The sequence below is a fragment of the Stappia sediminis genome (assembly GCF_009826895.1).
Taxonomy (GTDB): Bacteria; Pseudomonadota; Alphaproteobacteria; order Rhizobiales; family Stappiaceae; genus Hongsoonwoonella; species Hongsoonwoonella sediminis.
Genome location: NZ_WUMV01000001.1, coordinates 622,607 through 735,412 on the forward strand (window position 1 = coordinate 622,607; position 112,806 = coordinate 735,412).

A 112,806-nucleotide genomic window follows, 5' to 3' on the forward strand; every position below is an offset into this window, starting at 1 on the left:
AATGATTCATTTGATTCAGACATCGATTTGCACGGAACCGACATCGCCGAATGCAGTTGATTATACTGCGGTGCAACAAGGAAGAGGGCGCATAGCACGTGGGAACGAGCAGCGAATGACACACCAGTTGCTATACGTTTGTCGCAGATTGCCATCCCTCTTGGCAAGGGGGGCTATCCAAATCTATCGGCATACGTTCTCGCTGTTTTTGGGAAGAAGCTGCCGCTATGCGCCCACTTGCTCGGAATATACGGAGGGCGCGATTGCGCGTTTCGGCTTGTGGAAAGGTGGCTGGATGGGGCTGGCGCGCATCATGCGCTGCCGTCCCGGCGGGGCGAGCGGATTCGATCCAGTGCCCGAAAACCTTCCCGAAAACGCCTGCTGGTATTTGCCGTGGCGCTATGGAGACTGGCGTGGCGAGAATATCGAATCAAGCGCACGGCTTGATTGAAATTCGTTCAGCGCCCTCCGAGTGCTCGGTAGATCTTCGTTCCCGGCCGCCCGGTCTGGGTCATGCCGAAACGCGCTTCCGCCTGCTTGATGCCTGCGCGCGTCGCGGGGCCGACCTTGCCGTCGGGCTCGCCGATGTCGTAGCCGGCGCGCAGCAACAGCTTTTGCAGTTGCAGGCGCTGCGCGCGTGAGAGACCAGGGTCATTCGTCGGCCACGCGGTGGAGAATGCGCCTTGCCCCTTAAGCCGGTCCGACAGATGGGATATCGCCAACGCGTAGGATTCCGCGACGTTGTAGGAGTAGATCGCGTTGAAATTCCGGAAAGTGAGGAACGCCGGCCCGTTGCGCCCCGCGGGAAGCAGAAGCGCTGCCTTGGTCCCTCCGCCGACGCGTTTGCCGTTGAGCGCGGTGATGCCTCGCTTGCCCCAGGTGGAGAGGGAGGCGGTACGCTTTCGCCCCGAAGGCCCCTTGTACCCGCGCGGAATCTTGACCTCGAACCCCCAGGGTTCACCCTTGCGCCAGCCCGCCTTGCGCAGGTAATTTGCGGTCGAGGCGAGCGCATCCGCTTCTGACCGGACAAGGTCTGCGTGCTTGTCGCCGTCGAAATCGACAGCGAGCCTTCGATAGGTCGATGGCATGAACTGCGTCTGGCCGAAGGCGCCTGCCCATGAGCCGTTGAGGTCCTTCAGCGCGACATCCCCGCGCGAGGCGATTTTCAGGACCTCGAAAAGTTCGGAACGGAAATATTTCGCCCGCCGCCCCGCACAGGCGAGATTGGCGAGCGAATGCGGCACGAAAAAATCGCCGGTTTCCTGCCCGTAGTCGCTTTCAACGCCCCACACCGCCAGAACGACGTAGCGGTCGACGCCGTAGGTCCGCTCCACCGCGCGGAGCGTGCGGTCGTACTTGCGCAGCATCTTCTTGCCGTCGGATATCCGCTCGTCGTCGACGAGAAATGCCATGTAGTCCCAGATCGGCGTCTTGTATTCCGGCTGGCTTGTCGAAAAACGGATCACCTTTTCATCGTAGGCGACGTTGCTGAGGGCTGCCTGCGCGACACGCGGGTCAACCCCGGCATTGATAGCCTGAGCTTTCAGGTTTTCGATGCAGGATTGAAACCCGGCCGCCCGTGACTCGAATGATCCGGCCGAAACCGCGATGGCGAATACGGCGGCGAGGCATTTCAAGCGCTGGAAGGCGAGCATGGCGCATCCTGCTTCCGGTTGACTGAGCGGAAGCAGTCTAGCGTTCATCGACCGGCCTGTCAGTGAGACTTGCGGAAAATCAGGAGGGCAATATTTTCGCGATATCGCTCTTGTCGCAAAGCCGCCAATGGCCTTCCTCAAGCCCGTCGAGTGTCAACTCGCCGATCTTCGAGCGATGAAGCGCCTCGACGTGGTTTCCCACTGCCGCGAACATGCGCCTGACCTGGTGGTAGCGGCCCTCGTGCAGGGTCAGCCTCGCGCATTTCTCGCCGATGACTTCCATTTCGGCTGGCAGGAGCGGCGTTTTTTCCGAATTAAGCATCAGGCTGCCGGAGGCGAAGATATCACCCTCGTTGCCTTCCAGCGGGCGTGCAAGCGTGACTTCGTAGATCTTCGCAACGTTCGACTTCGGCGAAATGATCTTGTGCAGCAGAGTGCCGTCATCTGTCAGGAGAAGCAGGCCGGACGTGTCCCGATCGAGCCTGCCGACAGTCGACATCGCCGGTTTGCGAAAGCGGAAACGGTCCGGCAGCAGCTCGTAGACGAGCCGGCCCTGGTCGTGCGAGGAGCAGGTATAGCCGGCGGGCTTGTTGAGCAGGATCACGCTGCCCTGAGGCGGGTCGAGCGGTTTATCGTCTATCCGTATCGCTTCATGCGGGATGAGTTCGTGGTCGGAAAGGGCGCGTCCATCGGTGTCGGTGACGCGCTTTTGGCGGATAAGCCGCTGCACGTCCTTGCGGCTGCCGTAGCCGAGATTGGCGAGATGCCTGACGAGCTTCATCGCGTTCGCTTGCCTTTGGTCGCGACGATCACCTTGTAGCCGGCCTCGTCGGCAAGGACATCGCTCTTCGTGAAATGCTCCTTGATCGTTGCTTCATAAGGAAGCTGGCGGTTGGCGACCATGTAAAGGCTGCCGCCCGGCTTCAGCGCCTTTGCCGCTTCGCGAATGAAGGCCTGGCCGATATCGGCGCGCGACGCCCTGCTTTCGTGAAAGGGCGGGTTCATGACGATGACATCATAAGGCCCCGACGACAGCCCTTTCGTGACGTCCTGCCAGAAAAACCCGAGTTTCGGGCCGCCATCCTCTTGAGTGTGGCGCAAGTTCTCGCGCGCGAGATCGAGCGCGCGCGCTTCGGCCTCATAAAGATCGAGCGAGGCGACATGGGGGCACCGCGCGAGAAGCAGGACGGAAAGGACGCCGATCCCGGCGCCAAGGTCGGCAGCGTGACCCGACAGCGTGTCGGGCAGCTGTTTGGCGAGGAGAGCTGTACCGGGGTCGATCCTGTCCCAGGCGAAGACGCCGGGGCGGGACATGAACCGCCCGTTGACGATCGGACGGGGCGTGTCGAGCGACAGCCAGTCGTTCAGGAGCTTTGGGTCTCGCCGCGTTTCATCGGCGTTCGCCCAGAAGACCCTGCATTTGTTCTTGGAAAGGCTCTCGACGTTGCCGGCAAGCGCCTTCAGGTCGCTTTCTCCGGTCTTGGCGCCTTCCGTGTTCGCCTGGGCGGCGATCACGATGCCGCCATCCGCGGTTCGCGACAGCGCTTCGGCCAGAAGCGCGCGCGCTTCCTCGCGCTGGCGGGGCGGCAACACGAGAACGAGCGGAAAGCGTGCGTCGTCTTCGGGCAGCGATGGCGCAACCCGTAGGCCCGCTTTTTCGAGCACATCCGCATGCGAACGGAAGCTTTGCACGCAGATCAGACCGCCGGGTGCAAAGTCGCCGAGTGCGGTATCCGCGCGGGCGCGCAGGAACAACACGGGTTTGTCTTTCGGCCAGTCGAGCTTGCCGGTCGAAAACGGAAGAAGCAGTGTTTTGAGAACGGGATCGGTCATGATTGGCGCGGATATAGCCCACTGTGATCCGCATGTCTTGATGGTCTGTACGGAAAACGTGGCCGGAGGTTGCCTTTTGCGGCATGCCGCTCTTTATTCGGCGCAATCCTTTCTACACCAAGCAATCCCCGAAAATGGAGTTCGCTCATGCAGGATCTGGCCGGAAAAGCCGTTCTCATCACCGGTGCAAGCCGCGGTATCGGCGCGGCTGCCGCTCGTGTTTTCGCCGAAGCGGGATCGTCCGTCCTCCTCGCGGCGCGCACGGGCAAGGAGATCGAGGAACTTGCCGGTGAAATCAGGGCGGGCGGCGGCAAGGCCGAGGCCGTAACTTGCGATGTCTCCAGCTACGCGCAAGTCGAGGCGGCGGTAAACCGGTGCCGGGATGCCTTCGCCAGCATCGATTTTCTGGTCAACAACGCCGGCGTCATCGATCCGATCGGACCTTTGATCGAGTCCGATCCGCAAGAGTGGGGCAAGGCGACGGATATCAATTACAAGGGGGTTTACAACGGGTTGCGCGCCGCACTTCCGCATATGAAGGCGCAAGGCTCGGGCGTCGTCGTCAATATAAGCTCGGGCGCCGCCCACAACGCGCTGGAAGGCTGGAGCCACTACTGCTCGGCGAAGGCGGCGGCCTATATGCTGACCCGTGCGGCCGATCTTGAGATGAAGGGCACTGGCGTGCGTGTCGTAGGCCTCAGTCCCGGAACCGTCGCCACATACATGCAAAAGGCGATCAAGGCGTCGGGCATCAATCCGGTCAGCCAGCTGGATCCTTCCGTTCATATCGATCCGTCGTGGGTCGGCAGGGCGATTGCCTGGCTTTGCACGGGCGACGCGCAAGAGTTCGCCGGCGTGGACGTCTCCTTGCGCGAGGAAGATATCCGCCGCCGCGTCGGTCTGATTGATTGAGCCTTGATGCCCGATAATGGTGGCGCCGTCTTTATCAGGCGGCGTTTCCGGATTGATGTATTCACCTATCTACTGATAGGTTGGTTGGCGAGGCTGTAGATTATGCGGACCGTTGAAGCCACCAGGACCCGAGAATTGAAGGAAGCATCTCATGACCGCAAGCGAAACCGGTTCAACCAGAATCAGGGTCGACCTCGTATCCGATGTCGTCTGCCCCTGGTGCATCGTCGGTTACAAGCAACTGGAGAAGGCGGTCGGGAAATCGGGCGTCGGTGTCGAACTGTACTGGCATCCTTTCGAACTCAACCCGAAGATGCCGCAAGAGGGGCAGAACCTGCGTGAGCATATCGCCGAGAAGTACGGTACGACTCCGGAACAGAGCGTGGCCGCACGCGAGAGGCTCACGAATATCGGCGCCGAACTTGGCTTTGCCTTCCGTTACGCCGATGACATGCGCATGTACAATACGTTCCAGGCGCATCAGCTGCTGCATTGGGCGCAGGAGCAGGGCCGGCAAACCGAACTCAAGCTCGAGCTTTTTTCAACGTTCTTCACGAACCGGAAAGACGTGAGCGATCCGGCCGTTCTGGCGGCCGCGGCGGGCCGTGTCGGGCTTGATGAGCAGGAAGCGCGCAAGATCCTTGACGAAAATCGCTATGCCGATGCGGTGCGCTCGGAAGAGCGCTTTTGGATCGAGCGGGGCATTCAGGGTGTGCCGGCTTTCATCCTGAACCGGAAATATCTCGTCTCCGGGGCCCAGGGCGCGGATGCGCTGGCCGAAGTCCTGACGCAAGTTTCGGCGGAAGAGGCGGCATAGCTTTTCAAAATTTGCCCGCTGCACACTGCGGTTGGGCGAATGAAGCTTTCCGCCCGAAGGAATCGTCGCTCGGGCGGGAAGCTCGTCGAAATGCTACTGCCAGTGTCGGCCGGGACCACGTCCCATTCCCCAGCCGCCACCCATCATCCCGCCCATGCCGACCGCTGGCAGAACGATTTCGTCGGCGATTTTCTTCTGGTTTTCGTTCAGCACGGCATAGAGGCTGTCGACGGCACCCTTGATCGCCTTGATCTGTTCAAGGCGCGCTTCCATGTGCGTTTCGCGTAACGTCAGCAAGTCGGGAAGCGTCATCTTGTCCAATTTGCCGTCGCGAATATCCTGCATCATGCTTCGCATCATGGCATTGTGTGTTTCGGCCGTGTCGTGAACGACCGTCGAAAGCTCATCCCAGGCTTTCGATTGTTCGTCGGTGATTTTCAACTCGGCCTTCAGGAAGGCCAGTCGTCCATCGACCCGGTCGAGATAGGCATCGGCGCCATAGCCCATCATCGGGCCGCCCATGCCCCAGCCGCCCATCATGCCCATCATATGGTGTCCGTAGCCGTATCCCGGGCCCCAGCCGTCGCCCCGGTTTTGCGCCTGCAAGCTCATCGGCGCGGCGAATGCCAATGCAAAGGCAAGAGATACTGCGATTAGCGGGCGTTTCATTTCGCAAAGCTCCTTGGAAAAATGGAGGTTTCAATTTTGCGAAATTATATCGTTCACGCGTGCGCGCGGCATTGATGGATATCAACCTCAAGGCGCAGATGCGCCCGACGAAGTCTTGACGCAAGTTTCGGCGGAAAAAGCAGCCTGAACAAAAAGGCACCGTTGCCGGTTTATCGGGAACGGTGCCAAGTCTGGGGAGATAACTGCAAGAGGCTGTGAGGTTCTTGCAGTATCTATATCAACTGTAACCCAACAGCTGATCCTAGGGCCTGAACCCTAGCTCGTGCGGCCGCGTGCAAACAGGCGCAAGCCGAAACGGTTGCGCGGGGTTGCAGTGGGCGCGTTCGGTGTGGTGCGTGCGTGGACGAAGCTGTCCATGCGGCTTGAAAACATCAGTGTGCCAGCCAGAACGTTCAACATCGGTGAGACTCCGCTTTCAATTTCGATTGGCTATAGCTTGCCAATTCGCTGGCGAAATGCGAGGAAGCAATTGTTCCGATATGTAAGCTGAGGTTTCAGATGGGGTGGGAGGGGCTGCCGTCGCTGTCGATCTTGCGGGCTTTCGAGGCTGCGGCTCGCCAGAAATCCTTCAGTGCCGCGGGCCGGGAGCTGAACGTTACCCATGTCGCGGTCGCCCAGCAAGTACGCCGGCTTGAGGAACATCTCGGCGTTTCGCTGATCTACCGTGAAGGGCGCGGCATCGCGCTGACGGAGCAAGGCGAAAGGCTAGCGGCATCGCTCTCGGAAGGGCTGCAAACCATCCGCTCCGGTGTCGAGGAAATCCTCAACGCGGATCGCGAGCGTCCCTTGCATGTCTCGCTTACGCCAAGCTTCGCGGTGAGCTGGCTCATGCCCCGGATCGGGGCGTTTCGGGCGGAATATCCGGACATCGAATTGATGCTCAATCCTTCGCCGCAGGTAATCGACCTGAAGCGGGACGGTTTCGATCTGGCGATTCGCTTCGGTACCGGAAAATGGCCGGGGCTTGAGTCCGAAATGTTCTTGAAGAGTAATTACGTTCTTGTCGCCGCGCCGTCCGTCATTGCAGGGAAGAAAATCGATGAGCCCGGCGACCTTGTTGCCTTGCCCTGGCTGCAGGAACTCGGCACCGAGGAATTCGCAGCCTGGGTCCGCGCAAAGGGCGTGACGGTGGGGACAAAAAGGGACATTGCCCATCTGCCGGGCCACATGATCCTCTCCGCCGTGCGCGACGGGCAGGGCGTTGCCTATACTTCCCGCCTGTTCGTGGATGACGACATTCGCGAAGGACGTCTTGTCCTGTTGTTCGAGGAGGTCGATGGCGATGATCCGGTCGGCTATTTTCTCGTGCGCCGGCCGGGGCCGATGCGTGAGCCTCTCAGGCGCTTTCACGGTTGGCTCAAGCGACAGGCGAAAGCGGGCGATGCCATGCACGGGATTTGAACGCGGGCTTTGCCTGCGAACTCGATAGGCCGTGATTTGCCATATCGGCGGCGGCTTGCGAAAAAGCCTCCATCCGCGAACTTGCAGGGGAAACTCATGGGCTGGGAAGGATTGCCCTCGTTATCGGTGTTGCGTGCGTTCGAGGCGGCGGCCCGGCACGGGTCGTTCAGCGCTGCCGGGCGGGAATTGAACGTCACCCATGCCGCTGTCGCCCAACAGGTGCGCCGGCTGGAGGAGCATCTCGGCATGTCGCTCATCTACCGTGAGGGGCGCGGTATATGCTTGACGCCGGAGGGCGCAGAGCTTTCCGCCTCGCTGTCGGAAAGCCTTGAAAATATCCGCTCCAGCGTGATGAGCGTTCTGGGCAGGGATCGCGACCGCGCATTGCACGTTTCGGTAACGCCGGCATTCGCATCGGGCTGGCTTGTTTCGCGGCTCGGGGAATTCCGCGATGAAAATCCGGATATCGAGTTGAAGCTTCACGCCTCGCCCAAGGTCGCCGATCTGAAGCGCGACGGATTCGATCTCACGATCCGATTTGGCAAAGGGGTATGGCCGGGTGTTGAGAGCGAGCTTCTCTTCAAGTCGAAATACGTGATGGTTGCCGCACCGGGTCTGGTCGAGGGGCGCAAGATAAGCCGGCCCGCCGATCTTCTGGACTATCCCTGGCTTCAGGACCTGGGGGCCGATGAATTCCTAATCTGAGGGTCGCAGGTTCGAATCCTGCCGGGGTCACCAATAAAAACAAAATTTTAAGAAATTTCGACCTGCAAAATTTTGTCTCTGGCGTCCAAATGGCGTCCAAGCGAATTCCAATTTTCGACTGCCAGATGCTATCCATTGATTCGCTGAAATTTCGCTTCAAAGGCGCGAACATACAGCCGCAATACGATAAACTTCATGACGGAAAAAGTTGGCGACACACAGGTCACCCCCAGTTTGGAAACGGCAGCATGGCCTCACTCGATTAATATTCCACCCGAATTAGACCTGGTCGCTGCATTGGAACGGGACCAAGTGATCAGCGCTTTTTCGATCCCAGGTCGGCAGAAATTGATTCGAAATGTGACCATCGGTGACTCCAGTTATTTATCTGAGATTGAAAAAGTCGAGAATGAGCCGGTCTCGCTTTGCCATGCGCCATTAAGATCGGACGTGAATTGGGGCCTGAATCTATAAAATTAATAAAAAATGGCCCATGAAACGGCAGAGAGGTGCAGGGAGAACCGTACGCGGCGGGTCCACCACTCGGTCAAACGCTTCAAGGCGGCAGGACGAAGCCGTTTCGGTGTCCGAAAGATATGGCCACTTATGAGGATTTGATGCAGCATGCGGCGCCGGATCCGACCGCGATGCTGGCCGACAAGGTGTATGATAACAACGCCATTCACAGCGATCTCAAGGGACGCGGCGCAAATCCAGTGCTCCCAACAAAGTCAATCCGCAAGTTCAGCGCCCGGTCGAAAAACCAAATACGCGCTGCGCAATCACATCGAGCGTTGCTTCAATCGCCTCAAGCACTCACGCCGCATCGCCACGCGATACGACAAAACCGCAAAGTCCTTCCTCGGCTTCCTATGCCTCACAGCAACAAGCATCTAGATGCCTTCTAATGTAAACAGAGCTTAAAGGAACAGCGCTGGAAGCGCATTTTCCAATGCCAAATAATTACTATGGCAACCAATCCAGAATTACTTATTATAGTTGTTGATATACAAGATTAAATACTAAATAATTCTTTTTATGACAGAAATATTACTGAATTTCCCCTCGCGCCGACGGCTGGCGCATGTATTCATACCCCCTTCCCCCAGGCCTTCATCCAATCAGTTAGCTCATGTCGGCTATCAGAACCGGTTATAAGTTGAAGGACTGTTCGCTGCAGTCTGGGTGGGAGGTGCATTGGAGGCCGAAACCAAACGGTAGAAAATAAGATTCTCTGACAAGGTCGCGCCTGTAAGCTCTATTTACGTACTTACGCACTGAGTCGGGTTGAGAAATATTTTCAATTATTGATCTCGAGGTTGGATTATTCAAAATATCAGCGCCTGACAAATGTAACGGCCTTGTTTAATGGAAGTACCAGGTCTTGGTGATCTCGACCTACACCAATATGGCAGGAAGCAGCGTTGTGACCTCGAACTCTCCCAAGTTGGCATGAAAAATTCCGTGGCAATTGAAAAACGTGCGCTGAATATTGCTAAATGGGCAAATCTCGTTATGGGTTTTGCCGGCATTATCGGCGCTATTGCTTCAAGGTCCGATGCACTGCTTGTCGATGGACTTTACTCGGCTGTTAATTTTCTCTCCGCGATTGTCGCCGGCCGTATAGCCGAGCGGGTAGGGCGTCCGCCGGACAGAACCCGTCCATGGGGCTACGGTTTCGAGGAAACGGTGTATGTTACGTTTCGCAGTTTAACTCTGATTGGGATCCTCCTCTTCGCGGCTTTGAGCAGCGGCGGAAAGATTGCAGCGTTTGCTACTGGAGGAGCTATCCCGGAACTGATCTATACACCGATCCTGATATACTCTGTGATGATGGTACTTATCTGCGCAAGCCTCGCTGCCTATCATCACTGGGCTTACATCAAATCGGGCAAAACCAGTTCCATCCTCAAGACTGAGGGAAAAGCCGCCGCCATCGACGGCGCTATCAGTCTCGGCACCGGAATTGTACTCCTGTCACTACCGCTCTTGGAAACGACACTGCTTGGACCGTATATTCCGATAGGGGACGCTCTAGTGGTGCTCGTCATCACGCTCATTATATTCTGGCAGCCACTGTCTATTCTCCGCGGTGCAATCGCTGAATTGATCGGGGCCAGCGCGCCCGCCAAGATTGTACGGATGGTATCCCGGATCGCTCGCGAACTGGCATCGGAGCATGAGTTCCGTTTCCTAAGGGTGGCCGTTCAGCGCGCGGGCCGTAGCCATTTTGTCGTAGTCTATATCGATCCGTTGCGCGCGATCCACGCGTGCGAAGTCGATGACTTCTGGCGGATGGCAAATGCTCGGCTTACGGATGGGATCGGCCCTGTTCAAATGGAAGTTGTGGTTACTGAAATTTCCGAGTTCACTGGTCAATGATTTTTCAGCCAGGGGGATTGATCATGCATTTCCTTCGGGTTGCCAATTAAAACGCCGCGCATAAAAATCCGTATAAGGTGCCCTGAGGCTAACATTAGCACTACTTTGGCTGATTTAGCTGATCGGGCCTTTTGAGGATCCCCAAGGGGCGTTTTCGGTGATTCATGGGAGGTCGGCATTTGGAGGGGCCGGCCATGGATGGGAACTGACAGGCTGATCTGGAGCGATGGCTGACGCCGTTTGTTGCGGCGCTGCGGCACAGAATGCGGGCACGGATGTGTCCGGCATATATCGCGGGCTTGATCGGCACGGGCGATCGCAAGAGCATCCAGTCGATGGCGGCACGGCTTGGCACCGTCAGTTACGATCAACTGCACCATTTCATTGCGAGCAGCCCTTGGGATCCCGCTCCCTTGAAGCCGCATTGATAAGCGAAGCTGACCGGCAGGTTGGCGGGAACGACGCCTGGCTGATTGTCGATGACACCGCGCTTTCCAAGACGGGACGCCACTCGGTTGGCGTGGCACCGCAATATGCCTCGGCGCTCGGTAATACCACAAACTGCCAGACGCTGGTGTCGCTGACACTGGCTTCGGGTGAGGTGCCGGTCATGGTTGGGTTGCGGCTGTTCCGACCTGAGAGCTGGACGTGCGATGCCGCCCGGCTCGATCACGCGGGTGTGCCCGATGACCGTCGTTCTCACAGGACCAAACCCGAGATCGCCGGACCGAGATTGACCGGGTCCGTTCAGCCGGCATGCACTTCGGCTGCGTCCTTGCCGATGCCGGATATGGCTTGAGCGCCCCCTTCCGGCAGGCGCTCACCGAGCGCGACCTCAAATGGGCCGTCGTAGCCAACACTGCCAAGCGTTCGACAAGCAATTCTAAACGCGCTCCCACAACCGGCGCAAACCAAATGCTCCCACTGCCGCAGGCTCCTCTCAGCTAATAATCTGCCAAGGCAGTGCCAGGCTCTGTTGACAAAAGGGAACCCCAAATCGGTTGTGTTCTGATTCATATGTGGACGCTCCCGGTTGGCGATGGCTTTCTGTGAGCTTCTGATCGGTTGCTTTTATATGTCCGGCCTGTTTTGTGCGGGGCAGTACGGCCTGCAGGCCCTGATGGAAATCCGGAAACGAGCTCCCTGATCAAGCTAACGCATTCGAGATGCATTGAATCAGGCGGAGTGTTCTCGTTGTTGATCGATCACCTCGCATCACATTCTGCCGTCACCAATTCAGTTGTTCGTTTGCGGATGCTGTTAGCAAGCTGCGATCCGGTAAGGGTTGTAGGGCTGGCCGCGAGCGAGCAGAGCTCATTCGATTTGGGCAATGCTCCTTTGCAACCCCTCCAATAAGGAATTCAATATCCGCTTGCGCACCAATTACGAGGGACATTATCGAGCAAAAGGATCATCTCCTAGAAATGCTGATTATGTCGAAAAACTCCGCTTGATACGAGCGTTTAACAAAACTTTCATCACTTGAAAAAGTATATAAATTTATTTTCAACGCTTAGGAAAATGTAACATTCGATTTTGTTTAATTTTTGACTTCTATTCTATACAGATTCCCTTACGGTATTGATATGAAATTCTCGCCACATAAGGAGAATATGTACCGCGAGTCTGGATAATTACTTGAGTTACTTTGAACCGCCGCACCCGGAAATCATTGTCCTGCTTTGGTTTTCACGGAGGGATGGCGGCGATATCGCCAAAAAGGGTGACAAAGTAAAAAATTTGAGGAGATGGCATGACATGACTAAGCTTTCGATCTTGAACCGGGCAGTCATTCCAATAATTGCATTTGCGTTGGCCGCCGTGAATGCAACTGACAAACCCGCTTACGCGGACGACGCCGACAAGTATGCGACCGCAAAGGAATTGGGATTGATGGAGGGGTTCCCCCCGCCGCCCGACAAACAGGTCACTAAGGCGAATGCCCTCCTGAAAGGTCCATACAACCGCTGGGCCTATCAGCACATGCGGATGTTCTATCCGACGGCCAATGTTCCGGCGGCAGACATGCCCTATCCGCTGAGCAAGACCATCGACTGGACGATGGAGGACGGCGTCAAGATCAAGGAACCCGGGACGGACGAAACCAAGAGCATGGCCGAATTCCTGAGGGAAACCTGGGCCGATGCCATTGTCGTGATCCGCGGCGACCAGATCGTCTACGAGAAATATCTCAACGGCATGCACCCGAACCAGCCGCACCAGATGATGTCAGCCACCAAGTCCTTCGGTGGTCTGCTCGGCCTGATGACTGTCGCGGAAGGCAAGGCTTCGGAAGACGATCTGGTAACGAAATACATCCCTGAACTCGACACGGAAAACGGCGCCTTTGCAGACACGACCTTCGGCCAAATCCTGAATATGACCAACTCCATGGATTTCACCGAGGTCTACGATGATCCCAGATCCGGCATCCGGACCTATGGCGCAGTGCTTGGCTGGACGGAGAAAGTGGACGGTATCGATTATCCACCAAGCCTCTATGAGTATCTGAAGACGCTCAAGGTCGACCCGGAGCACGAACACGGCGAAATCTTCCACTATCAAACGCCGAAGACCGATGTGGTCAACTGGGTGTCCAACCGCGCCAACAACCAGTCCTTCCAAGAATCGCTCTATGACAAGATCTGGTCGAAGATCGGCACGGAAGGCGAGACCTATGTGCTTCTGGACAACAACGCCACGCTTGTTGCGGGTGGAGGGTTGAACGCGACACCTTACAACTTGACCCGCTTCGCAATGATGATGCTCAATAACGGTCAACTCGACGGCAAGCAGGTCGTGCCGATCGAGGTCATCGACAAACTTGCAGCGGGTGGCGATATCGCGGCCTTCGATGCAGGGCCGGACTCTGACGATATCGTCCATAAAAAAGGCGAATGGAGTTACCGCGGCCAATGGTGGGTCAAGCACACCCCCGGCATGGAAGCCTTCATGGCGATCGGGATCCACGGTCAGTGGATCTACATCGACCGGAACCACAACGTCGCGATCGTCAAACTCTCTTCCATGCCGAAGTCCAAAGACACCTATCTCGACGGATACAATCTTGAGGGCTTTTACGGGATCGTCAGATATCTCGCCGCGAATTGACGGGATATTCTCAATTACATTACGAACTTCTGGCGCCTTCCGGGCGCCAGTTGTTACAATGATCTGGACATCACGCAAGTAGTATATGCAGCAGCTGAAGTCTTGGAGTGTCCGAAATGAATAACAATCGAAAACTTCGGGACAAAACTATTTTGGCCCGGTCCACTTTCGAAGCACGCAGGGTTTGTGCTTTTTCTCCTGCGCTTTTTTCGCCTCTTCGCCTCCTGAGAAGATCAGCCCGAGAATGTTGAAGGGCGCGGTAACGATCTCGCCGACCACCCTGCCGCCTCCACCGCCGGACAGCACGACAATTTCAGGATTGGAAATTCGCCCTCGCACAGCAAATGTTGTTACCATTTCTACAACTTCGGGCCGTTTGGCTCGCGGTAGAAAACTAAGATCCAGCGTATTGTTTCGAAAATCTATCGGACCTCCGCCTGCGATCTGAACGTTTTCCGTTTCGATGACTATGGTCTTTGCGGACCCGCGCCCGCCCTTAAGATTCAATGGTATGACCGCGCAAACGAGCTTGGCGGTGTCGCCATCCGCCTTGTTTCCGAACATCCATCGAACCAGGCTTTGCCCGGCTAGATCGATCAGCCTCGTTCCAACCGTTCCGCTCCAGATCGATGCGGCCGCCTTGCCGCTCATCGAGCTTATGAACTGATCCGCCCCGGAGCCCACGCCCGTAAGATCGTAGCTGACGTTCAGCGTCCCCGTTACGATTCCCGGAACGCCCAGTTCCTTCAGGATGGTTCCCATCCTGAGCTTGTCGATCCTTCCGTTGAGCGCCAGGGAGACGGGGCTCTTGCCGACATCTATTCGCGCTTTCGTGGCAACGCTGCCGCCCAGATAGGTCATCTTGAACGGATCCAGCGTGATCAGCCGGTCCGCGTAGGCAATTTTCGCGGACAATCCGCTTGCGGCTTTTCCCGCCCCGGCAATTGCCGGCACCGACACCGACAGGAACACTTTCATCTGTTCGATCAGCTGCGCCGACAGATCGAGATCCGCTTCCTCCTTGACGTCCAGAAAATCAAGAACCTCTATGGACTTGCGGATATCGGAGAGGTGCAGCGTGCCGGTTTTCACATTGCCGGTGACAACCGGAACACCGTCCTCGTCGGCAAGGTCCAGATTTCCTTCGGCAGAGGTCTGCCCAACCGTCGCGTTCCCGCTGACGCCCAGTCCGTCTTCCCGCAAGATCACGCGCCCGCTGAAGGCGACATTCTTGACTTTCGCCGGAGGTTCGTTGAAGCGGGCCTCGATCGCGTCGAAATCGGGGACATCCACTTCGAGCGCGAGCGCCGGGTGCGTGCCGTTTTCGTCGGTCACCTCTTCCTTGCGGATTTCGAGTGTGATGAGGTCCGTCCCGCTTATGCTTGCTTCAAGCTCGTCGAGGTTGAGCGACCCATCCGCATCCGACAGCCTGATTTCACCTTTTAGACGGCCCAGATCCTCCTCCGGTCCCTCGACTTCCCCTTCCAGGATATCAGCCAAAAGCAGATTGATTTTGCCGGAGAATTCAACGTCCTGAAGCTGGAGAGCGTCGAGAATCTGCCCGCGCAGATCGAGAATGGGAGCGCTTTCCTCACCGTCGATCAGGCGGATGCCCTTGAGGCCGAGCCGGCCATTTTCATCGCGCACGATATCCTCGACCCAGACCGGGCCGACTTCCGTCAGTTCGGCGGAGGCGGCGTTCGTTTCCAGAACGAAATCCCTCACCAGCAGGTGGTCTGCGGTTCCCTGCGTTCTCCCTCGAAAGCCGGTAAAAACGATCTTGTAAAGCGATTGTGCTTTTGCTGCGGTTTCCTCCGTTGCCAGCTCGACATCGAACACCAGATCGATTCCGGTGCCTTGCACAAGATCTCGGATTTCCCCCGTGACCACCGCTTCGTCACCGCTGTCGAGGTAAAGGCTCGTTTGGATGTCCGTCGCCATAAGGGCATCCAGTGGCCCGTCGAGCAATGCCTTTGCATCCACGCCGCCTTCGACGACGCGCTCAAGTTCGATCAACTCCAGGAAATCACCCAGCGGGTTCAGGAACAGATCCAGTTCGGCGGAAATGGAGGCGATCGGATCGGAAACATCCATCTTCCCGTCAAGCAGGAAGTGCAGGCCCTTTAGTGATGCGACAACCGCAAAGGGATTGGCTTGCCCGTTAAAATCCGGGCCACGGGGATTGGGAAATTCACCACCGGCCTTTAACGGCACCCCATTGGCGGAACCGTCGATTTCAAGCTCGATCTTCCCGCGACCCTTGGAAGCCTTTAGCGAAAGCTCCGTTATGCGGATATCCGTTTCCCAGCCATTGCCCGTGTCCGGATGGAAAAGCCTGAAGTCCTGCAGGACCAGGTTCTCCGACAGCGGATCGTTCAGGACGTAGGACGGCAGATAGGCCATCTCGGCGAACGACCAGGTCTCAGCGCCTTCGATATCCTCGCCAGCCTCGCCGAGGAGGTAAACCGTGGCGCCGGTCAGTTCGAGGCCGGACAGCGCAAATGAACCTTCCACTATGGATGACAGGGGAATCTTGGCGTGCGCTTCGGCTAATGTATGCCATGGCTGTTCTCCCTCAGCGAACAACCTTCGGGCGATTTTCAGGTCCCTTGCGACGATGTCGAGATCGTCATTGATGGCGATTTTTGCCTCGCCTTCGATCACGACCTCGCGCTCCAGCGAGACCGAGAGGACTTCTGAAAGCACCGCGGCCCTGAGATTATCCGCGAATGGCGCATAGAGGATCATCGCGATCAGGGCGGCCCCGGCCAACACCACGACCGCGATGGCGAATGCTACGCGCTTGAGAACTCTGCGCCACATCGATCAATCCTCTTTTCCATTCCGATTAACCCGAAAACGAGAACTGAATTTTTTCACCGCCGGATGGTTCGTGGCCGCATGAGATATCGCGCGTGGGGCTGAAGCCGCGCTGCCGATCTCGCTAAATAGACAGCCACATCAAATCGCCTCTGGTTGCTTCGCGTCTGCCCTCCGACGGTATCAAAAGCTTATCCAGAATACCCCGAAAGGCCGAATTGTTGTGCGCATCCGCGTTCCGAGCAGAAGCCAGGCACACAAGTATCGAGGATACGGATGCGATACCGCAACAGTTCAAAAAGTGCGTCTTCAAAACCACAATACGATCCCAAACGTGCACCCAGGCTATTCCTTCCATGAGGAATGAAAAGCAAAGATGACGCAGCGTATTGAATGCTTTGTCAGTTCAGATACCGTAATTGCTCGTGTCCAAGCGCAAGCATGGAATACCTGCGTGGCGCGATGAAGGCGGGGACATAAAGTGGAAAGGAGACCAGGGATGCGGAAAGCAGACATTCGTCGGGCGGCGGTTGCCGCCTTTCTATTCGCGTCATTTTCCGGCCCGGCCCCTAACGCTAACGCGCAAAACGCGTGTGATGAGACTTGCCAGGCCCTGCGCAAGGCTCAGGATCCGCTTGCTGACGTGCGCGCGATAATGACGGACAATACGATCGCCTTTGGCACGGCGGATGATCAGACGAGCTACGGATTTCAGATCCAGCCGGTCTACTCGATCCAGACGGACATGGGCTTCAACTTCATTGCTCGTGGCATCGTTCCGATAACCGGCGTTTATCAGGGCGCGTCATTTCCCAAGCTCGGGCCGGACCCGGTTGGCGGCTCCGGCATCACGTGGGGCTTGAGCGATATCATGCTGCAAGGCTTTTTCGTGCCTCAGACGGGCGGTGACCTCAAGTTCGGGTTCGGGCCGCAGGTATCGCTGCGCACCCGCACGGATGAAGTGGTTGGCGGGGCCGGCTGGGGTGCCGGCCTTGCCGGCGTCGTCTTCGGGTTCGCGGGCGATCTGTCCTATGGCGCTCTCATCGGTCACCATTGGGGACAGGATAATTTCAACCTCACCAGCATGCAGCCGATCGTCCTGTACAACACGGAACTCTTTGGCGGGTCCTACTTCGGATACAACAACTCGATCACCTACAACTGGACCGCAAAAGCCGGCGACCGCTGGCAGGTCCCGGTAGGGCTGACCGCCGGCAAGACCTTCGTCTTCGACAGCGGCTACGCGCTTGACGTCAGCCTTGGAGGGTACGCGCTTGCCGCACATCCTAGCGGCGGCGCGGATGCGCAGTTCAAGTTCGGTGTCAACCTTTTCTTCCCTTGACGCGACCACAAGACTTTCCAGCAGCTACTTGGGACTGACCTCAATGCAGATGAACCCCGGTCCATTTCCAATGCGCTTTCTGCTACTGGCGATGTTCGCCATGCAAATACCGCTTGGCGCGCTGGATGCGCTCGCCCAGCAGGCGGGACCGGCGGAGCCTGCCGCCGCAGAGCAGCCCGGCCCCGGATTCGAGGACGGTGCGTTCCGCGGCCCGGACGACATCCCGAATATCATCGAGGACAGTTCGGATCCGAAAGATGCCCGCATCAAGGAAGGCATCGCACCCGGCTTCTTTGAGCGATGGGCAGCGTTCAAGACCGATCTCTACGATGCGAGCGGCCTGAAATTTTCGCTCGCCTACACCTATGTCGGACAGATCGCCACGAGCAAAAACCAGACCCAAACCGGGTCCGGCGGACAGGGCGAGTTCGACTTCACGTGGGAGCTGTTCGGCCGCACCGGCGAAGGGCAGCACGGCAAGATCGGCGGAAAGCTGGAAAGCCGTCACACAGTCTTCAACCCCACCGCGCCGCAGTTCGTGGCGCCAAAGGCCGGCTCCATCTGGTCGGGCGCCATCGGCTACGGCGAGCTTGACATCGCCCTGTCGCAACTTTGGTACGAACATGAATTCATTCGCGATCGCGTGCTTGTCCGCGTCGGCAAGATCGCGCCGTTCACCGTCTTCGACTATTACAAGTACAAAAGCCCGCGCGTCGCCTTCCTGGGTCAGCCGCAGAACTTCAATCCCACGATCCCATTCCCGCCATCGGCACTTGGTATTGGCGGAGGCGGGCGCCTCACCAACGGAACGTATCTTGCAGCCGGCGTGTTCGACGCCAACGGCGTTCCTGTGAGGCCGGGCTTCGATACGCTTTTCGAAACCGGCGAACTATTTTCCATTGCTGAAATAGGCTGGGCGCCGGACTTCGTCTTCGGGTTGGAGCCGGGCCAGGATTTCAGACCGGGCGATGACGACTATCACGTCACCGTCTGGCACGCCGACGCGCGGACGTCGATCAACCGGCCTGAGGGTTGGGGATTTACGCTTTCTGCCGAGAAGGGTTTCGGCAACATCGTGCCTTACGCGCGCTACGGATATTCGAATGGCGGCGCTACAGCATTGAAGCATTTCGCCAGCTTCGGTGCAGGCTTTGAAGGGGTATTCGGTTACGACGACGATGTTATCGGCGTCGGCCTGAGCTGGGGCGATCCCTGGAACTCCACACTTCGCCAGCAATTCGCCGCCGAAGCGTTCTACCGCATGCAATTCACCCCTCAATTCGCGCTGACGCCGGATGTCCAGATCATCCTGGATCCCTCCAATGACCCCGCCAGCGATGTGCTGGGCGTTTTTTCCATTCGCGGACGGCTCGCGATCTGACGTCCCGAAGAAGAGGCTTCGCGGTTCGATGAAATATTGCTTATCAGTATCTTCAGGGGCCGCTATCAGAATTGCGCTCGGCGTTGCGCTCGCGCTTCCGGGCACGACACTGCCGTTGACGCCCGTCGTCGCCCAAGAGACAAAAGCGACTGCCAATGCATCCGAAATCGCAGACAAGGCAGATCGCGCCACTGCATCGCTGACCCGCGCGGCACGGCTTTCCAAGGATCCTGCGCTGGCGCCGTCGGCATCTGGAGCCAAACCCTTTTGGCAGGCGCTCAAGTCGCTCAATACTGCTGTCGCCAAGCTCGGAAACGGTTTGGAATTCAAAGACGGCACCTTTCATCCGGCACTCGGCGAAACGGTAACGCAGGTGTCGGCGGTCGCCGCGGCCTTCGAGCTGAGTGGAGCGTCGGACAAGCAGGTCGAAAACGCGATTTCCCGAATGGAAAAAATCGTCGGCGTCTTGCAGGGCAATTTCAGCAAGGCGGCCGCCCGGCAGAGAAAGGGCGGCGGGCTCTCCACCTCGGAAAAGAATAAGCTGGAGGCGATCCGCGCCAAACAGCGGGAACTGGAGACGCGGCTTGGCGCAATCGAACCGAAATTGCGCAACAATCCTCGTGCCATGCGGGGCTTCAATGAAATTCGCAGGCGCTCCTACGAGGTGAGCCGCTCTGGCGATACGTTGGGCGACTTTCTGGCCGCTATGGTTGCTGTTCGCATCATCGACGGCCTGCTTTGGGGGTGCCATTGGTGGTGGGGCCCATGGGGCGCCTGGTATCCCGGTTTTTCGATCGGCTACATCGGAATTCACAACACGATCATTGCCGACATCGATTACGACTGGGTCTACTACGACGCGCTGCAGGCGGACATCGATGAGATCGAGATCGAAGACGCGATCGATGACAGCGACCTGCTGGAGGCGGAGGAATTTCTCGAAAACCAGGATATCGATCTGGCGGATGGCCTTGCCGAGTCGGAACTTCACGACATAGCCGCGCCGCTGCCGGAAGATATTGATAATCCCGACTATGGCCTCACGGACGACACATCCGCCGAACTGCCGGATGAAGGCGAGGCCGAGTTGCCGGACGACGCGGCAGCTTTACCGGATCAAGGCGTGGACACCGATATTGAAACTCCAGTGCCAATCGACAAGCCGCAGTTCGACGACGAACAAGCCGGCCCGGAGGCCGGTGAATTTCCCGCCGAAGAGCTGCCGGCCCAACCTGCCGAGGTTGAGGAATTCGACGCCGAACCCGCATTTGAAGATCTGCCACCGGAACCGGATATTGATTTTGCGCCGGACATTGGCGGCGACGATTTCATGGACTTCGGAGATGGCGGATTCGACGACCTCGATGGTGGGTTCGACTTCGATTAGTGCGAAGATGGAAAGTCAGGCATTGGCAGGGACATGGAGTGCAGGTTCCATGAGGTATCGAAATCCACTTCTCATGTGTGCCGTGATCCTGACAGCGCTCAGTCAGGCAGGTCGCCCGGCTTGGGCGGAACCGGCTGAGTCGGGTGCGTCCTCTCAGGTTGTCCTAAATCAGGCATTGCCCCTAACCTTGGCTCAAAAAAGGCTCCTGCCGCATGAAATGCAACCGGCAGCGCCTCCACCGCCACCACAAGGCGGAAAAGGCGGCGCGCGGGCCACGGGAAAGGGGCAGCCATCGCAGCGCCTCGGTCGAAAGCAGGACGAGGCGGCCTGGGCTCAGGTGCAACAGGTTCGTTCCTGCGCGGCCTATCATCATTATCTTCGGACATTCCCGAAAGGCAGATACGCGAACGCTGCCTTGAAATCCCTTCGCAATTGCCGTGGGCCGGGGCCCCGCTGGACCAACAGCGCAGGCTCCTACTGGCGGTACTATCCGCCTTATCACGATCCCTTCTGGCCATGGGGCCGCATTCCCGTCCCGCCGGTCGTGATCGTGCCGCCGGAGCCGGAGCTTCCGATTGAGCCGCCTATCGGTGGCGGGCCTACGCCGGAACTCCCCATCGAGCCGCCGGTCGGCGGTGGGCCCGAACCGGAATTGCCGATCGACCCCCCGGGCGGCCTGCAACCAATGCCGCTTCCGATCGAACCCGAACCGATGCCCATGCCGGATTTCGGCGACAGCATGGATATGGACATGGATTTTGGCGGAATGGATATGGATTTCTGATTGCTTGGGGCTCACGGATGGCCGGCTGACTGTTGACAGAAATAAATTCGACGATTTTAACGGAGTTCTCTCATCAAAGAGCTATTGTTATTCCTCTCGATATGCTCAAATATTAAAAATCGATGGCAGAGTTTCTTGAGATGAAACAGATGCATTACGATGCATTCTATCATCATCTCTCTCGCGCCCGCTAACGAGGAGATCATGATACTTGGAACGATCGGAATATTGCTGACGCTTCTTTCAGCACCGCTGTGGGCCTATCGCCATGTCATTTACCGTCAGCTGACACCACGCGCGCGAACCATCGTCGATAATGTAAGTCGCCATCACGAGAAATCCTATCGTTTCGCGCTTCGCGTATTCGGGCTCGTGGCCGGTGCTCTTTGTCTTATACTCGCGCTGATCTCGATTATTCAGTATTCCAAGTTCGGTGAAATAGGGGTCGATAAATTCCGTGAAATTGCCAAGCCGCAACTCTATTCCGGAAGCCGCTTCATCGACTCCAACCTGAAGATATTTCTCTATGACCAGCACCCGATTTTCGGATTGATCCTGGTTGCATTGCTCTTCAGCGTCGGGTTGACACTGGTGCTTTCGGCCCTTCGCGACATTTCCCTCATCGGGCGCCTGAACAGGCGACTAAGCCGGCTAAAGACCATGACATCCTGAGCTGCCGCTCCGGTTCCGCTTTATCCGCGCCCTTCGCGGGGCGGATTGCGGGACGACCCGAAGCGAGCGGATTGGAAACGGCTAAGGCCGGCGTGAACCGTTCACTCCGCAGCCTTCTCCCTGCGCCGGTCATAGTCGTCGATGCGGGAAAAGACGACGAAGTATATGTAGATGTTCTTTACGTATTTTATCGGTTCGACTCCCGCGGCGCGAGCCACTTCCCATTCCACATTATCGAACCAGACATTCGGGTTCTTGGCTTTCATGCGCACCTTGGCCACCCGGTTCGGCCCGGCATTGTAGGACGCGAGCACAAACAGGATCTTGTCGAGTTCGGAGATCTCGGGATCGGAAAAATACTTGTCTGCCAGAAAGCGGTTATATTTCGCGCCTGCTTCGATGTTTCCCGCCAATTGGCGGAATTCCTTGATCGCCACATTCGGGTCCTTCGCGGTAGAAGGAAGCACCTGCATAATGCCGACCGCGCCGGTGCGGCTCTTCGCGCTGTTCCGGAACCGGGATTCCTGAAAAGCCTGCGCGGCGAGCAGCATCGGATCGATGTTATATTTCTTGCCGGTCGCTTCGAAAATTTCGACCAGATTGTCAAGTTCTTTCAGATATTTCTCGGTCTTCGGATTGATGATGTTTTCAATATTCGACGAATAGCGGCGCGCGAAGATATTTCCCAGTTCCGTTCCAATGTGGGTTTTCGATATGAATGAATTGACGACCTTCTTGAGTTCCGGGCTGTCTTTTCTGAAAGCCCAGGCGATATCGCCCTCTTCCCTGATGGCGAACTCCTTATGAATCCAGATGTTCTCGTATAACGGTTCCCATAATTCCGCCCTGTGATCATCGACCACGATTGCCGGCAGAATGCCGGCATCCACCATTTCCAGAAGATCTTCATCCTCAAGCGCTTCATCGACGGCGACGATCTTGACCGGCTGCTTGCTGTTCTTCTCAAGCTCAGCATTTATTTGAAGCAGGCTTTGAAAATAACTCGAAGATTTACGGACGTGGATTTCCATGTTCGAAAGATCGTCGAGACCTTTTAACTCTTTCTCGATCGGTCCCGTCACAACAAGTTCGCGCACATTCGTCCGCACCGGATCGGAGAAATCGACGATTTTCAGACGATCGGGAGTGATGGTCAGATCCGCGACCGCGATGTCGCCATATCCCTCCACCAGACCGGATAACAAGGCGTCCCGCTGGGTCGGCAGTAAGACAACGCGGATCTTGTCGCCTTCCTTCCGGATACCTTTGTTTATGTGCTTCTCGAACTCCCGCAGATATTCCGCAGCCAGTCCTTTTTCCTCTCCCTTGTCCAGGTAATAATCCGTAATCGAATAGGGAATAAGCGCTCGAACGACCTTGTCTTTCTTCATTTTTTCGAAATCGCCCGTAAAAGGCGCAAGAACTGATTCAGTAAGACTGTCGGCAGATTCCAATGCACTTGCGCAGCAAAGCATCGAAAACACAAAAAAGGCCGATACATACAACCGCACCAACATGTCAGACGCCTCCCAACTAGGCCGAATACGAAAAATCGCATCGGTTTCTGTAAATTTCGACGCTGCCTCGAAAAATAGGGCGCAAATGAACTCAATCGATTATTACTTGTATCAATATAGTAGATTACCATAAAAACAATGTTCCGCACGAAACACTTCACCGATTAATGCATATTTCCAATTGGATTTTCGGGCCGGAGTATCATTACTTCGGCAGGCATTTGCTCAGACGCCTCTCCGACTTGGTCGTGTGGATAAACCTAATCCGCTGTCTGATCGTTGCGAGTTGAACGAAGGCGAGGAAGCTGGAAGCCGGCTTGCCGGCATCTCTAACAGGGGCTTGAAAGTGTTGTAGTCTGAGACATGTCCGCCGGTCAGGACGAAACCAGGAGTGCGGCCCAAAAGGATTTTTGTGGCGTCGCCGCCACTCGCTCAGCACCCGTGCTCCCGCAGGGTGTAGAAGATTTCGTCATTCAGCTTCAGGCATCATATTGGCGCCCGGCCATTCAGATGAACGCCAGGCGCCGCCTCTCTACGACGCCATGCGTATCAGAGCCCCTCGCGGTGCCGGACGGTACCGTCCATCATCGTCAGCTCGACCTTCGTTTTGTAAATATCGTGGGGGTCGATTTCGAAAAGATTCTGATCGAGCACGATAAGGTCGGCCAGTTTGCCCACCTCGAGCGAACCGATCCTGTCCTCCACGGCGGTGCCATAGGCCGCGCCGTAGGTGTTGGCGCGGATCGCCTCGGCCACGGACAATCTCATGCCTTCACCACCTAATATCGGCATATCAGGCTTGCCGAGCATCTGGCGCGTCACGGCCTGGGTGATGGCGTTGAGAGGCTTGTAGTCGGCGACATAGGCAGCCGCCGGGAAATCCGAGCCCAGCGAGACATTGCCACCCGCCTCGAGGATCGCCTTGATCGGGAACAGACGCTTCATGCGTTCCGGGCCATAACGCTCGGGCGAGATCGCTCCGGTATAGGGGTCAAGTGCCATCCACTGGCCTGTTGTATCGTAGGTGGCGTTCAGTTCCTTGAAGCGCGGATAATCGTCCGGATGCACCAAGGTCGCGTGTGATGCGACTGCCCGCCGATCCCATTCAGGGTTGGCTTCCTTCGCCAGTTCGACATAATCCAGAAACGTCCGCACCGCGAGATCCCCGAAGCAGTGACAGAGAAGGTGCAGCTTTTCCTTGTCGGCGCGCACAGCCGCGTCTTGCATCACGTCGAACGGGATAATGGGTTCCGGATCGGCGTCGGGGTTATCGGAATATGGCTCCACAAGAAGAGCGCTGTACTTGTCGTCATCTCCATCCATGTTGATCTTGAGCGCGTTGACCTGCACGAGTCCGTCCTGGTTCTCGTCGCGCATTTTTTTCGCAATCGGCACGGGGTCTATACTGGCATCGTTCCAGTAATAGCTGCCGTAGATCCGCATCCCCAGCGTACCGTCTTCCTCGAAACCCTTGAGGATCCCGATCGCCATGTCCTGGTCGACCCCGGCCCAGCCGAAATCATGAACGGCGGTGATACCGGCCTTGGAATACTCTGGGAACCACCTGGCCATGCCTTCGCGAATATAATCCGCATCGATCGTGACGAACTTGTTCAGAATTTCAATCTGGGCCGGAACCTCCACAATGTATCCGGTGGGGTTGCCGTCATCGTCACGCACAAAATAGGACGCACCCGGCACAGTGTCGGGGGTATCTTTGTCGAGCCCTGCCATTTCCATGGCCTTTGTATTGATCCAAGCGGAATGACCGTCGACCTGCCAGAGATAGACGGGCCTGTCGGGAACGACCGCGTCGATCATCTCTGCGGTGGGTTCACCAGGTCCATACAGGTTGGGCCGGACGCCCCATCCGTTGATGAACTCCAGATCCGGATTGGCGTCTGCATACTCCTTCAGCTTGGCGAGCAACTCGTCCATGGTGTCGGTCTGCAGGTCGGGGCCGTGCAGGATGATGCCCTGCGTCGTCGTATGGAAATGCCCCTCGACGAACCCGGGCAGCATCATCCTGCCCTCGAGGTTGATCGTCTCGGTTCCGTCTCCCACCAGCGCTTCCGCGCCGGTGTCGTCGCCGACATAGACAATCTCGTTGCCGCGCACGGCAACGGCCTCAGCCCAGGAATTGTCCTTGTCGACGGTGTAGACCTTGCCGTTGGTGAACACAAAGTCCGCCGGTTGCGCAGTCTGCGCGGAGGCCACGCCAGTCGCAACAATCAGCGCTGCTATGCTGATGACAGGTCGAAACATGGAGAACTTCCCTTCATACGCTGAATAGTACTTCGCTCAATACCTCTTCCCGCCGGAGTGCCGGCGGGAAGAGGCCAATGAACGCTGCCTCTCCGACAGGCGATCCTTATCACTCCTGCCAGGGGTATCTGATGTGGGGATCGGACAGTGCCCCGGCGGCGATGGAAGGCTCGGCGTAGGTGATCTTGCTGCCTATCATTGCCTTCAAAGCAGTGCTTGTGGAGATGAGCAATTTTGAGCGATAAACACCAATCAAAGTCTTCAACTCTTCACGAATTGGAGCATGCGCCCAAGCGGTAAGCGAAGCGAATGAGTGGTAACGCCACCCGACTTGTCGAAAATCGGGCGGCGAACTACTGAATCCTTACGGCACGGTGCGGCGCGGATGCGGACGAAGCCCCCACAGGTCTTCTCGCTGGAGCCATTCGGAATTCACGTAGGTGAAGCGTCCATCCATCATCGTCGCGATCACCTCGACATCAGCCAGATCACTCGGATCTTCTTCCAACGGGTTGCGGTCCAGCACGACAAGATCGGCGAGCTTACCGACCTCCAGGCTGCCGATCTTGTCTTCCATTCGCATTTGCCAGGCCGCTTCGATCGTGTGGCTTCGGATGGCCTGCTCAATCGTCATCGGCTCCACGTTTGGCGGAAACGCCTTGGAATTCGGGTCTTCGGGCTGAACATTGGTCGTGGCGACCTCGATGACATACATGGGCGCCTGCATTACTGCCGGGGTGCTGGGGACATCGGAGGCGATGGAGACCGAGTTTCCGGCGCGGGCGAAATCCTGGTACTTTCCAAACATAGTTTCCACCCGCTTTTCGCCCAACAAACGCAGAGCATCCTTGTCGGTGTTCGACCAATCGGTGGTGAAACTGGGCGTCGCGTTGACGGGTATCTTGTTCTCGATCATCTTTTTCTGGTCGTCCGGATGAATCCAGGTGGCGTGGTGGATCGCACTGCGGGAATTCGGATCGACCTCCTTTGCCGCGATAATTCCATCAATGACAGCCCTGGCTGTGCCTGAACTGTCGCTGTGGGCGGCCCCATCGATATTCTGCTTAGCCGCTTCGACAAAAACGTCCTTGATCGTATCCGGTCTGACGTTGAATGAGCCCGTCTTGCCGGATTCATAGGGTTCGAGGAAGGGCGCAACCTCAGCGACCCAGTTGCCCTCCGGGTGGATCTTGATCGACTGTACGCGCAGCATGTCGCTGTTATACTTGTCACGCATCTTCACGGTGAAATCGATAAACCGCTTGGGGTCGGCATTTATGTTCTTGAACATAGGCTGCGGGAAGGTACGCAGGACAAGTTCGCCGTTTTCTTCCAGGCCATGAAGGTATTCGAGCGCCGCCTCGAAATCGCTTTCCATTCCACCATGCGTATCCGTGACGTTCGGCGTCACGATGCCGGTGTTCTGTACTGCTGTCAGACCGTTGCTCGCCGCGAGTGGAAAAAGCTTGTTGATGCTCTCCGGTATCATCGTATCGGCATCCCAGGCACCGATGTCGACAAAGGTTTTCATCCATTGCCCTTCGACGCCGACACCCGTCGGATTGCCATCTTCGTCGCGTTCCCAGAACGAGACGCCTTCCAACTTGTCCGGACTGTCCTTCGTTACACCGCCAGCCTCGAACGCCTTGGTGTTGAGCCAGGCATCATGGATCGTAAAGTCCAGCATGATGGCAGGACGGTCCGGGACGGCCTCGTCCAGCTCAGTCGCGAGGGGATTGCCGCCAAACTTGCCGGCGCTCCACCCCACACCGCGAATGACCTTGAGGTCCGGATTGGCCTCAGCATATTCCTTGATGGCCCGAAGCACTTCCTCCTTCGTGTCATACTCGAAGAGCTGAACGCCACCGATCGTCCAATTGGAGGAAATGAAGTGGTCATGAGCGCTGATAAAACCCGGAAGGATTGTCCGGCCCGCCAGGTCATACACCTCGACGTCGTCGCCCAGATAGGCTTTTACGCCTTCGGCATCGCCCACATAGACAATCTTGTTGCCGGCAACAGCGACAGCTTCCGCCCACGGCTGGTCCTCGTTGACGGTGTAGACCTTGGCGTTGGTGAACACGATGTCAGCCGCCTCTTGGGCAAACGACGTCGAGGTTGCCCCTATCAGCAAAACTGAAACGGCCAAAAACTTTGAATAACGCATGTGATTACCTCCGTTTCTGAACTTGTCTGTGTCGCCGCATCGCGATTGGAATGCCCGCCTGGTCAGATAACCGGCCATTGCCCACCAGAGCCCGTGCATTGCTGTGCCTAAAGCCCGTCGCGGTGACGGAAAGCACCGTCCATGATTGTCGCCAGAACCCTGGTCTCCAGCAGCTCTTCCGGGTCGTCGAGTTCCAGGATATTGCGGTCCAGAATCACGAAGTCAGCCAGCTTGCCCACCTCAATGGAGCCGATCTTGTCCTCCATTCTGAGCTGCCAGGCCGGGCCGATGGTGACCGCCTTGATAGCCTGTTCAATGGTCAGATGCTGGGCGCCTGGCGGGAACGGCTTTGAAACTTCGGGGGGCTGGAGCGTACTCTTGAACGATACCGCCCCGTAGATCTGATTCAGCATGCCGACGTTGGACATCGGGGAAGATGGAGAGTCGGCGGATATGCTGAGCATCCTCCAGTCTGCGTCCGCGGCCTTGGCGTATTGCCCGACATAGTTGAGCACCCGTTCCCCGCCTAGCAGCTTCTTGTAGTCCGTATCCTGCCCGGCCCAATCGGTCGAGAAGATTGGCGTGACATTGACAGGGATGCGGTTGTCGATCACGCGCTGCTGGTCATCCGGGTGGACGATCTGGAAATGGTGGATGGCATTGCGTTCGTCGGTGTTGCCGGCTTCACGCGAGGCCAGGATGGCGTCGATCATCCCGCGCACGGTTGCAGATCCCTCGGCATGCGAGACGACATCGAGCCCCTGGGCATTGGCCGCCAGCACCACCTCCTTCATCAGGTCTGGAGACACGACCGAAGCGCCGTAATTGTCCGTTCCCTCGAACGGTTCCAGCATCAGGACGCCCATGCCGGACCACGTGCCTTCGGGATGCAGCTTGATGCCGTGCACCCGGACCATATCGCCTTTGTAGCGATCCGCCATGTCGCGGACGCGCTCCGCGAATTCCACCGGATCGGCCGATACGTCCTTGTAGCTGGGGGATACGAAGGTACGTATCGGCAACTCGCCTGCTTCGTTGGCTGCCGTCAGGATCTTCATCGTCGTTTCGGCATCCTTGAACATGCCGGGCGCATTGGTGACGTTGGGTGTCACGATCTGCGGCACGAGAACCGTCGTCATGCCGCCGGCGGCCGCCTGGGCCTGAAGCTTGGCGCGGCTTTCGCTGATCATCTTCTCGGCATCCCAGGCGACCGGGATATATGCGGCAAACCAGGCGCCCTCCATACCGACGCCAGTGGGATTGCCCTCCTCGTCGCGAACCCAGTAGTTCACGCCGGGCGTGGGATCGGGGGTGTCCTTGGTGATGTTGCCCGCTTCCAGAGCCTTTGTATTCAGCCATGCATTGTGAAGCGTCCAATCGATGATGAGCGCGACCTTGTCCGGCACGATTTCATCAAGCTCGGCCGCAGTCGGGATGCCGCCCATCAACCCCGGATTATAGCCCTGCCCCAGAACGATCGGGAGATCGGGGTTGGCCTCCACATAGTCGCGGATAAGCTGAAGGGTCTCTTCCTTGTTCGTGGCGCTGTTCAGGTCGACGCCCTGGTTCACCCATGCCGCGCCGATGATATGGTCGTGCGTACTGACGTAGCCCGGCAGGACCATCTTACCCGCCAGATCGACAATTTCGGTTCCGTCCCCGGCGTAGGCTCTGGCATCTTCTGCGGAGCCGACAAACACGATTTCATTGCCGCGCACCGCAATCGCTTCGGCTTTCGGCTGGCCCTCGTTGACCGTATAGACGAAACCGTTCGTCAAGAGGAGGTCCGCCGCCTCCTGTGACTGCGAGGCCGACATTGTTGCAAGCAGCATCATCGATGCAGTCAGTAAACCCAAGTATCGCATGTAATTACCTCCTGCACTGACGCTTTCTGTTTCGTGATGTGCAATGCGTCTCACCACCGCTCTCGCGCGTTGCAACGGGCATGGAAACCGGCCGGCCCGGGCGCTTGATCGCTCCGGGTCCTTCTTGAGCGTTGGACCGGCAAGTCGCCGGGTCCTCGATCCGGCGACACTCATGCGCAGATCAATCGGCCTGCGCTTCAGGCCATCTTGCACGAAAAACTAACGTTACGTAAATATCCGTACGAACCTAGCCCTAAAATCGCAAAATCGGGCTCAGGAAGGCAGCAAGGGAAGCCTGATCGCTGTTGGCGATATCCGCCGCTGGGTCGGAGACAGCGAAACGGCCTGCCGGGCGTAAGGCATTTGCGCTTCAGTCGGTCCCGTTCTCAACGGACGTGCCGAAGATGACAATGGCGAGGCTGACGAGCGAAAGGCATGAATAGAACGCGAAGCGGAAGGAAACGCCTTCTTTCCTTGTCAGGATCGCCGCGATAACCGCCTGCAGGCAGTAGTACATCGCGAAAGCCTTGGATGCGTAGTTGATGATCTGGAACACGCTGGAAGGCTAGGTAATTGCCAGTCCTATAGCCACGAAAATCGCAAATCCACCCGCTACTGCCATTCAGCGCTGTGCAGCCATGACAGAGAAGAGGCGTTCTCGGTTGTTCTGGAGATAGGGTCCGATGTCTATTTTCGGCATATTGGCGACCTGCGATCGCCGGGCTTGCATGCCATTTTCCCACCCGAACGGAATTTATTTGCACCTCAGCTGGGATCCGTTTTCCCAACTACCCGGGTCTCTCACAAGCAGATGTTCCAACGTCCGAGATCGATGCGGTTGCTTGCTGGCGCCATGCACTTCAGTCGCCTTCGCCGTCGCCATCCTCGATGCTCACGACGAACCCGCCGAGCAAGCACTCGTAGGCGCGTGCGGCCTCGACCATGGCGCCCTTGTTGTAATGCGCCTCGGTGATCTTCGGGTCGGCGTGCTGGAGGGTTGCGGAGGCGATCCCCATGCGCTCGCCGGCCTCGGAAGCGACGAGCTGGACGGCGCAGTCGCGGAAGAGGTGCGGATAAATGGCGCGCCCCAGGGACGCCCTGGTCGTGCGGGCGATGGCGCCTTCCACGCCAAGGTATGAGAGCGGCGCGCCGCCGCGCCCGATCCAGAAGCCGGGACTGGTGGCGTTCAGGACCGTCTCGCGCAGTTCGAGCCAGGTGGCAATGCGGGGCGCGAGGAAGGCGGGAACGGGTCTTTCGTCGTGACGGTTGGTCTTGGTCTCCGAGGCCGGCAGCACGATCCGCCAAGCGCCGTCGATGTCGCGGATCTGGCGGCCCAGGCTGAGGCTTGCGAGGTTCTTCAGGCGGATCGGGCAGCAGCCGAGCAGCGCGACCATGAGGCCGTCGCGGTAGCGGGTGGCGGCATTGACGGACCCGGCACGCGCAGTGGCTTGGTTTTCCTGCATACGGGTCAATCCCGCCTCGACCAGAAGCCGGGCATTGACAATGCGGTCGTGCTTCGGATGCGGGACCTTTTCCAGGTCGAGGTCGCGTTCGATCTCGCGCAACCAGCCGAAGTCGGTAGTCGGCGCGAGGATCACGGCGAAGCGACGGATCTTGTAGATGGTCCCGTGACACGTCACCGAGCTCACGCGGGCGCGAAGTTCCTCGAGGAAGGGATCGAGAATATCCGGGCGGACGTGGGCCGCCGCAGGCGCTGCAAGGTCCAGGCCGCCGGTACGCTCGCAGAAGTCGAGCAGATAGCCGTAGCGGCGCGCGAGATCGGCCCGGGTGATCGGCTTGAGCTGGGACGCGCACCCACCTCGGGCAAGCCGCTCGCCCGGCCGGCAGGCGCCCTGCCACGCCCGACGATCGGCTTCGGGCCACAGGTTTGGAGGCAGCGAGCGGACGGGGCGATCCATCGTCAGCGCCCCTTGCGGCTGTTCGACAGGGTCCGCCGCCGAGCCCGACCGGATGCCTGCTCTCCGGCGCGCTGCCTGAGGCCGTGCTCGATCAACTCGCCGTACTGGCGCGTCGCTTCCGCCGTCTCCAGGCCGACGTAGAAGTTCATCGTCGTCTGGATGTTGCGGTGGCCGAGAATGCGGCGGACGAGCTCATAGTTGCCTGGCGCCCCGCGCAGGATGATCGCGGCGGCCGCGTGGCGGAACTGGTGCGGCGTGATCTTCAACCCGATCGTCTTCCAGATGCGCAGCGCGATCTGGTCGGCGAGCGTCTTCTGGTCCTTCCGATCCCGCCCTTCCCCGGGGTAGAGATAATCGTGGTTTGCCCCGCGCATGAGCTTCGGACGGAAGATGTGGATGTATTCATCAATCAGCGCGCTCGTTTCCTTCGACAGCGGGAACTCCAGCGGAACGTTGTTCTTCACCTCCGAAAAGGGAAAGACCAGCCAGTACGGCGCGTTCGGACCGTCCGGCCGGGTCAGGTGATGACCGATGCGCCCGGAGACATGGTTCGCCATGCGTGCCGGCGCCACCGTGAGGAGGCGGATGGCGACTGCCATCTGTGCGGTCACCGCCGCCTTGACCGGCGAGCGCGCAAGATCCGCCCTTGCCTCGGCCATCAGCCGGTCGGGGAGCCCGGCAACCTCCGCCCAGACGTCGGAGCCCAGCACCTTGCGAATGACGTCCATGTTCTTCGCCGTCATCTTCGGCGGACGACACTCGTCGAGCCGGTCACGAAGGTCCTTCAGCCGCTCCATCTCGTCCGGCGTGAGCCCCTCGCACGCATGCGCCACCGCGACGATGAAGAAGGCGAGATCGATTGTGTAGACCGACGGCTCATCGCCGTCCTTGTGCCAGTAGGCGTCTAGAATCTTCTCGACCACATCGGGCTGGCAGAGGAGGTCGAGACCGGTGAGCGAGGAAAGCGGCACACCTTCGCGCACGGCCATGCGCACCATGGCGCCGATCTTGCGGCGGGCGAGATCGGCTGTCCCGTCCGACCAGCCTCTATACCGCTTGCCGTTCGCGCCGCGGTGGGGGCGGGTCATCTTTTCAAGATACGCCTCGATGTCAGCGGCAAGCCCGTCCGGGAAGTCCGCGTCCTTCGGCCCGGACATGCGGTCCGCAATCGGCGGCTCTGCGAGACGGGTCTCGGGCCAGCCGGGCACGGTCTCAACACAGGCGTTCCACGCCCGTACCAGCGACCGACGCCGGCTGGCGGAAAAGACATCGAACGAGGTTTCCGCGCGATAGGCAGCATAGGCGTCGAGATGCGCATCACGCACCTCTTCGGGCGCGACGCCCGCGGCCGACAGATACCGCAGGAAAGGCGACAGATGCGACCGGTCCCGAAACCCTTCGACACCGTTCCACGGCCCCTGCCAGGCCGGCGACAGCGGCGCGCCACGCCGCGTGGTGACACCGAGATCGAGCCCCCACTTCAACGCCGCCGCCGCGTTCGAGCGATGGTTCGCAAAGGTCTTGGCGTTGACGCCGAGCCGTTCCGGGTGCAGGCGCCGTACCTGCTGTGCGATCGCGCTGGCGCGGGCCGGGATTGTTTCCGGCGGCCGGCCCAGGTATCCCGCCATCTGCCTCAGCGAGGAGGTCCAATGCGCTGCCTTGCTCCCGAGCGTCGCGCGTTCTGCCTCAATGCGGGCGATCAGGTCGGCGAAGGACGGCTCACCGATGACGAATTTTTCCATCTTCGTTCCACTCTCCGGTTCGGCTTCGGGACGGATTCCCTTCGCACGGTGTAGTCTCGGGTTGGATAAATTTATATATACTTGGAATTTGGGAAATTGTCATGCCTGTATCGGTTACCTATACATGTTGTATATTTCCCAAAACACAATAATACACAAAACATCATAGTATATAATATCACGTTGTTGGATATGAATACTTGACGACAGACCCATGCTCGCGTCGCGCCGAGATACGGGCCGCGCCGCCGATCAGCGGCGCGGCTTGTCCGCAGCGTCCTCGATCTCGTATTCGGACGTCGACGAGAACCGACGCCCCGTGGCCCAGGCGTCGACATCATCGCGACGATAGAGGACGCGGTTGCCGAAGCGCACGAACGGCGGCCCGTTGCCCGCAACGCGCGCCTTGTCCAGGAAACTCTTCGACACGCGCAGATAGTCCGCCGTCTCGCGGACGGTCAGGTAGACGGGAGCATCTGCAGCGGGGGGCTTATCGTTGGGCGGGATCTTCGGGAAAAAGGCCTTGGCCATCGTGTTCCATCTCCTGGCAAATCGGGACATCTGCGTCCCGTTGCAGGAAATGAAGCGCAAGCAGGCGATGGCGTCGAAAGGCTCAGTTTCCAGATTTTTCGGGAGGGTTTTGAGCCTTGGCGGTGTTCAGCCGTTTCAGGCTGCGTTTGAAGCGGCTGTGCAGCGTGTTCCGGTTGTCGGAGCGAATCGGGGAAACCAGAAAACCCTCGAAAGCTTCGACCAGATCGAGAATCGCACCCTTTCGTTCGTTCGTGACGGGATCGGTGGATACGGAAAGCCTGATCCCGTTGTGCTCGGCGATCCGCAGAACGGGCGCAAGGAAAATGTCATACCAATCGTAGGTCGCGCGACCGGCCTTGCCCCTGGTCGCCGAAAGCTCTTCGGCGACGTGTTCAAGCGCGTCGATGACCGGCGGCAGCAAGCCGCGAAGGTCCGACAGATGCATGTGCACCGGATCGCCGTCCATGCCCGGAATGCCCTCGAAATCCGGGGCAACAATCGCCTTGAGGGCGGGCTGAAGAAGTAGGAAAAGCTCGAGGTCGTTGCCTTCGATCGGGCCGCTCTGAACGGCGGAAGTGATCCCCTCCAGCTTCCGCAGTGCCGCGATGATCGGTTTCACCTCGCGCAGGAGATCGGAAACTTGCGGATCATCCTTCGGCGCATGGCGCGCCAGCCGCGCGCGATTCGCCGCTTCCAAATATTCTTGCCGCTCCTCCCCTGTCGTAGCGTCTGCGTGGCGACGGAAATTCTCTTCGTAGTAGTCGGAAAGCGCTTCCCCGAATTCGGGCATAACTGCATGGGCAGCACCATGGGCATACCCGAGCGCCATGCGGAAATCCCCGGCGAGTTCGGGCGTAATCTCGATCGGGTGCCCGGTCTTCGTCTCGAACGCCTCGGCAAGCTTCGCCAACTCCTCGTCCGACACCTCGAAATACATATAGCCCGCACGTCGCGGCAACCTTGCCATGTTTCTCTCCGAAGTCCGGAATGTGGCTTCTGCGATTCAACAATATGGGATGCGCGGCGACTCGCCGACGGATGTTCCGTCGCGTTGCAGGACTTCCGCGCAGGCAGCCGTATAGAGGCGCAAGATACTTTTGCGCCGATGCCGCGAACGGACAGCTTCCAGATCAACCTTCGACCTTGGCGCCTTCGGGCCGAAGAACAGGGAGGGAGTTCCGGTGTCGATCGACAGGAGATCGTCCTTCAATGCGGACAAGGGTTCAATCACCTGCCCGGAAAGGCTGCGGGAACCCAGAAAGGACTTCACCACTTCGAGAGACTGGTAGATCGCCTGTCGCGACTTCGGCTGTCCCTCGTTGAAGAGCCGTGCCGCCTCCTCAAGTTGACGGAACAGGATCTCTTCGGCTTCTGGACGGCCGATCTCCGGATCATGGCGCGGAAATCGTTGGTCTCCGGCGGTTTTTTCAGTCATTTCCTTCGCTTTCCGTCCTGGCGCCGGTTGACTTCGGCCCGACCGCCTCGGCGATCTGCTTGCTGATGATGTTGGACGCCCGGCGAACGGGGTCATCAGCGAGATGGGCGTAACGTTGCGTGGTGAGCGACGACCTGTGACCAAGCAGCTTGCCGACGATCGGCAGGCCGAGACCGGAGGCGGCACCTATGCTGGCATGCGTGTGCCTGAGATCGTGCAGGCGAACGCCGTCGAGGCCGGCTGCGGTGCGGATCTGGTCCCAGGGTTTCTTCAGATCGTGCCGCGGCCTGTCAGGCGTCTGGCCGGGGATCACATAGGCACCCACACGCGGCAGGCTGCGCAGAAGATCGCAAGCCGCCTCGCTCAGGATGACGCCCTTGCGCCCGGTCTTGGAATCGGTCAGCCACAGGAAACCCCGGTCGAGATCGACCTCCTCCCAGCGCAGGTTGAGGATTTCGCCGAGACGGCAACCGGTCAGGAGCAACAGGCGGATCGCGCCTGTGACATACACGGGATAGACCACCCGTTGAGGTCCGTTCTTCGGCACATGCTTGCTGGTCTCGCCGTGCGCCCGGATCGTCCATGGCAAGCCGACCGTCTCGGCCTCGTGCAACGCATCGCCGAGGCGCTTCAGCTCATCACCGGTCAGATACCGCTCGCGACCGGCCTCTCTGAACTTCTGGATGTCGGACGCCGGATTGAAGCCCCTCGGTACATGCCCCTGCCTGGCTGCCCAGCCATAGACACTGCCGAGGTAGGCCATCACCCGGTTCGCCCGGTAGGGTCGGTCGGCGAGCGAAAGGTGCACGCGGTTGAGATCGGCAGCACTGACCTGTTCCGCTTTCAGATGTCCGAGCGCCGGAACGACGTAGGTTCGAAGCGCTCGGGCATAGTCTTCGCGCGTCGCAGGTTTCAGCTTCTGCCCGTGCTCTTCAAGGAACTGTTCGATGAGATCTCCGAGCGTCGCCGCCTTGCGCTTGCGGTCCCGCTCAGAAGCCGGGTCCTCACCCTGAGCCACCGCCCACAGGATCCGTTTCGCCTCCTGGCGTGCGGCATCCGGCGTGACCACGCCATAGCGCCCGATCGTGACCTGTCGCCGGACACTGCCGAAGCGGTAGCGGCAGATGAACGTCTTCCTGCCGCTCGCCTCGATCCTCAGGCCGAAGCCGGGCAGGTCGTCGTCCCAGACCATCGTTCGCGATGCCGGAGCATTGATCGCATCGATCGCGCGTTTCGTGAGCTTCATCGGGGTACCCGAGTATTGAAAATTGCCTGCAGGGTATCATGACGCCAAATTGAAATGGCGTCCATATGGCGTCCAAATGAACGGAATTCGAGGGTAATTCAGTGCAACTAAATGGCACGAAGGATCAGAAAGTTTTCGATAAAACAACATGTCCGAAACAAAAGGCAATTCAAGGAAATCGACCTGCAATGATTCGGCGTCTGGCTTGCCGCACGCGGTGTCGATGTCAAGAACAAGGCGAATATCACGCATCTGCCAGCTTACCTGCTTCTGCAGGCGGCGCGTGACGGGCAGGGCATCGTCAATACGAAGCGGATGTTCGTGGAAGAGGATCTCCGGGCCGGCCGCCTGGTCTGCCTTTTTGAGGACAGCGTCGAAGATGTTCCGGTCGGGTATTTTCTGGTGCGCCAGCCCGGCCCGATGCGTGAGCCGCTCAAGCGGTTCATCGCCTGGCTGAAGCGGCAGGCGCAAACAGGCAGCGCCCCCGCCGCGGCTCGCGTATAGGCGTTGTCCGGGCCCGGCTATTGCAGCCGGTATTCCCCGTCGATCGTCTTGAGTTCCTGCGGCTTTATCAGCCGTGAATGCGCAATCGTCACCGAATGCAGCGGTCCTTCGATCTTTCGTTGCCAGAACGCAAGGAACTTAGAAAGCTCGGGAAACTCCGGGAAGATATCGTACTGCTGCCAGATGAATTCCTGGAACAGCGCCCGGTGGTCCGGCATCCTGTAGAGGATCTGGGCCGTTGTGATCCCGTAGCCGTCAAGCTGGCGTTTGAATTCCGATGATACCTGCATCCACCGTCCTCCATGATCGTTGAACGACTCACCAATTTTGCCGTGAAACAGGTGGATCGGCAAGTTTGACTATTGCAATAACTGTTTTGAATCATATAGTTAGCAGCATTTCGAAGAGAGTGCTGCCAGAATCTGAAATCCGTGAAACATGAGCAGGGACGTGCTTGCCGCGCTTGGCGCGCCAGCCTTTGCAAAGGCAATTCCGAAGGGCTTTCGTTTTTTTGTTAGCACTCTCGAAAAAGAGTGCTAAATAGCCGCCGAAGGGTATTGAACTGCCAAATACCCTTTCCCAAATAACCTTCGCCTGTCGTCCGAAAGGAGGCTGGCATGTCAGTCAACACACTGATTTTGTTGGAGGAAGCTTCATGAAGTTCCGTCCTTTGCATGACCGAGTCGTGGTCCGCCGCATCGACGCGGAAGAAAAGACCGCAGGCGGCATCATCATTCCGGACACCGCCAAGGAGAAGCCGCAGGAAGGCGAAGTCGTCGCCGTCGGCCCCGGCGCCCGCAACGATGCCGGCGAGCTTGTCGCGCTCGACGTCAAGGCCGGTGACCGCGTTCTGTTCGGCAAGTGGTCCGGCACCGAGGTCAAGATCGATGGCGAAGACCTTCTGATCATGAAGGAAAGCGACATCATGGGCGTGGTCGAAGGCGTTGCCGCCAGCAAGGCCGCCGCGTAAGCGCTTCACCTGATAACTGGATTCAACATCGTTACGTCTTCAGGAGTGACGAAACATGTCTGCCAAGGAAGTAAAATTCTCCACCGACGCCCGCACCCGCATGTTGCGCGGCGTCGACATTCTCGCCGATGCGGTGAAGGTGACGCTCGGCCCGAAAGGCCGCAACGTCGTTCTGGAAAAATCCTTCGGCGCGCCGCGCATCACGAAGGACGGTGTGACGGTCGCCAAGGAAATCGAGCTTGAGGACAAGTTCGAGAACATGGGCGCGCAGATGGTGCGCGAAGTCGCCTCCAAGCAGAACGACTTCGCCGGCGACGGCACCACGACCGCGACCGTCCTTGCCCAGTCGATCGTCAAGGAAGGCACCAAGGCGGTTGCCGCCGGCATCAATCCGATGGATCTGAAGCGCGGCATCGACCTCGCGGTGAACGCGGTGGTCGAGGATCTTCGCAAGAACGCCAAGGAAGTGACCGAAAACAGCGAAATCGCCCAGGTCGGCACGATTTCCGCCAATGGCGATGAAGAGATCGGCGCCATGATCGCCAGGGCGATGGAAAAGGTCGGCAACGAGGGTGTCATCACTGTCGAGGAGGCCAAGTCGCTCGAAACCGAACTCGACGTCGTCGAGGGCATGCAGTTCGACCGCGGTTACCTGTCGCCCTATTTCGTGACCAACGCCGAGAAGATGCGCGCGGAGCTGGAGGATCCCTACATCCTCATCCACGAGAAGAAGCTCTCCAACCTGCAGGCGATCCTGCCGCTTCTCGAAGCCGTCGTGCAGAGCAGCCGTCCGCTCCTCATCATCGCGGAGGATGTGGAAGGCGAGGCGCTTGCCACCCTTGTGGTCAACAAGCTGCGTGGCGGGTTGAAGATCGCCGCCGTCAAGGCTCCTGGCTTCGGCGATCGCCGCAAGGCGATGCTGCAGGATATCGCGATCCTGACCGGCGGCACGGCCGTTTCCGAAGATCTCGGCATCAAGCTTGAGAACGTGACGCTCGACATGCTCGGCACGGCGAAGAAGGTCGTGATCGAGAAGGAGAACACCACGATCGTGGACGGCGCCGGCGCCAAGGACGAGATCGAGGCGCGCGTTGCCCAGATCAAGGCGCAGATCGAGGAAACCACCTCCGACTACGACCGCGAGAAGCTGCAGGAGCGTCTTGCGAAGCTCGCCGGCGGTGTCGCGGTGATCCGCGTCGGCGGTGCGACCGAGGTCGAGGTGAAGGAGAAGAAGGACCGCGTGGACGACGCCATGCACGCGACCCGCGCGGCTGTCGAGGAAGGCATCCTTCCGGGTGGCGGCGTTGCCCTGCTTCGTGCGCTCAAGGCGCTTGAGAGCGTTGAGACGGCGAACGCCGATCAGAAGACCGGCATCGACATCGTCCGCCGCGCGATCCAGGCTCCGGCCCGCCAGATCGCCCTGAATGCCGGTGCCGACGGTCCCGTCATTGTCGGCAAGCTTCTGGAAAAGGCCGAATATTCGGCAGGCTGGAACGCCCAGACCGGTGAATACACCGACATGTACCAGGCCGGTATCGTCGACCCGACCAAGGTCGTGCGTACCGCGATCCAGGATGCCGCTTCCATTGCCGGCCTTCTCATCACGACCGAAGCCATGGTCGCCGAGAAGCCGAAAAAGGAAGGTGCTGCGCCGGCCATGCCGGGCGGAATGGGCGGCATGGACTTCTGACGAATAATCCCGAAAAGTTGCAGACTTTTCGGACAAGATTATTCGCGGGAAAAGAAGGCTATAAAGCCGCCCACCAACAAGTATGAGCCGAAGTCGGCAACGCCGACTTCGGGTGGCGGCATGGACTTCTAACCTGCCTCCGTTTACGCGAATTGCGGAAGGGCGGTCTTCGGGCCGCCCTTTCTTTTTACGGGCCGGGCTGTGACAATTCACGGGTGGACGTTGGCGGCTCTTTCATTTAAGCCTTCGCCGCATCGAAAAATAAGTGACCACACCGCTTACCTGCGTTGTCTGCAGGAGTGAGCCGGAGAGGACCAGATGATCCAACTGACTTTCCCCGACAATTCATCGCGCGAATTCGAACCCGGCATCACCGGCCGGGATGTCGCCGAGGGCATTTCCAAATCGCTTGCCAAGAAGGCGGTGGCGGTGACGCTCGATGGTGAGCTGCGCGATCTTTCCGACGGAATCGACCGCGACGCCCGCATCGAGATCGTAACCCGCGACGACCCGCGCGCGCTGGAGTTGATCCGCCACGACGCGGCCCACGTGATGGCCGAAGCCGTGCAGGAACTGTGGCCCGGCACGCAGGTGACCATCGGCCCGGTGATCGAAAACGGCTTCTATTACGATTTCAAGCGCAATCACCCCTTCACGACCGAGGACCTGCCGGTCATCGAGAAGAAGATGCGCGAGATCGTCCAGCGCAATGCCCCTTTCACCAAGGAAGTGTGGTCGCGCGACGAAGCCAGGCATCATTTCCGCGAGCAGGGCGAGGCCTACAAGGTGGAGCTCGTCGACGCCATTCCCGAAGGCGAGGACGTGAAGATCTATCGCCAGGGAGACTGGCTCGACCTTTGCCGCGGGCCGCACATGGCCTCCACCGGCCAGGTCGGCCAGGCCTTCAAGCTGATGAAGGTTGCAGGTGCCTATTGGCGCGGTGACTCCAACAACGAGATGCTTACGCGCATCTACGGCACCGCCTGGGCGAACGAGGGTGACCTCAAGGCCTACCTGCACATGCTGGAGGAGGCGGAGAAGCGCGATCACCGCAAGCTCGGCCGCGAGATGGATCTTTTCCATTTCCAGGAAGAAGGGCCGGGCGTCGTCTTCTGGCACTCCAAGGGCTGGACGCTTTTCCAGAATCTCATCAGCTACATGCGCCGCCGCCTTGAAGCCGACTACGAGGAAGTGAACGCGCCGCAGATCCTCGACAAGGCGCTTTGGGAAACCTCCGGCCATTGGGACTGGTACCGCGAGAACATGTTCGTCACTGAAACGGAAGACGAACGCGTCTTCGCGATCAAGCCGATGAACTGTCCGGGGCATGTACAGATCTTCAAGCACGGGCTGAAGAGCTACCGCGATCTGCCGTTGCGTCTGGCGGAATTCGGGTCGGTCTCGCGCTATGAGCCTTCGGGCGCCCTGCATGGGCTCATGCGTGTTCGCGCCTTCACCCAGGACGATGCGCACGTCTTCTGCACCGAAGACCAGATGGCGGAAGAATGCCTCAAGATCAATGACCTGATCTTGTCGACCTACGCCGATTTCGGCTTCGACGAGATCGTGGTCAAGCTTTCAACCAGGCCTGAAAAACGCGTCGGCTCGGATGAATCCTGGGATCACGCGGAGGCCGTCATGGCCGACGTATTGAAGATGATCGAGGAGCGGTCCGGCGGCCGCATCAAGACCGACATTCTCGAAGGCGAGGGCGCGTTTTACGGTCCGAAGTTCGAATATACCCTGCGTGATGCCATCGGCCGCGAGTGGCAATGCGGCACAACGCAGGTGGACTTCAACCTGCCGGAGCGTTTCGGCGCCTTCTATGTCGACAAGGACGGCGAGAAGAAGACGCCGGTCATGGTTCACCGGGCGATCTGCGGTTCGATGGAGCGCTTCCTCGGCATCCTGATCGAAAACTACGCCGGGCACTTTCCGCTCTGGCTTGCGCCGCTGCAGGTGATGGTCGCCACGATCACTTCTGAAGCCGATGACTACGCGCGCGATGTCGTGGCGCATCTGAAGAAGGCGGGCCTCAAGGCCGAGATCGATCTCAGGAACGAGAAGATCAACTACAAGGTCCGCGAGCATTCGCTCGCCAAGGTGCCGGTGATCCTCGTCTGCGGGCGCCGCGAAGCTGAGGAGCGCACGGTCAACATGCGCCGTCTCGGCTCCAAGGATCAGAAGTCTTATGGCCTTATGGAGGCCATCGATGCGCTGGTCGAAGAGGCGACGCCGCCGGATCTGAAGCGAGCCTGATCAGGCTTTGAGGACCGATCAAGAAATCGTGCCCGCCGCGAAGCGTTCGCGGCGGGCATTTTTCAATATTCTGTCGCAGGCTTGTCATGCGGTGGAGGCTATATCGCCTGCTGTCCGATAAACCGGTTCGCATTCGAGATACCATTGGACACTTCCGAACTCAGTTACGCCAACCCGGCGCAGCCCTGGGCCAAGCGTTGCATAATCCGCTTGGTTGAGGGGTTGTCGGGCCGCAAGCGGCTCCTGGTGCTCTATCGTGAGTGGCGCGATCATATTGCAGGGGAAAGCGCCTCCATCTGGAGCGACCTTCTGAAGCTGATCAACCTTCAGGTCGCGACTGCCGATTGCGAGTGGCCGCCGCAAAACCTGCCTGCCGGTTCGGTGGTGATGATCGCCAACCATCCTTTCGGGATCGGCGACGGGCTGGCGATCCTTTCCCTTGCCGAACAGCTCGACCGGCCCTACCGCATCCTGATCAACAATGAACTTCTGAAGGTACCCGAAATCAGGCCCTTTTCCCTGCCTGTCGATTTCGAGGAGACGGCGGAAGCGCTTCGCAACAACATGAAAACGCGTCAGGAGGCGCTTCGCCTCTTGAAAGAAGGGGTGACGATCATCGTCTTTCCGGGCGGTGGCGTGGCGACTGCCAAACGGCCCTTCGGGCGTGCGGAGGAGCTTCCCTGGAAAACATTTACGGCCAAACTGATCCGATCCGCGAAGGCGACCGTGCTTCCCATCTATTTCGAGGGGCAGAACTCACCGCTGTTCCATTTCGCGTCGCGCTTTTCGCTGACGCTGCGGCTTTCGCTTCTTGTTCGGGAATTCCGGCGGATCGTCGGCTCCGTCATCTCGGTGCGCGTCGGCGAACCGATTCCCTTCGAGGATCTGGCGATGTTCGGCGACCAGAAGGCGGTGATAGACTTTCTGCAGAAGCGGGTTCTGGAACTGGAGCCCGACGGCTCGGTCCGTTAGAGCGCTTTCCACGAAAGCCGGTCCGCTTTCGTGACAAGAAACCGCTCCAGAATCAATGTCTTGCGGTCGGCTTACGGAGCCGGATTCAATGAGCATATCCTTGTCGCGAAATCCGGTCCGGATTTTGCGGGATATGCTATAGCGCGAATGAGCGCGTGCCTTGGACGGCCGGTCACTGGGCCAGACTGCTGTCAGACAATTCGCCAATGCCCTTGGAAGCGATAACCTCCACTTCACGGTCGAGCCCGGTTTCCACGTTGAAGACACGCGAATAGTTGGTGCTGTTGTTGCGCGCCACGACGTGATACTCGCCCGATGCAAGCACGAAGGAGGGAAACGCGCCCGTGGCCTCCACAACCGCGTCGCCGCCCGGTGTCAGAACCGACCAGGACGTGTTGGCAAGAGCTTCGCCGCCTTCCTCCTTGACGAGCTTCAGTGTGATCATCGCCGCGTTGTGGTAGATGATCGCTTCCGTAAGCTTGCCGGGTTCCACACGCATGTCGGCGCGCACCACGGCGTTGACCGATCCATAGCGGCTGACGACATGATAGGTATCGGCGTTCAGGCGCACGATCTCGCCCGGCCGTACGTTGCTTGCCACGATCTTGCGTTCGCCACGCGTATCGAATTCCGTCTCGTAGATGTCGAAGAGCACGGTGCCGGATTCGATCGGCAGGTGATCGGCAAGTTCCGCATCGAGGCGCAGCCCCCCCGCGCTCAGGATGATGGTGCGGGAATCGACGCCTTTCTTCACCGTAATGCGGCTTGTCGTTCCGGCGTGGCCATAAGCGGTGTGGACGAGGTAGGAGCCTGGATCGAGACGGAATTCCGCATCCCCCCCGGCGGCTGAAGCCACCATCTCCAGCTTGCCGTCGCCTTCCTTCGGTTCGGAGTAGACGCGCCACGCGACGCCGCGCGACAGTGGTTCGCCTTCTTCGGTCAGCTTGGCGACCAGATAGAGCGCGCCTTCATCGCCGAACTGGTTGAACGGGCCGGCATCGGGCAGATTGGATGGGGCATAGGGGGTGATGGTCGGTGTAAGTGCGGGGCGCGGCGGCCCATCCAGAACCGATTCCAGCGTGTCCTTGTCGCTATCCTCGTCGATGCTGTTCACATCGGGCTTGGGCAGCGGCAGCACGCTGTCTTCGGCTGCGGCGATAGGAGAAAGGAGAAGGGCACAACCGAGCGCGATCGACGCAAGAAGCCTGTTGAATTTTCCGCCGGCGCTGGCCGTCATCCGCCCCGTCTCCTGATCGTCGTTCCGGTTGATTTGGTCAGTGTGCTTTGTGGCCGCAAAACTTGGGCGATTTCAAGTCCTGACCCCACAATAGGTGGTGGTGAACATTGTTTAAACGCCATGTTTGCTCCCGCACGATTGACAGGGGCAGACAGTTCATTACCTCTTGCGTTTCGATGAGAAGCGTTCGGCTTCTTGAGACTAGGGATAACGATGACGCAAGAAACGAACGATGCGCTGCGCCTGCTTTTGACCCGGCGGTCCCATCCGGCGATTTCGCTGGAGGGGCCTGCGCCCGACGAGGAGACCTTGAACACGCTTTTGACGGCCGCGTCGCGCGTGCCCGACCATGGCAAGCTGGCGCCCTGGCGTTTCCTGATCATCCGCGGTGAGGCAAGGCAGCGCGCCGGGGAGCGGCTTCTGGCGATCGCCGAGCAAAAAAACGGCCCGCTTGGCGACGATCTGCGCAAGCAGGAACTGGAGCGTTTTTCGCGCGCGCCGCTGGTCGTCGCGGTGATCAGCCGGGCCGCGGTTCATCCGAAAATTCCGGTGTGGGAACAGGAGCTTTCGGCGGGTGCGGTTTGCATGAACCTTCTGACGGCGGCGCATGCAGCCGGCTTCGCCGCGCAATGGCTGACGGAATGGCCTGCCTTCGATCCCGACGTCGCAAATCTTTTCGGCATGCAGGAGGGGGAGCGTTTCGCGGGCTTTGTCTACATAGGCCGCCCAACCGTACAGCCCGCCGAACGCCCGAGACCGGAACTTTCCGAAATCGCAAGTACGTGGACAGGGGAGTAACGAAGAACGTGTTCTACGAAACGGAAAAGAACGACCACGGCCTGCCGCACAATCCGTTCAAGGCGATCGTCGCACCGCGCCCGATCGGGTGGATCGGATCGCTCGATGCCGAAGGCCGTCCCAATCTCGCTCCCTACAGCTTCTTCAACGCCGTCGCCGACAGTCCGCCGATGGTGCTGTTTTCTTCCACCGGCTTCAAGGATTCCGCCGCCAATATCGAGGCTTGCGGGGATTTCACCTGCAGCCTTGCGACGCTTGACCTGAAAGAGGCCATGAACATGTCCTCCGGCGCCTTCGAGCATGGCGTTTCGGAGTTTGAAAGGGCGGGTTTGACGGCGGCCCCCTCGCGCCTTGTGAAATCGCCGCATGTGGCGGAGGCGAAGGCCGTTCTGGAGTGCCGCTATCTCCAGACGATCCGCCCGCGCGCGCTGGACGGGCAAGAGGTCAATTCCTGGATCGTTCTGGGGCAGGTCGTCGGCATTCACATCGCTGACGATGCGATCGTGGACGGTCGCTTCGACGTGACGAAGGTCAAGACGATCTCTCGCCTCGGCTACATGGACTATGCGGCCGTGGAAGAGGTCTTCCAGATGAGGCGGCCGAAAGTTTGAGGGCTACGCCTTTCCCGCCGCCCTGGCACGCGCAAGAAGCTTTTCCGCGCGTTTGAGGTGCGGCATGTCGAGCATCTCGCCGTCAAGGCCGACGACGCCGGCATTGCCCGCGTCGGCAAAAGCCTTGACGATGCGTCTGGCCTTCTCGATATCCGCATCACCCGGCGTGAATACGTCGTTGATCACGGGAACCTGTGCCGGGTGGATCGCCATCTTCGCGGTGAACCCGTCGCGAAGCGCTGCTTCGGCTTCTCTCCTCAGCCCCGCTTCATCGCGAAAGTTGGTGAAGACGGAATCGATAGGCTGGACGCCGGCGGCAACCGCACCAAGCAGGCAGAGCGAGCGCGCCAGCCTGTAGACATCCGTATAGGCGCCGTTTTCGTCGCGATTGGAGAGCGCGCCTATATCGGCGGACAGGTCCTCGCCGCCCCATGTCATGCCCTGTAGCCGGGGGCTCGAGCCGCGATAGCTGCCGAGGTTGAACACGGAGGCCGCGGTCTCCGTCGCAACAACCAGAATCCCGGTCTTGCCGTCGCCAATCCCGTTGATTGCTTCCTGCACGCCGATCTTGCCGTCGAGATGGGCGACGTCCGCCCCTGAAACCGACTTCGGCAGCATGATGCCGTCGGGCGCCGCATGCATCACCTGATCCAGATCGTGATCGGTCTGGCCGGTGTCGAAGGCGTTTACGCGCACGAAAAGGCGAGGGCGGTTACTTTCGCCGATATGCGATTTCAGGAATTCCGCCGTGGTCTTGCGCGCTTGCGGTTTGGCGTCTTCTGCCACGGAATCCTCAAGGTCGATCAGGAGCACGTCGGTACCCGAAGCAAACGCCTTGTCGAGTTTCTTCGGGCTGTCGCCTGGAACGAAAAGCAGCGAGCGCATGTCTCAGCCTCCTGCGGATTTCTTCTTCATGAAGGCCTGACGGCGGCATATGGCAACCAGCTCGTCATGCTGGTTGAACGTCTTGTGCTCGAACTCGACGATGCCGGCATCGGGCCGCGATTTCGATTCCCGCTTCGATATCACTTCGGTCGTGCAATGCACGCTGTCGCCCTGGAAGAGCGGCTTGGGGAATTTTACATCGCTCATGCCGAGATTGGCGATCGTCGTTCCCACCGTCGTATCGTTTACCGAGATTCCGATCATGAGGCCCAGCGTAAACAGGCTGTTCATCAGCGGCTGGCCCCACTCCGTCTGCGTTTCGCAGAAGTGCCGGTCGATGTGAAGCGGCTGCGGATTGAGCGTCAGGTTGGAGAACAGCATGTTGTCCATTTCCGTGACCGTACGCGTCAACGTGTGGTGAAAAACATGCCCGACTTCGAATTCCTCGAAATGCAAACCCGGCATTTTTTGCCTCCCGTTTCGTAAGTTCGATGCGGCGAAGCTACTGAAACGACTTCACTTCATCGATATTGCCAGCCGCAATAGCCTCTACTTCTGGCAAAACGCAACTGCTCTTAAGGACTATTAACTGCCCATTAACCGTAAATGTCCGAGGCTTCCTTCCAGCCTGACGAGTCCCGCCGTCGGTTGTGCTTTCAATTGCGTATGAATCCGCCGATGGATCAAGAACAAAAGGCTGAAGGAGGTTGGCATGAAGATTGGCGAAACGGCCAGTATTGCCGCGCGCATCGAACACGCCTTTCAGGCCGCAAGCACCACGACGGGAACGTCGTTCGACTATCTCGTGCGCACCGCCCGCCGCGAATCCGGCTTCGATGCCGATGCGAAGGCGGAAACGTCGAGTGCTTCCGGGCTTTTTCAGTTTATCGAAAGCACGTGGCTCGAAACGGTGAGGGATTCGGGCGCGCGGCACGGGCTTGGCCATTATGCCGAAAAGATAAAGCTGACGGCATCCGGGAAGCCATATGTGGAGGATGCGGGGCTGCGCCGGGAAATTCTTGCCCTTCGCGACAATGTGGAGATCGCATCTCGCCTCGCCGGCGAATTCACGCGCAAGAATGCGGACTATCTGAAGGAGGCTATCGGCCGTCCGCCATCGGACGGAGAGCTCTATATCGCCCATTTCCTGGGCGCGCATGGCGCGGAGCGGCTAATCAATCTTGCCGAATACGCGCCCGATACGCCTGCCGACAGGATATTTTCCGACCAGGCCCGCGCCAACAAGGCGATCTTCTACAACAAGGACGGCAGCGCCCGCACGATCGATGAAGTCTATGGCGCTCTCATACGCCAGCACGCGCCATCGTCCACGCAACTTGCTTTCGCCGGCGGCGGACAGACTCCGGTTCCGGTGGCAAGGGATGAGAAGGCTGCGGACTTCGCGCTTGGTTTCGGGGCGGCTGCAAATGGCGGCAACCCGGCAAGCCGGGTGCTTTCCGGTTGGTCCGCCACCAATAAGGCCTCCTCTCCCTTTCATGCGCTTTTCCAGAACAGGTCTGATGTTGCCGCCGGCGGGTTCGGCGCCGGGTTTTTCGACGCCTACCGTGTCCAGGAGGCAGCCCAGGATCCGGCCTTCGCTGCGCCGGTCTCCGCAGCCACTACCACGGAAGGCAGGGCAACATCCGTCAGGAATTCGGCTGGCGTACCCCGCTCGCGCCCGCTGGAACATGTTGGCTCTGTGCCGATTTCCATCCGGGAAAGTGCTCGTGCATTCGCAGGACGGCCGCTCGATCTGACGCAGGCTCCGGAGGTCGCGGCCACGTTGCGGCTTGTGGATGGGCCGCTCAATCTGACCACCTTCCTGCGCTACCAGCCTTATCGCGAGCCGGAGGAAATCCTTCCACCGGTCTGAATGCGGAGCCTTCGTCATTCTTGCGATTATGGTAAACCAATCGTTAAGCATTCTCGCTGTATCGTTAAAATCACTCACCGGACAATGTTGGTGGTGCGGCAATAAAGTAACGTTGCGTCAATTGCTTGCGGCGCCGCAGAGCTGTCCAATGGAACAGTGCACGCATCGGGACTGTGGAACGCCATGATCGTTCAGGAATTCCTTCGCTGGGTACGCACGGCTCCTGACCATCGGCGCGCGGAAGCGACAAGCGCGCTGGCGCGGGCCTGGCTCTATTCGCAAATGAGCGAAGAAGACAGGCAAGCTGCCGAAGCTGCGATGACGATCCTGCTTGACGACCATGCTCCGGAGGTTCGTCAGGCTCTTGCGTGGGCGCTGGCGCGGGCAGAGGAGGCGCCGCGCCACATTATCCTGGCCCTTGCAAACGACGCGCCGGAAATCGCTGAGATCGTGCTCGGGCAGTCGCCCGTCATTCTCGATATCGAGCTGGTCGACTATGCGGCTTCGGTGGAAGATCGCCTCCAGGTTGTGATAGCGCGACGTACCGGCCTTTCAGCCGCCGTTGCCGCCGCGGTCGCCGAAGTCGGTGCGTTGGATGCCTGCATTGCGCTGGTCGAGAACGAGACCGCGAGGATCGCGCAGTTCAGCATGGCCCGCCTGGTGGAGCGTCATGGCGAGGTGGCGGCTCTGCGCAATGCCCTGATGGCGCGCGGCGATACGCCGCTCCACATCCGCCAGATGCTCTTGAAGCGGCTGGGCGACATGCTTTCCACGCATCCGCTCGTCCAAAGCGGCCTGTCGCCGGACCGCATCGAACAGGCGGTGGTGGAAGCGCGCGACAGGGCAACGGTCGCGATGGCTTGCGATGTCACGGCGCAGGAGGCGGAGGCACTGGTGGAGCACCTGCGCGTTTCGGAACAATTGACGGCAGGGCTGTTGTTGCGCGCGGTTTGTGCCGGCAACATCCGCTTGTTCGAGGCGGCATTGGCGCGGCTGACGGATGTTCCCCTGCCGCGCGTGTTCGATATCGTCGGCGCGGGACGTGTGGGGGCTCTCAGGGCCTTGCTTTCGAAATCCGGACTGCCGCCGCGCACCCATAGGGCCTTCGTTATCGCGATCGAGGTCTGGCGCGATCTGCGCGATGACGTCATTCCCGGCGATCCGCTGACGACGCGGCGCATGGTGGAACGCATACTCACCCGATACGAGGATTTCGATCAGAACGAACTCGACGATCTCCTTGCCATGCTGCGCCGTGTGGCGACGGAAACCGCGCGAGAAGCCGCCCGTGCGTTCGTTGACCGTACGCTTGCGGCCTGACCTACGGTCCTTTCCGGCAATTCCGCTGCAATTGAATGCACGGCTACCGTTGGAACATATTGAACCTGTGTCGATTTCCTGATCCACCAAACCAACGTTGCTTCGGTGGAAGGAGCTCTAATCTCGCTTTGCAGCCTGTCAGCTTCGCTGGGCGATAAAATCGTCGGTGACGTCCGCAAGCCGTTCCACCAGGGCCTTGGCCGTGCGGTTTTCGTCCGTTGCCCGCTCCGCAACCATGGCGCGGATGGCGTCCACATGCTGCTGAAGCAGGGTCTTGGGCACATCCCTCGTCGGCTTCACGCTCTCCAGCAGATAGCAGAGATTTCCGGCGATAGCGCCGACGAGCGGAAAGCCCAGCGTGCCAGCCTGTCCCTTAATATCGTGGCTTGCTCGAAATATTTCGTCGCCGGCGTCTGCGGAGATGGACGATTCGCCCGCCGCCTTTGCCCAGACATCGAAAAGCGTCTGCACTTCATCGCCCATCCACCGGTCGAACTCGGCGGAAAGGCTCTCAAGCGCTTCTTCCGCGGCCTTGACCGGATCGAAGCGGGCGGCTTCCCGTTCATCGAGTACCCGGACCTTGGCGCGCAGGTCGCGCGGTGGCTTCACCACCTCGTAGTCCGATGTTTCGTTCGCGTTGTCACCCGCCATGTCGTATGTCCCAAGGAGCCGTCCGTAATCGGATCAGACTATAGAATCGCATAAAAGTTGATTGATTATATAGGCTGTCCACATTTTCGGTTTGCCCGTCGTCGCATTTTTCCGCGGCAGAAGTTATCGCCCGCATGTATTGCGTGGCACTATCTGGTGCCGGTCCGCCGGATCTGGCCGGGCTGATCCAGTTCGTATTGATCCACCATCGGGCCGCCGCGTCGTTCCTCGCCCGTATAGTCCGTCGCCCGGAAACGGCGGCGATCCGGCCCGAAGAAGGTCTTCGTGCGAATGAAATCGCGCTGGTTGAGAACGCAGTTCGCAATTCTGAGGTAAAGACCCTTCGTGGAGATCGGCTTGCAGAGCACTTCGCTTACGCCGGCATCGCGAGCGGCGATGATATGCCGCTTCTCGGAGTAGGCGGTGACGGCGATAATCGGCACGAAACAACCCGGGCGCGGGCTTTTTCTGATCATCCGGGTGAGTTCCGCCCCGTTTAGAAACGGCATGCGCCAGTCCAGCAGGACGATGTCCGGCCCGATTTTCTGAAACATTTCCCAGGCTTCGATGCCATCTTCGGCTTCCACGATCTCGCGAAGGCCAAGCCCGTCCAGAACGGTATGCAGGATTTTGCGCATGTGGACATTGTCGTCCACAATCATTGCCGTAATCTTCGAAAGGTCGACCCGAAGATAGTTCATCGCGAGTGTTTTCTTTCGCCTGAAGGTAAAAAAATGTCTGCTCACGCAAGCGGACCTGGAAAAAATACAAAGTTTTCCTTAAGGAAGTGCGAAAGAAGAGGCGTTGTATCGATGGGGCGATCTTTATTCAGGCCTGATGAATTGCCGCGCTCAATATCGGAACATTTCGCTCAATATTCGTTCGTCCCAGCCGTGGCCATCGTCGAAGGCGATCAGGCTGGAGTTTTTCGGGTCTTCGTGCACCATTACCCGCGTGACGTGGCGAATTTCCGTGTGGTCGGCGGCGGCACTCACCGGTCGCTTGTCGGCTTCCAGCACTTCGATTTCCACACGCGCGCGGTTGGGAAGCAACGCGCCGCGCCAACGCCTTGGCCGGAAGGCGCTGATGGGCGTCAGCGCCAGGAGCTGAGCTTCTATCGGCAGGATGGGCCCGTGGGCGGAAAGGTTGTAGGCCGTGCTGCCGGCGGGCGTTGCGACCAGTACGCCGTCGCAGACGAGTTCTTCCATGCGCACACGTCCGTCGACCGAGATTTTCAGCTTCGCCGCCTGATAGGTTTGGCGCAGAAGCGAGACCTCGTTGATCGCGAGCGCTGCGTGTTCATGCCCGCTCATGTCGGTCGCTTCCATCACAAGTGGATGAAGCTCGGTCGTGACCGCCTTGCGTATCCGTTCCAGCAGGCCGCTTTCATCGTAATCGTTCATGAGAAAGCCGACGGAGCCCCGGTTCATGCCGTAGATCGGTTTGCCGGAGTTCATGAAGCGGTGCAGCGTCTGCAGCATGAGGCCGTCGCCGCCGAGCGCCACGATACAGTCCGCCGCCTTGAGGCTGTGCGATCCGTAGCGGCTTTCCAGCGCCTCGCGCGCGACCTGCGCATCGTCCGTCGGGCTGGCGACGAAGGCTAATGTTTCGATACTTTCCAGTCTGGAGTTCATGCGGCTCCTCCCCATTCAGGAGGTAACATGCCGCGCGGAAAATGGGAATCCTCTCGAATGACGACGAAAAGCGATATCGTACTGATCTACGCAACCTTTCCTGACGAAAAGGCGGCGCGCGAGGCGGCCCGCGCCCTTATCGGCGAGCGCCTGGCGGCTTGCGTCAACTTCTGGCCCGGCATGCGCTCCGTCTATCGCTGGCAAGGCGAGGTGGAGGAGGGTGAAGAGATCGTCTTCATCGCCAAGACGACCGTGGAAAATGCCGCAAGGGTGAGGGCGCGCATTGCCGAAATGCATCCTTACGATGAACCTGCCATGGTCGACATTGCGACGCTTGGCGGCGCGGAAAGCTATCTCGGCTGGATCCGGGCCGAAACCTCGGGCAACTAAACTCAAGCGCCACCCGCCGTCGTACGCCGGATGTGCGAAAGCGCCTTGTCCAGCGTCTGGAAAAAGCGGACCTGCGGCGGCGCGACGCCATGGCGGTGCAGCTCGTGGCGCACGTGCGGGGCCGCACCGCAAATGATGAGCCTGACGCCTTTGGCGGACGCTTTGCGCGCAGCCCCCGCGACAGTATCCGCGGCGGTCGAATCGAGGAATGGCACAGTGTGAAAATCCAGCACGAGAGCCTTGTGCCGGTCCGCGATACGGTCGAGGACGGTGCCGATCTTGGACGCCGCGCCGAAGAAGAAGGCGCCTGAGATCCGGTAGACGACGATATCCGGGTCGGTGGCGAGGCTCGCGTCGTAGGGCTTTCTTTCGCCGTTCGCCGTGTCGCTGACGTCGTCGAGCGAGAATGTCATGTGGTGGTCGATGGCGATGGTGCGCGCCAACCGGTCGATGAAGAGCACGGAACCCAGAAGAACGCCGACGACGATTGCCTCCGTAAGGTCGGCGAAAACCGTCAGCAGGAAGGTCACGGCCAGTACGATCGCATCGCCCCGCGCGCCGCGGGCGAGAGCGGAGATCGCGTGTTTTTCGATCATGTTCCAGGCCACGACCGCCAGGACGCCGGCAAGTGCGGCGAGCGGAATATAGCCGGCAAGCGGAGCGGCGATCAGGATGAACGCCAGCAGGAAAGCGGCATGCAGCATGCCCGAGACGGGGCTTCGCCCGCCTGCGCGTACGTTCGTGGCCGTGCGCGCGATCGTGCCCGTTACGCAGATGCCGCCGAAAAGAGCCGATGCGATATTGGCGGCGCCCTGGGCCACAAGCTCGCAATTCGACCTGTGGCGGCGTCCCGTCATGCCGTCCGCCACGACCGCCGAAAGCAGGGATTCGATGGCGCCCAGCAGCGCGAAGGCGATGGCGTCGGGCAGAAGCGCATGCATTCTCGAAAGCGTTATTTCCGGCAGATGGGGTGCCGGCAGGCCGGCCGGAATGCCGCCGAAGCGGCTGCCGATCGTTTCCACGGGCAAGGAGAATACGGCCGAAACCGCCGATAGCGCCACGACCGCGATCAGCATTCCCGGCCAGTTCGGTCGCAGCCGTTTCAGGACCAGGATGATCGCCACCGCCGAAGCCGCAACGATGAATGCCGCAGGCGAAAAGCTCGGCAGCGCCACCCAGAGCGCCGGTATCTTATCGAGGATCGGGCCCGGTTCACCGCCGGAAAGCGTCAGGCCCAGAAGTTCCTTGATCTGGCTTGCGAAGATGATGACGCCGATGCCGGCGGTAAATCCCACCGTCACGGGGAAGGGGATGAACTTGATATAGGTTCCAAGCCTGAGGAAGCCGATCGCAAGAAGGAAGGCGCCGGCCATCATGGTGGCGAGGATGAGCCCGTCCGGCCCGTGTCGCGCAACGGTTGCCGCCACCAGCACGATGAAGGCGCCCGCCGGGCCGCCGATCTGAAATCGGCTTCCGCCAAGCGCGGAGACGAAAAAGCCGCCGACGATTGCCGTGATCAATCCTTTGTCGGGTGAAACGCCGGAGGCGATCGCGATCGCCATGGACAACGGCAGGGCGACGATTGCAACCGTCAGGCCGGCGATGGCGTCGGCGCGAAGGTCCTTCAGGCCGTATCCCTCGCGAAGCACGGTTACGAGCTTCGGCGTGAAAAGCTCGATGAATCCGGGGTGCTCGTCTGCGTGGCGTGTCGCGCTGCCTGCGTCCATGGCCTGCCTCGTGCTAAAGCTGCTCTGTCACGACAATGTCACGGCGCGCGGGTCAAACCTGCGCATGATCCGCCGTTTCTTTCAGCCGCACGCCTCGTCCCCCGCTGTGGCTCGGCTGGTTGTCGGAAAGAAGCTCGATACCGGCCCGGTCGAGCGCCTCGACAACCTTGATGAGCGTATCGACGACACCACGCACGTTGCCTGCGCTTGCTTCCATTCGCTGGATCGTGGGCAGCGAGACGCCCGCCAATTCGGCAAGCTTTTTTTGGTCGATGCCAAGCAGCGCGCGGGCGGCGCGCATCTGGGCGGCTGTTATCATCGTTGAATTCCAGTCTATCGATACTGATGTTTCATACATCAATTATCTTGCTTAAGATAGCAATGTTAAAGGATTGAAGACAAGCGTTTTGGTTGCAGGAAATGCAGCCCGGCTGCAGTGGGAAGAATGGATGCAGCGTCAGCTTCCGTCGTCTTCCGCCTTCATGGACGCTATCGGCTGGATCGCTTTGAGATAGGCGGCGACCGCCTCGCGATATTCGCCAGGCAGTTTGGCCCAGTTTTCCTGAACCGATGCCATGCTGCCGCCGACGGAATCGTATTCCGGCGTAAAACCGCTTTCCAGGAAGAAGGCGATGTCGGCGGCCGACCAGTTCCCGATGCCATCGGCATGTGGCGTAATGTTTGGGATCCGGCCCCTGCCGCCTTCCGGGTTGGGCGCGCCGGCCATCCAGCGTTCGGCGTTGAGGCCGCCGAAAATATCGCGAGGCGTGTGGCATTCCGCGCAGTGTCCCGGACCAGTTGCAAGATAGGCGCCGCGGTTCGTCGTCTCGTCCCAGTTCGGGTTCGCCTCGAAAGGCCGGTCGGAAAGGTAAAGCAGCTTCCACAGGCCGATGCCCGGACGAATGGAGTAGGGGAAATCGAGGTCGTGCCCGGCCACTTCGTTGTCGGAAGCCGGAAGTGTGTCGAGAAAGGCTTTCAGGTCTATCAAGTCCCCGTAGCGCATCTTCTCGTAGGAGGCGTAGGGAAAGGCCGGATAGTAATGCCGCCCGTCTGGGGAGGTTCCCTTCACCATGGCGGTGATGAAGTCCGCCGTGCTCCATCCGCCTATGCCTTGGGCGTTGGAGGTGGAGATATTGGGAACGCGGAAAAGGCCGAAGGGCGTCTTGAGCTCGAGACCGCCTTGCAGCACGAACTTGTCGTCGCCCTTCGCGTCCTTGGCGGCGTGACAGGAGGCACAGCCTCCTGCCCAGAACATGCGCTCTCCGTTGGTGAGATCGGGGTCCCGCTCCGGTATGGCCGAGGCCTCTATGTGTTGGGGCCGGGTGAACCAGAGCCCGGCGACCACCGCCAGAAGAAACAGCCCCAGAAGCCGGGAGAGAGAGCGCTTTGCCATCGCCGCCTGTCAGTTCTTTTCCAGCCGGTATTTTTCGTGACAGGCCTGACAGTTATCGGCCACGGAACCCAGGCTAGCCTTGAGCTGGTCGAGGCCGCTTGTCGCCGCCGGAATTGCCGCCAGCGCGGCATTCTCAAGCTTCAGCGCGGTCGCCTCGAACCCTGCCTTGTCCTTCCAGATTTCAGGTGAAGCTCTTGTTTTGCCGCCGGTTTCGCTGCCTTCGGGAAAGAGGGTGGGGAAGGCGACAGCGCCTGCAAAGATTTCACGCAAGGCAAGTTCCGCCGTAAGGGCGTCATACTCGATCTCGCCCTTCACCATCTTGAAAAGCGCTCCGGCAGACGCTCCGTTCGACTTCATGATGTTTTGCCGCGTCGAAATCGGATCCTCGCTCGCAAAGGCGGCGCCTGCAAAGACGGCAAGACCGGTAATCCCTGTGATAGCAACTCTTTTCAGCATTTTGCCCTCCGGCAATTGCAGTGAGATTGATGTCGGCTCGGATCTTTGATCCGCAGGGACTTTCCCAAGGCAACGTTAGGTCAGCAAGTCTTCGGGAATCACGAGCGCGTGAACCTCCTGAGTGTGAAGGCTTTCATTCCGCTCGGTGAAAATCAACCGGCGAAGGAGCCAAGGAGATTGCCGGTCCGGTTGAGAAGGGGGATATCGCCCGGAAAAGAAGAAAATGTGCTGACTTATTGCGCTGCGTCAATTCCGACATATTTTTACCGGCATATACGAAGGAAGCGCATTTTATTGGTGCAATCGCATGTCGACAGCGAAAGCCACGCGGAAGCCGGTCCAGCCAAAAGCTCCGAAGAAGCCCGGGCAATTGCCTGCGGTAACAGACATTCCTGCCTTCAGTCCGATCGATGACGACCCGCCCGATTCCTATAGCCTGACGGCCTTCAGCGAGGTTTTGGACCGGGCGACGCGCGCGGCGATCGCGCGCGGCACGCTGGGGCTTGCGCCGTCGGCCCTGCTTGGTGCCTGGGCGGACTGGGCCATTCATCTTGCCACTTCGCCGGGCAAGCAGATCCGCCTGGCCGAAAAGGCAGGTAACAAAGCCGTGCGCTATTCGAATTTCGTCATGCGCGCGGCCGCGTCCGCAGGAGAATGCGACTGTTGTATCGAGCCATTGCCGCAGGACCGCCGCTTCCGCAGCGATGCGTGGCAGAAGCCTCCCTTCAACATGATGCACCAGGGTTTTCTGCTCTGGCAGCAGTGGTGGCATAACGCAACGACCGGCATTCGCGGCGTGACGCCCCAGCATGAACGGGCGGTGGAATTCGCCGCACGGCAGCTTCTCGATATCGTTTCACCCGCCAATTCGCCGTTCCTGAACCCGGACGTGCTGGAGCGGACGCGTGAGAAGATGGGGCTTAATTTCGTCGAAGGCTTCCAGCATTGGCTGGAGGATCTGGAGCGCCAGTACTCGTCAAAACCGCCTGCGGGAACGGAAGGCTTCACGGTCGGCAAGAACCTGGCCACCACGCCCGGCAAGGTCGTCTATCGAAACCGGCTGATCGAGCTCATCCAGTATGAGCCCGCGACGGACAAGGTGAGGCCGGAGCCTGTCCTGATCGTGCCGGCCTGGATCATGAAGTATTACATTCTCGATCTCAGCCGGCAGAATTCTCTCGTCAGGTATCTGACGGAGCAGGGCTACACGGTTTTCATGATCTCCTGGCTCAATCCCGGCCCGGACGACCGGGACCTCGGCATGGAGGATTACCGGTTGCTCGGTCCCATGGCGGCGCTCGATGCCGTCCAGGCGATCACCGGTGCTACGAAAATCCATGCCGCCGGCTACTGCCTGGGCGGCACGTTGCTCTCCATCGCCGCATCCGCCATGGCGCGCGACGGGGATGACCGTCTTGCCACAGTGTCGCTGCTTGCAACCCAGGTCGATTTTTCCGAGGCCGGCGAACTCATGCTCTTCATCAACGAAAGCGAGGTCGCTTTCCTTGAAGACATGATGTGGGAGCAGGGCTTCCTCGATGCCCGGCAGATGGCGGGCGCCTTCACGCTTTTGCGCTCCAACGATCTTTTCTGGTCGCGCATGGTGCATGAATATCTGATGGGGGAACGTGCGCCGGTAAACGATCTGATGGCGTGGAATGCGGACACCACCCGCATGCCCTACCGGATGCATTCGGAATATCTGCGCAAGCTCTTTCTGGAAAACCGCTTCGCGTCCGGCAAATACGAGATCGACGGGTCATCCGTTGCGTTTTCGGATATTCGCGCTCCGGTTTTCTCCGTCGGCACGGAAACCGATCATGTCGCACCCTGGCGCTCGGCCTACAAGGTTCATTTGCTTGGCGATACGGAAGTCACCTTCCTGCTCACGAACGGAGGGCACAATGCCGGTATTGTCTCCGAGCCGGGGCACGATCACCGGCACTACCGGGTCCGCACGACGAGCGCGCAAGATCCCTACCTCGATCCCGATGCCTGGGTGAAGGCGGCCGGCATGAAGGAGGGGTCCTGGTGGCCTGAATGGATTGCCTGGCTGTCAACGCGCTCGGGCGAGGTGGTTTCCCCTCCACCCATGGCCGCGCCGGAAAAGGGGTATCCGGTGTTGCAGGATGCCCCGGGTTCCTATGTGATGCGGCATTGATCGCAAGTTCGGGCATGTATCGAATTCAAGCTGCCGGATAGCCGGAATGACGGCTCGCAGCCATGAGCGGTCATTCGCATCGCGCGCGATGCAAGCTTGCGCAATTGCACGGATTGCTTTGCCAGCTTCGCGATCGTCGGCTAAGCGGTCGGATGATGAATGAGCGGGTCACACTTCTGGCAACGGCGATCGTCGTTTTTACCGGTGCTCTCTGGGGGCTTTACTGGCTTCCTGTTCGTTCGCTGGCTGAAACGGGGCTGCCCGGCGCTTGGGGAACGGTTGCCATAACCACCGCGGCGGTACTCCTGCTGTCTCCCCTTGCGTTTATGCGGCGGCGCCAATTCGCACGGTCAAATCGTGTTGCGCTGGCTTCCATCGCCTTGGGCGGCGCGGCTTTCGCGTTGTACTCGATAGGCTTCGTCTATGGCCGCGTCGCGATAATCATACTGCTCTACTTCCTCACGCCGGTCTGGAGCACCCTGATCGGGCGATATGTCATGGGCTGGCATACGTCCCGCCTGCGGGTATTGGCTATTCTGGTAGGGTTGGCCGGACTTTCCGTCATGCTCGGCGCGGATGGGGATTTACCCGTGCCACAAGGGGTTGGAGAATGGATGGCCTTGATCGCCGGTATCCTCTGGTCCGTTGCGACGACAGGGATGCGCGCGAAATCCGATCTTGAGCCGGTTGCCGCCGCATTCGTTTTCGCCATCGGCGCAACGGTTTCGGCCTTGCTGCTCGCACCTTTTCTGGAGCTCTGGCCGGGTGGAATTTCCGGCGAAGGCCTTGCGGCACTTCTCGGGTTGGCCTTTGCGACCGGCGGCATTTGGTGGGGGTTGTCGGTCGCCAGCCTCATGTGGGCGACGGTCCGGCTCGAACCTGCCCGCGTCGGCATTTTGTTGATGACGGAGGTTGTGGTCGGAGCAGGGTCGGCTGCCGTTTTTGCCGCCGAACATCTCGATCCGCTCGAGATTGCCGGTGGAGCATTGGTTCTTTGCGCCGGCGTCCTCGAGGTCTGGCCGGCACGGCGCGCGGCTCCAGAGCAATCCGGTCGGGACTAGAAGTGATTTCGCCGTAAATGTCGGCTTGCGTCTGCAGTCGGGGTGCCGGGCGCCTTGGGACTTCCATCCTGGCTCAAACCGGAATTCGGGCCGGCTTTGGCGCCTCAGCTATACGTCCGCTGCTCCATCGGCGTTTCCTCGATGCGCCTCAAAAGTTCGTCGAGGAGCGCCTGTTCCGCGCGGTTTTTCTGCGCGCGCGGGTTCCAGACCACATGCACGTCGATCGCCGGCATCTTGTCGTAGGGCGGGAGTTGCCACAAAAGCCCGTCCTCCAGGTCGCGTTTGACGACATGGATCGGCAGCGGCCCGACGCCGAGCCCGGCGATGATCATCCGCCGCACTTCTTCCAGATGCGCGGACGTTCCGACGATGCGGTCTTCCAGTTCCACTTCCGCGCGCATTAGCGCGACGGACCTGAGCGCATCCGTCATCTGGTCGGTGACGAAGCTGACCGACGATTGACCGATGAGATCATGCTTGGTCAGCCCCTTGCGGCCGAAAAGCGGATGCGTCGGTCCGCAGAACAGGCCGAAAAATTCGCGGTAGAGCCGCCGGTACTCCAGCTTCGGGCTCTTGTCGCGCACAAGACATACGCCCAGCGAGGCGCGCTGGGCGGTGACGGCGGCAAGCGCATCCTTGCTTGCGGCAACGTCGATCGAAAGCGTGGCGCGGGGGTGGTCGAAGTGGAATTTCGTCAAGGCGTCATCGAAAAGAGGGCAGATCACGTGGCTTGCCATGGCAATGCGCACATGGCCCTGCACCTCGTCGGTCACTTCGCGGATCAGCGTGCCGAGCCTCAGGATCGCGCCGTGAATGTCGATCGCCTCGCGGTGGAGAAGCCGGCCTGCCTCCGTCAGCCGATATCGCCCCGGCGAGCGCTCGATCAGCCGCTTGCCGAGCCTGTCCTCCAGCCGTTTCAGCGCGCTTGAGACCGTCGGCTGTTTCAGCCTCAGCTTTTCGGCAGCTTCCGTAATGCTTCGGGACTCGGCCAGCACGACGAAAGTCCGCAGCAGGTTCCAGTCGAGATCGCGCGCGATGCGCTCTGGAGTATCTGGATTCAGCATTGTGGTATAGTTTCAGTCTATAGTTGGAATTTCAATTATCTATTTTATTTATGCCCTCGCGCCTGCGAACGTAGCGCATCGTAGGTCGTGCGGGAGGATCATGTCCATGTCGGTCGAGGCGCGAGAGGCCAGGCAGCCCTGGCTCCTGCTGTCGCCTGCGTTGACGGCGGTCGTGCTGCTTCTCTTCGTGCCGCTCGCCTTCATCGTGGTCTATTCGTTCTGGCTCAGAACGGCGACGGGGGCGGATCAGGCAGGCTTTCATCTCGACAACTGGAACGAGGCGCTCACCGACCCGTTCTATCGCGACATCCTGCTCAACACGCTGAAGATCGCGGGAATCACGACCGTTGTCTGTGCGCTGATGGGCTATCCGGCGGCCTATTTCATCGCGCGCTCGAAGGGCAACAAGGTCATCCTGCTTCTTCTGCTGATGCTGCCGTTCTGGATCAGCTACATCATCCGCACGATGTCTTGGATCAACATTCTCGGCGTTTCGGGGGCGTTCAACTCCGTGCTCCTGTCGCTCGGCATCATCTCCGAGCCGGTCCAGATGCTCTACAACGAGACGACGGTCATCCTCGGACTGGTTCACTTCCTGCTGCCCTTCATGGTGCTCAACGTCTACGTGAGCCTGGAAGGTATCGACGAGACGCTGGAAGATGCCGCCTGTTCGCTTGGCGCAACGCGCTGGAAAAGCTTTCTGGAAGTCACGCTGCCCCTGTCGCTGCCCGGTCTTGCCGCGGGCGGCCTGCTCTGTTTCGTGCTGGGGGCCGGCACCTATATCACGCCGCTGGTGCTTGGCGGCCCGACGGATGCCATGTTCGCCAACCTCGTGTTCGAGGCGATCATCACCCAGCTCGACTGGCCGCTCGGTTCGGCGCTTTCGCTCATGCTTCTTGCCGTGCTCGGCGCACTGGTCCTGATCTACAACCACTATCTCGGCATGGCGCAACTCATGAAGGGGCTTGGCTGATGGGCTGGAACCTCGTTCGCGCCTGGACGATCCTCGTCTATATCTTCATGTTCCTGCCGGTGGCGGTGGTGGTGCTCCTGAGCTTCAACGCCAGCCAGTTCGGCAGCTTCCCCATGACCGGCTTTTCGTTCCGCTGGTTTGTCGAGCTTGCGCAGAACGAGGCGATCCTGCGCGCCTTTCGCACATCGCTCGTCCTCGGTTCGCTGACGGCGGTCGTCTCCACCGCGCTTGGCGTTCTCGCCAGCCTTGCCCTCGTCCGCTACAACGTGCCTGGCCGCAACGTCATTTCCACGCTGCTGATCGCGCCGATCCTGGTGCCGGAGGTGGTGTTGGCGGTCGCGCTCCTGCTTTTCCTGAACTTCCTTTCGATCAACAAGAGCTTCTTCCTGCTCCTGCTTGGGCACGTGATCTTCACTCTGCCCTTCGTCATCCTTGTGGTGCAGGCGCGGCTTGTCGGCATCCGCCGCGATGTGGAAGAGGCGGCGATGAGCCTCGGCGCGAGCCCGGTACAGACGTTCTTCCAGATCACGCTGCCGCTTCTGGCGCCCGCCGTTTTCGCGGGCATGCTCTTCGCCTTCACCATCAGCTTTGATGACATCACCGGCACGCTCTTCTGGAAGCCGGGAGGTGTGGAAACGGTGCCCACCCAGATTTTCGCCATGCTGCGCAACTCGATCTCGCCGGAGATCAACGCGCTCGGCACCGTAATGATCGTTCTAACCGTCGGGCTGCCCCTGCTGGGGCTGGCGATCGCCCGGCGCATGGCAGCGGCGCGCGGCGGATAGGCCGCGCCGATAACAAACGGCAAGAACCGGAAAAAGGGGAATACGATGGATAATACCAAGCGCTACGAGCGGCTTCGCGAACGCTATATGAACGGCGATCTCGACCGCCGCAAGTTTCTCGGCCTGATCGGCGCGGCGGGCCTTGCCTACGGCCTGCACACGCCGTTTGCCCGCTACGCCCATGCGGCGGTGGAGGAGGTCCGCTTCGACGGCTGGGGCGGCGTGGTGTCGGAAGCGTTCCGCGAATACGCGTTCGAGCCCTACACCAAGGAAACGGGCATCAAGGTTGTCGACGGCACCTTCGGCGGTGCTGATGAATATCTGGCGCGTGTGAAGGCCAGCCAGCCGGGCGAATACAACATCGCCCACCTGTCCGGCGTCTTCGACTATGCGCGCTACCACAACCTCGGGCTCAGCTCCACGCTGAACGAGGACAACATCCCGAACCTTCAGTATGTCATCCCGAAGCTGGTCGACGTCTTCCGGGGCGTGACGGACGGCAAGCTTTCCTGCGTGCCATATGACTACGGCACGACGGGCCTTGCCTATAACCGCAAGCACATCTCCGATGAGGAGATGAAGGAAAAGGGCGCGCGCATCCTCATCGACGAGAAGCTGAAGGGCAAGATCGGCGGCTGGAGCGACTGGCGCACGCGCATCTGGTACGCCTCGCTGCAGACGGATCAGGACCCGAACGGCGCGACCGACATGGACGCGATCTGGGATGCGATCCGCACTCACCGCGACCTCGCGCTGAAGTACTGGGGCTCGGGCGCGGAACTCATGAGCCTTCTGGCGGAGGAAGAGATTTACGTCACCGAGGGCTGGTCGGGCCGCATCTACGCGCTTCAGGAGCAGGGCCACGACATCGGCTACATGGACCCGCCGAACGGCTTCGGCTGGCAGGAATGCCTCTTCGTCATCAAGGGGTCGCCCATGGAGGCGTGCGAAGAGCTCCTGAACTTCATGCTCGCGCCGGAAACCTCCATCGCGGTCGCCGAGGGCCAGAACTATCCGCCGGCGCTCGACCCGACCAAGGTCGATCTCGGCAAGAAGATCCCGACACTTCCCGCCTTCGATCCGACCGGCAAGCTCGCCGGGCTCACTTTCGCCAATCCGGATTACTGGAACAGCCACGAGCAGGAGTGGTCGAAGACCTTCGGCCGTATCCAGAAGGGTTATTAAGCGTCCCCATCGCCATTGCCGCCCGCGCCTCTCGGGTGCGGGCGGCACCCTGGAAATTTCAAGATCGATCGCGGAGAAAACGCGTGAGTGCCGTTACCTTGAAGGACATCGTCAAGCGCTTCGGCGAATTTACGGCCGTGCACCGCATGTCCATGGACATTCCCGAAGGCAGCTTCGTGACGCTGCTTGGCCCCTCCGGCTGCGGCAAGACCACCACCTTGCGCATGATCGCGGGGCTTCTGGACCCGAGCGAGGGCGAGATTTCGATCAAGGGCCGGCGCGTCAACGACGTGCCGATCCACAAGCGCAACCTCGGCATCGTCTTCCAGAACTATGCGCTCTTTCCGCATAAGACGGTGGCCGAAAACATCGCCTTCGGCCTGAAATACCGCAACGTGGCGAAGGACGAGGCGAAAAAGCGCGTCGAGCAGGCGCTGGAGCTCGTCCAGCTTCCCCAGGTGGGCGAACGCTACCCCAAGCAGCTTTCGGGTGGCCAGCAGCAGCGTATCGCGCTCGCACGCGCCATCGTCATAGAGCCGGATGTGCTTCTTCTAGATGAGCCGCTTTCCGCGCTCGATGCCAACCTTCGCGAGGATATGCGCGTGGAGCTGAAGCGCATCCAGCATCGCATCGGCATCACCACCGTCTTCGTCACCCACGACCAGTCGGAAGCGCTGGCGATGTCGGACCGCATCGTCGTCATGTCGCAGGGCCGTGTGGAGCAGGCGGGCGCGCCGGAAGAAGTCTACAATACGCCCGAGACGGAGTTCGTCGCCCGCTTTCTCGGCTCCTCGAATATCCTCGACGGCACGAGCAATGGTGCCTCTGGTGAGGAAGTCGCCATTGATACCGCCGGTTTCGGGCGGATCGCCGTGCCGAAGAACCGCGCGCCGAAGCTCAACGGCAGCGGGCCGGCAAAACTCGTCATCCGGGCGGAAAAACTTCATCTGGCGAAACCGGAAACGGACCCCGACGGCCAGATCGCCGTTGACGGCGTCGTGGAAACGGTGGACTACCAGGGGCAGGCGGCGCGTTATTTCGTGCGCGTCGGCGACCTTCAGCTTCAGGCAATCAACATGATCGACGACCATCCCTTCAACGAGGGCGACACTGTGTCCGTGCGCGTACGTCCGCGTGACTGCGCGGCGCTGCCGGAGGCCCGTTGATGACTTCTTCCGGTAAAAAATCGTATCTCTTCTACCAGACGCGCCGCCGCCGCCCGATGCTCGATCAGGCAAGGGACGTCTACATGTGGGATGTGGACGGCAAGCGTTATCTCGACGGCTCTTCCGGCGCGATGGTCTGCAACATCGGCCATTCCAACCCGCATGTGCTTGAGGCGATGCGCAGGCAGATGGAAAAATCCACCTTCGGCTACCGCCTTCATTTCGAGACGGAGCCAGCCGAGCGCCTGGCCGAAAAGACGGCCTCGCTCACGCCGGCGGGGCTCGACAAGGTTTTCTTCGTCTCCGGCGGGTCGGAGGCGGTCGAAAGCGCGATCAAGCTTGCCCGCCAGCATGCCGTGGCGGTGGGCGAGGCGCAGCGCTGGAAGGTGATTTCGCGCCAGCCGAGCTATCATGGCTGTACGCTGGGCGCGCTTGCGCTCACAGGATATGCGCCGCTCACGGCTCCGTTCGACGCCATGATGCGGCCGATGCCGAAAATCCCGGCTCCTCGTGCCTATCTCGACGGTCTCGACCCCGACGACGAGGCGACGGGCCATCGCTACGCCGACATGCTGGAGGCAAGGATCGTCGAGGAGGGGCCGGAAACGGTGCTCGCCTTCATCAACGAACCGGTCGGCGGCGCGTCCACCGGCGCGCTCGTTCCGCCGGTCGGCTACATGCAGCGCATCCGTGAGATTTGCGACCGCTATGGCGTGCTCCTGATCCATGACGAGGTGATGACGGGCGGCGGGCGCACGGGCCGCTTCTTCGGGGCCGATCATTGGGGCGTCGCACCGGATATCATTGCGATTTCCAAGGGGTTCGCCGCAGGCTACGCCCCGCTTGGCGCCATGGTCGCGCATGAAAGGATCGTCGATCCCGTGCTTGACGCGGGCGGTTTCCTGCATGGTTTCACCTATGCGGGCAATCCGCTTGCCTGTGCCGCCGGTCTTGCCGTTATCGAGGAGATCGAGACGAAGGGCATGATGGAAAATGCCATCCGCGTCGGCGACGTCCTGAAATCCCGGCTGTCGGCGCTCATGCAGCGATACCCGATCGTCGGGGACGTTCGCGGAAAGGGCCTCATGCTGGCTTTTGAACTGGTCGCCAACCGCGAGACGATGCAGCCTCTGCCGAAGGAACTCGGCGCTTTCGACAGGCTGGTGGAAATCGCCTACGACAATGGTCTCATCATCTACTCACGCCGCACGCGCGGCGGATACGAAGGCGATCACTTCATGGTCTGCCCGCCCATGATCGCCACGGAAGATCACGTGGAGGAAATCATGGATGGTCTCACCCGTTCCCTGGATACCTTCATGGCCGAAGCGGGTTCCGCGCTTGCGGCTTGTGCGTGACGGATAGTTCATGAGCAAGATCATCATCACCTGCGCCGTCACAGGCTCGATCCATACGCCCTCGATGTCGCCGCATCTTCCCGTCACGGCTGCGGAGATTGCGGGCCAGGCGCTGGGCGCGGCTCAAGCCGGCGCCGCCATCCTTCATCTGCACGCGCGCAATCCCGAAACCGGCCATCCCTCGTCCGCGCCCGAACATTTCATGGCCTTCCTGCCCGAAATAAAGCGCCAGACGGAGGCCGTCGTGAACATCACGACGGGCGGCAGCGCGATCATGGCGCTTGACGACAGGCTGGCGGCCGCGCGTGCCGCCGAGCCGGAAATGTGCTCGCTCAACATGGGCTCGATGAATTTCGCGCTCTATCCCATGGCGAAGCGCGAGCGCGAGTGGAATTACGACTGGGAAAAGCCGTTTCTGGAAAATTCCGACGATCTCGTCTTCAAGAACACGCCGCGCGACATAGCCACCGTTCTGACCGACCTTGGCGAGAAGCGCGGTGCGCGTTTCGAATTCGAGTGTTATGACCTGAGCCACCTCTACATGCTCCGCCATTTCGCGGACCGTGGCATGGTCAAGCCGCCGTTCTTCATCCAGTTCGTTTTCGGCGTTCTGGGCGGCATGGGTGCCGATCCGGAGAACCTCACGCATATGAAGCGCATCGCCGACAAGCTATTCGGTGACGATTACATGTTCTCCGTGCTTGCTGCCGGGCGCCAGCAGATGCCGCTTGCCTCCATGTCGGCGGCCATGGGCGGTCATGTTCGTGTCGGGCTTGAGGACAGCCTTTTCATCGACAAGGGCAAGCTTGCGCGCTCCAACGCCGAACAGGTCTCAAGGATCCGGGAGATCGTAGAGCGTCTTGGTCGTGATGTTGCGACACCGGGGGACGTGCGCGGCATGCTCGGCCTGAAAGGGCCGGACAAGACGGCGTTTTGACCATGGCCGATGTCGTCATCCGCCGGGCCGGGCGCGAGGATGTCGCCGCCTTGCATCATGCGCTGGCCGAACTCTCCGCCGATATCGGCGACGATCACGGCGCGGGCGAGGCCGACCTCCTGCGCCATGGGTTCGGGCCCGAGCCGGCATTTCAGGCGCTTTTGGCGCAGCCGCTCGATACGGGCGAGGTTCTGGGGGTTGCCGTCTATTCCCCGGTCTTTTCAACGGTGCGCGCCGGTGCCGGGTTTTATGTGTCGGACCTTTGGGTGTCGCAAGCCGCGCGTGGCATGGGCCTCGGCAAACGCCTTTTGGGGCAGGTCGTCGCGCAGGCCCCGCAAGACTGGACGGTTCGCTTCCTGAAGCTCGCCGTCTATGACGACAACCCCTCGGCCCGCGCCTTTTACGAGCGTCTCGGGTTCGTTACGGACCCGCGCGAAACCTACCTTTCGATTGTGGGCGAGGCATTGGACGCCCTGAAGGAAACGTCATGAAAGCCGTATTCGACGAACGCCAGTGGAAACACGACCCCAAGCACTTCATGGCCAACGGAACGGTGGAGCCGAACCCCGAGCAGCCGGAACGCATCAAGGTTCTCACCCATGGCGCGGGCGAGGCGGGCTCAGAGTTCGTTTCGCCGGAAGATCACGGCGCGGGGCTGATCGGCGCGATACATTCGCCCGAATATCTCATCTTTCTCGAGACGATCCACACCCGCTGGAAGCGCATCGAAGGCGCGTCGGATGAGGTCATTCCCAACATCCACCCTGACCGTCGTTCCGCCAGCTACCCGCGCTCTGCCGTCGGCCAGGCCGGCTTTCATCAGGCGGACACGGCCTGCCCCATAGCGGCGGGAACGTGGGAAGCGGCCTATTGGTCGGCGCAAACGGCCTTGACCGGCGCGGATATGGTGCTTGGCGGCGAGCGCGCAGTCTATGCGTTGAGCCGCCCGCCGGGCCATCACGCCTTTGGCGATCTCGCGGGCGGTTTCTGTTTCCTGAACAATTCGGCAATCGCCGCCGAGCATTTCAATCGGGCGGGCAAGCGCGCGGCGATCCTTGATGTCGATGTTCACCACGGCAACGGCACGCAAGGAATCTTCTATGAGCGCGACGATGTGCTCACCGTCTCCATCCACGCCGATCCGGTGCGCTTTTATCCCTTCTTCTGGGGGCACGAGCATGAGCGCGGCGAGGGGCGCGGGCGCGGCTACAACCTCAATCTGCCGCTTTCGCGCGGCACGGGAGATGCCGATTACCTGAAGGCGCTGGAGACGGCCCTTGCCCGCATTCGCGCCTTCGGGGCGGATGTTATCGTTGTGGCGCTGGGCCTCGATGCTTATGAGAAGGATCCGTTGAAGGGCCTCGCCGTCACCACGCCGGGCTTTGCGAAAATCGCCGAAGCGATTGCGGGGGTGGGATTGCCGACGCTTCTCGTGCAGGAAGGCGGCTATCTGTCGAAGGAACTTGGCCAGAACCTCACGAGCTTCCTGAAGGGTTTCGAAGGCAAATGACGGAGCGCGCGGATTTCCTGGTTGTCGGAGGCGGCATTGCGGGCGTCGGTGCGGCGGCCCGCTTGTCGCTGGATGCTTCGGTGATCGTGCTGGAGACGGAAGACGCCATTGGCCGTCATTCCACGGGCCGCTCCGCCGCGATCTACATCCGCAACTATGGAAACCGAACGCTGCGTGCCCTTAACGCCGCCTCCGAGCCGGTCCTGAAGGAGCCGGAAGGGATTTCCGATCGAACCCTGCTTTCCCCGCGCGGCGAGATGCTTATCGCAACGGAAGAGGAACTGCCGGACTTGAAGGCCTATCTGGAAGGCGCTTCGGGCCTTGAAGAGTTGAGTGCGAAGGAAGCTGTCGACCTTTTCCCGATCCTGCGCGAAGAGCTGATCGCGGCAGCCGCGATAGAGCGCGCGGCGCAGGACATCGATGTCGACCGTCTGCTTCAGGGTTTCGCCCGCCTTCTTCGCCACAACGGCGGGCGTATCGTCACCGATGCCCCGGCGAAGGCGATCTTGCGTGACGGCGGCGTCTGGCGGGTGGCGACGCCGAAGGGAGACTTCGAAGCCCCGGTTGTCATCAACGCCGCCGGCGCCTGGGCGGATGAGATCGCGCGCCTTGCCGGCGTCAGGCCGGTCGGCCTTGTTCCCATGCGCCGCTCGGCGGCGATCCTGCCAGCACCCGAAGGTCATAACGTCAGCGCCTGGCCGCTCGTCGCCAGCGCCTCGGAAAGCTGGTATGCCAAGCCCGAGGCTGGCAAGCTCATGGTTTCGCCGGCCGATGAAGATCCGGTCGACCCGCATGACGCATGGGCCGACGATATGGTCCTGGCGGAAGGGCTTTACCGGTTCGAGCAGGCGGTCACCGTGCCGGTAACGCGTGTCGAGCGCAGTTGGGCGGGCCTGCGCAGTTTCGTTGCCGACCGCACGCCCGTCGCGGGCTTCGCTCCCGATGCGCAGGGCTTCTTCTGGCTTGCGGGGCAGGGCGGTTACGGCGTACAGACGGCGCCGGCTCTATCGCAACTGACCGCCGATCTTTGCCTTGCGCGCGCGCCTTCGCTTGATCCTGAAACCGTTGCCGCGCTCGATCCGAAACGTCTTTTTTGAAATGCCGAAGGAAAAAATCATGTCCGATATCGTACGCATCAAGCCTGGCCCGCGCATGAGCCAGGCCGTCGTCCACGGCGGTCTCGTCTGGCTGGCGGGGCAGGTCGGTGAGCCCGGCGAAAGCGTCGAGGCGCAGACGAAAACGATCCTCGCCAATATCGAGGCGCTTCTGGCCGAAGCCGGTTCCGACAAGTCGCGCATCCTGCAGACGACGATCTGGCTCTCGTCGATGGATGATTTCGCCGAGATGAACGCGGTTTGGGACGCCTGGGTCGACCCGGCCAATCCGCCGGCCCGCGCCACGGGCGAATCCAAACTCGCCACGCCGGACTACAAGGTCGAGATCATCATCGTCGCCGCGACGAAGTGATCGCTCGCCCTTGAAACGAAAGAAGCCCGGCGCGGGGTGCGCCGGGCTTTTCTTTTTTTGCGTTCGGTTTTCGTCACGCCGCGCGGATGCGCTGCAGGAAGTCCCGCATGGAGACGAGCAGCTCGTCGGAGCGTTGATGCAGCCCTGCAACGGATGAGCGCATCGAGTTCGAGAGGTCGCCCGTCCGGCTTGCGGTTTCGCTCACCAGCGCGATTGCCTGCGTCACCTCGACGTTGCCCGTGGCCGCCTCGTTGATGTTGCGGGCGATTTCGTCGGTCGCCGCGTTCTGCTCTTCGGCGGCCGCGGCCATTGCGTTCGTGCGATCGGCGATGCTGCGCACCATCTCGCCCACGGAATTGGACGTTTCGGTGGAAAGCGAGGTTGCGGATTTCATTTCCTGGATCTGGCGGTCGATTTCCTCTGTCGCCTTTGAGGTCTGCTCGGCAAGTTGCTTTACCTCGGCTGCCACGACGGCGAAACCCTTGCCCGCCTCGCCCGCGCGCGCTGCCTCGATGGTGGCGTTCAGCGCGAGAAGGTTGGTCTGTTCGGCGATATCGTTGATCAGCTTGGTAACGTCGCCGATCTTCCCGACGACGACTTGCAGGCTCTGCACCGCCTGGTTGGAGCGTTCGACCTCATGCGTGGCCTGGCCGGCGGCTTGCGACGAGGCGTGTACCTGCCCGTTGATCTCGCGGATCGACGCGGAAAGTTCTTCGGTCGCGCCCGCCACGGTCTGTACGTTGCCCGAGGCCTGTTCGGCGGCTCCCGCCACGGTGACGGCCTGATCGGTCGTTTGCGCCGCGATCTGGGCCAGTTCCGCGGACATGTCGTTCAGGCTGCCGGTTGCGGTGACGATCTCGCTTGAGATCGCCAAGACGCTTGCCTCGAATTCGGCGGCAAGCTTCTCCAGCTCCGCCTTGCGGTCTTCCGCCGCCCGCATCTCCCGCGCCTTGGTGCTTTCCTCCAGTTCCCGGTTGCGGATCAGGTTTTCGCGGAAGACGCCGAGGGCCCGGCACATGTCGCCGATCTCGTCCTTGCGTCCGTCGCTCTTCAGGCCCACATCGGTCTGGCCTTCGGCCAGCGCGTTGGTCACGCCGCTCAGCTCCGCCAGCGGACGCGAGACGACGAAATAATTCATGAGCCCCATGAGCCCGGAAAAGACGACCATCAAAAGCGCGCTCACAAGCGCCGTGGTCTCCACGAAGCCGAGGCTCTCGCGCTGTGCTGCGGCAAGCGATTGCTGCATCCGGGTTATTTCGGCACGCGCCATCTTCAGCTGGTCGATGGCGTCGTTCACCATCGCCGTGCCGATGCCGGTTGCCTCCATCATCTTGGCGAGATCGACGGTCTGCGGGTCGCGCATCAACAGGACCTGCCGTCCGGCCTGGTCGGAATACCATTGGGACCAGGCATTGCGTGCCGCGGACGCATTCTGGCTGAGACCCACCTCGCCGAGCGCCGCCGCGATATCGGCAAACCCCTTTTCGATGTTGACGGTCGCTTTTTCGAAGTCGCCGGCGATGGCGCGATCGCCTGTCAGCAGGAAGTTCTTGAGCGCGGTCGCCTGCGCAAGCAGGCTGTTCTCGACGTCGCTCACCTGAAGGATGAGTTCTTGCATCGCGCCTGTCTTGACGACGGCGCGCGAAGCGCTGACGGCATTGGTGTAGACCATGTAGCTGGCGAGGACGCCGATCAGCGCGACCATGGCGAAGGCGATGGCGCTCTTCAGCGTGACGGAGAGTGACTTGATCATCTGGCGGTATCCGGAATTCGAGGGAAGGGCTTCGCCTTAGCTGCCGACCGACTGGCGGCGCTGAAGCTCGGTGAGATTGACCTCGATGGTCGCGGCTCCGATCGGCGTGCTGCCGTCCGCGTCCTCCACCGTCATGTTGATCTGGGCACGCCAGATCTTGAAGTCGTCGTCCCACTCCGGCTCGTCGATGAAGACCGCGCCGGCCCCTTTCGGATAAGTTTTCTGGAACTTCGCCTCGTCGCCCTGCCAGAAGTCGGAGGTGATGGACGACTGGCCGACGTTGAGCCCCTTGTCGTCCATGACGAAGATTTCGACGAAGAGGCCGACGGAGCGGCCCTGCATGCGTGAAAGATAAACCGACAGCGGGTTCGAAAGCGTGGCCGAAATCAGTGGCTTGTCGTCCGCTTCGCGCTCCGCGCGCCACATCTTGTCGAGTTCCTCGACCCTCGATTGCGGAATGTCGCCATAGCGCTGGTTCTGCGTGGTGATGGAAAGGCGCACGATCTCCGTGTCGATCCAGGAGCGGATGTCCTTCATCACCTGGTCGTCGATCAGCGCCTTTGCGTCGGGTGCCGCCGGTTCGGCGCAAACGGCGGACGTCGCCAGACATGCTCCGGCGAGAGCGGAAAGAATGATGCGCATGCACAAGCCCCAGTTTTTGTTTTTCAGTAACAACAGGGTGAAATGTGGACGCTTAAGAACTCGTGAAAAATTCGAACTAACGCATTAGAGATGCCTTAACCGCTATGGTTGCAGCCGCGCATTCTCTCAACGGGGCGATTCGGCGCATCGCCCGTGGGCGTACGATGCTCTATATTTTCGACCACAGGCAAGAATGGCGGATTGAGGAGGAGAACGATGGCTGCAACCACACCCATCTGCGATTTCGGCTGGAGGGCGATTGATGCGCGCCTGCCCGCGACCGACGGGAAGGATTACTCGATTTTCGAATGCGCCGGTCCGAACGGCCTGGTGGTCGCGTTCATCTGCAATCACTGCCCTTATGTCAAAGCGGTGATCGACCGGATCGTGCGCGATGCGAACGACCTGAAGGAACACGGCATCGGCTTCGTCGCGCTCTGTTCCAACGACGCGACGACCCATCCGGCGGATTCATTCGAGAATATGAAGGTCTTCGCGGGCAAGCACGGCTTCACCTTTCCTTATCTTCATGACGAGGATCAGTCGCTCGCGCGCAAGTACGATGCCGTCTGCACGCCGGATTTCTTCGGTTTCAACAAGCATCTCGAACTGCAGTACCGGGGCCGTCTGGATGCCTCGCGCAAGGACATCGCCCCGGAAGATGCCCGGCGCGATCTCTACGACGCCATGGTCATGGTCGCCGAAACGGGCTCCGGCCCGCGCGAACAGATCCCGTCAATGGGCTGCTCGATCAAGTGGAAGGATGCGGCGTGACCGCCGCATTTTTCGTGTGATGGGCTCGTCCCGAGCCCTTCATCGACGTTTCCCGACCGTGATCAGATATTCGCGCTTCACGCAGAGCCCGGCGTCCACCCGGTAATGCCGGTGATAGGCATCGACAGCCTCCTTCAGCGCCTTCCGGCCCTGGGCATCGAGTCGATCGTGCACCGCCTTCAGCGGTCCGAAGCCGCGTAGATACCACTGCCATATGGCGTCTTCGCTGTCATGGTAGGCGTGGTTGATACCGCGTTCGAAGGTCAGCTCGAAATCCTTGCCCAGCAGGCTTTCCAGATAGTCCGGCCGTCCCCAGTCGAGCGGCGAGGGGGAGGGCGGCGGCGCGTCGGTGAATTCTGCGAGCACACCGAAGAATTCGGCAACCGCGCCGTCAGGCACCCAGTTGGCAAGGCTGAGCCGCCCGCCTGGTCTGGTGACGCGCGCAAGTTCCCGTGCCGCGGCTTCGTGATCGGCCGCGAACATGACGCCGAAAGTCGAGATCACCTTGTCGAAACGTCTGTCGGGGAAGGGAAGGTTTTCGGCTTCGCCCACCTTGAAATCGATAGGCGGATCGACGGCGCGGGAAAGCGTCCTTGCGGCGTCGATCAGCGTCGGGGAAATGTCTACGGCTGAGACTTTCGCTCCGAAAAGTGCCGCGTTGCGTGCGCTCCAGCCGGTGCCGGTCGCCACATCCAGCACCGCTTCGCCGGGGCGGGGGCAAAGCCGCCCTGCGGCATGGGCGAGCGCATCGCAGATCGCGAAGCTCACTTCGTTGTAGTGTTTGCCGCCGCTGCCCCACATTTCCGCTGCCGCGCGGTTGGATTCCTGAATGGCGATTGCAGCTTCCGTCATTCTTTCCTCCTTGAATTTGCTGAACCGTGCCGATCTTCAGGGAAGATTGCGCTCGCGCGCTACTCCACGATCTGTAGTGGGACCGCTGCCGTCAGGCGTGTAGAATGGTATTTCAATGCGGAGGGCGGCCATGAAGAGCTACAATCAGTTCTGCCCCATCGCCAAGGCGGCCGAAATCTTCTGCGAGCGCTGGACGGCGCTGATCCTGCGCGATCTTGCTGGCGGCGCCATGCGCTTTTCGCAGTTGCAGCGCGGCGTGCCGCTTGCTTCGCCGACGCTGCTTTCCAAGCGGTTGAAGGATCTTGAGGCAGAGGGGATCGTGGAGCGGCGCAACGCGTCCGACGGGCGCACGTCGACTTATCACCTGACGGAAGCGGGTGAGGAATTCGTGCCCATCGTCATGGCGCTGGGCGTGTGGGGCCAGCGCTGGTCGCGCCGGGAACTGGCCGAGCACGAGATCGATCTCGGCCTCCTGCTCTGGGCGCTCGAAAAGGGTGCGCATCCTGAATACTTCGGGCAAAAACGCACGATTGTGGAACTCGATCTCGTCGACCAGCCGGACAACAAGCGTCGCTGGTGGTTCTTGAATGAAGACGGGCGTTGCGAGCTTTGCCTGACCCGGCCGGATCAGCAGGCGCAGGTCTATGTCAGTGTGTCCCTGGCCGACATAATCCGCGTGTGGCGCGGCGATGTCGCCTTGTCGAGGGCGATCGGCGACGGCGTGATGGAAGTCCATGGCGAGAAGGAATTGCGCCAGGCGTTTCGCCACTGGCTCGCGATCGTACCGATTGCCGATGTCCCGTCGATGCGCGCGGCCGGGTGAATCGATATTTCGGAATTTTACAGCGGCACGACGTCGACGGACTGGTCGGTTTTCTGCCCGCCGGAGGAGCGCAGCACGCCCTTGACGGGTGCTACGTCGCCGTAGTCGCGCCCGCGCGCGACGACGATGTGGTCCTGGCCGACCCTGAGCGCGTTCGTCGGGTCGTATTCCACCCAGCCGATTTCCACTCCGCACCACGCGCGCACCCAGGCGTGCATGGCGTCCGCCCCTTCAAGGCGGGTCGCGCCCTCCGGCGGAATCGTGCGCAGGAACCCGCTCACATAACCCGCCGGAATGCCGATGCCTCTGAGGCAGGAGATCATGATGTGCGTGAAGTCCTGGCACACGCCGTGGCGGTTCGTGAAGGCGTCGAGCGCCGTTGTTTCAACGGTCGTCGCCTCCGCATCGAAGGCGATATCCCGGTGCAGCGCCTGGCCGATCGCCTCCACGGCGGCCTGCACGGTCGTATTCCGGTCGATGACGTCGAGCGCGTAGTTTGTGAAGGCCGGATCGAGCGTGATGCGTGGCGAACCGTCCATGAAATGCACCGGTTCATAGGGCGCCATGGAACGGATGCTGGCAAGCTCCTGCTGCATTTGGCTCAAGGGCGGAGAAATGTCGAGGCTCACCGGAGCCGCCGTGCGGTCGATCCTTGCGTGCAGGTTGAATGCGATGTTCGAGTGCGGCGCGCGATAGGCGATGTCCGTAACGGCGTTTGCGAAGAAATCGACCCGGTCGAAGCGTTCCTCGGGCAGCGGATCGATGTCGAGGCTGCCGACGATCAGCCGCTGCTCGCCGTGGATCGCCGCCGGCATCAGGCGCAGCGCATGGCGGCCCGCATCCGCCGGGCTTTCGTACTCATAGGTGATCGAGAGGGTGATGTCGTAAAGCACATGAGCCTCTGTGGCGTTGCGGTTTTTAGAGCATGTCCCCCAAAAGTGGGAACCGGTTTTGGGACAAGGACATGCTAATTATCAAATAGATAGAGCGCGTCCGGTGAGTCCGATTAAACAAGACGCGCTCTAGCGCGTATATGCCTCGTTCAGTCCGACCGACAGGGAGGCGATCTCGCCGCTCAGCGCATGAAGGGCATCGGGGGTGAGCGTCTCCGGGGTTGATATGGCCAGGGACGTGTGAACCTGAAGCACCGAGCGCGAAAGGGCGGACAATTGGCCGTGCAGGTGCGCACCGGGCAGGAATGAAAGGTGATCCTTGATTTCGCCGAGCTGATAGAGGATCGAGCGGGGATTGTTCGTGTCGAGCGCAAGAAGATCCAGAACGGCGTTGCTGCTCAGTGCCACCGCGTAGCGCCGGTTCATGGACATCGCGCTGTCGCCGACCTCGAGCGCCAGTTCCAGCGCGCCTTCGGGAGCGGACGGGTCGGTGAAGACCGAAAGGAGGCGGGCTGTAGCGTTGGCGCGTTCCAGCGAACGCCCGATGCCCAGGAACCTCCAGCCGGTGAAATGGTACATGTTCTCGTGCACCAGGCCGGAAAAGCCGGTGATCTTGCGCAGCAGAACGCCCATGGCGCGCGCCGCGTCGTCGCCGGGGATCACGGTTTCGCGCATGCGTGCTGCCGTTAGGGCAAGGTCGTTCAGCGCCAGCCACCCGTCCACGGAAAAGCGGTCGCGCACCTTGCTCGCGCTGAAGACCGCGGAGTTCAATATCGTGTGCAGGCCGCTCGGGATGGTCTCGCGCGGGTCTACATTCGCGGATTGAAGGAAGGTGCCGATCGCGGCAACGAGCGGGGATGACGGGTCGTCCGTCTCCGCAAGGCGTGCGTGATAGGCGCGCAGCTGGCGTATCGCGCCTTCCGCGCGCTCCACATAACGCCCGAGCCAGAACAGGTTGTCGGCCGCCCGCGAAGGCAGGATACCCGGCTGGCTTCTGAGGTAGGGCGTGCCGGGTTGCTGCAGAAGGGTTTCGGTACTGGTCGGCTGGCTGCCGATCACCCAGACATCGGCGGCCGTGCCGCCCGCCTGCATGGCAAGCGCGCTTGCGTCCTGCGAATTGCCGATGCGCGCGAAACCGCCGCACATCGCTTCCCAGCCTTCGGCGGTGCGCGCCAGGAACACGCGCAGGCTCATCGGGCGCGGCACCAGTGCTCCGTTGATATAGGCAGGCGTGGTTGAAAGGGTGACGGCCTCCTGCCCGATAAGCTCTTCTCCGCGCGTGTTCATCCAGTCGGCAAGCGTTCCCCCGTTGGGGCATGTGAAATCGCCCGCCGTGACATCTTCTCCCGACGCGGCAAACGGCAGGTCGGTGGAAAGGGCCCGGCTGATCAGCATGCGCCCCGCGTTTTCCGCGACATACCGGCGGACGCTTTCTTCCCCGCACCACCAGGTCGCGATATTGGGCAGCATCAGGGGCTCGCCCCGCAGGCCCTCGCAAATGCGCGGCAGGAAGGCGAGAAGCGCACGCGTTTCCAGGATGCCCGCGCCAAGGGCGTTGATCAGGGTCACGGAGCCGCGCCGCACGGCCTCCACAAGGCCCGGCGTTCCAAGCTGCGAGGTTTCGTCCAGCTCCAGCGGGTCGCTCCAGGCGGCGTCGAGGCGGCGCCACAGCACGCTTGCGGGCTTGAGGCCCGCGACGGTGCGCACCATCAGCTCGCCGTTTTCCACCGTCAGGTCTTCGCCTTCCAGCAGCATGAAGCCGAGGTAGCGGGCGATATAGGCGTGCTCGAAATAGGTGTCGTTCATCAATCCGGGCGTGAGGATCGCGACCCGGCTTTCGGTTTCCCCGCGCATGGTCAACAGCTGGTCGCGGAAACGGCGGAAGAAGCCGGCCAGCCGGTGCACATTTGCGCGGGCGAAGAATTCGTTGAAGACCCGGCTTGTCGCGACCCGGTTTTCCAGCGCGAAACCGGCGCCGGAGGGGGCTTGCGTCCTGTCGCCCAGCACCCACCATGTGCCGTCCGGCCCCCGGCCGATCTCGAACGCCAGGAAATGCAGGAATTTGCCCGAGCGCGGGGTAACGCCGACCAGCGGGCGCAGCCATTCCGCGCTCTTGCCGATCATGCAGGCGGGCAGGTAGCCTTCGCCCACCAGCCTGTTCGGGCCGTAGAGGTCGGCGACGACGTCTTCCAGAAGTTCCGCGCGCTGGATCAGTCCGGCTGCGATCTGCCGCCATTCCTTCGCGTCGATGACGACGGGAATATGGCTGAGCGGCCATTCGCGTTCGCTTGTTCCCTTTTCTCCGTAGTGGCGGAAGAAGACGCCGGCATCCCTCAGGTACTGGTTGCCGCGCGCGAAGCGCTGGGAAATGTCGTCCGGCGTCATCCGGGAGAGGTGGTCGAGAAAGGGCTGCCAGACGGGCCGCACCGCGCCGCTTGCGTCCAGAAGCTCGTCGGCCACGCCCGCAAGCGGCCTATAGGCCGCAAGCAGGCTGTAAACGCTTTCCTTTTCTCCGGTTGCCTGGTCCAGCGTCATGTCCTCAGATTCCGGCCGGCCTCCTGAGGTCCAGCGTCAGCGGAAACTCGGGATGCGGATATTCCTCCGCCGGCTCGTAGTACCCCGGAGTATGCCCGTGCGGCTGGAAACGCGCCAGTCTTCGCGCTTGCGCCTCGTTGCCGTTCACCGGGAACGTATCGTAGCTGCGCCCGCCCGGATGCGCGACATGGTAGACGCAGCCGCCTATCGCCCGTCCGCTCCACCGGTCGTAGATGTCAAGCGTCAGCGGCGCATCGACCGGGTGAACGGGGTGAAGCGCCTGCGCCGGCTGCCAGGCCTTGTAGCGCACGCCGCCGACGGCCGTGCCGTTCGTCTCCGTCTTTTGAAGCGGCACCTTGCGCTGGTTGCAGGTCACGATATAGCGGTCGGGGTCGGTCGTCGTCATCTTCACCTGCAGCCGTTCCGTGGAACTGTCGGTATAGCGCACGGTGCCTCCGATCGCGCCGGTTTCTCCCAGTACGTGCCAGGGTTCCAGCGCCTGGCGCAGTTCAAGCTGCACGCCCTCCACTTCGATCTCGCCGTAGAACGGGAACCTGAATTCAGATTGCGCGACGAACCATTCGGGACGCATGGAAAATCCGTGGTCTTCCAGGTCGCGCAGCACCTCCAGGAAGTCGTTCCAGATGTAATGCGGCAGCATGAAGCGGTCATGTAGCGCCGTTCCCCAGCGCGTAAACCGCCCGCCGAGCGGGTTCTGCCACAGCCTTGCTATGATCGCGCGGATCAGGAGCTGCTGGGCAAGGCTCATGCGCGGATCGGGCGGCATCTCGAACCCGCGAAACTCGATCAGGCCGAGCCGGCCCGTCGGCCCGTCGGGCGAATAAAGCTTGTCGATGCAGATCTCCGCGCGGTGCGTATTTCCGGTAACGTCTACAAGGAGGTTCCTGAGCAGCCGGTCGACGAGCCAGGGGAAGGGGGGCGGTCCGTCCTGCGGGCGGTTGATCTGTGAAAGCGCGACCTCCAGTTCGTAAAGCCCGTCGTGGCGGGCCTCGTCGACGCGCGGAGACTGGCTGGTCGGGCCGATGAAGAGGCCGGAAAAGAGGTACGAAAGGCTCGGGTGGCGCTGCCAGTGCAGGATCAGGCTTCTGAGCAGGTCCGGCCGCCGCAGGAACGGGCTGTCGAGCGGCGTTTCCCCGCCGACGACGACGTGGTTGCCGCCGCCCGTTCCCGTATGCTTGCCGTCGATCATGAATTTGTCGGCGCCGAGTCGGCTTTGCCGCGCCTCCTCGTAGATCGCCTCGGTTGTCGCAACACAGTCCTTCCAGCTTGCGGCCGGGTGGATGTTCACCTCTATCACGCCGGGGTCCGGTGCGACGCGGATAACGTTCATGCGCGGGTCGGGCGGCGGCGCATAGCCTTCGATGTGAACGCGAAGCCCCTGGCGTTTCGCTGCGGCTTCGGCTGCCGAGACGAGCTCCAGATAATCCTCGATACGTTCCACGGGAGGCATGAACACGCAAAGCCGCCCGTCGCGCGGCTCCACCGCAAGGGCGGTGCGCACCGCGTCGTCGTCATCCGCGCTTGAAATCTCCTGTTCGCGCCGGTCCTGCGTCGCTTCGGCGGCGGTGAAATGGGCGACCGCCTGTTCGCGGTCCGGGCGTTTTCCTACGGGAAATTCCGGCAGCGGCCCGCGCGGTTCGGAAGGGTCGGCGATGTTGGTGTAGGGGTATTGCGACGGCGGAACGTAAGGCAGCCCCTCCAGCGGCAGCCGGTATCCGACGGGGCTGTCGCCGGGCACGAGAAACAGCGCATCGCGCCGGAGCTTCCATTTTTCGGAGCGCCATCTCGTGCCGGAAGCCTTGGACTGCCAGCGCTGGATCGGCAGCACATAGCCGGAGGGTTTGGTAAGCCCCCGGTCGAACACCTTGGCGATGCGGTATCTTGCCTCCGCATCCTCCAGTTTGGAATTGGCGGGCGTCACGTTTTCGGGAAGCTTGGCTTCCTTCAACAGCCATTCCGCCGGGTCCTCGTAAGCGGCGACGATATAGTCGGGCGTGACGGACAGCTCCTCGGCCATCCCCTGCAACAGGGCTTCCGCCTGCTTCGGCGTCGCCTTCGTGTCGTCGCCTTCCTCGGCGATCAGGTCCGGGTCGTTCCAGATCGGCCTGCCGTCGCGCCGCCAGTAGAGCGAGAAGGTCCAGCGCGGCAGCGTTTCGCCGGGGTACCATTTGCCCTGCCCGTAGTGCAGGAAGCCGCCGGGCGCGAAACGTTTCTGGAGCCGGCGGATCAGCTTGTCGGCCAGCGTCCGCTTCGTCGGGCCGACCGCATCGGTGTTCCATTCCTCCGCCTCGAAATCGTCGATCGAGACGAACGTCGGCTCCCCGCCCATGGTCAGCCTGACGTCGTCGCGTTCCAGAACCTGGTCGACATCTTCGCCAAGCCGGTTCAGCGCCTGCCAGGAATCGTCGGAAAACGGCATGGTGATACGCGGGTGCTCGGCAACCCGCGCCACCTTCATGTCGAAGGAGAAGTCCACTTCCGCCGCACTTGCCATGCCGGCGATCGGGGCGGCGTTTCGGTAATGCGGCGTGGCGGCGAGCGGGATGTGGCTTTCGCCCGCAAGCAGGCCCGACGTCGGGTCGAGGCCGATCCAGCCCGCACCCGGCAAATAGACCTCCGCCCAGGCATGCAGGTCGGTAAAGTCGTGGTCCGTGCCCGACGGCCCGTCGAGCGCTTCCAGATCGGGTTTGAGCTGGATCAGGTAGCCGGAGACGAAACGGGCGGCAAAGCCGAGGTTGCGCAGCACCTGAACCAGCATCCAGCTTGAATCGCGGCAGGACCCAGTTCCCCGCTCCAGCGTTTCTTCCGGCGTCTGCACGCCGGGTTCCATGCGGATGACGTAACCGACTTCCTGCGCGACGCGGGCGTTCAGCGCGACGATGAAATCGATCGTGCGAACCCTGTCTCTCGGCGTCGCGTCCAGAAACGCCTGGAGCCTCGGCCCGACGGGTTCCGTCTTCTTGTAGATCTCAAGGTCGTCGGCGAGATCGGAAGGATAGTCGAACGGCCATTCCTCCGCCGTATCCTCCACGAAGAAATCGAACGGATTGTAGACGGACATGTCCGCGACCAGATCGACCTCGATCCTGAATTCGCGCACGGGATCGGGAAAGACGAAACGCGCCAGCCAGTTGCCGTAAAGGTCCTGTTGGTGGTTCACGAAGTGGCCGGCGGGCGAGACCTTCAGCGAATGGGAAAGCACCTGCGTGCGGCTGTGCGGTGCGGGCCTCAGGCGGATGACCTGCGGCCCGAGCGTCACGGGCCGGTCGTAGCGGTAGTGTGTCAGGTGGTGGATGCTTGCACGTATCGACATGGCCTGCCCGCTGCGTCATTTTGTGTAACCGGAAGGTTTTCACAAAACTTCGCACTGCACCATGTCTTTTTGAAAATGTCTTTGCCGCAGTTCCCTTGAATTATGAGAGATTTAAATCTCGAATGAACATGCCGGCAGGCCGCATCGCCGCCGCTTGCACATTGGAGAGCGGCATCGGGTGAAACCTGCCGGCGGCCTTTCCTGATTACCGGCTCTCCAGAAACGCGGAAAGCGAATGGTGCATCAGCGGGTCGACGGACGTCTGTTGGTCCTTGGGCGCTGCGCGGATGTCCGTGGGCGCCTGCCAGCCGGGCTCGATGCCCGTCATGTCGGGCAGTTCGTGGGCGATGCCCTTGTGGCAGTCGATGCAGGTGCGCTCGCCGCTGACGAGGTATCGCTCGTGGATTTCCGCCGCCCGCCGGCTTTGGCGGGTGAAGTCCATGGCGATGGTGGAGTGGCAGTTGCGGCATTCCAGGGAATCGTTCGCCTTCAGCCGCGCCCATTCGTGCTTGGCAAGCTCAAGGCGGTGGTCGAGGAACTTCTGGCGCGTATTGATCGTGCCGAAGATCTTGCCCCAGACCTCCTTGGAGGCCTGCATTTTCCGGGCGATCTTGTGCGTCCATTCATGCGGCACGTGACAGTCCGGGCAGGTCGCGCGCACGCCCGAGCGGTTGGAGAAATGCACGGTGCGCGTCAGCTCCTGGTACACGTTGTCCTGCATCTCGTGGCAGGAAATGCAGAATTTTTCGGTATTCGTCAGTTCCAGGGCGGTGTTGAACCCGCCCCAGAAGATCACGCCGAAAATGAAGCCGCCAAGCGTCAGGAACCCCAGGCTGAAATAGGCCGAGGGGCGGCGGATCACTTCCCAGTATTCGCGGATTACGGACCAGAGGCGCTTCATGTCCTGCCTCACTCAGCCGTCGTCGCCGACATGTCGGTGAACTCGTTTTCGACGAGCGGCCGGGCGTCCGTCTGCGGCACGTGGCATTGCAGGCAGAAATAGCGGCGCGGCGCCACGTCGGCGAGCACCTGGAAATCGCGGTCCATGAAGTGCGTGACGCTGATCATCGGCGCGCCGGAAGCTTCCACGAACTCCCGGCGGTGGCATTCCAGGCACCGGTTGGTGTTCAGCGTGAGCTGGTAGCCTTCGATCGAATGGGGGATCACGGGCGGCTGTTCGGGGTAGTTGCGGGCCTTGCGCCGGTCGTCGGTCACCGGGCGCGCCAGCGGCGGGGCCTGCACGTTTTCCATGGCGGGGTCCGCGCCCGTCAGGCGCGGTGCTTCCTGCGAAAAGGCGAGGGCTGCGAAAAGCACCACGGCCCCGGCGGTCAAGCCGCCGACGCCGGCGCGGGCGATTGCGGTCAGGCCCGTTCGATCTTGACTGCGCATTTTTTGAAGTCCGTCTGCTTGGAAATGGGGTCGGTTGCGTCCAGCGTGACCTTGTTGATCAACTGGCTGGCGTCGAACCATGGCACGAAGACGACGCCGCGCGGCATGCGGTTGCGTCCGCGTGTTTCCACGCGGGTGCGGATCGAGCCGCGCCGCGACTGGATGACGATCTCCGAGCCCTGGTTGAGGCCGCGCTCGCGCGCGTCATCGGCGTGCATGAAGCAGCGTGCGCCCGGAAACGCCTTGTAAAGCTCCGGCACCCGCATGGTCATGGAGCCCGAGTGCCAGTGTTCGAGCACGCGTCCGGTGACGAGCCAGAGGTCGTATTCCTCATCCGGCGGCTCTGCCGGCGGCTCGTAGGGCAGGGCGATGATCACGGCGCGCCCGTCCGGCTTGCCGTAGAACTCCACGCCCGATCCCTCACTCACGTATGGGTCGTACCCTTCGCGGTAGCGCCAGCGTGTTTCCTTGCCGTCGACAACGGGCCAGCGCAGGCCGCGCACCTCGTGGTAGGTATCGAAATCGGCAAGGTCATGCCCGTGTCCGCGCCCGAAGGCGGCATATTCCTCGAAAAGGCCCTTCTGGACGTAATAGCCGAAGTGTTCGGATTCGGCGTTGTCGTAATCGGGACTGGTTTCGTCGAGCGGGTATTTGTTCACCTCGCCGTTTTCGAAACAAACCTCGTAGAGCGTCTTGCCCTTGTAGGAGGGATTCGCGTCGAGAATTTCAGCCGGCCACATCTCGTCGGTCGTGAACCGCTTGGAAAACTCCATGACCTGCCAGACGTCGGACCGCGCCTCGCCCGGTGCGTTCACGAGCTGGTGCCAGAAGTGGGTCCGCCGCTCCGCGTTGCCGTAGCCGCCTTCCTTTTCCACCCACATGGCGGTTGGCAGTATGAGGTCGGCGGCCATGGCCGTCACGGTCGGATAGGCGTCGGAAACGACGATGAAATTATCCGGGTTGCGGTAGCCCGGGTATGTCTCGTTCGAAGAGTTGGGCGCGGCCTGCAGGTTGTTGTTGACCTGGATCCAGTAAAAGTTGATCTGACCGTCCTTGAGCATGCGGTCCTGAAGGACGGCGTGATAACCGACCTTTTCGGAAAGCAGTCCTTCGGGAAGCTTCCAGATTTCTTCCGCATGTTTGCGGTGCTCGGGGTTGGTGACCACCATGTCCGCCGGCAGCCGGTGGGCGAAGGTGCCCACCTCGCGGGCCGTGCCGCAGGCCGAGGGCTGGCCTGTGAGCGAAAACGGCGAATTGCCGGGCTCGGAGATTTTTCCCGTCAGAAGGTGGATGTTGTAGATAAGCTGGTTTGCCCACACGCCGCGCACGTGCTGGTTGGCGCCCATGGTCCAAAGCGACATCACCTTGGTGTTCGGGTCGGCGTAAAGCTCGGCGAGCGCTTCAAGCTGGGAAGGTTCGACGCCGGAAATCTCGGCCGCCTTTTCAAGCGTGTATTCCGCGACATGCGCCTTGAAGGCCGCGAAGTCGCTGTCCTCCATGACGCCGGGCTTGTCGGCGTTCTTCGCGGCTTTCTGGCGTGGGTCTTCCGGTCTCAGGCCGTAGCCGATGTCGGTCGCGCCCTTCTTGAAGGTCGTGTGCTTGGAGACGAACTCCTCGTTCACGCGGCCCGTCTGGATGATGTGATTGGCGATATAGTTCAGGATCGCCAGGTCCGTTCCCGGCTTGAAGACAAGGGGAATGTCGGCGAGATCGGAACTCCTGTGGGTAAAGGTCGAAAGCACGGCGACCTTCACATGCGGATGGCTCAAGCGGCGGTCGGTAAGCCGCGTCCACAGGATCGGGTGCATCTCCGCCATGTTGGAGCCCCAGAGCACGAAGGCGTCGGCGGCTTCGAAGTCGTCATAGCAGCCCATCGGCTCGTCGATGCCGAAGGTGCGCAGGAACGCGACGGCGGCGGACGCCATGCAGTGGCGTGCGTTCGGGTCGAGGTTGTTGGACCTGAGGCCTGCGCGCATGAACTTGGATGCCGCGTAGCCCTCCCAGATCGTCCACTGGCCGGAGCCGAACATGCCGGCTCCGTTCGGGCCCTTGTCGGCGATCGCGGCCTTGCATTTTTCGGCCATCACGTCGAAGGCCTCATCCCAGGAAACGGGCTCGAATTCACCGTCCTTGGCGAATTTGCCGTCCTTCTTGCGCAGGAGCGGCTGTTCCAGTCGGTCCTCGCCGTACATGATCTTGGAGAGGAAATAGCCTTTCACGCAGTTGAGGCCGCGGTTCACCTCGTGCTTCACGTCGCCGTGCGTCGCGACGACCTTGTTGTCCTTCACGCCCACCATGACGCCGCAGCCGGTGCCGCAGAAGCGGCAGGGCGCTTTCGACCACTTGATCTTCAGTGTGTCGACGCCGCCTGGAATGGGCTGGGCCTTTGCCGGCAGGGTTATCCCTGCCGCCGCTGCCGCGATTGCCGCGGCTTGCGTTTTCAGTACGTCGCGCCGAGAGACGCTCATGGCTGTCCTCCCTCCACCGTGGCAGCCGTATCGGCCGTGCCGGTATCGATGATTTCGTAGACGAGATTTGCCGAAAGGACGTGATCGAGAAGCGCGATCTGGGCGAGGCGTCCGCCGATCGCTTTTTCGCTTGGTCCCTCCAGCACGATGACGATCTTGCTGTCGGTGCGGTGGTGCACTTCCGTATCCGCCATCGCCTCAAGGCTGCGGATCACGCCTTCGGCATGTTCGGGCACGACGCTGACGACGGCGCTTGAAATATGGTGTTCGTGAGCCGTTTCGCTCATGGATTGCTCTCCGCCGCTCTCATGGAAACCGCGTTGGCCGGGCAGATCGCGGCACAGGCGCCGCAGCCCGTGCATTGCGCGGCTTCGATCTCGGGCAGGGGCGCTCCGCCGATGCGCGGGCGAAAGCGGATCGCGGCTTCGGGGCAGGCATCGCCGCAGCTTTGGCAATGCACGCCGGTCTTGGCGAAGCAGCTCTCCTCGATTGCCGCGACATGGGCAAAGGCCCGCTCGCTTGCGTCGAGGAAGACCGGCTCCGGGCAGGCTTGCGCGCAGGCGCGGCAGAATGTGCATTCGCGATCGGCGAAAGAAATGACGGGACGCCCGCGTGAATCCGGCGAGAGAATCGCCTCGGGACAGGCGTCGATGCACGCTCCGCAGCCCGTGCAGGCGCTCGTTATCGTTTCTTCGCGTGTCCACGGCGGGCGCAATGGCGGCGGCGCCGTCCGCGCGCGGCCTGTCAGGAAGTTTCTGCGGGAGATGTCGGGGGCTGCCAAACTCACCCCCGTATCAAGCCGGCGGACCCGGAGGGCCGAAGATGATCTGGAACATCCAGATCAGGAAGCCGTATCCGCCGACGACCGCGACGGCCACGACCGGCCAGATGAGAACGGCGAGGATGATGAAGGCGGTCAATTCGCGCCGGCGGCTCGTCGTCGCCCGGCCGGTGCCTTCTTCGGTCGCGCTGGAGGTCACGAAGTCTCCTCCTCCTCAAGTTTGCTGCCTCTCGGAGGAGGCGAAAATCCACGATGCGAGTCAGGCAAATACTTTCATCGAAAAAACGGACGTTCAACCTGTGATAGTACGGATAGGTATTTTTATGTACACTAACGGAAGATCTGCAAAAAATAAATAGATAACCAATCTTTGAGCGTTCGTTTTAAATTGTTAAAAATTTACGAAAATAGATATATTTAAAAAAATAATATTATGAGGTTTCATAAATCGAATTATTCAGGGAGTCGAGACAAGGTGCCTCCACAGATTGCGCCTCATGTTTGATCTGTGTCACTGTTCTGTAATGCGCCTGCTGAAATAGTCACCCCGCATTTGCGCTATAATGCTATGCGGCAATAATCTTCGGAAAGGGCGGATCATGTGCAAGGCGATGCTTGAGAACGGCGAGTTCGACCCGCTTCTTTGTCCGCTTCTGTCCGACCTTTCTCCCGAAGAAATTTCCGAGCGCATGAGCGACCCGCGCATAGCCCGTTGCCGCGCGGCGGTGGAGGATCAAAGCCTCGGCCATGCCGAGCGAAACCGGATCTGCGCGGAGGAATTGCGCAAAACGAAGCGCAAGCGTTTCGTTTTCATCTGATTGCATGCCGGTGGCGGGTCCCGCCAAACGCTTCAAATACATGCATAATTTCGAATGTTTTTCATTTGACAATTGTCAAGGAGATGATCCGCAAAAAGGGGAATTGATGCACCAAGCTTGAATTTTAAGTTCCGACAAGGACTGGCCAGGTGCTCCGCATTCCGTTTCGAATCGTGCTTGCTTTCGCCGTTCTCTTGCTTGCGCTGGCCTCGTTTGGCCCCGCGCGGGCGGATGGGCTGGTGAGCAAGTTTCTCGACAAGGCCCCGGTCGGCGAGCTTGTGCCGGGCGCGGATGCTTACGGCGAGATCGCTGGCGATATCCCGGTCGTGCCCGCGCTGAAGGGTGGCGAGACGCTCGGCTATGTCTTCCTGACGTCCGATTTCGTCTCGACGACGGGTTATTCGGGCAAGCCGATCCACACGCTTGTGGGCATCGACAAGGATGCGGTCCTGACCGGCGTGCGCCTCGTCAAGCATTCCGAACCGATCGTTCTTATCGGCATTCCCGAGGCGAAGATCAGGGCGGTGACGGAAGGCTACGCCGGTCTCGACCTTAAGAAGGAAGCGGCGGCTGGCGGCGAGGCGCATGACCTCGATATCATCTCGGGCGCGACCGTCACCATCATCGTGATCGACGATTCCATCGTCCGCTCCGCCCTCAAGGTCGCGCGCGCTCTCGGTCTCGGCGGTCTTGAGCCGGAAGCCGGCGCCACCGGCCCGAAAATGGTCGTCGATACGTCTGTGGAAGAGAAGCTCGACTGGCAGACCATGACGGGCGACGGTTCGGTGCGTCGGCTTTCGCTCGACGTCGGCCAGATCAACGCCGCCTTCGCCGATCAGGGCGATCCGCGTGCGATCAAGCGGCCCGAGAAAGGTCCGGAGACGGACACCTACATCGATCTTTATCTCGCGCTTGCCGACGTTCCCTCGATCGGAAAGTCGCTTCTGGGCGAAGCGGAATACGCCAACCTCATGAACCGCCTGAAGGAGGGCGATCACGCCATCTTCGTGGCGGGCAGGGGGCGTTATTCCTTCAAGGGTTCGGGCTATGTGCGCGGCGGCATCTTCGACCGTATCCAGCTCATCCAGGACGATATCTCCGTGCGCTTCCGCGACCGCCAGCACACGCGGGTGCTCAAGGTCGAGGCAAGCGGCGCCCCCGCCTTCACGGAGATGGATCTCTTCGTCATTCCGGCGGATTCCGGCTTCGATCCGGCCGATGAGTTCCGCCTTCAGCTTCTGGCGAACCGCGCGGTCGGCCCCGTCGACAAGACGTTCCTGACTTTCGATCTCGGCTACCGCCTGCCGGAGCGTTTCCTGAAGCCGGAAACGCCTGCAAGGGTCGCCGATGCCGGCGATGCCGCGGCTGCTCCCGCAGCTCCGGCCTCCCTGTCGGACGACGAGGGCGCGCGCGCGCTCTGGCAGCGCATCTGGCGCGACCGCCAGGTTGACATCGCCGTCCTCGCCGGCGCGCTCGGCGTGCTTACCCTCGTCTTCTTCTTCCAGAAGCAGGTGACGAAGAACGAGCGTTTCACCTTCTGGTTCCGCATCGCGTTTCTCACCTTCACGCTGGTGTGGCTCGGGTGGATGGAAAACGCCCAGCTTTCGGTGGTCAACGTGCTCGCCTTCTTCTCGGCGGTGACGACGGATTTCTCCTGGAACGCCTTCCTGATGGACCCGCTCGTCTTCCTCTTGTGGTTCGCCGTTGCCGCGTCCCTCATCTTCTGGGGCCGTGGGGCTTACTGCGGCTGGCTTTGCCCCTTCGGCGCGCTGCAGGAACTGACGAACCGCATAGCCAAGGTCTGCCGCGTGCCGCAGTTCGAGGTTCCCTGGGGCCTGCACGAGCGTCTTTGGCCGATCAAATACATGATCTTCCTCGCCCTTTTCGGCCTGTCGCTCTATTCGCTCGATGTCGCCGAACATTATGCCGAGGTCGAGCCCTTCAAGACGGCGATCATCCTGAAGTTCCAGCGCGCCTGGCCGTTCGTCGCCTTCGTGGTGGTGCTGCTTCTGGCCGGGCTTTTCATCGAGCGGTTTTACTGCCGCTACCTTTGCCCGCTGGGGGCCGCACTCGCCATCCCCGCAAGGCTCAGGATGTTCGACTGGCTGAAGCGCTACAAGGAATGCGGCGACCCGTGCCAGCGTTGCGCCAAGGAGTGCATGGTCCAGGCCATCCACCCGGAAGGCAACATCAATCCCAATGAGTGCCTGAACTGCCTGCACTGCCAGGTGCTTTACCAGCACGATCAAAAATGCCCCGTCTGCATCAAGAAGCTCGCCAAGCGCAAGCGCTTCGAAAAGCAGATCGGCATCGCGAAACCGGATGCGCCTGCGCCGAAGAAGGCGCCGGAACCGGCCGAATAACCTCCGAAGTCACAGGAAAGGAAAGTGTCATGACGGAGAAGAATGAACTGAACGGCATGTCGCGCCGCGATCTGCTTGGCGGCACCGCCAAGACGGCGCTGGTCGCCGGCATGGGCGCGGCGGCGGGCGCCGGCGCGGTGTCGACACTCGTGCCGCAAAACGCCCTTGCCCAGGCCGAGGCGAAGTTCGAGCTCGCACCCGGCGAACTCGACGAATATTACGGCTTCTGGTCGTCCGGCCAGACGGGCGAACTGCGCATTCTCGGCGTTCCCTCCATGCGCGAGCTGATGCGCGTTCCCGTCTTCAACCGTTGCTCGGCGACGGGCTGGGGCCAGACGAATGAATCGAAGAAGATCCTGACCGAAGGCCTCCTGCCGGAGACGAAGGCCTATCTCGCCGCGCAAGGCAAGGAGACCTACGACAACGGCGACCTTCACCACCCGCACATGTCGTTCACGGACGGCACCTATGACGGGCGCTACCTCTTCATGAACGACAAGGCGAACACCCGCGTGGCCCGCGTTCGCTGCGACGTCATGAAGTGCGACAAGATCATCGAGGTTCCGAACGCGCATGACATTCACGGCATGCGCCCGCAGAAGTACCCGCGCACGGGCTACATCTTCGCCAACGGCGAGCATGAGGCCCCGCTCGTCAACGACGGCAAGATACTCAACGATCCCTCGCAATACGTGAACATCTTCACCGCCATCGACGGCGATGCGATGGAGGTCGCCTGGCAGGTGATGGTCAGCGGCAACCTCGACAACACGGACTGCGACTACCAGGGCAAATACGCCTTCTCGACCAGCTACAATTCGGAGATGGGCATGAACCTCGCCGAAATGACGGCGAGCGAGCTCGACCATGTCGTGGTCTTCAACCTCGCGGAGATCGAAAAGGGCGTTGCGGAAGGCGACTTCCAGGAGCTTAACGGCGTCAAGGTTCTCGACGGGCGCAAGGGCTCCAACAAGAAGTACACCCGCTACATCCCGATCCCGAACAGCCCGCACGGCGTCAACACCGCGCCCGACAAGAAGCACGTCGTCATCAACGGCAAGCTGTCGCCGACCTGCTCGGTGATCGATGTCGAAAAGCTCGACGCGCTGTTCGAGGAAGATGCCGATCCGCGTTCGGCGGTCGTCGCCGAGCCGCAACTGGGCCTCGGCCCCCTTCACACGGCCTTCGACGGGCAGGGCAATGCCTTCACCACGCTGTTCCTGGACAGCCAGGTCGTGAAGTGGAACATCGAAAAGGCGATCCGCGCCTACGCGGGTGAGGATGTCGACCCGATCATCACCAAGGTCGATGTCCACTACCAGCCGGGCCACAACTCCACCTCCATGGGCGAGACGGCGGAAGCCGACGGCAAGTGGCTGATCTCGATGAACAAGTTCTCCAAGGACCGTTTCCTGAACGTCGGTCCGCTGAAGCCGGAGAACGAGCAGCTCATCGATATCACCGGCGACGAGATGAAGGTCGTCCACGACGGGCCGACGTTCGCGGAGCCGCACGACAGCATCATCGTTCATCGCTCGAAGGTGAACCCGGTCACCGTCTGGCAGCGCGACGACCCGATGTTCGCCGATGCGGTCCGGCAGGCGGCGGCCGACGGTATCGAACTGGAGGATGCCGCCGACGTGATCCGCGACGGCAACAAGGTGCGCGTCTACATGTATTCGACGGCGCCCACCTTCAGCCTTGAGGACTTCACGGTGAAACAGGGCGACGAGGTCACCGTCTATATCACCAACATCGATGATATCGACGACCTGACCCACGGCTTCTGCCTGTCGAACTATGGCATCGCCATGGAAGTCGCACCTCAGGCGACAGCCTCCGTCACCTTCATCGCCGAACGTCCGGGCGTGCACTGGTTCTATTGCCAGTGGTTCTGCCACGCGCTCCACATGGAAATGCGCGGACGCATGTTCGTCGAACCAAGGGCTGCCTGATCATGAAACGCTTCCGGCTCATTTCGCATCTCTTCGTTCTTGCCGCGTTGGCGCTGCCGTCTGCCCCGCGGGCGGCGGAGATCGAGGTCGCGGCGGAGCCGGGGGCGCTTCTTCGGGCGATAGAGACGGCTCAAGCCGGAGATTATCTCCGGCTTAGGCCGGGGCAGCACGATGGGCCGGTCGTCATTGGCAAGTCCCTCGTGCTCGATGGTGGCGGTGCTGCAACTTTAAGCGGATCGGGCACCGGCAGCGTCGTCACCATCGAAGCTCCCGACGTTACGGTGAAGGGGCTGACAATCACGGGCTCCGGCCTGTCGGCGGAAACGCTCGATGCGGGCGTCAAGCTCCTGAAGCCGGCGAAGAACGCCGTCGTTTCGCAAAACCGCATTCTCGACAATCTGGTCGGCGTCGACGTTCACGGCGCGAAGGACGCGAAAGTCCTGAACAACCTGATCGAGGGCCGGCGCGATCTTCGCATGAACGAGCGTGGCAACGGCATTTACGTGTGGAACTCGCCGGGGCTTTTGGCGGAAGGCAATACTATCCGCTATGGCCGTGACGGTATCTTCGTGAACACCAGCCACAAGGACGTTTTCCGGGGCAACACCTTCGAAAAGCTGCGCTTCGCCGTTCATTACATGTACGGCAACAGCGGCGTGATCGAAGGCAATGTCTCCGTCGGCAACGACATCGGCTACGCGCTGATGTTTTCCAAGCGCCTCAAGGTCAGGGACAACGTCTCCATCGACGATGCCGACCATGGGCTGATGCTGAATTTCGCCAATCAGGCGGAAGTCACGGGCAATTTCGTGCGCGGCGGCGGCGAAAAGTGCCTCTTCATCTACAATGCCAGCAAGAATTCCATCACCGGCAACCGGTTCGAGGGTTGCGAGATCGGCGTGCACTTCACCGCCGGGTCGGAGCGTAACGATTTCGCCGGCAACGCCTTCATCGCCAACAAGACACAGGTGAAATACGTCGGCACGCGCAACCTCGACTGGTCGACAAAAGGGCGCGGCAACTACTGGTCCGATCATTCCGCCTTCGACACCAACGGCGACGGCATTGCCGAAACCGCCTACCGCCCGAACGACATGATGGACCAGATCCTGTGGACCCAGCCTGCCGCCAAGCTCCTGACGGGCAGCCCCGCCGTCCAGCTTTTGAGTTTCACCCAGTCGCGCTTTCCCGCGCTCCTGCCGGGCGGTGTCGTCGACACGGCACCCCTGATGCACGCTCCGGCACTCAAGCTGCCGGATGCAGCCTCGCAGTTTCTTGGAGAAAAAGGATGACCGAAAGCGTCCTTTCCATAAAGAACCTCACAAAACGCTTCGGCAGGCAGACCGCCGTCGACGGCGTTTCCTTCCACATCGAACCGGGAGAGCGCGCTGCCCTCATCGGCCACAACGGTGCCGGCAAGACGACGCTCATCAAGTCGATCCTCGGTTTCCTGACGCCCGAGGAAGGCTCGATTTCCGTTCTCGGCAATGCGCCGGGCAGCAATGCCGCGCGCCGCTCGGTCGCCTATCTTCCCGAAGCCGTTGCCTTCCAGAAGGCTTTGACGGGCGTCGAGATCCTGACCTTCTTCTCAAGGCTCAAGGGCGAGGACCCGAAGACCGTGCCGGGCTTGCTTGAAAAGGTCGGCCTGAGCGAGGCGGGCCGCCGTCGCGTCGGCACCTACTCCAAGGGCATGCGCCAGCGTCTCGGCCTTGCCCAGGCGTTGATCGGCGAGCCGTCGCTCGTTCTTCTCGACGAGCCGACAAGCGGCCTCGATCCCGTTTCCCGGCAGGACTTCTACATGCTGGTGGAAGAGGTGGCCGCGCGCGGCGCCGCCGTTCTTCTCTCCTCCCATGCGCTTTCGGAGGTGGAGGCGAAGACGGACCGCGTCCTCATCATGGCGCATGGCAAGCTCGTGGCTGACGATACCCTTGCTTCGCTGCGCCGTGCAGCGCGCCTGCCCATCCGCCTGCGCGTGCAGGGGGCCGATGTCGCTGCCGACGAGATCGCGGCACGCCTCGGCGGCATGCGCGTCAATTGCCGCTCCGTCGAGATCTTCTGCGATGCGGATGAAAAGCTTGCCCATCTCGCCGCCATTTCGGCCCTCGGCTCACTGGTTGAGGATGTGGAGGTCACGCTGCCGAGCCTTGACGATGTCTACCGCCATTTCACGGGCGTCGATGCGAAAAAGGGAAGCTGATCATGTTCACTCGTATCCTTGCCGTCGCATCCCTTGAAATGCGCATCGGCCTTCGCAACCGCTGGCTGCTTCTCGCAACGCTCATTCTGGCGGCCTTTTCGCTGGCGCTGGCCCTGCTTGGTTCCGCGCCTGCCGGTACGCTGGGCGTCGACCGCATGACGATCACCGTCGCCTCGCTTGCAAGCCTTTCAGTCTATCTCGTGCCGTTGCTTTCGCTTCTGCTCGCTTTCGATGCTATCTCGGGCGAGATCGACCGGGGCACGGCGCTGCTGATCTTTTCTTCGCCGATTTCGCGCGTTGAATTCCTGCTTGGCAAGGCGATAGGTCATTTCGCGGTCATCCTCATCGCGCTTCTGCTGGGCTACGGGCTGACGGCCGGCGTGCTCGTCGCCTTCGGTGGCGGGTCGCTCGCAGGGCTTGTCGACTTCGCCCGGCTTATCGCAACCTCCGCCATGCTGGGCTTGGCCTTTCTTGCCATCGGCTATATCGCCAGCAGCGCGACGCGCGCTCCCGGCACCGCCGCGGCCCTTGCCATCGGCATCTGGCTCTTCGCTGTGGTGCTTTACGATCTTGCGCTTCTCGGCGCGCTCGTTGCCGACAACGGCGGTACGTTCTCGCGCTCCGTCTTTCCCCTGGCGCTCCTCGCCAACCCGGCGGATGCCTTCCGCCTCTTCAATCTTGCGGCCCTCGGCGCGTCTGATCTCGTCGGTGGCATGGCCGGCGTTTCGGACGCGCTTCCCTATCCGCCGTCCGCCGCCCTTGCGGCGATTGCCGGCGTGACGCTTGCCGCCTTCGCCGCAGCCGCCGCCCTTCTGAAAAGGATTGAACCATGATCCGTATTCACCAGATCATGTGTGCTCTCGTATTCGGCTTCCTGTTTTTTCTCCTTGCCGCCTGCAACGAGGTCGAGGTTGCGGAACGTCCCGATCCGGTCACGCTCACGGTGGAGGCCGCCGGCCACTACTGCCAGATGACGGTGCTGGACCATGACGGCCCCAAGGCGCAGATCCACCTTGCCGGCAATCCTAACCCCGTCTGGTTTACCCAGGTTCGCGATGCCGTTGCCTTTACCCGCATGCCGGAAGAGCCGAAGGACTGGACGGCGATCTACGTCAACGACATGGGAACTGCCGAAAGCTGGTCGAACCCCGGCATCGACAATTGGGTGGAGGCGCGCGACGCCTTCTTCGTCATCGGCTCGACCAAGCGCGGCGGCATGGGCGCAAAGGAAACCATACCCTTCCGTATGGAAGCGGATGCCCTTGAATTCGCAACCGAATTCGGCGGCGCCGTCGTGAAGCTCGACGATATCCCGACCGACTATGTACTGGCGCCCATGGACGAAACGGCCATGCCAGACATGCCTGACATGCCTGAAGAAAGCGCATTTGACGTCAGCGAGGCGAAGCGATGACCCGGAAATTTTCGCTTGATCCGAAGTTGAGCCGCCGTCGCTTCCTCATGGTGGCCGGTGCCGCCGCCGGCCTCGGCCTGACGCATCGGGCCGCCTTCGCAGGCACCGACGTGCCGGTTCACCGCTGGCGCGGCATTGCCCTGGGTGCCGAAGCCGAGATACGTCTCATCCATCCTGACAAGCGCGCGGCGTCGCGCATCCTTAGGGCGGCGGAGGCTGAAATCAGCCGGCTGGAGGCGATCTTCAGCCTTTATCGCGAAGACAGTGCGCTCGTCCGCCTCAATCGCGAAGGCAGTCTTGCAGCACCTCCGCTCGATCTCGTCTCGCTGCTTGGGACCGTCGGTCTGGTTCATTCGGCAACCGGCGGGGCTTTCGATCCCACGATCCAGCCGCTCTGGTCGCTCTACGCCCGGCATTTCGTCGAAAATCCGGCGGCGATCGAAGGGCCCGCACCAAGGAAAATCGCAGAAACGCTTGGCCATACGGGGTGGTATGCGGTCGACTTCGACGCAGATCTTATCTGTTTCTCCCGAAGCGGCATGGCGCTCACCCTCAACGGCATCGCCCAGGGCTACATCACAGACCGGATCGCGGCCTTGCTGAAATCGCACGGGATTTCAGACGTTCTCGTCGATATCGGCGAGATCAGTGCGCTTGGCCGCGACCGTGCCGGCTCCGACGGCTGGGCGGTCATTCTCGATCCCGGCCATTCGGGCGAAGGCGAGGGGGTGACCTTGCGGGATCGTGCGGTCGCCAGTTCCGCCCGGACCGGAATGCTCATCGGCGGGGATAAGTCCTTCGGTCATATCCTCGATCCGCGCACGGGACTTCCCGTCGCGACCGACCTTGCCGGCGTCAGCGTCGTCGCGCCGACCGCCACTTTGGCGGACGGGTTATCCACGGCGGCCCTGGTCTCGGGTTATGATGGTCTGAAAGCGTCGCTTTCGAAATTCGAGGGCGTCTCGGCCCGCGCCCTTTTCGAGACGGGCGAGGTTCGCTGGCTCGGCAAGACAGGCTGATCGGGTCGTCGGCAGCGGATCACGGATTTCGGGGCGGGCGGAACGAAAAGGTTTTCTTTTCGGCCTGATTTTCCGCCCGTTTCACCTTTTTCGCCGCGTCTGGAATTTTCTTCACAGCTAGGGTCTAGACCCTAGACTCTGGGCATGCCCTTGGGCCGCAGCAGGCGCTTTTGCGCCGCGATCCGGAACGGTGCGTTGGCCGCGCCGAAGCCTGCGTAGCCCCCGCGTCTTTCCAGGATTTCGAAGAACATGCCGCCCGCGAAAGGTGCCGAGTAAAGCTGGAAGAATTCGCCGCCGTCATCCCGGTCGTAAAGGATATTTGCGGCTTTCAACCGCTCAAGCTCTTCCTGTTTTATGTCGAAACGTGCCGATAGATCGTCGTAATAGTTGGATGGTATCGGGAGTGGCTTGAATCCGAGCTGGAACAACTGCTCGGCGGACTTGAATATATCTTCGCTGGCAAGCGCGATATGCTGGACCGATGCGCCGAATGTTTCGGCAAGGAACCCTCCGGCCAATGTCCGGTGCGTTTCCGCTCCGTTCAGCGTTATGCGGAATGCACCGTCGCCTGTTTCGATCGCCTGGCTGCGCACCAGCCCGTCCGGATCGATGACGTCGACCATCGGCGATTTCGTCATTTGAAACAAGGACGTATAAAAGAGCGACCAGCTCAGCATCTCGTCGTAGGTCATCGTCTGGGCGATGTGGTCGATGCTCTTCAGTCCCGCATCTGACGCAGCGGGGCTCTGCGAGTTCCTGAACTCCACATCCCAGACTTTCGAGAGACCGCTCGCCTCGTCGATGAAGTGCAAAACGCTGCCGCCAAGGCCGCGAATGGCCGGAATGTCCAGTTCTCCGGGTCCCGTGGCCTGCGAAAACGGCTCGGTTCCAAGCGCCACGGCGCGCCCGACCGTCTCATCGGCGCAAGCGACGGCAAGTCCGATATCGCACACCGTCGTGCCTCGCGCGGTATAGGCGCTCGCCGCGTGGCCGGTGGTTTCGCGGTTGACGACGATCCGGATATCGCCTTGACGCCAAAGCGTCAGATCCTTGGCGATATGCTTGCCCGCCACCTGAAAACCGAGCGTGCCGAGAAGCCCCTCAAGGCTTTCGGCTTCCTTGCCCCTTGAGGCGAATTCCACGAAGGCGGTGCCGGCGATCCGGCTTCGCGCCGGGATCGGATCGAGGTCCATCGAAATGTCGGGTTCGGCGCGGCGAACGTCGTCCATCAGGCAGATCAGCGAACGGTAGCCATCCTTCGCGATGGTTGCCGGCCTGCCGCCCCGGAACTGATCGTTGAAGATTTCCAGGCTCACCGGCCCCTTGTAGCCCGCCGCCATGACCGCGCGCATGAAGTCGGTCACCGGCAGATCGCCTTCGCCCGGCATACTGCGGAAATGGCGCGACCAGTAGAGCAGGTCCATCTCGATGGCCGGTGCGTCGGCAAGCTGCACGAAGAAGATGCGATCTCCCGGAATCCTTCGGATCGTGTCGGGGTCGATCTTGCGCGCGAGCGTATGGAAACTATCGAGGATCAGCCCGATGTTCGGGTGATCGGCGCGGCGGACGATCTCCCATGCGTCGCGGTGGTCGTTGACATGGCGCCCCCATGCAAGCGCCTCGTAACCCACCCGCAAACCGCGTTTAGCCGCCCGTTCGCCAAGTTCCGCGAAATCGTCGGCGGCCCGGTCTATCCCGCCGATCGCCTGCGGATGAACGCTGGAACATACCAGAACGAGATCGGTCCCCAACTCCTGCATCAGGTCGAACTTGCGCTCGGCCCGCTCGAAGGCTTTCGCGCGCAGCGGTTCGGGCAGGCCCTCGAAGTCGCGAAACGGCTGAAACAGGGTGATTTCGAGCCCCATGTCGCGGATCTGCCGGCCGACATCGCGCGGCGGACCGTCATGGGCGATGAAGTCCTGCTCGAATATCTCGATACCGTCAAAGCCCGCAGCCGAAATGGCTTCAAGCTTTTCGCTCAGGTTTCCGGATATCGAGACGGTGGCGATCGACGTTTTCATGCGGTTACCGGTGCGAATTGCGGAATTGCGGACGTTCCATAACCTAACATCCCCTCGGGACTATGGGGATAGACGAGCGGGTTCTGTTCATCCGGGATAGCCGAACAATCGCGGCAGAAAGAGCACGATATCGGGCAGAAGGATCAGCGCCAGAAGCGCCAGAATGAGAACGCCCAGGAACGGCCAGACCTCGCGGATGATTTCCGACAGCGGAATGCGCGTTACAGCATTGATGACGAAGAGTAAGATGCCATATGGCGGCGTGATCAGCCCGATCATGCAATTGACCACCGCGACCACGCCGAAATGGACGAGGTCGATGCCGAGTTCGTTGCAGGTCGGCAGGAACAGCGGAATGATCACGAGGATGATCGTCGTTGCGTCAAGCACGCAGCCGAGCAACAGTAGAAGCAGGTTTACCGCAAGCAGGAAAATCAGCGGGTGAACGTCGAGGCCGACGAGGGTTTTCGCTAGCACATTCGGTATGTTTTCCGACGCGACCACATAGTTCAGGATCAGCGCGCCGCCGATCACGATGCCGACAGCTGCGGACGAGCGGGCGCTTTCCACCAGGATCCTGTAGAAGTTTTTCAGCGAAAGTGCCCGGTAGAAAAGCGATGCCAGGATAAGCGCATAGGCCGCCGCGACAGCCGCGGCCTCGGTCGGTGTCGTGACACCGCCGTAGATCCCGTAAAGCAGGATCGCCGGCATCAGCAGGGCAGGGAAGGCATTGACCGTGTGGCCCGGCAATTCCCGAAGCGGGACGGGCTCTTCCAGTGCGAAGCCGCGCCTGTGCGAAATCCAGGTGTTCATGGCCATCAGCACGACACCCATCAAAAGGCCCGGCAAAATGCCGGCGAGGAACAGGTAGCCGATGGAACTGTTTGAAACCAAAGCATAAAGAACCATCGGGATCGACGGCGGGATGATCGGGCCGATGGTGGCGGATGCGGCCGTAATTGCTGCAGCGTAACCGCGGGTGTAATGGCCGCTTTTCGTCATCATTTCGATGATGATCTTGCCGATGCCCGCCGCATCTGCGACGGCCGAGCCCGACATGCCGGAAAAGATCAGCGAAGCGACGACGTTCACATGCCCGAGGCCGCCCCTGAACCTGCCGACGAGTGCCACGCAGAACTGCAACAGCCTGTCGCTTATCGTACCGGCGTTCATGATGTTGGCGGCAACGATGAAAAGCGGAACAGCAAGCAGAATGAAGCTGTTGTAAAGCCCATCCATCAGCACCTTGCCGGCGACGCCGATGCTCTGGCCTGCTGCCGCGAGATAGACAAGAGCGGAGAGCAGGATAGAATAGGCGATCGGCATTCCGATCCCGGCCAAGAAGAACAGCGTCGCGAGGCAAAGGAAGAATTCCAGGCTCATTCGTCAATCCGCCCTTCGCCATGGTGGATCGGCTTTTCTTCCTTGTGATGGAATACGACCCAGACGCGCCATGCGTAGCGAAGGGCGACAATGATCAGGAACGCCGCGTAGATTGCGTAGATGTGGCGCATCCTGATCCAGTCGCCGAAAAGGCCTGAAAGTGTCGCGGTTTTCTTCAATCGCAGGATGTGGAACTTGTCCCAGGTCGGCTCGAGCGACGCGAGAAACCCGATCGAGATCGCCACGCCGCCGATGATTGCGAACCATTTGCGAGTGGTAGGGCGCACGTAATTGTAAAGAACGTCGAAGGTGACGTGATCCTGCTCGCGCACGATGAACGAGTTGCCCCAAAAGATGAGCCAAACCCACAGGGCGAGGCAGAACTCAAGCGTCCAGCCGTAGCGGGACGGATCGAGGATCGGGATCGTCTCGGCAATCCACTCGGCCCGCGCGGTGTATCTGATCGTGATCTGGAGAATGAATGTCGCGAACATGGCGGCCATCATCGCGGCCGCCACGCTCTCCGTCCCGCGGGAGAACCATTTGGCGAAAGCTCTCATCCTGTCCCCCCGCAGATAAATTTGCCGTCAGTTGCCGAGTGCGTTGATCTTTTCGAGCACGCCTTCGGGCCAGGCTTCGGCAAACTTGGATCCGACGTATTCGTTCTGCACGTGGGTGCGGAAGGCTTCGAGGTCGGGCTCGTAGATTTCCAGCCCCTGTTCCTTCAGGAAGGCGACGAGTTCATCTTCCTTCTTGAGCTGGGCCTGCCTGCCGGCTTCGGCTGCCGCATCCGCCGCGTCCTGCACGGTTTTCTGCTGTTCGGGGGTCAGGCTGTCCCAAACCTCCTTGGAAAACGCGATGTAGTTCAGGTCGACCAGATGCGAGGTCAGGATGATCTGGTTCGTCACCTCGTAGAACTTCGCGTCGACCACGGTTGGCAGGGGGTTGTCCTGCCCGTCGACCGAAGCCGTCTGCAGAGCCGTATAGACTTCGGTGAACGCCATCGGAGTCGGATTGGCGCCAAGTGCCTTGCCCAGGAACTGCCACGCGTCGGTGCCCGGCATCCTGAGGTTCACACCCGCAAGATCCTCCGGCTTCATGACCGTAAGCTCGTCCTTGGTCTGGCGCAGATTGACGTGACGCCGGCCAAGGTACATGACCGAAAGCAGCTTCACGCCAAGCTCGTCCTCGACCTTCTTCTTGAACGGATCCATCAGCGGATCGTTGAAGACCCTGACCTGGTGGGCGGCATCCTGATGGACGTAGCCGGTCGCGAAAATCGAGAATTCGGGGAAGAACGTCGCAAGCTCCTGAGCGGAGGCGATCGACATTTCAAGGTCGCCGGAGGCGATGGATTCAAGCTCGCTGCCCTGGGCCACGAGGGATGCATTGTAATGTGGCTCGTAAACCGCGAAATCCGCGACGGCAGGGCCGAAGACCTCGGCGAGCGCGATCGAGCGCTGATCCGTTTCGGAAGCCGGCGTCGACATGCGGAGCGTGATCTTGTCCTGCGCTTCGGCGGGCATCCCGGCGGACAGGGCGACGACGGCGGCCGCCGCGGCGAGCAGGGTTCGACGGGCGATCTTCATTGGCATGGTGTTTCCTCCCTCACAAGGCCCTGCCTGCCTTCCTTGTCGGCGGCACGGCTCACGTAACGTGCGCTAGGATAGTGCATGTTAAAAGGTCTTTTCGCAATACATACTATGATTACAAAAATAATCGATTATTTTACCGAGGCTATGATATTGTCAATCCTGCCAATTTTCCAACGCATGTGTGACGCCGCCTGCAATGTGCTGGCGCAGAATTCGCTCTGCCGTGTCGGCATCGCGATCAAGTGCGGCCTTGAGAAGCTGCCTGTGTTCCATCGCCGCGGTCTCGCCGCGAAACGTCAGGACCCGCATCTGATAACGCAGGTATTTGTCGAAGACGGTTCCGTGCAGGAACAGGAGTTCGGCGGATCCGCACGCGCTTATGAGCGATTGATGGAATTCCCAGTCGTATTGTTTCCAGGTTTCGCGAACCGCATGGTCGCCCGCAGCCATTTTCTGCTCCATCCGGTGCAGTTTGTGATGCGCGGCGACAATGCGTGCTTCCCACTGAGTGTCGCCGGCTTCCATCGAGCGCTTCAGGGCATGGGCTTCCAACAGGATGCGCAGCTCGGCCACTTCCTGAAGCCCTTCAGGCGTAACCGGTGAAACGTGAAAACCGCGATGGCCTTCGCTTTTCACGAAGCCTTCCGCCACAAGCCGGTTCAGGCATTCGCGGATCGTGGAAATTGATACGCCGTAGCTCTCCCTCAGGCCGTTGAGCGCCAGTTTGCTGCCGGCAGGCAGCCTGCCGAAAACGATGTCCCGGCGCATCGTGTCATAAAGGCTGCTGCCTTTGAGAGAGTCCTGTTGCGTCATGTCCATGGGCGAGAGGCTCCGGCCATACGATGCGTCAGCATACAACTTTTTCGACATTGCCAAAAACCAAAATGCTTGCAAAAATCGATTTTGATCATCTCCAACGGATATTTTGAGCGGAAGTCATGGTGCCGCCTAACCCGGCAAGCGAACCCGGCAAACCCACCCGCGCGTCCCGCGTCGCCGCCGAACTGCGGGCGGAGATCGTGCGCGGCAGCTTGCGGCCTGGAATGAAACTCAATCTCGATAATCTGAGGGAGCGGCTGGGCGTCTCGCTTTCGCCGCTGCGCGAGGCAATTTCGCGGCTCATAGCGGAAGGGCTTGTGGAGGTCGAGGATCAGCGCGGCTTCAGGGTTGCGCGCATATCGCGGGAAAATCTGGCCGAAGTTGTCGAAATGCGTGCCGATATGGAGGGCCTTGCATTGGGCCTTTCGATCGAGCGGGGCGATCTCGACTGGGAAAGCCGGGTCCTTTCCACCTTGCATACGCTTCAGCGTATGGGCCGCGAACCCGGGACCACGCGGGCGTTGGAAAAGCGCGAAGCGGCACATGCCGCGTTTCACACCGCCCTGGTGTCCGGATGCGGGCGCCCTGCGCTGATGCGGCTTTGCGACACCTTTTACGATCTCAACAGCCGCTACATGAACCTCCTGATCCCCGATCCAGGCGAGCGGTGGCGCGACAGGGACGATCACGGCCCCATCGCGGAAGCGGCGGTCGGGCGCAAGAAGGGACTGGCGGTCGAGTTGTTGCGCCAGCATATCGACGAGACGGGTACGGATCTTGCCCGGCGTCTTGCCGATGCCGGGCAAGCATTGACCACCTGATGAATTTCCAAATGAGGAATCCGAGACCATGCTGAAGAAGATTTTCGTTCTGAACGGACCCAATCTGAACCTGCTCGGCAAGCGCCAGCCGGAAATCTATGGATATGAGACGCTTGCCGACGTTGCGGCGAATTGTCGGAAAGTGGGCGAGGAATTCAGCCTCGATTGTGATTTCAGGCAATCGAACCACGAAGGCGAACTTGTCGATTGGATCCACGAGGCAAGGGAAGACGCGGCCGGAATTATTATAAATCCCGGCGCCTATTCGCACACTTCGGTCGCGATATACGATGCACTTAGTGCCTTCGAGGGCCCGGTGATCGAAGTTCATATCTCCAATACTCACAAGCGCGAGGCGTTCCGGCACCATTCCTACGTCAGCCTTCGCGCCGACGGCGTGATCGCCGGCTGCGGGGTCGAGGGCTATTCGCTCGCCACGCGCAGGATGGGAGGGCTCGTCAAATGAACGGGATCGCCGTCGCCGGTGCAGGCCTGATCGGCAAGCGACACCTGGCCAGCTTGCGCACCGCGGCCATTCCGATCCATTCGGTTATCGACCCGGATCCTGCCTCCGCTGCAATCGCAGCGGAGTTCGGCGTGCCCCGCTACCCGAATCTCGCTGACGGACTTGATGCCAAGCCTGACGGTGTCGTGATCGCTACACCGAACGTGCTGCATATGGAAGGCGCGACAGCCTGCATTGCCGCGCGTGTGCCGGTGCTGGTGGAAAAGCCGATCACCACGGAACTTGCCGACGCGATCCGGATCATCGAGGCGGGCGAGGCGGCGAACGTTCCGGTGCTTACGGGCCAGCATCGGCGTCACCTTCCGGTCGTGCGGGCCGCCAAGGAGCGCATCGATACCGGCGCGCTCGGCACGCTCGTCGCTGCCCACGCGATGTTCTGGATTTCCAAGCCGGACGATTATTTCAAAACGCCTTGGCGGCGCTCGAAGGGGGCTGGCCCCATTTTGATGAACGCCATTCACGATCTCGACCTTCTGCGCTATCTGCTTGGCGAGGTTGAAAGTGTCAGGGCCGTGCAGACGAACCGTATCCGCAACCACGAGATCGAGGATGCCTGCGCGGCGCTCATCACTTTCGAAAGCGGGTTGATCTGCACCTTGCAGATATCGGATGCGGTCGTGTCGCCATGGTCGTTCGAGCTTACGGGCCATGACAACCCGGCCTATCCGCCGACGGACCAGAATGCGCTCTTCATTGGCGGCACGCACGGTTCGCTGGCGCTTCCGAGGGGCGAGGAGTGGAGTGACGGTGGAAAGCGGGACTGGTGGCAGCCGATCAGCCGTAAGACGCTGCTGCGTGGCGGGGATGATCCGCTGGTTGCGCAGCTTGAAAACTTCGCCGCCGTGATCAGAGGTGAGGAAGCGCCCGTCTGCTCGGGGCGTGAAGGCATGAAATCGCTCGCCGCGCTAATCGCGCTGAGGGATGCGGCGCAAAACGGCAAAACGGAGGTTCCCGAGGTATGATCGAGACGGAGCTAGCCGGTTAAATTGCCTCGAGGCGAGCGCAAATTTTTTACGGAGTACCGGCTGGCGAACGAGCTGATATTGTCATACAAATGCGCCTCCATATCGCAGGGGAAATTCAATGGATCTGCCGAAGAACCACTTCAAGGCCGCGCTGAAATCGGGAAAGCATCAACTTGGGTTCTGGAACTCGATCGGCGGCAACACGGTGCCGGAGATCCTGGCCGCCTGCGGATACGATTGGGTGATGGTCGATACCGAGCATTCGCCGGTCGAGGTGGTGGATATCCTGCCGGCCCTCCAGGCCATCGCCGGATATCCGGATGTGTCTGCGGTCGTGCGCCCGGCGATCAACGATCCCGTGCTGATCAAGCGCATCCTCGATATGGGCGCCCAGACGCTTTTGATCCCTTACGTGCAATCTGCGGAGGAGGCGAAAGCGGCGGTCAGCGCGATGCGCTATCCCCCCGCCGGCATCAGGGGTGTGGCGGGTGTCACGCGGGCAAGCCGCTTCGGCAAGGCGACGGACTACGTCAAGCGGGCATCCGAAGAGCTTTGCCTTCTCGTCCAGGTGGAGACCAAGACCGCGCTCGACCGGCTTGAGGAGATCGCCTCCGTCGACGGTGTCGACGGCGTTTTCATCGGCCCGGCGGATTTGAGCGCAAGCCTCGGTTATCCGGGCGAGCCGAACCATCCCGACGTGATCAGGCAGATCGAAGGTGCCTACAAGCGGCTTGCCGATATCGGCGTTCCTTCCGGCGTGCTCACGTTGAATGAGGATTTCGCCCGCCGCTCCATGGAGCTTGGTACGGCTTTTACGGCAATCGGTGTGGATCTTGCCGTCGTCGTCGACGGCGTCACCGCGCTTCGAGACAGGTTTTCGTAGGCGGAGGCATTTCCTCTCTTCAGGCCGTAAGCCTATGCCGAGCCGCACAGGCGACGGCAATTTCGCCGGCGACAAGTTCGGAAACGCCCGGCATCAGCCCGACAGGTTCCGAGAGATAGCCAGCGTGGCCTCGCGCTTTCAGCGCGTTTGCCACGTCTTCTTCCGAGTGGCCGCCGTTGGCCGCGAAATAGCGTATGAGCGAAAAATCCGCGCCGATCATTGGGAGCGCTTCCTCGAAAAACGGCGCTTCCTCCAGGAAAAGGCAGGGAATTCCCGTTTGCCCGATCTCGCGCTCGAGAGAATCCGCGAAACCTTCCGCTGCGAGCTTTGGCCGCTTTCCCATTGCCGAACCATGCGCAATCACGATGACGGGCGGCAGTTGTGCGGATGAAAGTTCGCGGCGCATGTTGCGAGCGACAAGGCCCGGCAGGCCCGCCATCAGGCCGAGAGGAGCGAGAATGCGGGCGTCCTCCCGCCCCAGCTTCTCAAGCCGTCGCGGCAGCGCTTTGGAAACATAATAGCCGTCCGACAGGAAATGCGGATAGACGGTAACCTTCCGGTCCGCGCCAATCGATGCAACGACGGTTTCCAGCGACGGTTCGCCGTTCAGCACCGCAGCCTTGATCTCGTAGTCCGGCAGCTGCTCGCCAAGCTCGCGGGAAAATGCGAGGAATGCGTCGTTCGCGCCAGTCCGCGCTCCCGCGCCATGCGCCACGGCCAGGAGAACCGGGCGCTTGACCGCTCTAATGGCTGGTGCCTTCGGAGAAGGTGATCTTGTTCCAGACATTGTATTTCCCTGAAGGTTTCCTCATCGGCAGCCGCTTGATTTCTTCCAGCGTTTCAGCGTCGTAGACGATCACGGCACCATCATCCTCCCATAGCGAGACGAGCGCGTGCTTGCCCTCCCGGTCGAATTCCACATGGGCGGCCGTCTTGCCGGGTTCCGGGCGAACGGTCTTGACGATCTCCAGCGTCTCCTTGTCGATGATGTGCATGACGTCCTTGTTCGGGCCGAAGAATACGTCCGTCCAGGCATAGCGCGAATTCTCGTGCGAACGCATGAAGAAACCTGGCCCGTCCGTCTCTATTGTCTTCAATACGGACCAGTCGTCCATTGCGATCACTGAAATCTTCGCTTCTTTCAGGTGCGGTGTCGCCATGACGGGCCGTCCCCGCCACATCCAGGTAATGCCGGATCCCAGATGCGGAAAACCGGGCAAGGGAAGGCGCGCGATCTCGCGTCCGACAATGAGATTGACGACGACGCCCGTTCCTCCGTCGCGCGCGGAGCCGATGAGGTTTCGATAGCCGGGATCGAAAAAGAAATCGTCGAGCGGCTCGGAAACCTCGATCCGGCGGCGCGCGAACAGGCCTTTTTCGACGGCCAGCGCCTCCACCATTCCCTTTTCGTGGGAGTGTACGAAGCCGGTATAGACGGGCTTCGCATTCGGATCGGTCGCGATCTCCCAGATTTCGGCGACGTCCTTCAGCGCCACGATGAAGCTGTCACGCTCCGGTGCCTGGTAGACGGCGGAAACGCGGGAGCTGTTGCCCTTGCTGTCTTCCGCCTCGAAGATTTTCTCCACGCTAAGGTCGTCGGTGGAAAGCACCACCAGCGAATGCGGCAGGTAATTGGCGACCGCCAGATGCTTGCCGTCCTTCGAGATGGCGATATTGCGCGCGTTGATCGCGGCGCGCACCTCGCCGACCTTTTGAAGCCCATAGAGATCGTATTTCGTCACCCAGCCGTCGCGCGACATGAAGAAGACAAAGCGCCCGTCTGGCGTGAACTTGGGCCCGCCATGGAGCGCGTAATGGGTCTTGAACCGGGTGATCGGCTCGAAGCTCTCGCCGTTCAGGATCGTGGCGTGGTGGTCGCCCGTCTCCACGACAACGAAGAGATTGTAACGGTCGGCGTCGAATACCGGTTCCGACACGGACTTGTAGTCCGCATTGAGCATCCGCGAAGCTTCGATTTCAGCCTTGCCCCAGACCGGCATTTCGCCGAGCGGCTTCATGATGAAATCGGCAAGGGCCGCGATCTCGTCTTCGCCCAGTGCGTCCGCGAAAGCTGGCATCTGCGTCTGCGCGCGCCCATTGGCGATCACGGCCTGAAGCGCTTCTTTCTTTTGCCTGCCGAGGCTTTCGGGGATCAGCGACGGGCCGATGGCGCCAAGGCGTGCCGGCCCATGGCACTCCGCGCAATTGTCACGGTAAAGCGTCTCTGCTGAAGAAAGCTCGCCTGCGAAAGCGCTGCTGCAAACGAAAGAAAGGGCTGCGACTTCAAGAATAGCGATGAACCGCTTCATGGCGCGCTCCTTTGAATGGTTTGAGTTCAACGCGGGAGCTTGCCGGTTTCGCAAGCCCGATTTCGCTGTCGCTCAAATAACAGGCAGGATCCTCGGCGAATGGGTCGCCGGTAAGCTGCAATGCGCGCACGCGCGTGTTGCCGCCGCAGATTTTCAGGAACGCGCATTCGCCGCAGCGTCCGGAAAGGGGCCGCGGGCGCATCTTCAGCTTCGCCATCACAGGGTCGGAAGTGTCCGCCCAGATCTCGCCGAAGGGCCGCTTTTTCACATTGCCCAGCGAATAATGCCACCAGAAGCTGTCCGGATGCACCTCGCCCAGATTGTCGATATTGGCGATATTGATGCCGGAGGCGTTACCACCCCAGCGCGTCAGCACCTTTTCCAGGTGATCGGCGTTTTCAGGCACCATGGCGCGCGCCCATCTCAGCAGATAGACGCCGTCGGCATCGTTGTTGCCGGTCACGATCTCGCGGTTGCGGCCTGCCTTTACGTCCTCCAAGGCCGCCTTGAACAGCCGGTCCATCGCACGGCGGGTGATCGTGTGCGCGGCGTCCGAGCCGCGGTTCTTGTTGCCGCGCCCGGCATAGACGAGGTGGGAAAGATAGACCTTGTCGACGCCTTCTTCATCCGCAAGGGCGAGGATGTCGTCCAGATTTTGGGCATTGTCCGCCGTCATGGTGAAGCGAAGGCCCACCTTCACCCCGCGCGCCTTCAGGTAACGCACCGCCTTTAGCGAGAGATCGTAGGCGCCGACCTGTCCGCGAAACGCGTCATGCACGGCACCAATGCCGTCGAGACTGATGCCGACATAATCGTAGCCAACCGCTGCTATTCGTTCGGCCATCGGCTCATCTATAAGCGTGCCGTTCGTCGACAAGCCGACGTAGAAGCCAAGTCCCTTCGCCCGCTCCGAAACGGTGAAGATGTCGGGCCGCATCAGCGGCTCGCCGCCGGAAAGGATCAGCACGGGAACGCGCGCCGCCTTCAGGTCGTCCATCACATCGAAGACCTGGCGCGTCGACAGTTCGCCGGGAAAGTCCACATTGCCGGAGATCGAATAACAGTGCTTGCACTTGAGGTTGCAGCGGCGGATCAGGTTCCAGATCACCACGGGTCCGGGAGGCGCGCGATGGGGGCCGAGCTGGCTCGGGTTCACCAGTTCCTTCATGTAGTGGGTCAGGCGGAACATGCCTTGCCTCCTTGGGATGGCGCGATGGGGTCGGACGGCTGAAGCCGCAGCCCTGTCTTCTTGAGAATTCTGGTGGAGACCAGCCGGTCGGCGGCGCGAATGTGCTGGCCGCAAGTCTCCTTCAAAGTCGCGATCTTCTCCTCGACTTCCGCTTTTGAGCGGCCATGAACCATGGCGAAGAGGTTGTAGGGCCAGCCGGGTAGGTGACGCGGGCGCTCGTAGCAGTGGGAGACGAAGGCGAGGGCGCCGATCCTCCCGCCGACATCCTCCAGCACATCGTCCGCAATGTCCCAGACGGTCATGGCGTTTTCGCTCCAGCCGAGCGCATAATGGTTCGGCACGGCGGCGATCCGGCGAATGGCGCCGCGCGAAAGCATGTCTCGAGTGCGCTCGATGACTGCGTCCTCGCTTTTCCCGAGGTCTTCGGCGATCCGGACGAAGGGACGGGAGACGAGGGCCAATCCAGCCTGCATCGCTTCGACCAGCCGACGCTCTTCCGCCGAAAGGGAAACATCCTCATGGTGAGCCGGCGCTGGAAGGGGCCGTGAGACAAGCCCGGTCTCCTCCGGCGGTGTGACCTTAAGCCCGATATAGAATTCATTGAGCTTCGGGAACCGCAGAACTTCCAGGCCACATTCCGCTTCGATCGCCTGTGTCGCGGCCTCGATGCGTAACGAATCGTCGCTTGAAACCACGAACCACATGTTGAGTGCGTGCTCACGGGCATAATTATGCGCGACTTCCCGGTGCGAATTGACGAGCTTTGCCACGTCCTCGAAGCGCGGTTCAGGCACACTCATCGCACAAAGGCACACGGCGCCGCCAAGCCGCTCGGCATCGAAAAGCGGGCCGAACCGGGTGAGCAGACCGGATTCGCTCCAGTGCCGGAGTCGCGTAAGCAGACCTGTTTCGGAAAGGCCCAATTCGTCGGCAACGGTAGCGAAAGGCCGGCACTCCACCGGGATCCCGTCCTGCAAGCGGTCGAGCACGCGCCAGTCCTCGCGCGAAAGCGAAATGGCTCCGCCGCTGTGAGTATCTGCTTGGAACGACGTTCCGGTCCTGTTTGCAAGCGGCATCGGTCAACTCCCGGAATCGCGTTGCTTCGCGCCGAGCAGCGGCCCGCGCTGGCGAAAGCAGCGGGTGGAAAACAGCACCGTCATGTCGCGGCGGGTGAGGCCCGTCAGCCTTTTCAGGCGTTCGATCACGGGCTCGGCCTGCGCGCGCGAACGCGCATGCACCATGCAATAGAGGTTGAACGGCCAGCCGGAAGCGCGCCGCCGCCGGTAGCAGAGCGTGACGCCCGGAACATGCGAAAGGCGTTCGCCCACCGCATCCACGTCTTCATCGGCGATATCGAAAACGACCATGGCGTTTGCGCCGAAGCCAAGCGTGCGGTGTTTGACCACGACGCCGAAACGGCGGATCACGCCCGCCTGCGAAAGCCTCTCAAGGCGGGCAAGTACATCCGCCTCGCTACGTCCAGCATGCCGGCCGATCTCGTGAAACGGACGGAAGACGAGCGGCAATCCGTCCTGAAGTGCCGCTAGAACTTCGCGGTCATCAGGCTCGATCATGCTTGCATTGGCGGGCCGCAACCGGCGTTTGACGAGGCTATCCTCCGGCCGGCCTGCGATGGAGAACCCCAGGTCGAGATGGAAGGGGCGCTCAAGCCTCAGATCGAACACGTCCTTGCCGAGGCGAGAGGAAATCCGCGCAAGGCTTGCGTCGAGCTCGGCCTCGTCGGTGGCTGTCACAACGAACCAGAGATTGACCGCATGGTCGCGTTCGTAGTTGTGGTTGACGCCGTGCTCCATGTTGATCAGTCGCACGGCCTCGTCGAGGTCCACCTTTTCGACCGACACGGCGGCAAGCGTCGAAGCGCCCACCGTATTTGGCGCCAGGATTGCACCGATGCGGGAAATCGCGTTGTTCGCCAGCAAGGTTTGGAAGCGCTCAAGAACCTCGCGTTCGCGCAAACCGAGTTCGCTAGCGATCACCTGAAACGGATGCGGCACCAGTGGGAAGTCATGCTGCCAGCGGTCAAGAAGCGCCAGATCGATCGCTTTGGATTCCTGCTGCGTTTCCTGATCGAGCCCTGTCGGCATGCGCCGTCTCGGGCCGCGCGTCTGGTTGTGTACGTTCGCCTGTTCGAGCATGGCTTAAAGCCCCGTCTTGTGCGCGCGGACGGTGAAAAAGATGCCGCTCGGTTTTTCCGCCGGAAGGCTCGAGATTTTTTCGAGCTTTGCGGTGTCCCACACCTGCAACTCGTTTTCGTCGCGCACGCTCATCCACACTTCGTGGCCGCGCGGGGCAAACTCCATGTGAAGTACGCCGGGGCCGGGCTCGAGCGTTGCGACGACCTTGCGGCTCGGCGTGTCGATTACCTGCACGAAGCGGTTGTCGGGCGGAGCGAAATTCACGAAAACCTGTCGCCCGTCCGGGCGGCTCATGGCAAACACCGGCTGACCAAGCAGCGGTATACGGCCCACTTCTTCGAAACTGCGGTCGTCGACGATCAGCACTCCGTGGCGGCCTATCGCCGGCAGATAGAAAGTTTCGGAAGCTTTCGCCCAGCCTTCCAGATGCGGCATCTTGTAGACGGGAAGCGGCGCTTCGCCGCGCCCGTATCCGGCGAGGATTTTTCGCGCTTTCAGCGGATTTTCCCAAAGGTCGACATGGGCAAGCCCGTCCTCGCCGAAGAGGCCGGCGATATAGTGCCGCCCGTCCGCCGTCACCAGCGCGTCATAGGGGTTGGCGCCGATCTCCTCGATCTTCGTGACGACAGGGGCCGGACCTTTCGAGAAATCGGCGATCCAGGTTTCACCGGCCTCCCAGGTCGAGAAGACGAAGCGCCGGCCAGGCACGTCGACAAGGCCGATGGTCTTGGATCCGGTCTCCATATCGGCGACAAGTTCCAGCGTCTCGGCGTCGAAGACCTTCACGCCGCCGGGCTCGTAGTTGGACACGGCGACGAGCGTGCCGTCGTCGGAGATCGCCCCGCCGATGGCGTTGCCGGATTGTACCTTCCGCGCGACGACTTCAGCCGTCAGGATGTCGAGCTTCGTCAGCCCGCCGTCGCGGCCGAAGACATAGGCGAAGCGCTCGTCGCGCGAGAACACGGCCGAGGCGTGGCTGATGTCGCCGAAGCCTTCGACGCGGGCGATGCGCTCGTGTTTCGTCGTGTCGACGATCAGCACGGAGCCTGTCGCGCGCTCGATGACAATGCCGAGGTCGCCGGTTCCGCGAAGCTGCGGCGCGCCCGTGGTGAAGGCAGGTGTCGCGGCAAGCGGCAGCGTGCTGGCTCCGATCATTGCGGAGGTGAGGAACGAACGGCGGTTCATTCTGCGATCCTCCCGTCCTTGAGTGCTTCGGCGATCCATTCGGCCTCGTCCTTGTCAATGACGCCTTCCCAGCCCGGCATCGCGGTCGTCGGCACGCCGTAGAGGATCACCTCCGTCAGCGTTTTCTTGTCGTAATGGGCGATATCTTCGGGCAAGAGGGGCGAGCCGAGCCCGCCCTTAAGCGTCAACCCGTGGCAGGAGCCGCAGTCCTGGCGAACGAACTCCGACAGGCGGGCGACATCGTCGGTACCGATATCGCCGGCATGGGCGGCAGCGGCGAGCAGGGTCGCGATCACGGCGGATGTGGCGAGGCGGCTAGGCATTTGCGGCCTCCAGGCGCGGCGATTGGATATCGCGGATTTCGAGCCCCAGGCTCGCAGCAAGCCCGACCACCCTGCCGATCACGAAGGTCACCGGGCTCCTGAAGCCCGCACCGCGGGCCCGCTCTTCGATGTCGTCGAGACGGGCGATCAGCCGGCGTTCTTCCACACGCGTGGCTTTTTCGACCGCGAGGACCGGCGTTGAAGCGGGCAAGCCGCGTTCCATCAAACGCGCGGTTATTTCACCCAGGTTCGAAAGGCCCATGTACAGCACAAGGGTCGTGTCCGGGTCGGCAAGGCTCTTCCAGTCGAGGTCCAGCGGCTCGCCTTCCTTGCAGTGCCCGGTGACATAACGCACGCCGTGCGCAAGGCCCCGGTGGGTGAGAGGAATGCGGGTTGCGGCGGAAAGGCCCTGCGCCGCCGTGATGCCGGGCACGACGTCGAAGTCGATACCGGCCTCGACAAGTCGGATCGCCTCTTCGCCACCGCGCCCGAAGATGTAGGGATCGCCGCCTTTCAGGCGCACGACGGTCGAGTGTTCGCCGGCAAGCTCGACGAGAATTTCGTTGATGCGCTCTTGCGGAACAGGGTGACGGCGGGGCTCCTTGCCGACGCACACCATCAGTGCGCTATTCGGCGCTAGCGCCAGAATATCGGGCGAAACCAGCCGGTCGTAGACGACCGCATCGGCCTTGGAAAGATAGCGGATCGCGCGTGCGGTCATGAGATCGGGGTCGCCTGGACCCGCGCCGATGAGATAGACCTTGCCACAGCCGGACATTGTGCGCTTCTCCGCTGATTTCCTTTGTGAAATCACCTTCTCGCGCGGACGGTTCTTCCTCCTTGACCATTGTCAAGACGGTCGGGCATGCGGCGTTTTGTCGATGATTTTTCGTGAAGGCCGCCCGAAGAAAAAAAGCCCCCCCCCCGGGCCGGGGCGGGCCTCCCCCGAGGGACGGCGGCGGCGCGGCGGGCCGCCGCCCCCCGCCCCCCCCGTTGCCTCGAGAA

At 60.8% G+C, this 112,806-nt stretch carries 104 protein-coding genes and 2 pseudogenes; 52 read left to right on the top strand and 54 right to left on the bottom strand.

Annotated elements, in window-relative coordinates:
* Nucleotides 1-115: 115 nt before the first annotated feature.
* Nucleotides 116-451, top strand: a complete 336-nt coding sequence (gene yidD, locus GR183_RS02910) for a membrane protein insertion efficiency factor YidD (RefSeq protein ID WP_160774066.1) — start codon at nucleotides 116-118, stop codon at nucleotides 449-451.
* Nucleotides 452-458: 7 nt separating this feature from the next.
* Here yidD and GR183_RS02915 read toward each other — a convergent pair whose 3' ends face one another.
* The 3 genes from GR183_RS02915 to GR183_RS02925 all read right to left on the bottom strand — a co-directional run bounded on the left by GR183_RS02915 (nucleotide 459) and on the right by GR183_RS02925 (nucleotide 3,488).
* A complete protein-coding gene (locus GR183_RS02915) occupies nucleotides 459-1,655 on the bottom strand; it encodes a lytic murein transglycosylase (protein WP_160774067.1) in 1,197 nt (398 codons plus the stop codon).
* 79 nt (nucleotides 1,656-1,734) lie between these two features.
* Nucleotides 1,735-2,436, bottom strand: a complete 702-nt coding sequence (locus GR183_RS02920) for a pseudouridine synthase (RefSeq protein WP_160774068.1) — start codon at nucleotides 2,434-2,436, stop codon at nucleotides 1,735-1,737.
* On the bottom strand, nucleotides 2,433-3,488 hold the full coding sequence (locus tag GR183_RS02925; protein WP_160774069.1) for a class I SAM-dependent methyltransferase: 1,056 nt from the start codon (nucleotides 3,486-3,488) through the stop codon (nucleotides 2,433-2,435). Before GR183_RS02925 ends, GR183_RS02920 begins: the two co-directional genes overlap by 4 nt.
* Before the next feature lie 147 nt (nucleotides 3,489-3,635).
* Between GR183_RS02925 and GR183_RS02930 the strand changes: the two genes are divergently transcribed.
* Nucleotides 3,636-4,400, top strand: a complete 765-nt coding sequence (locus GR183_RS02930) for an SDR family oxidoreductase (RefSeq protein ID WP_160774070.1) — start codon at nucleotides 3,636-3,638, stop codon at nucleotides 4,398-4,400.
* A gap of 151 nt (nucleotides 4,401-4,551) precedes the next feature.
* Nucleotides 4,552-5,217, top strand: coding sequence for a DsbA family oxidoreductase (locus tag GR183_RS02935; protein WP_160774071.1), 666 nt, complete (start codon nucleotides 4,552-4,554; stop codon nucleotides 5,215-5,217).
* A 93-nt stretch (nucleotides 5,218-5,310) separates the two neighbouring features.
* On the opposite strand, the gene GR183_RS02940 is transcribed toward GR183_RS02935, so the two are convergent.
* Both GR183_RS02940 and GR183_RS02945 read right to left on the bottom strand, forming a co-directional pair.
* A complete protein-coding gene (locus tag GR183_RS02940; RefSeq protein ID WP_202395802.1) occupies nucleotides 5,311-5,886 on the bottom strand; it encodes a Spy/CpxP family protein refolding chaperone in 576 nt (191 codons plus the stop codon).
* Nucleotides 5,887-6,162: 276 nt separating this feature from the next.
* Nucleotides 6,163-6,306 carry a hypothetical protein gene (locus GR183_RS02945; RefSeq protein ID WP_160774072.1) on the bottom strand — a complete coding sequence of 48 codons (144 nt, stop codon included), beginning with the start codon at nucleotides 6,304-6,306 and terminating at the stop codon, nucleotides 6,163-6,165.
* A 99-nt stretch (nucleotides 6,307-6,405) separates the two neighbouring features.
* Here GR183_RS02945 and GR183_RS02950 point away from each other — a divergent pair, with 99 nt between their 5' ends.
* From GR183_RS02950 to GR183_RS02985, 8 genes and pseudogenes are all read left to right on the top strand, one after another.
* Nucleotides 6,406-7,308, top strand: coding sequence for a LysR substrate-binding domain-containing protein (locus tag GR183_RS02950; RefSeq protein ID WP_160774073.1), 903 nt, complete (start codon nucleotides 6,406-6,408; stop codon nucleotides 7,306-7,308).
* Between the two features lie 96 nt (nucleotides 7,309-7,404).
* Nucleotides 7,405-8,013 carry a LysR family transcriptional regulator gene (locus GR183_RS02955; RefSeq protein ID WP_160774074.1) on the top strand — a complete coding sequence of 203 codons (609 nt, stop codon included), beginning with the start codon at nucleotides 7,405-7,407 and terminating at the stop codon, nucleotides 8,011-8,013.
* A 195-nt stretch (nucleotides 8,014-8,208) separates the two neighbouring features.
* On the top strand, nucleotides 8,209-8,487 hold the full coding sequence (locus GR183_RS02960) for a hypothetical protein (RefSeq protein ID WP_160774075.1): 279 nt from the start codon (nucleotides 8,209-8,211) through the stop codon (nucleotides 8,485-8,487).
* Nucleotides 8,488-8,775: 288 nt separating this feature from the next.
* Nucleotides 8,776-8,910: pseudogene (locus tag GR183_RS21875) on the top strand (transposase); the annotation flags it as partial.
* Nucleotides 8,911-9,032: 122 nt separating this feature from the next.
* Nucleotides 9,033-9,176: a DUF3299 domain-containing protein gene (locus tag GR183_RS22320; RefSeq protein ID WP_160774206.1), complete on the top strand. Its 144-nt coding sequence runs from the start codon at nucleotides 9,033-9,035 to the stop codon at nucleotides 9,174-9,176.
* Between the two features lie 205 nt (nucleotides 9,177-9,381).
* On the top strand, nucleotides 9,382-10,395 hold the full coding sequence (locus GR183_RS02975; protein WP_208999731.1) for a cation efflux transmembrane domain-containing protein: 1,014 nt from the start codon (nucleotides 9,382-9,384) through the stop codon (nucleotides 10,393-10,395).
* Between the two features lie 275 nt (nucleotides 10,396-10,670).
* A pseudogene (locus tag GR183_RS21880) lies at nucleotides 10,671-11,343 on the top strand (IS701 family transposase).
* Between the two features lie 945 nt (nucleotides 11,344-12,288).
* Nucleotides 12,289-13,506 (top strand): serine hydrolase domain-containing protein, encoded by a 1,218-nt coding sequence (locus GR183_RS02985; protein ID WP_202395805.1) that lies wholly within the window; start codon nucleotides 12,289-12,291, stop codon nucleotides 13,504-13,506.
* Nucleotides 13,507-13,653: 147 nt separating this feature from the next.
* Here the strand turns inward: GR183_RS02985 and GR183_RS02990 are convergent, their stop codons facing one another.
* Entirely contained in the window at nucleotides 13,654-16,329 is a 2,676-nt protein-coding gene (locus GR183_RS02990) for an AsmA family protein (RefSeq protein ID WP_160774078.1), read from the bottom strand.
* Between the two features lie 652 nt (nucleotides 16,330-16,981).
* Between GR183_RS02990 and GR183_RS02995 the strand changes: the two genes are divergently transcribed.
* The 5 genes from GR183_RS02995 to GR183_RS03015 all read left to right on the top strand — a co-directional run bounded on the left by GR183_RS02995 (nucleotide 16,982) and on the right by GR183_RS03015 (nucleotide 21,892).
* Nucleotides 16,982-17,668 carry a hypothetical protein gene (locus GR183_RS02995; RefSeq protein ID WP_160774079.1) on the top strand — a complete coding sequence of 229 codons (687 nt, stop codon included), beginning with the start codon at nucleotides 16,982-16,984 and terminating at the stop codon, nucleotides 17,666-17,668.
* 43 nt (nucleotides 17,669-17,711) lie between these two features.
* Nucleotides 17,712-19,049: a carbohydrate porin gene (locus tag GR183_RS03000; RefSeq protein WP_160774080.1), complete on the top strand. Its 1,338-nt coding sequence runs from the start codon at nucleotides 17,712-17,714 to the stop codon at nucleotides 19,047-19,049.
* A 115-nt stretch (nucleotides 19,050-19,164) separates the two neighbouring features.
* Nucleotides 19,165-20,436: a hypothetical protein gene (locus GR183_RS03005; protein WP_208999732.1), complete on the top strand. Its 1,272-nt coding sequence runs from the start codon at nucleotides 19,165-19,167 to the stop codon at nucleotides 20,434-20,436.
* Between the two features lie 415 nt (nucleotides 20,437-20,851).
* Nucleotides 20,852-21,220, top strand: coding sequence for a hypothetical protein (locus tag GR183_RS03010; protein ID WP_160774082.1), 369 nt, complete (start codon nucleotides 20,852-20,854; stop codon nucleotides 21,218-21,220).
* A gap of 204 nt (nucleotides 21,221-21,424) precedes the next feature.
* Nucleotides 21,425-21,892 carry a hypothetical protein gene (locus GR183_RS03015; protein WP_160774083.1) on the top strand — a complete coding sequence of 156 codons (468 nt, stop codon included), beginning with the start codon at nucleotides 21,425-21,427 and terminating at the stop codon, nucleotides 21,890-21,892.
* A 101-nt stretch (nucleotides 21,893-21,993) separates the two neighbouring features.
* On the opposite strand, the gene GR183_RS03020 is transcribed toward GR183_RS03015, so the two are convergent.
* From GR183_RS03020 to GR183_RS03070, 11 genes are all read right to left on the bottom strand, one after another.
* On the bottom strand, nucleotides 21,994-23,283 hold the full coding sequence (locus GR183_RS03020; protein WP_160774084.1) for an MltF family protein: 1,290 nt from the start codon (nucleotides 23,281-23,283) through the stop codon (nucleotides 21,994-21,996).
* Between the two features lie 675 nt (nucleotides 23,284-23,958).
* Nucleotides 23,959-25,674: an amidohydrolase gene (locus tag GR183_RS03025; RefSeq protein WP_160774085.1), complete on the bottom strand. Its 1,716-nt coding sequence runs from the start codon at nucleotides 25,672-25,674 to the stop codon at nucleotides 23,959-23,961.
* Between the two features lie 364 nt (nucleotides 25,675-26,038).
* Nucleotides 26,039-27,841, bottom strand: coding sequence for an amidohydrolase (locus GR183_RS03030; RefSeq protein ID WP_160774086.1), 1,803 nt, complete (start codon nucleotides 27,839-27,841; stop codon nucleotides 26,039-26,041).
* A 107-nt stretch (nucleotides 27,842-27,948) separates the two neighbouring features.
* Nucleotides 27,949-29,706: an amidohydrolase gene (locus GR183_RS03035; protein ID WP_160774087.1), complete on the bottom strand. Its 1,758-nt coding sequence runs from the start codon at nucleotides 29,704-29,706 to the stop codon at nucleotides 27,949-27,951.
* Nucleotides 29,707-30,076: 370 nt separating this feature from the next.
* The gene (locus tag GR183_RS03040; RefSeq protein ID WP_160774088.1) at nucleotides 30,077-30,262 is read right to left on the bottom strand and encodes an Aq_097 family APC-type transporter; all 186 of its coding nucleotides are present in this window, start codon (nucleotides 30,260-30,262) and stop codon (nucleotides 30,077-30,079) included.
* A 304-nt stretch (nucleotides 30,263-30,566) separates the two neighbouring features.
* Entirely contained in the window at nucleotides 30,567-31,625 is a 1,059-nt protein-coding gene (locus GR183_RS03045; RefSeq protein WP_160774089.1) for a site-specific integrase, read from the bottom strand.
* 2 nt (nucleotides 31,626-31,627) lie between these two features.
* Entirely contained in the window at nucleotides 31,628-33,367 is a 1,740-nt protein-coding gene (locus GR183_RS03050) for a tyrosine-type recombinase/integrase (RefSeq protein WP_160774090.1), read from the bottom strand.
* 252 nt (nucleotides 33,368-33,619) lie between these two features.
* Complete coding sequence (locus GR183_RS03055; protein WP_160774091.1) at nucleotides 33,620-33,898, bottom strand: helix-turn-helix transcriptional regulator; 279 nt, start codon at nucleotides 33,896-33,898, stop codon at nucleotides 33,620-33,622.
* An 82-nt stretch (nucleotides 33,899-33,980) separates the two neighbouring features.
* The gene (locus tag GR183_RS03060; protein ID WP_160774092.1) at nucleotides 33,981-34,865 is read right to left on the bottom strand and encodes a hypothetical protein; all 885 of its coding nucleotides are present in this window, start codon (nucleotides 34,863-34,865) and stop codon (nucleotides 33,981-33,983) included.
* A 36-nt stretch (nucleotides 34,866-34,901) separates the two neighbouring features.
* Nucleotides 34,902-35,333, bottom strand: coding sequence for a hypothetical protein (locus GR183_RS03065; RefSeq protein WP_160774093.1), 432 nt, complete (start codon nucleotides 35,331-35,333; stop codon nucleotides 34,902-34,904).
* On the bottom strand, nucleotides 35,326-36,579 hold the full coding sequence (locus GR183_RS03070) for a tyrosine-type recombinase/integrase (protein WP_160774094.1): 1,254 nt from the start codon (nucleotides 36,577-36,579) through the stop codon (nucleotides 35,326-35,328). The genes GR183_RS03065 and GR183_RS03070 overlap by 8 nt, the downstream gene beginning before the upstream one ends.
* Nucleotides 36,580-36,831: 252 nt before the next feature.
* Between GR183_RS03070 and GR183_RS22325 the strand changes: the two genes are divergently transcribed.
* Nucleotides 36,832-37,083 carry a LysR substrate-binding domain-containing protein gene (locus tag GR183_RS22325; RefSeq protein WP_376765745.1) on the top strand — a complete coding sequence of 84 codons (252 nt, stop codon included), beginning with the start codon at nucleotides 36,832-36,834 and terminating at the stop codon, nucleotides 37,081-37,083.
* Between the two features lie 17 nt (nucleotides 37,084-37,100).
* Here the strand turns inward: GR183_RS22325 and GR183_RS03080 are convergent, their stop codons facing one another.
* Nucleotides 37,101-37,373 carry an usg protein gene (locus GR183_RS03080; RefSeq protein WP_160774095.1) on the bottom strand — a complete coding sequence of 91 codons (273 nt, stop codon included), beginning with the start codon at nucleotides 37,371-37,373 and terminating at the stop codon, nucleotides 37,101-37,103.
* 365 nt (nucleotides 37,374-37,738) lie between these two features.
* On the opposite strand from GR183_RS03080, the gene groES reads away from it, so the two are divergent.
* The 4 genes from groES (at nucleotide 37,739) to GR183_RS03100 (ending at nucleotide 42,974) form a co-directional block, all read left to right on the top strand.
* A complete protein-coding gene (gene groES / locus GR183_RS03085) occupies nucleotides 37,739-38,053 on the top strand; it encodes a co-chaperone GroES (protein ID WP_160774096.1) in 315 nt (104 codons plus the stop codon).
* Nucleotides 38,054-38,108: 55 nt separating this feature from the next.
* Nucleotides 38,109-39,743, top strand: a complete 1,635-nt coding sequence (gene groL / locus GR183_RS03090; protein ID WP_160774097.1) for a chaperonin GroEL — start codon at nucleotides 38,109-38,111, stop codon at nucleotides 39,741-39,743.
* A 318-nt stretch (nucleotides 39,744-40,061) separates the two neighbouring features.
* Nucleotides 40,062-42,002, top strand: a complete 1,941-nt coding sequence (gene thrS, locus GR183_RS03095; RefSeq protein WP_160774098.1) for a threonine--tRNA ligase — start codon at nucleotides 40,062-40,064, stop codon at nucleotides 42,000-42,002.
* Nucleotides 42,003-42,146: 144 nt separating this feature from the next.
* The gene (locus GR183_RS03100; protein ID WP_160774099.1) at nucleotides 42,147-42,974 is read left to right on the top strand and encodes a lysophospholipid acyltransferase family protein; all 828 of its coding nucleotides are present in this window, start codon (nucleotides 42,147-42,149) and stop codon (nucleotides 42,972-42,974) included.
* A gap of 172 nt (nucleotides 42,975-43,146) precedes the next feature.
* On the opposite strand, the gene GR183_RS03105 is transcribed toward GR183_RS03100, so the two are convergent.
* Nucleotides 43,147-44,211 (bottom strand): RgsD C-terminal domain-containing protein, encoded by a 1,065-nt coding sequence (locus GR183_RS03105; protein WP_160774100.1) that lies wholly within the window; start codon nucleotides 44,209-44,211, stop codon nucleotides 43,147-43,149.
* A 213-nt stretch (nucleotides 44,212-44,424) separates the two neighbouring features.
* Here GR183_RS03105 and GR183_RS03110 point away from each other — a divergent pair, with 213 nt between their 5' ends.
* Nucleotides 44,425-45,009, top strand: coding sequence for a nitroreductase family protein (locus GR183_RS03110; protein ID WP_160774101.1), 585 nt, complete (start codon nucleotides 44,425-44,427; stop codon nucleotides 45,007-45,009).
* 8 nt (nucleotides 45,010-45,017) lie between these two features.
* Nucleotides 45,018-45,620 (top strand): flavin reductase family protein, encoded by a 603-nt coding sequence (locus tag GR183_RS03115; protein ID WP_160774102.1) that lies wholly within the window; start codon nucleotides 45,018-45,020, stop codon nucleotides 45,618-45,620.
* Nucleotides 45,621-45,623: 3 nt separating this feature from the next.
* Here GR183_RS03115 and GR183_RS03120 read toward each other — a convergent pair whose 3' ends face one another.
* On the bottom strand, nucleotides 45,624-46,505 hold the full coding sequence (locus GR183_RS03120; protein WP_160774103.1) for an HpcH/HpaI aldolase/citrate lyase family protein: 882 nt from the start codon (nucleotides 46,503-46,505) through the stop codon (nucleotides 45,624-45,626).
* A 3-nt stretch (nucleotides 46,506-46,508) separates the two neighbouring features.
* The gene (locus tag GR183_RS03125; RefSeq protein ID WP_160774104.1) at nucleotides 46,509-46,970 is read right to left on the bottom strand and encodes a MaoC family dehydratase; all 462 of its coding nucleotides are present in this window, start codon (nucleotides 46,968-46,970) and stop codon (nucleotides 46,509-46,511) included.
* Between the two features lie 247 nt (nucleotides 46,971-47,217).
* Here GR183_RS03125 and GR183_RS03130 point away from each other — a divergent pair, with 247 nt between their 5' ends.
* On the top strand, nucleotides 47,218-48,378 hold the full coding sequence (locus GR183_RS03130) for a lytic transglycosylase domain-containing protein (protein WP_202395806.1): 1,161 nt from the start codon (nucleotides 47,218-47,220) through the stop codon (nucleotides 48,376-48,378).
* Nucleotides 48,379-48,561: 183 nt separating this feature from the next.
* Nucleotides 48,562-49,698, top strand: a complete 1,137-nt coding sequence (locus GR183_RS03135) for a DUF2336 domain-containing protein (protein ID WP_160774105.1) — start codon at nucleotides 48,562-48,564, stop codon at nucleotides 49,696-49,698.
* Between the two features lie 138 nt (nucleotides 49,699-49,836).
* Here the strand turns inward: GR183_RS03135 and GR183_RS03140 are convergent, their stop codons facing one another.
* The 3 genes from GR183_RS03140 to GR183_RS03150 all read right to left on the bottom strand — a co-directional run bounded on the left by GR183_RS03140 (nucleotide 49,837) and on the right by GR183_RS03150 (nucleotide 51,983).
* Nucleotides 49,837-50,349 carry an Hpt domain-containing protein gene (locus GR183_RS03140; protein WP_160774106.1) on the bottom strand — a complete coding sequence of 171 codons (513 nt, stop codon included), beginning with the start codon at nucleotides 50,347-50,349 and terminating at the stop codon, nucleotides 49,837-49,839.
* A gap of 149 nt (nucleotides 50,350-50,498) precedes the next feature.
* Entirely contained in the window at nucleotides 50,499-51,050 is a 552-nt protein-coding gene (locus GR183_RS03145; RefSeq protein ID WP_160774107.1) for a response regulator, read from the bottom strand.
* Nucleotides 51,051-51,200: 150 nt separating this feature from the next.
* Nucleotides 51,201-51,983, bottom strand: a complete 783-nt coding sequence (locus GR183_RS03150) for an NAD kinase (RefSeq protein ID WP_160774108.1) — start codon at nucleotides 51,981-51,983, stop codon at nucleotides 51,201-51,203.
* A 57-nt stretch (nucleotides 51,984-52,040) separates the two neighbouring features.
* Between GR183_RS03150 and cutA the strand changes: the two genes are divergently transcribed.
* On the top strand, nucleotides 52,041-52,373 hold the full coding sequence (cutA, locus tag GR183_RS03155; RefSeq protein WP_160774109.1) for a divalent-cation tolerance protein CutA: 333 nt from the start codon (nucleotides 52,041-52,043) through the stop codon (nucleotides 52,371-52,373).
* A 2-nt stretch (nucleotides 52,374-52,375) separates the two neighbouring features.
* Here the strand turns inward: cutA and GR183_RS03160 are convergent, their stop codons facing one another.
* The 4 genes from GR183_RS03160 to GR183_RS03175 form a co-directional block, all read right to left on the bottom strand.
* Entirely contained in the window at nucleotides 52,376-54,100 is a 1,725-nt protein-coding gene (locus GR183_RS03160; RefSeq protein WP_160774110.1) for a SulP family inorganic anion transporter, read from the bottom strand.
* 52 nt (nucleotides 54,101-54,152) lie between these two features.
* A complete protein-coding gene (locus GR183_RS03165) occupies nucleotides 54,153-54,419 on the bottom strand; it encodes a helix-turn-helix domain-containing protein (protein WP_160774111.1) in 267 nt (88 codons plus the stop codon).
* Nucleotides 54,420-54,557: 138 nt separating this feature from the next.
* On the bottom strand, nucleotides 54,558-55,493 hold the full coding sequence (locus GR183_RS03170; RefSeq protein ID WP_160774112.1) for a c-type cytochrome: 936 nt from the start codon (nucleotides 55,491-55,493) through the stop codon (nucleotides 54,558-54,560).
* Between the two features lie 9 nt (nucleotides 55,494-55,502).
* Nucleotides 55,503-55,949, bottom strand: coding sequence for a c-type cytochrome (locus GR183_RS03175; protein ID WP_160774113.1), 447 nt, complete (start codon nucleotides 55,947-55,949; stop codon nucleotides 55,503-55,505).
* 307 nt (nucleotides 55,950-56,256) lie between these two features.
* On the opposite strand from GR183_RS03175, the gene GR183_RS03180 reads away from it, so the two are divergent.
* Nucleotides 56,257-58,110, top strand: a complete 1,854-nt coding sequence (locus GR183_RS03180) for a PHA/PHB synthase family protein (RefSeq protein WP_160774114.1) — start codon at nucleotides 56,257-56,259, stop codon at nucleotides 58,108-58,110.
* A 155-nt stretch (nucleotides 58,111-58,265) separates the two neighbouring features.
* Complete coding sequence (locus GR183_RS03185) at nucleotides 58,266-59,171, top strand: DMT family transporter (protein WP_244313586.1); 906 nt, start codon at nucleotides 58,266-58,268, stop codon at nucleotides 59,169-59,171.
* A gap of 104 nt (nucleotides 59,172-59,275) precedes the next feature.
* Here the strand turns inward: GR183_RS03185 and GR183_RS03190 are convergent, their stop codons facing one another.
* Nucleotides 59,276-60,235, bottom strand: coding sequence for a LysR family transcriptional regulator (locus GR183_RS03190; RefSeq protein ID WP_160774116.1), 960 nt, complete (start codon nucleotides 60,233-60,235; stop codon nucleotides 59,276-59,278).
* Between the two features lie 106 nt (nucleotides 60,236-60,341).
* On the opposite strand from GR183_RS03190, the gene GR183_RS03195 reads away from it, so the two are divergent.
* The 10 genes from GR183_RS03195 to GR183_RS03240 all read left to right on the top strand — a co-directional run bounded on the left by GR183_RS03195 (nucleotide 60,342) and on the right by GR183_RS03240 (nucleotide 69,616).
* Nucleotides 60,342-61,208, top strand: a complete 867-nt coding sequence (locus tag GR183_RS03195) for an ABC transporter permease (RefSeq protein ID WP_160774209.1) — start codon at nucleotides 60,342-60,344, stop codon at nucleotides 61,206-61,208.
* Nucleotides 61,208-61,993 carry an ABC transporter permease gene (locus GR183_RS03200; protein ID WP_160774117.1) on the top strand — a complete coding sequence of 262 codons (786 nt, stop codon included), beginning with the start codon at nucleotides 61,208-61,210 and terminating at the stop codon, nucleotides 61,991-61,993. Before GR183_RS03195 ends, GR183_RS03200 begins: the two co-directional genes overlap by 1 nt.
* 45 nt (nucleotides 61,994-62,038) lie before the next feature.
* A complete protein-coding gene (locus GR183_RS03205) occupies nucleotides 62,039-63,178 on the top strand; it encodes an extracellular solute-binding protein (RefSeq protein WP_160774118.1) in 1,140 nt (379 codons plus the stop codon).
* Between the two features lie 83 nt (nucleotides 63,179-63,261).
* Nucleotides 63,262-64,344, top strand: a complete 1,083-nt coding sequence (locus tag GR183_RS03210; protein WP_160774119.1) for an ABC transporter ATP-binding protein — start codon at nucleotides 63,262-63,264, stop codon at nucleotides 64,342-64,344.
* Entirely contained in the window at nucleotides 64,344-65,702 is a 1,359-nt protein-coding gene (locus tag GR183_RS03215; protein WP_160774120.1) for an aminotransferase family protein, read from the top strand. The genes GR183_RS03210 and GR183_RS03215 overlap by 1 nt, the downstream gene beginning before the upstream one ends.
* 10 nt (nucleotides 65,703-65,712) lie before the next feature.
* Nucleotides 65,713-66,639, top strand: a complete 927-nt coding sequence (gene kce, locus GR183_RS03220) for a 3,5-dioxohexanoate:acetyl-CoA acetone transferase (RefSeq protein ID WP_160774121.1) — start codon at nucleotides 65,713-65,715, stop codon at nucleotides 66,637-66,639.
* A 2-nt stretch (nucleotides 66,640-66,641) separates the two neighbouring features.
* Nucleotides 66,642-67,130, top strand: a complete 489-nt coding sequence (locus GR183_RS03225) for a GNAT family N-acetyltransferase (RefSeq protein WP_160774122.1) — start codon at nucleotides 66,642-66,644, stop codon at nucleotides 67,128-67,130.
* Nucleotides 67,127-68,149 carry a histone deacetylase family protein gene (locus GR183_RS03230; protein ID WP_160774123.1) on the top strand — a complete coding sequence of 341 codons (1,023 nt, stop codon included), beginning with the start codon at nucleotides 67,127-67,129 and terminating at the stop codon, nucleotides 68,147-68,149. Before GR183_RS03225 ends, GR183_RS03230 begins: the two co-directional genes overlap by 4 nt.
* A complete protein-coding gene (locus tag GR183_RS03235) occupies nucleotides 68,146-69,246 on the top strand; it encodes an NAD(P)/FAD-dependent oxidoreductase (protein WP_160774124.1) in 1,101 nt (366 codons plus the stop codon). Before GR183_RS03230 ends, GR183_RS03235 begins: the two co-directional genes overlap by 4 nt.
* A 19-nt stretch (nucleotides 69,247-69,265) precedes the next feature.
* Nucleotides 69,266-69,616 (top strand): RidA family protein, encoded by a 351-nt coding sequence (locus GR183_RS03240; protein WP_160774125.1) that lies wholly within the window; start codon nucleotides 69,266-69,268, stop codon nucleotides 69,614-69,616.
* A gap of 73 nt (nucleotides 69,617-69,689) precedes the next feature.
* Here the strand turns inward: GR183_RS03240 and GR183_RS03245 are convergent, their stop codons facing one another.
* The gene (locus tag GR183_RS03245; RefSeq protein WP_160774126.1) at nucleotides 69,690-71,369 is read right to left on the bottom strand and encodes a methyl-accepting chemotaxis protein; all 1,680 of its coding nucleotides are present in this window, start codon (nucleotides 71,367-71,369) and stop codon (nucleotides 69,690-69,692) included.
* A gap of 36 nt (nucleotides 71,370-71,405) precedes the next feature.
* Nucleotides 71,406-72,011, bottom strand: a complete 606-nt coding sequence (locus GR183_RS03250; protein ID WP_160774127.1) for a hypothetical protein — start codon at nucleotides 72,009-72,011, stop codon at nucleotides 71,406-71,408.
* Between the two features lie 216 nt (nucleotides 72,012-72,227).
* On the opposite strand from GR183_RS03250, the gene GR183_RS03255 reads away from it, so the two are divergent.
* Nucleotides 72,228-72,785 (top strand): thioredoxin family protein, encoded by a 558-nt coding sequence (locus GR183_RS03255; RefSeq protein ID WP_160774128.1) that lies wholly within the window; start codon nucleotides 72,228-72,230, stop codon nucleotides 72,783-72,785.
* Between the two features lie 39 nt (nucleotides 72,786-72,824).
* On the opposite strand, the gene GR183_RS03260 is transcribed toward GR183_RS03255, so the two are convergent.
* Complete coding sequence (locus tag GR183_RS03260) at nucleotides 72,825-73,637, bottom strand: class I SAM-dependent methyltransferase (protein ID WP_160774129.1); 813 nt, start codon at nucleotides 73,635-73,637, stop codon at nucleotides 72,825-72,827.
* Nucleotides 73,638-73,767: 130 nt separating this feature from the next.
* Between GR183_RS03260 and GR183_RS03265 the strand changes: the two genes are divergently transcribed.
* The gene (locus GR183_RS03265; RefSeq protein ID WP_160774130.1) at nucleotides 73,768-74,460 is read left to right on the top strand and encodes a winged helix-turn-helix transcriptional regulator; all 693 of its coding nucleotides are present in this window, start codon (nucleotides 73,768-73,770) and stop codon (nucleotides 74,458-74,460) included.
* A gap of 17 nt (nucleotides 74,461-74,477) precedes the next feature.
* On the opposite strand, the gene GR183_RS03270 is transcribed toward GR183_RS03265, so the two are convergent.
* The 9 genes from GR183_RS03270 to napE form a co-directional block, all read right to left on the bottom strand.
* On the bottom strand, nucleotides 74,478-75,353 hold the full coding sequence (locus GR183_RS03270; protein WP_160774131.1) for a transglutaminase family protein: 876 nt from the start codon (nucleotides 75,351-75,353) through the stop codon (nucleotides 74,478-74,480).
* Nucleotides 75,354-75,482: 129 nt separating this feature from the next.
* Nucleotides 75,483-77,888 carry a circularly permuted type 2 ATP-grasp protein gene (locus GR183_RS03275; RefSeq protein WP_160774132.1) on the bottom strand — a complete coding sequence of 802 codons (2,406 nt, stop codon included), beginning with the start codon at nucleotides 77,886-77,888 and terminating at the stop codon, nucleotides 75,483-75,485.
* A 4-nt stretch (nucleotides 77,889-77,892) separates the two neighbouring features.
* Nucleotides 77,893-81,222 (bottom strand): transglutaminase family protein, encoded by a 3,330-nt coding sequence (locus tag GR183_RS03280; RefSeq protein WP_160774133.1) that lies wholly within the window; start codon nucleotides 81,220-81,222, stop codon nucleotides 77,893-77,895.
* 205 nt (nucleotides 81,223-81,427) lie between these two features.
* Nucleotides 81,428-82,123, bottom strand: a complete 696-nt coding sequence (locus tag GR183_RS03285) for a cytochrome c3 family protein (protein WP_160774134.1) — start codon at nucleotides 82,121-82,123, stop codon at nucleotides 81,428-81,430.
* 8 nt (nucleotides 82,124-82,131) lie between these two features.
* Nucleotides 82,132-82,611, bottom strand: a complete 480-nt coding sequence (locus tag GR183_RS03290; RefSeq protein ID WP_160774135.1) for a nitrate reductase cytochrome c-type subunit — start codon at nucleotides 82,609-82,611, stop codon at nucleotides 82,132-82,134.
* On the bottom strand, nucleotides 82,584-85,079 hold the full coding sequence (gene napA / locus GR183_RS03295) for a periplasmic nitrate reductase subunit alpha (RefSeq protein ID WP_160774136.1): 2,496 nt from the start codon (nucleotides 85,077-85,079) through the stop codon (nucleotides 82,584-82,586). The genes GR183_RS03290 and napA overlap by 28 nt, the downstream gene beginning before the upstream one ends.
* Nucleotides 85,076-85,366: a chaperone NapD gene (locus GR183_RS03300; RefSeq protein ID WP_160774137.1), complete on the bottom strand. Its 291-nt coding sequence runs from the start codon at nucleotides 85,364-85,366 to the stop codon at nucleotides 85,076-85,078. The genes napA and GR183_RS03300 overlap by 4 nt, the downstream gene beginning before the upstream one ends.
* A complete protein-coding gene (gene napF, locus GR183_RS03305) occupies nucleotides 85,363-85,860 on the bottom strand; it encodes a ferredoxin-type protein NapF (protein ID WP_160774138.1) in 498 nt (165 codons plus the stop codon). The genes GR183_RS03300 and napF overlap by 4 nt, the downstream gene beginning before the upstream one ends.
* A gap of 13 nt (nucleotides 85,861-85,873) precedes the next feature.
* Entirely contained in the window at nucleotides 85,874-86,059 is a 186-nt protein-coding gene (gene napE / locus GR183_RS03310) for a periplasmic nitrate reductase, NapE protein (protein ID WP_160774139.1), read from the bottom strand.
* Between the two features lie 400 nt (nucleotides 86,060-86,459).
* Between napE and GR183_RS03315 the strand changes: the two genes are divergently transcribed.
* From GR183_RS03315 to GR183_RS03350, 8 genes are all read left to right on the top strand, one after another.
* A complete protein-coding gene (locus GR183_RS03315) occupies nucleotides 86,460-86,678 on the top strand; it encodes a hypothetical protein (RefSeq protein WP_160774140.1) in 219 nt (72 codons plus the stop codon).
* Between the two features lie 239 nt (nucleotides 86,679-86,917).
* The gene (locus GR183_RS03320) at nucleotides 86,918-89,041 is read left to right on the top strand and encodes a 4Fe-4S binding protein (RefSeq protein ID WP_312846766.1); all 2,124 of its coding nucleotides are present in this window, start codon (nucleotides 86,918-86,920) and stop codon (nucleotides 89,039-89,041) included.
* 29 nt (nucleotides 89,042-89,070) lie between these two features.
* A complete protein-coding gene (gene nosZ / locus GR183_RS03325) occupies nucleotides 89,071-90,996 on the top strand; it encodes a TAT-dependent nitrous-oxide reductase (protein WP_160774142.1) in 1,926 nt (641 codons plus the stop codon).
* A gap of 2 nt (nucleotides 90,997-90,998) precedes the next feature.
* Entirely contained in the window at nucleotides 90,999-92,288 is a 1,290-nt protein-coding gene (locus tag GR183_RS03330) for a nitrous oxide reductase family maturation protein NosD (protein WP_160774143.1), read from the top strand.
* Entirely contained in the window at nucleotides 92,285-93,193 is a 909-nt protein-coding gene (locus GR183_RS03335) for an ABC transporter ATP-binding protein (RefSeq protein WP_160774144.1), read from the top strand. The genes GR183_RS03330 and GR183_RS03335 overlap by 4 nt, the downstream gene beginning before the upstream one ends.
* 2 nt (nucleotides 93,194-93,195) lie before the next feature.
* Entirely contained in the window at nucleotides 93,196-94,026 is an 831-nt protein-coding gene (locus tag GR183_RS03340; RefSeq protein ID WP_160774145.1) for an ABC transporter permease, read from the top strand.
* Nucleotides 94,023-94,607, top strand: a complete 585-nt coding sequence (locus GR183_RS03345) for a nitrous oxide reductase accessory protein NosL (RefSeq protein ID WP_160774146.1) — start codon at nucleotides 94,023-94,025, stop codon at nucleotides 94,605-94,607. The genes GR183_RS03340 and GR183_RS03345 overlap by 4 nt, the downstream gene beginning before the upstream one ends.
* Nucleotides 94,604-95,626 carry an FAD:protein FMN transferase gene (locus GR183_RS03350; protein WP_208999733.1) on the top strand — a complete coding sequence of 341 codons (1,023 nt, stop codon included), beginning with the start codon at nucleotides 94,604-94,606 and terminating at the stop codon, nucleotides 95,624-95,626. The genes GR183_RS03345 and GR183_RS03350 overlap by 4 nt, the downstream gene beginning before the upstream one ends.
* A gap of 131 nt (nucleotides 95,627-95,757) precedes the next feature.
* Here GR183_RS03350 and GR183_RS03355 read toward each other — a convergent pair whose 3' ends face one another.
* The 5 genes from GR183_RS03355 to GR183_RS03375 form a co-directional block, all read right to left on the bottom strand.
* Nucleotides 95,758-97,647: a bifunctional sugar phosphate isomerase/epimerase/4-hydroxyphenylpyruvate dioxygenase family protein gene (locus tag GR183_RS03355; RefSeq protein ID WP_160774147.1), complete on the bottom strand. Its 1,890-nt coding sequence runs from the start codon at nucleotides 97,645-97,647 to the stop codon at nucleotides 95,758-95,760.
* A gap of 87 nt (nucleotides 97,648-97,734) precedes the next feature.
* Nucleotides 97,735-99,030 carry a TRAP transporter large permease gene (locus GR183_RS03360; RefSeq protein WP_160774148.1) on the bottom strand — a complete coding sequence of 432 codons (1,296 nt, stop codon included), beginning with the start codon at nucleotides 99,028-99,030 and terminating at the stop codon, nucleotides 97,735-97,737.
* Nucleotides 99,027-99,590, bottom strand: a complete 564-nt coding sequence (locus tag GR183_RS03365; protein WP_160774149.1) for a TRAP transporter small permease — start codon at nucleotides 99,588-99,590, stop codon at nucleotides 99,027-99,029. The genes GR183_RS03360 and GR183_RS03365 overlap by 4 nt, the downstream gene beginning before the upstream one ends.
* Before the next feature lie 27 nt (nucleotides 99,591-99,617).
* Nucleotides 99,618-100,625 (bottom strand): TRAP transporter substrate-binding protein DctP, encoded by a 1,008-nt coding sequence (dctP, locus tag GR183_RS03370; protein ID WP_160774150.1) that lies wholly within the window; start codon nucleotides 100,623-100,625, stop codon nucleotides 99,618-99,620.
* 153 nt (nucleotides 100,626-100,778) lie between these two features.
* Entirely contained in the window at nucleotides 100,779-101,444 is a 666-nt protein-coding gene (locus tag GR183_RS03375) for a GntR family transcriptional regulator (RefSeq protein WP_208999734.1), read from the bottom strand.
* A gap of 122 nt (nucleotides 101,445-101,566) precedes the next feature.
* Here GR183_RS03375 and GR183_RS03380 point away from each other — a divergent pair, with 122 nt between their 5' ends.
* From GR183_RS03380 to GR183_RS03395, 4 genes are all read left to right on the top strand, one after another.
* Nucleotides 101,567-102,265: a GntR family transcriptional regulator gene (locus GR183_RS03380; RefSeq protein ID WP_160774151.1), complete on the top strand. Its 699-nt coding sequence runs from the start codon at nucleotides 101,567-101,569 to the stop codon at nucleotides 102,263-102,265.
* A 31-nt stretch (nucleotides 102,266-102,296) separates the two neighbouring features.
* Complete coding sequence (gene aroQ, locus GR183_RS03385) at nucleotides 102,297-102,731, top strand: type II 3-dehydroquinate dehydratase (RefSeq protein ID WP_160774212.1); 435 nt, start codon at nucleotides 102,297-102,299, stop codon at nucleotides 102,729-102,731.
* The gene (locus GR183_RS03390) at nucleotides 102,728-103,753 is read left to right on the top strand and encodes a Gfo/Idh/MocA family protein (protein WP_160774152.1); all 1,026 of its coding nucleotides are present in this window, start codon (nucleotides 102,728-102,730) and stop codon (nucleotides 103,751-103,753) included. The genes aroQ and GR183_RS03390 overlap by 4 nt, the downstream gene beginning before the upstream one ends.
* A 121-nt stretch (nucleotides 103,754-103,874) precedes the next feature.
* Nucleotides 103,875-104,639: an HpcH/HpaI aldolase family protein gene (locus tag GR183_RS03395; protein ID WP_160774153.1), complete on the top strand. Its 765-nt coding sequence runs from the start codon at nucleotides 103,875-103,877 to the stop codon at nucleotides 104,637-104,639.
* 19 nt (nucleotides 104,640-104,658) lie between these two features.
* Here the strand turns inward: GR183_RS03395 and GR183_RS03400 are convergent, their stop codons facing one another.
* Genes GR183_RS03400 through cobA form a run of 8 tightly spaced genes read right to left on the bottom strand, consistent with a single transcriptional unit; the run spans nucleotide 104,659 to nucleotide 112,579 of the window.
* Entirely contained in the window at nucleotides 104,659-105,426 is a 768-nt protein-coding gene (locus GR183_RS03400) for a sirohydrochlorin chelatase (protein WP_160774154.1), read from the bottom strand.
* Nucleotides 105,383-106,948 carry a nitrite reductase gene (locus GR183_RS03405; protein ID WP_160774155.1) on the bottom strand — a complete coding sequence of 522 codons (1,566 nt, stop codon included), beginning with the start codon at nucleotides 106,946-106,948 and terminating at the stop codon, nucleotides 105,383-105,385. Before GR183_RS03405 ends, GR183_RS03400 begins: the two co-directional genes overlap by 44 nt.
* A complete protein-coding gene (nirJ, locus tag GR183_RS03410) occupies nucleotides 106,923-108,137 on the bottom strand; it encodes a heme d1 biosynthesis radical SAM protein NirJ (protein WP_160774156.1) in 1,215 nt (404 codons plus the stop codon). The genes GR183_RS03405 and nirJ overlap by 26 nt, the downstream gene beginning before the upstream one ends.
* Nucleotides 108,125-109,213 carry a siroheme decarboxylase subunit beta gene (gene ahbB / locus GR183_RS21890; protein WP_160774157.1) on the bottom strand — a complete coding sequence of 363 codons (1,089 nt, stop codon included), beginning with the start codon at nucleotides 109,211-109,213 and terminating at the stop codon, nucleotides 108,125-108,127. The genes nirJ and ahbB (GR183_RS21890) overlap by 13 nt, the downstream gene beginning before the upstream one ends.
* A gap of 3 nt (nucleotides 109,214-109,216) precedes the next feature.
* Nucleotides 109,217-110,293: a siroheme decarboxylase subunit beta gene (gene ahbB, locus GR183_RS03420; protein WP_208999735.1), complete on the bottom strand. Its 1,077-nt coding sequence runs from the start codon at nucleotides 110,291-110,293 to the stop codon at nucleotides 109,217-109,219.
* Nucleotides 110,294-110,296: 3 nt separating this feature from the next.
* Complete coding sequence (locus GR183_RS03425) at nucleotides 110,297-111,478, bottom strand: cytochrome D1 domain-containing protein (RefSeq protein WP_312846767.1); 1,182 nt, start codon at nucleotides 111,476-111,478, stop codon at nucleotides 110,297-110,299.
* On the bottom strand, nucleotides 111,475-111,801 hold the full coding sequence (locus GR183_RS03430) for a c-type cytochrome (RefSeq protein ID WP_160774158.1): 327 nt from the start codon (nucleotides 111,799-111,801) through the stop codon (nucleotides 111,475-111,477). The genes GR183_RS03425 and GR183_RS03430 overlap by 4 nt, the downstream gene beginning before the upstream one ends.
* Entirely contained in the window at nucleotides 111,794-112,579 is a 786-nt protein-coding gene (gene cobA, locus GR183_RS03435) for a uroporphyrinogen-III C-methyltransferase (protein WP_160774159.1), read from the bottom strand. Before cobA ends, GR183_RS03430 begins: the two co-directional genes overlap by 8 nt.
* Nucleotides 112,580-112,806 lie beyond the last annotated feature (227 nt).

What these genes read in the sequence shown, in the direction of transcription:
- GR183_RS02990 (WP_160774078.1), bottom strand. Translation starts at nt 16,329, where the DNA reads ATGTGGCGCAGAGTTCTCAAGCGCGTAGCATTCGCCATCGCGGTCGTG.
- GR183_RS03145 (WP_160774107.1), bottom strand. Translation starts at nt 51,050, where the DNA reads ATGAACTATCTTCGGGTCGACCTTTCGAAGATTACGGCAATGATTGTG.
- GR183_RS03195 (WP_160774209.1), top strand. Translation starts at nt 60,342, where the DNA reads ATGTCGGTCGAGGCGCGAGAGGCCAGGCAGCCCTGGCTCCTGCTGTCG.
- GR183_RS02920 (WP_160774068.1), bottom strand. Translation starts at nt 2,436, where the DNA reads ATGAAGCTCGTCAGGCATCTCGCCAATCTCGGCTACGGCAGCCGCAAG.
- GR183_RS03330 (WP_160774143.1), top strand. Translation starts at nt 90,999, where the DNA reads ATGAAACGCTTCCGGCTCATTTCGCATCTCTTCGTTCTTGCCGCGTTG.
- GR183_RS03275 (WP_160774132.1), bottom strand. Translation starts at nt 77,888, where the DNA reads ATGACGCTGGACCAGGCAACCGGAGAAAAGGAAAGCGTTTACAGCCTG.
- GR183_RS03340 (WP_160774145.1), top strand. Translation starts at nt 93,196, where the DNA reads ATGTTCACTCGTATCCTTGCCGTCGCATCCCTTGAAATGCGCATCGGC.
- GR183_RS03190 (WP_160774116.1), bottom strand. Translation starts at nt 60,235, where the DNA reads ATGCTGAATCCAGATACTCCAGAGCGCATCGCGCGCGATCTCGACTGG.
- GR183_RS03060 (WP_160774092.1), bottom strand. Translation starts at nt 34,865, where the DNA reads ATGGCAAGGTTGCCGCGACGTGCGGGCTATATGTATTTCGAGGTGTCG.
- GR183_RS03335 (WP_160774144.1), top strand. Translation starts at nt 92,285, where the DNA reads ATGACCGAAAGCGTCCTTTCCATAAAGAACCTCACAAAACGCTTCGGC.
- GR183_RS03070 (WP_160774094.1), bottom strand. Translation starts at nt 36,579, where the DNA reads ATGAAGCTCACGAAACGCGCGATCGATGCGATCAATGCTCCGGCATCG.
- GR183_RS03280 (WP_160774133.1), bottom strand. Translation starts at nt 81,222, where the DNA reads ATGTCGATACGTGCAAGCATCCACCACCTGACACACTACCGCTACGAC.
- GR183_RS03290 (WP_160774135.1), bottom strand. Translation starts at nt 82,611, where the DNA reads ATGCGCAGTCAAGATCGAACGGGCCTGACCGCAATCGCCCGCGCCGGC.
- GR183_RS03140 (WP_160774106.1), bottom strand. Translation starts at nt 50,349, where the DNA reads ATGGCGGGTGACAACGCGAACGAAACATCGGACTACGAGGTGGTGAAG.
- GR183_RS02995 (WP_160774079.1), top strand. Translation starts at nt 16,982, where the DNA reads ATGACGGACAATACGATCGCCTTTGGCACGGCGGATGATCAGACGAGC.
- GR183_RS03365 (WP_160774149.1), bottom strand. Translation starts at nt 99,590, where the DNA reads ATGAGAGCTTTCGCCAAATGGTTCTCCCGCGGGACGGAGAGCGTGGCG.
- GR183_RS03020 (WP_160774084.1), bottom strand. Translation starts at nt 23,283, where the DNA reads ATGAAGAAAGACAAGGTCGTTCGAGCGCTTATTCCCTATTCGATTACG.
- GR183_RS02930 (WP_160774070.1), top strand. Translation starts at nt 3,636, where the DNA reads ATGCAGGATCTGGCCGGAAAAGCCGTTCTCATCACCGGTGCAAGCCGC.
- GR183_RS03345 (WP_160774146.1), top strand. Translation starts at nt 94,023, where the DNA reads ATGATCCGTATTCACCAGATCATGTGTGCTCTCGTATTCGGCTTCCTG.
- GR183_RS02940 (WP_202395802.1), bottom strand. Translation starts at nt 5,886, where the DNA reads ATGAAACGCCCGCTAATCGCAGTATCTCTTGCCTTTGCATTGGCATTC.
- GR183_RS03225 (WP_160774122.1), top strand. Translation starts at nt 66,642, where the DNA reads ATGGCCGATGTCGTCATCCGCCGGGCCGGGCGCGAGGATGTCGCCGCC.
- thrS (WP_160774098.1), top strand. Translation starts at nt 40,062, where the DNA reads ATGATCCAACTGACTTTCCCCGACAATTCATCGCGCGAATTCGAACCC.
- GR183_RS03175 (WP_160774113.1), bottom strand. Translation starts at nt 55,949, where the DNA reads ATGCTGAAAAGAGTTGCTATCACAGGGATTACCGGTCTTGCCGTCTTT.
- GR183_RS03055 (WP_160774091.1), bottom strand. Translation starts at nt 33,898, where the DNA reads ATGGCCAAGGCCTTTTTCCCGAAGATCCCGCCCAACGATAAGCCCCCC.
- GR183_RS02945 (WP_160774072.1), bottom strand. Translation starts at nt 6,306, where the DNA reads ATGTTGAACGTTCTGGCTGGCACACTGATGTTTTCAAGCCGCATGGAC.
- GR183_RS03180 (WP_160774114.1), top strand. Translation starts at nt 56,257, where the DNA reads ATGTCGACAGCGAAAGCCACGCGGAAGCCGGTCCAGCCAAAAGCTCCG.
- GR183_RS03350 (WP_208999733.1), top strand. Translation starts at nt 94,604, where the DNA reads ATGACCCGGAAATTTTCGCTTGATCCGAAGTTGAGCCGCCGTCGCTTC.
- cobA (WP_160774159.1), bottom strand. Translation starts at nt 112,579, where the DNA reads ATGTCCGGCTGTGGCAAGGTCTATCTCATCGGCGCGGGTCCAGGCGAC.
- GR183_RS03355 (WP_160774147.1), bottom strand. Translation starts at nt 97,647, where the DNA reads ATGAAAACGTCGATCGCCACCGTCTCGATATCCGGAAACCTGAGCGAA.
- GR183_RS03200 (WP_160774117.1), top strand. Translation starts at nt 61,208, where the DNA reads ATGGGCTGGAACCTCGTTCGCGCCTGGACGATCCTCGTCTATATCTTC.
- GR183_RS03430 (WP_160774158.1), bottom strand. Translation starts at nt 111,801, where the DNA reads ATGCCTAGCCGCCTCGCCACATCCGCCGTGATCGCGACCCTGCTCGCC.
- dctP (WP_160774150.1), bottom strand. Translation starts at nt 100,625, where the DNA reads ATGCCAATGAAGATCGCCCGTCGAACCCTGCTCGCCGCGGCGGCCGCC.
- GR183_RS02975 (WP_208999731.1), top strand. Translation starts at nt 9,382, where the DNA reads ATGGAAGTACCAGGTCTTGGTGATCTCGACCTACACCAATATGGCAGG.
- GR183_RS03360 (WP_160774148.1), bottom strand. Translation starts at nt 99,030, where the DNA reads ATGAGCCTGGAATTCTTCCTTTGCCTCGCGACGCTGTTCTTCTTGGCC.
- GR183_RS03255 (WP_160774128.1), top strand. Translation starts at nt 72,228, where the DNA reads ATGGCTGCAACCACACCCATCTGCGATTTCGGCTGGAGGGCGATTGAT.
- GR183_RS03260 (WP_160774129.1), bottom strand. Translation starts at nt 73,637, where the DNA reads ATGACGGAAGCTGCAATCGCCATTCAGGAATCCAACCGCGCGGCAGCG.
- GR183_RS03080 (WP_160774095.1), bottom strand. Translation starts at nt 37,373, where the DNA reads ATGCAGGTATCATCGGAATTCAAACGCCAGCTTGACGGCTACGGGATC.
- GR183_RS02925 (WP_160774069.1), bottom strand. Translation starts at nt 3,488, where the DNA reads ATGACCGATCCCGTTCTCAAAACACTGCTTCTTCCGTTTTCGACCGGC.
- GR183_RS03285 (WP_160774134.1), bottom strand. Translation starts at nt 82,123, where the DNA reads ATGAAGCGCCTCTGGTCCGTAATCCGCGAATACTGGGAAGTGATCCGC.
- GR183_RS03405 (WP_160774155.1), bottom strand. Translation starts at nt 106,948, where the DNA reads ATGAAGCGGTTCATCGCTATTCTTGAAGTCGCAGCCCTTTCTTTCGTT.
- GR183_RS03215 (WP_160774120.1), top strand. Translation starts at nt 64,344, where the DNA reads ATGACTTCTTCCGGTAAAAAATCGTATCTCTTCTACCAGACGCGCCGC.
- GR183_RS03050 (WP_160774090.1), bottom strand. Translation starts at nt 33,367, where the DNA reads ATGGAAAAATTCGTCATCGGTGAGCCGTCCTTCGCCGACCTGATCGCC.
- GR183_RS02985 (WP_202395805.1), top strand. Translation starts at nt 12,289, where the DNA reads ATGGAGGGGTTCCCCCCGCCGCCCGACAAACAGGTCACTAAGGCGAAT.
- GR183_RS03395 (WP_160774153.1), top strand. Translation starts at nt 103,875, where the DNA reads ATGGATCTGCCGAAGAACCACTTCAAGGCCGCGCTGAAATCGGGAAAG.
- GR183_RS02935 (WP_160774071.1), top strand. Translation starts at nt 4,552, where the DNA reads ATGACCGCAAGCGAAACCGGTTCAACCAGAATCAGGGTCGACCTCGTA.
- GR183_RS03315 (WP_160774140.1), top strand. Translation starts at nt 86,460, where the DNA reads ATGTGCAAGGCGATGCTTGAGAACGGCGAGTTCGACCCGCTTCTTTGT.
- GR183_RS03065 (WP_160774093.1), bottom strand. Translation starts at nt 35,333, where the DNA reads ATGACTGAAAAAACCGCCGGAGACCAACGATTTCCGCGCCATGATCCG.
- GR183_RS03425 (WP_312846767.1), bottom strand. Translation starts at nt 111,478, where the DNA reads ATGAACCGCCGTTCGTTCCTCACCTCCGCAATGATCGGAGCCAGCACG.
- GR183_RS03300 (WP_160774137.1), bottom strand. Translation starts at nt 85,366, where the DNA reads ATGAGCGAAACGGCTCACGAACACCATATTTCAAGCGCCGTCGTCAGC.
- kce (WP_160774121.1), top strand. Translation starts at nt 65,713, where the DNA reads ATGAGCAAGATCATCATCACCTGCGCCGTCACAGGCTCGATCCATACG.
- GR183_RS03230 (WP_160774123.1), top strand. Translation starts at nt 67,127, where the DNA reads ATGAAAGCCGTATTCGACGAACGCCAGTGGAAACACGACCCCAAGCAC.
- GR183_RS03120 (WP_160774103.1), bottom strand. Translation starts at nt 46,505, where the DNA reads ATGCGCTCGCTGCTTTTCGTTCCAGGCGACAGCCCGAAGAAACTCGAC.
- GR183_RS02915 (WP_160774067.1), bottom strand. Translation starts at nt 1,655, where the DNA reads ATGCTCGCCTTCCAGCGCTTGAAATGCCTCGCCGCCGTATTCGCCATC.
- GR183_RS03375 (WP_208999734.1), bottom strand. Translation starts at nt 101,444, where the DNA reads ATGGACATGACGCAACAGGACTCTCTCAAAGGCAGCAGCCTTTATGAC.
- cutA (WP_160774109.1), top strand. Translation starts at nt 52,041, where the DNA reads ATGACGACGAAAAGCGATATCGTACTGATCTACGCAACCTTTCCTGAC.
- GR183_RS03245 (WP_160774126.1), bottom strand. Translation starts at nt 71,369, where the DNA reads ATGATCAAGTCACTCTCCGTCACGCTGAAGAGCGCCATCGCCTTCGCC.
- ahbB (WP_160774157.1), bottom strand. Translation starts at nt 109,213, where the DNA reads ATGCCGCTTGCAAACAGGACCGGAACGTCGTTCCAAGCAGATACTCAC.
- GR183_RS03250 (WP_160774127.1), bottom strand. Translation starts at nt 72,011, where the DNA reads ATGCGCATCATTCTTTCCGCTCTCGCCGGAGCATGTCTGGCGACGTCC.
- GR183_RS03125 (WP_160774104.1), bottom strand. Translation starts at nt 46,970, where the DNA reads ATGCCGGGTTTGCATTTCGAGGAATTCGAAGTCGGGCATGTTTTTCAC.
- GR183_RS03160 (WP_160774110.1), bottom strand. Translation starts at nt 54,100, where the DNA reads ATGGACGCAGGCAGCGCGACACGCCACGCAGACGAGCACCCCGGATTC.
- GR183_RS03265 (WP_160774130.1), top strand. Translation starts at nt 73,768, where the DNA reads ATGAAGAGCTACAATCAGTTCTGCCCCATCGCCAAGGCGGCCGAAATC.
- yidD (WP_160774066.1), top strand. Translation starts at nt 116, where the DNA reads ATGACACACCAGTTGCTATACGTTTGTCGCAGATTGCCATCCCTCTTG.
- nirJ (WP_160774156.1), bottom strand. Translation starts at nt 108,137, where the DNA reads ATGTTCCGCCTGACCCACTACATGAAGGAACTGGTGAACCCGAGCCAG.
- GR183_RS02950 (WP_160774073.1), top strand. Translation starts at nt 6,406, where the DNA reads ATGGGGTGGGAGGGGCTGCCGTCGCTGTCGATCTTGCGGGCTTTCGAG.
- GR183_RS03400 (WP_160774154.1), bottom strand. Translation starts at nt 105,426, where the DNA reads ATGTCTGGAACAAGATCACCTTCTCCGAAGGCACCAGCCATTAGAGCG.
- groL (WP_160774097.1), top strand. Translation starts at nt 38,109, where the DNA reads ATGTCTGCCAAGGAAGTAAAATTCTCCACCGACGCCCGCACCCGCATG.
- GR183_RS03015 (WP_160774083.1), top strand. Translation starts at nt 21,425, where the DNA reads ATGATACTTGGAACGATCGGAATATTGCTGACGCTTCTTTCAGCACCG.
- GR183_RS03030 (WP_160774086.1), bottom strand. Translation starts at nt 27,841, where the DNA reads ATGCGTTATTCAAAGTTTTTGGCCGTTTCAGTTTTGCTGATAGGGGCA.
- GR183_RS02955 (WP_160774074.1), top strand. Translation starts at nt 7,405, where the DNA reads ATGGGCTGGGAAGGATTGCCCTCGTTATCGGTGTTGCGTGCGTTCGAG.
- GR183_RS03240 (WP_160774125.1), top strand. Translation starts at nt 69,266, where the DNA reads ATGTCCGATATCGTACGCATCAAGCCTGGCCCGCGCATGAGCCAGGCC.
- GR183_RS03170 (WP_160774112.1), bottom strand. Translation starts at nt 55,493, where the DNA reads ATGGCAAAGCGCTCTCTCTCCCGGCTTCTGGGGCTGTTTCTTCTGGCG.
- GR183_RS03185 (WP_244313586.1), top strand. Translation starts at nt 58,266, where the DNA reads ATGAATGAGCGGGTCACACTTCTGGCAACGGCGATCGTCGTTTTTACC.
- GR183_RS03150 (WP_160774108.1), bottom strand. Translation starts at nt 51,983, where the DNA reads ATGAACTCCAGACTGGAAAGTATCGAAACATTAGCCTTCGTCGCCAGC.
- groES (WP_160774096.1), top strand. Translation starts at nt 37,739, where the DNA reads ATGAAGTTCCGTCCTTTGCATGACCGAGTCGTGGTCCGCCGCATCGAC.
- GR183_RS02960 (WP_160774075.1), top strand. Translation starts at nt 8,209, where the DNA reads ATGACGGAAAAAGTTGGCGACACACAGGTCACCCCCAGTTTGGAAACG.
- GR183_RS03135 (WP_160774105.1), top strand. Translation starts at nt 48,562, where the DNA reads ATGATCGTTCAGGAATTCCTTCGCTGGGTACGCACGGCTCCTGACCAT.
- GR183_RS03130 (WP_202395806.1), top strand. Translation starts at nt 47,218, where the DNA reads ATGAAGATTGGCGAAACGGCCAGTATTGCCGCGCGCATCGAACACGCC.
- GR183_RS03165 (WP_160774111.1), bottom strand. Translation starts at nt 54,419, where the DNA reads ATGATAACAGCCGCCCAGATGCGCGCCGCCCGCGCGCTGCTTGGCATC.
- GR183_RS03110 (WP_160774101.1), top strand. Translation starts at nt 44,425, where the DNA reads ATGACGCAAGAAACGAACGATGCGCTGCGCCTGCTTTTGACCCGGCGG.
- GR183_RS03235 (WP_160774124.1), top strand. Translation starts at nt 68,146, where the DNA reads ATGACGGAGCGCGCGGATTTCCTGGTTGTCGGAGGCGGCATTGCGGGC.
- GR183_RS03105 (WP_160774100.1), bottom strand. Translation starts at nt 44,211, where the DNA reads ATGACGGCCAGCGCCGGCGGAAAATTCAACAGGCTTCTTGCGTCGATC.
- GR183_RS03205 (WP_160774118.1), top strand. Translation starts at nt 62,039, where the DNA reads ATGGATAATACCAAGCGCTACGAGCGGCTTCGCGAACGCTATATGAAC.
- ahbB (WP_208999735.1), bottom strand. Translation starts at nt 110,293, where the DNA reads ATGCTCGAACAGGCGAACGTACACAACCAGACGCGCGGCCCGAGACGG.
- GR183_RS03025 (WP_160774085.1), bottom strand. Translation starts at nt 25,674, where the DNA reads ATGTTTCGACCTGTCATCAGCATAGCAGCGCTGATTGTTGCGACTGGC.
- napA (WP_160774136.1), bottom strand. Translation starts at nt 85,079, where the DNA reads ATGAGCGTCTCTCGGCGCGACGTACTGAAAACGCAAGCCGCGGCAATC.
- GR183_RS03045 (WP_160774089.1), bottom strand. Translation starts at nt 31,625, where the DNA reads ATGGATCGCCCCGTCCGCTCGCTGCCTCCAAACCTGTGGCCCGAAGCC.
- GR183_RS03000 (WP_160774080.1), top strand. Translation starts at nt 17,712, where the DNA reads ATGCAGATGAACCCCGGTCCATTTCCAATGCGCTTTCTGCTACTGGCG.
- GR183_RS03035 (WP_160774087.1), bottom strand. Translation starts at nt 29,706, where the DNA reads ATGCGATACTTGGGTTTACTGACTGCATCGATGATGCTGCTTGCAACA.
- GR183_RS03390 (WP_160774152.1), top strand. Translation starts at nt 102,728, where the DNA reads ATGAACGGGATCGCCGTCGCCGGTGCAGGCCTGATCGGCAAGCGACAC.
- nosZ (WP_160774142.1), top strand. Translation starts at nt 89,071, where the DNA reads ATGACGGAGAAGAATGAACTGAACGGCATGTCGCGCCGCGATCTGCTT.